This window comes from Mediterranea sp. An20 (genome assembly GCF_002160055.1).
Lineage (GTDB): Bacteria > Bacteroidota > Bacteroidia > Bacteroidales > Bacteroidaceae > Bacteroides > Bacteroides avicola.
Map to the genome: position 1 here is coordinate 57,672 of NZ_NFJV01000004.1, position 102,191 is coordinate 159,862.

The window sequence follows — 102,191 nt, forward strand, 5'->3', positions numbered from 1 at the left end:
GGCAGAACTGACTGCCTACCTGCGCCGTTATGCCCCCGGCCACCGCCCGAAAGGCATCCCTCTGGGTCCGCTATATCTTGACCCGCAAACCCACGAACTAATGCGGGACGGCATGACACTGCACAAGCTCAGTCTGTCTGAATTCCGACTGTTGCGTCTGCTGGCACTACACCCCAACCGCACCGTAACCCGCCGGGAGATGGAAAACGAACTGTGGGAAGGTGGAATAGGCAACGAACAGAGCCTAAACAACCATATCTTGCGGCTGCGCCGCTACCTTGCCGATGAATCCAACGTCGAAATACGCACCCTACCCAAGGAAGGCTACCGCTTGCAAATAAAAGGATAGGTCGGAAAGGCTGACCGCCACCTTACAGACTCTGCATGTCGTTCAGCTTCTTGTAATAACCGTTGAGGGCAATGAGCTGATCGTGCGTGCCGCGTTCCACTATCTCGCCCTCGTAGAGCACGCAGATTTCATCGGCATTCTTGATGGTGCTCAGGCGGTGGGCAATGGCAATGGTGGTACGCGACTTCATCAGCCGTTCCAAAGCCTCCTGCACCAGCCGTTCGCTTTCGGTGTCGAGGGCAGAGGTCGCTTCGTCAAGAATCAGGATGGGCGGGTTCTTGAGGATGGCGCGGGCAATGCTGACACGTTGGCGCTGACCACCGGACAAACGTCCGCCACGGTCGCCAATCATCGTATCGTAGCCATGTTCCGTCTCCATGATGAAGTCGTGGGCGTTGGCAATCTTGGCCGCCTCAATGACCTGCTCCATGGTGGCGTTCTCCACACCGAAAGTAATGTTGTTGTAGAACGTATCGTTAAAAAGAATGGCCTCTTGGTTGACATTGCCGATAAGTGAACGCAACTCTTGGATAGATACGTCTTTGATGTTCTTACCGTCAATCAACACCGCACCTTCCGGCACATCGTGGTAGCGTGGCACCAGGTCGACCAGCGTAGACTTGCCCGAACCCGACTGGCCTACCAGGGCAATGGTCTTTCCTTTGGGCACCACCAGATTGATATGTTTCAGCACAGGACGGCCTTCTACATAACTGAAGCTGACGTCGCGGAATTCGATGCCGCTTTCGAAGCTTTTCAGCGGCAAGGGATTGACCGGTTCTTTGATAGGATTCTCAGCCTTCAGAATCATGTCGATACGGTCCATGCTGGCCAAACCGAGGGGAACATTATAGAATGCCTTGGCAAATTCTTTCAAGGGGTTGATGATGCTGTAGAGAATAATCATATAGAAGATGAATGTGGCGGCATCCATCGGCGCATAATCTGTCCCCAGGATGAGCGAACCACCGAACCACAGCACAATGACGATGACACAAGTACCCAGGAACTCACTCATGGGATGCGCCGAACTCTGACGGATGACCATGGCATTCATGGCATCACGGTATTCGTTGTTGGTCTTGGCAAAACGGGCGGACATCTTCTTCTCGGCAATGAAAGCCTTGATGATGCGCAGACCGCCCAATGTCTCGTCCAACTGCGACATGATGTCGCCCCACTGTGCCTGCGCAACCGATGACTGCCGTTTCAGTTTGCGGCTGATAACTCCCATCAGCCAACCCGCCAGCGGCAACACGACGATGACAAACAACGTCATCTGCCAGCTGATGGCAAACAGCGTGGAGAAATAAATGACCAGCGCGATGGGATTGCGCAGCAACATATCAATAGAACTGGTAAGCGAACTCTCGACGGCAGTCACATCGGCACTCATACGGGCGATAATATCTCCCTTGCGCTCTTCCGAGAAGAAACTGAGGGGCAAACGCAACACCTTGTTGTAGACCTCGGTGCGGATGTCGCGCACGATACCTGTACGCAACGGCACCATGACAGCCGACGACGCAAAATAACCGGCCGTTTTGAGAAGCGTCATACAAATGAGCAAGCCTCCCAACATGACTAAGGTCAGGAAAGGACCATTTTCGCTGATGAAATTGCCAATCCACCAATAAGCGTTATTGATAAGCACGTCCTTGTCGAAGTCGGCCAGACTCATATCCTGATAATGGTAGACCTTGGTATCTATCTTAAACAGGATGTTCAGTATAGGGATAATGGCCATGAAAGAAAACACGTTGAGCCACTGCGACACAAAATTCAAAATCACCGCCCAAGTCAGATATTTCCGATAGGGCCTCATGTAACGTCCCAAGAGGGAAAAGAATTGTTTCAGCATAATGTTGTGTTGAATAACGGGGCAAAGGTACAAAAAATACAATACATACCATACTTCTCAAACAAGAAGTACATTTTTTAAGAAGCACTCATACCATTGCCAAATATCTTTTTAACCTGTTCCTGAAAAATCTCCATAGTGAAATCCGCTTCATAAATCTGACGGGCATTCTTTCCCATGGCCGAAAGCCGGTCTCTCTGCACATATACTTGCTTCAAGGCCTTGGCCAACAGCCTGGGACTGCCGGAGGGAACAATATACCCCGACACGCCATCCTTGACCAAAGCGGCCGTTCCCGTATGGTCTGTCACCACCACCGGTTTCGAAAACATCATCGCTTCCGTACAGACGATAGGCATGGGATCGTCCAAAGAAGGACAAAGCACCACATCCACCTTCGGGTAGAGCTTCAGCAACTCGTCATGGTTGAGTTCGCCCAAATAACGAAGACACGAATAGGGACAAAGCTTTATCAGCCTCGTAATCCGCCTGTCGGCAGGAGCACCCGCGATATACACCGTAAACTGCCCGCGCACTTTAGGCGACAGGTACTTCAGGGATTTCAGAAAGACCTTATACCCCTTCCGTCTGCTCAGTGTGCCGGGGAAAAGCAACCTGACCTTGCCATCGGAACCATCTTCAGAAATTGTATCCTGACAACCGGCGTCCTCCACCTCATCAGGAATGCCGTACAGGAGTTGCTCAACCTGCATGTTTCCCGGAAGATACGAAGCAGCAAAGGAAGCGGCATAATCGCCCACGGAATAAACATGGTCAAAGAAAGGGAAGAACTCGGACAAGTCCCAACAGCTCGCACACTGCCTGTAGCTGACCCTTCCTTCGTGCAGCCAGCATATTTTCTGCGCCTTGATGCGAGACATGTTCTTCACCAAGGGAATGGTGACCAAAGTATTGAACACGATACTGTCGAAAACAGACAAGAATTGTTCCAACTGTCTGTCGCCGAACAACAAGCGCGTCCGCATAAAAGGCAGGACAAAGAGTTTAATGCCCAGTTCATTGATTTCATGTTCCATAGGTCCTGCCGCCAATGACACAAGCACCGGGTTTATCCCTGCCTTCTTTGCCACCACAATCATATTCAGCAAAGCCCGGGGGGCACCGGTCAGTGTCAGTTCATGGCTGATAAACAAGACATTTCGGGCTCCGCTTTCCGCAATCTTTTGAATATCCTCAGCGGTTACAGGCATTTCCTGACATTGGTGTGTCGCAAAGATTTTCCGCTTTTCTTTCTTTCCCAACCGTTCATAATGCAACAGTGGATTCATCTTTCCACCCTGCAGGTCCATGTAATAATTCAAATAGGCATCGTTGGAAAACGCAGAAGAAGGATTGCAGCCTTCCTTCCAACCTAAATAATAGTAATGCTCAAGAGGTCCAGCCCCCTTCAGCAGATGTCCGTAATGCTCCTTATAATAGTTTTCATCCCAATAAGCAGATTTCTCCAGCCGCCTCAGATTCCGTCGTGTAGACAGCGAAGGCCTGATGCCAAGCAGACGGTCGCTCAATGCCATAAACAAGTCGCCTTTCCGCACATGGTCTCTCGCTCCGCTCATACCATTCAGGGAGTCGTGCATACGCCAGAAGGTCAGTTTTTCATCGGTGTAGAACAGCTGGTGATTCTTCAGAATTTGCCGATACAGCCAAAAGTCAATCCAAGCATCCGTAGGCGAGTGATAATCCAACGGTGCAAGAATGTCTTTTCTTATCATTACGGCAGAGAATGTAGGTATATAGTTGAAAAACTTCTTCTTGTTTCGGCTGATGTCCAATTTGTTACCACCCACCGCCAAAGAGGCATTGATGGCTCTCAAATATCCGATACGGTCGTTGATGGCTTCTTCATCACCAAAGGGCTCCACATTGTTGGAAATGATGCCGACGTTTCTGTAAGTGTGGATGATTTCCACTTTCTTCTCTAAATAGCGGGGATGCCAAAGGTCATCGCTCTCACAAAAAGCCACATATTCTCCCTTCGACTGCTCAATACCCAGTTTGACGGTCTCACACAGTCCCTTATTGACACCTCCCGGATGCGTGTATAACCGCACCCTTCCATCGGTCAGATAACGGCTGATCACGGCAACGGAATCGTCTGTCGATCCATCGTCCACCACGATTACTTCGAAATTCGCATAAGTCTGGCTTAAAATCGAATCAAGGGTCTGTCCGATATAAGATGCATAATTATAGCTTGCCACGATAATGCTGATTAAGGGATTACGGCATGCATTGCTTTCATCCGATATTCCACCAGCTTTATGGCAACTCTTCTTCCTGCATTCCCCGCCTTGCCACAGTAATAACTTCTTAATGAATTTCATCACTCGCTTTTGCTTTTGAATTTCACTACTAAAAAATACAATCACGCATCACACAACTCTTGCTCCCATCACTGAAAGCGACTACCATTTTCATAAGCCAGTTTCGCTTAAAGCCTGTTTTCATATTCCCTTTAAAGGTTTTTATTCAACCGCTTTAGGCCTCTTTCCGGTCTCTTTTCCTGCAATCTTCTGTCACCGTAGCCAGTTACGCTCCTGCCGACAAAAGAGAAAATGTCTTCGGGCATAGGATTCAAAATCAGGCCAAGCAAAAACATACAGACCCTAAAGAGAATGCAAAAGTAATGCTTATACTGCATCCAACCGGCAAAAAAACTCAAAAAACAGCCAACTTATGCTTGTATTTTCTATCTTTGCCCCGAAATCCGGCTTTTTTAGGGAGTAAAATCCCAAACCGGACCATCGTATTCTAAATACATACACTATAAATTATGGAACACCCTCTTGCCCAATTCCGCTTTTGCCCCAAGTGCGGCTCGACGCGCTTTGAGGTACACAACGGCAAGTCCAAACACTGTGCCGACTGCGGATTCACCTACTACTTCAACCCCTCGTCGGCCACGGTAGCCCTTATCTTCAACGAACGCGGGGAATTGCTTGTGTGTCGCCGTGGCAAAGAGCCAGCCAAAGGCACGCTGGACCTGCCGGGCGGTTTTGTAGACATGTTTGAAACCGGCGAGGAAGGCGTCATCCGCGAAGTGAAGGAAGAAACAGGACTGGACGTGCAACGCGCCGACTACCTCTTCTCGCTTCCCAACCTCTACCTCTACTCCGGATTTATGGTGCACACGCTGGATATGTTCTTCCGCTGCCAGGTGGCAGACACAAGCCGCTTCCGGGCGATGGACGATGCAGCCGACGCCTTCTTCATGCCATTGGCCGACATACGCCCGGAAGATTTCGGGTTGGAATCTATCCGAAAGGGAATCGGCATTTTCCTGCAATCGATATAACTCTTTTTATTGAAAACAACGATGAAGAAACAATCATTTTCACGCATACTGGGCCTGGCCCTCTGCTGCATGCCTCTGTCGGCATGGGCACAGAAGACGGACAAAGTCCCTGTTCCTCAACAGCTTTACAACGAAGGCTACGAACTGTTCCGGCAAAAGGCTTACGCGGCTGCTCTCTCGCCCTTAGAAGCCTACTTGAAACAGACTGGAAGCGGACGCCTGCCAGCTACCGAAGCCACACAACGCGCCGAGGCCGAATACATGCTGGTGTGTGCCGCCTATGAACTGGGCAATCCGCAAAGCACAGGACTGCTCCGTGCCTATCTGGAAGAAAACCCCGACACGCCTCATGCCAACCGCCTGCAGGCCCTTGTCGCCTCTACTTACTTCTTCAAACAAGATTATGAAACGGCCCTCTCCGTCTTCCGGCAGACACGCTTAGACTGGCTGGAGGCCGACGAACGCGACGACATGACCTACCGCCTGGCTACCTGTTATCTTCAGACGGGCGACTTGCAGGAAGCTGCCGCATGGTTCTCTGCCCTACAGGCCATGTCGGCCCGCTATGACGGCGACTGCACGTATTATCTTTCTTACATCCGTTATACGCAGCAGCGCTACGATGAGGCGCTGCAAGGATTCCTCTCGCTGCAAAGCCACGCCAAATATCAGGCATTGGCGCCTTACTACATCGCCGAAATCTACCTGGCCAAACAGCAGTATGACAAGGCGGAAATCGTGGCGCAGAATTATCTCTCGGCCTATCCGTCGGAGAAGCATGCCTCTGAAATGCAGCGGGTGCTGGGCACGGCCCAATACCATTTCGGAAAATACCAGGAAGCCATGGCTTCGCTGGAGAAATATGCTGCTTCCACAGAACGGCCCCGCCGCGATGCTTCTTATCTGCAAGGCATGGCCTGCTACCGCTGCGGTGTCTATTCCAAGGTGCCTGATGCCTTGGGATGGGTTACGCTGGAGAACGATGCCTTGTCGCAGAATGCCTACCTGCACATGGGGCTCGCTTACCTGAAGATGGGCGAGAAGAACCAGGCACGCATGGCTTTCGAACAAGCTGCCGTATCTGATGCCGACCGTCACGTGAAGGAACAGGCTGCCTATAACTATGCCCTCTGCATCCACGAAACGGCCTACTCGGCCTTCGGCGAATCGGTGAAAGTCTTCGAGAACTTCCTCAATGAGTTTCCCGAATCGGCCTATACCGACCGCGTCAGCAGCTATCTGGTAGACGTTTACATGAGTACACGAAGCTACGAAGCCGCCCTGCAATCCATCGACCGCATCCGCACACCCAACGCCGGTATCCTGCGCGCCAAGGCACGCATTCTCTTCCAATTGGGCACGCAGGCTTTTGCCAATGCCGACTTCAGCGGTGCAGCCGGCTACTTCCGCCAGGCACAAACACTCGCCGCCTCGCAAGGCAGCCAGGGACGGGACCTGCGCGACAAAGCGACTTATTGGGGAGGCGAAGCCTTGTATCGTTCCGGCAACCTGACACAGGCCGCCTCTGCCTTCGACACCTACCTGAACAGCACCACGCAACGCAGCGGCGAGATGTATGCACTGGCTTATTACAACTTGGGCTACATAGCTTTCCACCAACAGAACTACGCCGCCGCCGAAAGCCGGCTGTCGCGTTATGTACGCTTAGAGACTGGCGAAAACCGCGCCGCCCTGGCCGATGCCTATAACCGACTGGGAGACTGTTGCCTGCAGGGACGGCGTTTTGGCGAAGCACGCCAGTACTATGCTACGGCCGAGAAACTGGATATGCCCACAGGCGACTACTCGCTCTACCAACAGGCATTGGTGGCTGGCCTGCAGAAAGATTATGGCGGCAAGGTAAACCTGCTGGACCGACTGGCGGCGCGTTATCCGCAATCGGCCTACGCCACAAATGCGCTGTATGAGAAAGGACGCTCTTTCGTGCAGGCAAGTCAAAGCACGCAAGCCATCGCCACTTTCCGCCAGTTGCTGGAACAACATCCCGAAAGTCCTGCCGCCCGCAAGGCTGCTGCCGAAATCGGACTCCTCTATTACCAGGAGAATCAATATGACCAGGCCGTAGAAGCCTACAAATATGTCCTCACACACTATCCGGGCAGCGAAGAAGCGCGACTGGCCCTGCGCGACCTGAAATCGCTCTATGTCGAGACCAACCGTGTGGATGAGTTTGCCCGACTGGCCGAGCAGTTGCCGGGAGGAATACGCGTGGAAGCCAGCGAACAGGATTCGCTGACCTACGCCGCTGCCGACCGCCAGTATATGAAGGGCGACGTGGCACCGGCCAAGGAGAGCTTCACCCACTATCTGCAACAATATCCCGACGGGGCTTTCAGCCTTGATTCGCACTATCGGCTCTGTGTCATTGCCAAACAACAGGGCGATGAAGAAGGTGTGCTGTTGCATGCAGGCAAGGTGCTCGCCTATCCCGACAGTCCTTACTCGGAAGAAGCTCTGCTGATGCGCGGCGAAGTGCTCTTCAACCGCAAGCAATACGAAGAAGCCCGCACCGACTACCGCCAGTTGCAGACCAAAGCCACGACCCCCGAACGCCGACAATTGGGCATGGTGGGCGTGTTGCGCTGCTCATATCTGCTGGCCGATGATGCTGCTACCGTAGAAGCAGCCACCGCGCTGCTCGCCGAAAGTAACCTGACTGCCGAACTGCAGAACGAAGCGCGTTACGACCGTGCCAAGGCACTCCTGAACCAGAACGACACGGTCCGCGCCACCGACGACCTGCGTGCGCTGGCTGCCGACACTCGTACCCAGCAGGGCGCCGAAGCCAAATACCGACTGGCCCAACTGCTCTATGATGCCGGCAATTATGCCGATGCCGAAAAGGAAGCGCTGGACTTCATCGACCAAAGCACGCCACATGCCTATTGGCTGGCACGTACCTTCGTCCTCTTGTCGGATGCTTACGTGGCCATGGACAAGAAACTGGAGGCCCGCCAATACCTGCTCAGTCTACAGCAGAACTACCAGGAGAAAGATGACATCCAGCAGATGATTACAGAACGGTTGGAGAAACTGAAATAAGCCCGGCAGTTTGTGCCACTCCTCCACCGGAACGGAAACAACCCTACTTAGCTAAGAACCCAAAGTATAAAGAAAAAGATGAAAAGAAACTTGACATACGCCCTCGCCGCCTGCCTGCTGTTGCCTGCAGCATTGAGGGCACAGACCCAACAACCCGACACCACTCTGAACCGTACGGTAGTGGTAGAACAGGAATATGCACCCCTCATCCGCGATGCTGCCAAGGTAAATGCCCTGCCGCGCGTGGAAGAACCCGAAATCACCCCGCGGCCGGTGGAGTATGACGCGGCTCCCGCACCTGCCACGCAGATTCCCGCCGATACTCTGCAGGCCTTCTCCGCACAGGAACAACTGAGACGCGCCACGCCCGGCTACCTGCGTGTGGGCTACGGCAACTACAACAACTTAGACGTGCGCGCCAACTATCTCTTCTTGTTCGGCCAACGCGACCGCCTCAACGTGACTTTCGCTATGGACGGCATGAATGGCGAACTGGAGACAGGCGACCCTGCATACCTGTGGGATGCCTTCCACTACCACACCCGTGCCGCTCTGGACTACACGCACCGCTTCGACCGTGTGAGCCTGAACGCAGCGGGGCATTTCGGATTGCGCAATTTTGCCATGCTGCCCGGTGGAGTGGCTTCGAGACAGAAACTCACCTCAGGCGATGTACATATCGGAGTAGGTTCGCACGATGAAAGTCTGCCCGTGCAGTTCCGTGCCGAGACCAACCTGCTGCTCTACCAACGAAAGCAGGGTTATCCAAACAGCGATGCACAGGAAGTGGCCGTGCGCACCCGTGCCGACATCTGGGGCACCGTGGCCGAAAACCAACAAGTGGGCGTGGACCTGCAGATGAACAACCTGTTCTACCGGCATAATCTCTATCAGGACTATACCCCCCTGAGCCTCACCCCCTACTACGCCTACGAAGCCAACGGCTGGAAACTGCGTGCCGGCGTACACGTAGACCCCGCCTTCAGCTTCGGCCAGAAGTTCCGCGTATCGCCTGACGTGCTTGTGCAATATGCCTTTCCCGCCCGCACCACTCTCTATGTGCAGGCACGCGGCGGTCGCCTGCTCAACGACTTCCGCCGCCTGGAGGCCCTCAGTCCCTATGCCGAACCTACCGCCCAGCTGGATGCCACGTATGAGCAGCTCAACGCCGCATTGGGTGTGCGTGTGGGTACGCTTGCCGGTTTCGGCCTGCACCTCTACGGCGGCTACCAGAATCTGAAAGACGACCTCTTCTTCCGCCTGCCCGGAGCATTGGATACCTTCATCCCTACCTTCGGAGTGTGGAACACCGACAACTTCTATGCCGGTGCCGAACTGACCTACAGCTACCGCGACATTGTAACCTTCACGGCTGAAGGGTGCTACCGCAACTGGTCGGCTACCGACGAGGAGAAACAGGCTGGAGCGCTGGCTTTCAAACCCGCCTTCGAAGGAAACTTCCGTCTGGAGATACGTCCCATTACACCGCTGCATGTGCAGGTAGGCTACCTCATCGAGAGCCGCACCGATGCCGGTGGCTGGAGCATCGACCCAGTCAGCAACCTCTACGTCGGCGCCAACTACAGTTTCTTCAAGAACTTTGCCATCTATGCCCGTTTAGACAACTTGCTGAACAAGAATTACTACCACTCGTGGCTCTGCCCGACAGAAGGCATCAACGTGGTGGGAGGAGTGACGTTGCGGTTCTGAGCATATCGGCAGCGCGGGTCGGAATCATCCCAACATTCCGGCCCGCATGTCTTGCCGGTTCACTCTGTAGAAGTTTTCACGCTGGTCCCAAACGAGGGCCCGACAAACCATCCGGGCACAGTATCCCAATATCCAGGTGTCTGACATCCACCGATGCCAGGCAGGGCGTTGTATGCCCATCAGAAACGAAGAAACATCATATTGTCCATTCTATTCGTAAGATATTACATTGGAGATTTTCTTTCAACCGGCTTTTTTTGCATGATATTCTAATAAAAACAGGACATCATGAAACATTCAGTTATGGCTATCGCACTGGCTCTGGGAGTCGGTATCAGCCTGAGCGCGCAGACGCATACACAGATTTCACTTCCTGCACTATTCTCGGACCATGTTGTCTTGCAACAGCAAGATTTCGTACCGGTCTGGGGCTGGGGAGAAGCGGAAAGCACGGTACGGATAGTAGGCAGTTGGTCGTCGCAAGACACAGTGATGGCACAGGTAGCAGACGACGGACGCTGGAAAACGAAAATAAGGACCACGCGCCACGGAGGCCCCTACACGCTCCATTTCTTCCAACAAGGCTATGAAAGCGAAGGAATCATGCTAAAAGACGTCATGCTGGGCGAGGTGTGGCTTTGCAGCGGACAGTCGAACATGGAATGGAGTCCGGGAAACGGCATCATAAACCAGGCGGAAGAAATCGGTTCGGCCCATTATCCGCAGATTCGCTTTTTCAGCTTGCCAAAGCGAGGCAGCGGGACGTTGCAGGATGACTGCGCGGCACGTTGGGAATGTTGTTCGCCCGATGTCATGCGCAAGAGGAGCGCAGTGGCTTATTTCTTCGGCAGGCAGTTGGCACAACAACTGGATGTTCCCGTCGGACTGATTGTCGCGGCCTGGGGAGGCACTGCGGCAGAGGTGTGGATTCCGCAAGAACGTGTGTCCCGTACTCCCGAAACGGAAGCTGTCCTGAAATCGAGGATATGTCCGTGGTGGCCGGTCGAACCGGGTACGCTCTACAACAGCATGATTCACCCTCTCCTGCCCTACCGAATCGCCGGTGCCATCTGGTATCAGGGGGAATCGAACCGGGATTACCCGCAGAACTACACGGCCCTGATGAAAGAACTGATAGCAAGCTGGCGTACCGGCTTCGGCCAGGATTTTCCGTTCTATCTGGTGCAGATAGCCCCTTACAATTATCAGTCTGCCAACAACGGACCGGCACTGGTGCGTGAGGCACAGGAACAGGTGGCACGCGAAGTGCCGCGCACGGGGATGGTCGTCACCAACGACATAGGCGACTATGGCAACATTCACCCGGCACGGAAGCAGGAGGCAGGCATCCGGCTGGCCAACCTGGCACTGGGCGAGACCTACGGCAAACGGGACAAGGGTTACCAAAGCCCCACGCTGGAGAGCATGGAAATCCGCAAGGACAGGGCGGTATTACGTTTCCACCATGCCGACAACGGTCTGGTGTGCAAGGGAAAAACTCCTGAGGGGTTGGCAATCGCAGGCGAAGACGGTGTCTTTGTCCCAGCAAAGGCGCGTATCATCCAAGGAAACATGCTGGAGGTCTATTCGCCGAAAGTCAAGCATCCCTTGGCGGTGCGCTACTGTTTCGACGATGCCACCGTCGGCAATCTGTTCAACGCAGACGGACTGCCGATGGCGCCGTTCCGTACCGACTATACCGTTGAAGCCGGAAGCAAAGAGCTTTGAAGCAAACTGCATCCATATAGGAAGCAAACTGCAAAAGGCAGCCGCAAAAGACCGGTGCCTGCCGCAACGGAAGGCTGCCTGACAGATTCATGCAAACTGAACATAAAGCTATATCACTCCTAAAATAATAAGACCATGAAGAGAATGATTTCAGCCCTGCTGATTCTGACTTTCTGCGCAGGGATAAGCGCCCGAATCATCCCGCCCGGCGTAGTGAAAGTCAATGATGAACAGCCCCAGTGTGCCGACGTTTCCACTGAATTGTCAGAAGACCGGACACAGACCTGGAACGGTGGTGTGCGCCACGATTTCCAATACGAAGGACGGGATGCCATCGTGGTAGAACCGCAACAGGCAGCCAAAGGACGCCCCTGGATTTGGCGACCGGCTTTCTTCGATGCGTTTCCAAGCGTAGACAAAGCCCTGCTGGAGAAGGGTTTCCATATCGTTTACTATGACGTGACGCATTGTTATGGCAGCCCGAAATCCGTGGCACAGGGAACGGATTTCTACCGATATGTGACGGAGACCTACCGCCTTTCGGAGAAGGTTACCTTAGAAGGCTTCAGCCGAGGAGGACTGTATGCGCTGAACTGGGCCATAGAGCATCCGGAGAAGGTGGCCTGCATCTATCTGGATGCTCCGGTGTGCGACGTGTTCAGCTGGCCCGGAAGAAAGCAGACCGAACTGTGGAAAGGTCTGCTGGATGCATGGGAACTGACAGATGCAGACATGGATTCGTTTACCGGAAATCCGATAGACAACTTGGCTCCTTTGGCCAAGGCGGGCGTTCCCATCCTTGCCGTGTGCGGCGACAGCGACCGGACTGTTCCCTATGAAGAGAATATGGAGGTTTTACGTTCGCGCTACTTAACACTGGGCGCACCGGTGGAGGTGATTCTGAAACCAGGAGGCGACCACCACCCGCACAGTCTGGAGAATCCGGAGCCCGTAGTCAACTTCATCCTGCGCCACCAGTCGTCCTACAAACCCTACGTACACTGCAACGTGCGCGGAAGCCTGCAAAACTCACTAGTCAAGTTCGAGAAGGAACGGAAAGGGCGCGTGGCTTTTCTGGGAGGCTCCATCACGGAGATGAAAGGATGGAAAGACATGGTGGAACAGCAACTGAAGCAGCGTTTCCCCTATACGGAGTTCGACTTCATCGAAGCCGGCATCGGCTCTACGGGAACAACACCGGGTGCCTTCCGCCTGCAACATGACATTCTATCGAAAGGTAAAATAGACTTGTTGTTCGTAGAAGCGGCGGTGAACGACCACACCAACGGATTCTCGCCCTTAGAGCAGGTGCGCGGCATGGAGGGAGAGGTGCGCCATGCCCTGCTGGAGAATCCGGAGACGGACATCGTGATGCTGCATTTCATCTACGACCCTTTCATACCGATGCTGGCCAAGCGTCAGCAACCGGATGTCATACTGAACCACGAACGTGTGGCCAATCACTACCTGGTGCCTTCCATCAATCTGGCGCAGGAAATCAGCGAACGTATGGAAGCCGGGGAATTCACCTGGGAAGACTTCGGAGGGACACACCCGCTTCCGTTCGGGCACACCTTCTACGCAGCAGCCATCGCCCATTTGTTCGATAAGATGTGGACCGGAATCTCGCCGGATGCAAGCATCGGCCCGCACAACATTCCGGAACAGCCGCTCGACACCTTCAGTTATTACCGGGGAGACTTCATCGACTTGGATGCGGCCACGCTGAACAAAGGCTGGAAGTATGTCGCCTCCTGGCATCCGGACAACAGCTACGAGAAACGGCGCGGTTTTGTGGACGTACCGATGTTGGAAGCCACACAGCCGGGAGACAAACTGACACTGGACTTTGAGGGGAAAGCCATCGGCATCTTCTGCACGCCCGGCCCTTCTGCAGGCATCTTGGAATACAGCATAGACGGCGGGAAATTCAAACGCCTGGACACGTTCACTTCTTGGAGCAGCCACCTCTACATTCCTTGGGTCTACATGCTGGAAACAGAACTGGAGACGGGCAGACATCGGTTGGTGCTGCGCATCTCAAAGGAAAAGAACCCTGCCTCGAAAGGGCATGAGTGCCAAATCCGGAATTTTGTAGTAAACAGATAACCATAACAATGGCATGCTGCGGTCTCCTGACGCAAACGGAGAAAGCAGAAAAGACCGCTGCATGCCACACTCTCCTCTCTAAAACTCGTCGACTTTCAGATCCGTACGGAAACGGTCCAACTGCTGCTGAAGGCGGTCTTGCGTTTCTTTGTATGCCGGATCGCCATAGAGGTTATGCAGTTCGTTGGGGTCGTTCTCCAGGTCGTAGAGCTCGTTGCAGTTTACGGCATCACGCTGCCCTTCCTTCCCGCCATAGAAGTGAATCAGCTTGTAGCGACTGTCGCGTACTCCATCGTGACGGCGCACCATGTGTATGGCAGGATAGTCGTAATAGTGATAGTAGAGATACTGCCGCCAGTCTTCAGGCGTCTCGCCATCCAGCAACGGGACAAGCGACGTGCCCGACATGTAACTGGGCTTTTCGATACCGGCAATATCCAGATAAGTCGGAGCATAGTCGATGTTCTGCACCAGGTCATAGTTTTCGAGCCCTTGTTTTTTACCCGGATAGCGGATGATCAGAGGAGTGCGAAAAGATTCCTCGTACATGAACCGCTTGTCGAACCAGCCGTGTTCGCCCATGTAGAATCCCTGGTCGGAGGTGTAGACAATTACCGTGTTATCCATCAGGTCGTGTTCTTTCAGATAATCCATCAGCCGTCCCACTTCGTCATCAATCGTCTTGATGCAGCGCAGGTAGTCGCGGATGTACTGCTGATACTTCCATCTGGTCAGCTCATCCCCCGCAGGCTTTTCTGACAGGAATTCTTGCAGCCGTCCTTCGTAGGCAGCCTCCCAGACCCGGCGTTGTGCATCGTCCATGCGGTCGATGGAGGCCTGCATGCCCCCCACGTTCCACTCGTCCTTATAAGGGCTTTGGTCTTTCAGTCCGTTCAGCTTCAGGTCATACACCATAGTCATCCGGTCGGCGATGCGCATCTCCTGCGTATGGGCCGGCTCGCACCGCGTGGCATAATCGTCATAGAAGGTTTCGGGATAAGGAAACTCCACATCGTCATACAGATGCAGGTATTTCTCTTCGGGCATCCAGTTGCGATGCGGCGCTTTCTGGTGGACAAGCAGGCAGAAAGGTTTGTCGGGGTCACGGTGTTCCAGAAAATCAATGGCATAGTCAGTGGTCAGCTTAGTGGCATATCCTTCCCGCTTCACATATTTTCCGTTGGTTTCCCTGCTTTTGAATTCTGGGTTGTAGTATTCTCCCTGGTCCCACAGAATCTGATAGTAATCGAAACCTTTCGGCTCGCACAGCATGTGCCATTTGCCCACCACGGCTGTTTGGTAGCCATGTTGCTGCAGGATTTCAGAGAAGAAGGTCTTGGTGGTGTCGATTCCCGCTCCCAATTGCCGTTGCCCGTTCTGGTGGCTGTACAGACCTGTCATCAGGCAGGCCCGGCTGGGTGTGGACAACGAGTTTTCCACAAAAGCCCGGCGGAACAGCATGCCTTGCGCCGCCAGACTGTCCAGATGGGGCGTGGGTGCCAGTTTTCCCAGGGCATGCCCGTAGGCACTGAGGGTTTGATACGAATGATCATCCGTCATGATGTGGATGATATTAAGAGGTTTCTGTGCACTCACACTTTCTTTTTGTCCGGCACAGGCGGTCAGCAGAAGGGCAGGAACTATCAGCCCACCGCTCATAAATAAGGTTTTATTCATGTTGATGTTGTTATGTATGATTGTTTTAGATAGCAGACAATAGCAAACAGGATGACAAAGATAAAGATTTGTCGCCGATTAGCCAACAATCTGCCCAACAAATAAGGAATTGTTTCAACAGAGACTATATCAGGTGCGGATTTCACGGATTAAGTAATCTTACAGGTCTATGCCCTTTCGTGTTAATACTTTAGAAGCAAATGGCTTAGCGCTTGGAAGCAGACTGCCTCTATATTAGAACGAAACGTCTGCAACAGAGAAACGGGCGTCGCGATGCAATCTTTTTATGCCGGCTGGCGACCTGAAGCCCTGACCGGAAACGGCCCCGGAGAGAGGAAGCAAAGTTTTTTATTGCAAAAACTTCTTATATTATAAGGTGGAAAGCATCTTTTTTTCCTACATTTGCCGCAAATTCAGTGAAAGAAGCCACTACAAAGAAGATAGTTATGCAGAAAAACCTTGTCATTGTCGAGTCTCCGGCAAAAGCGAAAACGATTGAGAAGTTCCTTGGGAAAGATTTTAAAGTGATGTCCAGCTATGGACACATCCGCGACCTGAAGAAGAAAGCATTCAGCATAGATCTGGCGCACGACTTCAAGCCCGAATATGAAATCCCTGCCGACAAGCGGTCGCTGGTGAGCCAGCTGAAAGAAGAGGCCGCCAAAGCCGATACTGTCTGGCTGGCTTCCGATGAGGACCGCGAAGGAGAGGCCATCGCCTGGCACTTGTATGAGGTGCTGAAACTGAATCCGGAACATACCAAACGTATCGTATTCCATGAAATCACCAAAAGTGCTATCCTGAACGCCATCGAACACCCGCGCCACATCGACCTCAACCTGGTGGATGCTCAGCAGGCACGCCGCGTGCTGGACCGCATCGTGGGTTTCGAACTCTCGCCCGTGCTGTGGCGCAAGGTAAAGCCTGCTCTCTCGGCAGGACGCGTGCAGTCGGTGGCCGTGCGCCTCATCGTGGAGCGCGAACGCGAAATCAATGCCTTCAAGAGCGAGGCAGCCTACCGCGTCACGGCCCTCTTCCTGGTGCCCGATGCCGACGGCAAGCAGACGGAACTGAAAGCAGAACTGTCCCGACGCTTCAAAACCAAGGCTGAGGCGCAACAATTCCTGGAACACTGCCGCTCGGCGCAGTTCGCCATCAGCGACATCACTACGCGTCCCTTGCGCAAAAGTCCCTCGGCACCGTTCACTACTTCTACGCTGCAACAGGAAGCTGCCCGCAAACTGGGCTTCACAGTGGCACAAACCATGATGGTGGCACAACGGCTGTATGAATCGGGAATGATAACCTATATGCGTACCGACTCGGTCAATCTCTCGGAATTTGCTATCCACAGCAGCCGCGAAGCCATCACCCGGCTGATGGGCGAACGCTATGTCTGCACGCGCCACTTCGCTACCCGAACCAAAGGCGCGCAGGAAGCACACGAAGCCATCCGCCCAACCAACATGGACAATCCCAAGATTGACGGTACCCACCAGGAGAAACGCCTCTATGAACTGATATGGAAACGAACCATCGCTTCGCAGATGGCTGACGCGGAACTGGAAAAAACCACTGTGACCATCAGCATCGGCGGACAGAGCGATACGTTCACAGCTACGGGAGAGGTGGTGAAGTTCGACGGATTCCTGCGTGTCTACCGCGACTCGCTGGACGAGGAATCGGACATGCACGAAGATGAGGCTGGCCTGCTACCGCCGTTGAAGAAAGGACAGAAGCTGGCGTGCAGCGAAATCACTGCTACCGAACGCTTCAGCCAGCATCCTCCGCGCTATACCGAAGCCAGCTTGGTGCGCAAATTAGAAGAACTGGGCATCGGACGCCCGTCGACCTATGCGCCTACCATCTCCACTATCCAGCAACGCGAATATGTGGTGAAAGGTGACAAGCCGGGCGAAGAACGGACATACGACGTGCTCTGCCTGCGCGACGGCAAACTGACGGACACCCAAGGCACCGAAATGGCCGGAGCCGAAAAGGCTAAGCTGCTGCCCACCGACACGGGCTTGGTGGTGAACGACTTCCTGACAGAATACTTCCCCGACATACTGGACTATAACTTCACCGCCACGGTAGAAAAACAATTTGATGAAATTGCCGAAGGCGAAAAGAAATGGACCGGCGTACTGCATACCTTCTACAATAAATTCCACCCCTCCGTAGAAAGCACCTTGGCAGCCAAAAGTCCGCACAAGGCAGGCGAACGAATCTTGGGCAAGGAGCCGAAGACTGGCAAGCAGGTATCGGTCAAGATAGGACGCTTCGGACCTATGGCACAAATAGGAGCCGCCGGCGAAGACGAGAAACCGCGTTTTGCACAGCTGCGCAAAGACCAGTCTATCGAAACCATTACATTAGAGGAGGTGCTGGACCTCTTCAAGCTGCCGCGCACATTGGGCGACTACGACGGTCAGCCTGTCACCGTAGGTGCAGGACGCTTCGGGCCTTACGTGCACGGACACGGCATCTACGTCACCCTTCCTAAAGAGATGGATCCCCTGGCCATCACACTGGAAGAAGCCGTCGGCCTGCTGAAAGGGAAGATGGAGGCCGAAGCCAAGCGCCACATCAAGAAGTTTGACGAGGAACCGGAATTGGAAATCATGAACGGTCGCTACGGTCCCTACATTGCCTACAAGGGCAACAACTATAAGATTCCTGCCGGTATCGAACCGGCCGACCTCAGTCTGGCATCGTGCCTGGAGCTGGTCAAATTACAGGCAGAGAAGGTATCCACGCGCAAGAAACGCACGCCCAAAGCTGCCGCTGGTAAAGAAGAAAAAACAAGCAAGACCAAGACAACGAAAGCCTGACTGCCGGTCTAACCGGAGGTTTAAGACAACAGACAGAGCCTGCAAAGTCGGAGCAACTTCATGTGCACCGCTTCGCAGGCTCTGCTTTTCATTGTCAGAGGGCTGCACGCACTCTGTCATTTGTTTGCTATAAGTTGGTCTCTGTCACCACCTGACCGTCGAACAGGTTGACGATGCGGTCGGCATAGCCTGCATCGTGCTGCGAGTGCGTCACCATAACGATGGTAGTGCCCTCGGCGTTCAGTTCTTTCAGCAGTTCCATCACCTCCTTACCGTTCTTCGAGTCGAGGTTACCCGTTGGCTCGTCTGCCAGGATGAGCTTCGGCCCCGCCACCACGGCACGCGCTATGGCCACGCGCTGCTGCTGACCGCCGGAAAGCTGTTGCGGAAAGTGCTTGATGCGGTGCATGATGCCCATACGCTGCATAGCCTGCTCCACCCGCCGTTTGCGTTCGGCAGCCGGAATGCCCATGTAGAGCAGCGGCAGTTCGATGTTCTCATACACGTTCAGTTCATCAATCAGGTTGAAGCTCTGGAATACGAAGCCGATGACTCCCTTGCGCAGGTCGGTGCGCTGTGCCTCGGTGTAGCGCGACACTTCCTTGCCGTTCAGGTAATACTCGCCGGAGGTGGGGTTGTCCAGCAGCCCCAGGATGTTGAGCAAGGTAGACTTGCCGCAACCGGACGGGCCCATGACGGCCACAAACTCGCCTTCGTTCACTTCGATGTTCACATTGGACAAGGCCAATGTCTGTACTTCTTCCGTGCGGAAGATTTTCTGCAGGTTTACTGTCTTAATCATCATAATACTTCAAGTTTTGAATTTTATCGTTATTTATTCGTTATTCTTAATCACTTCTGCCGGATTGAGCCTCATCACTTGCCAGATTTTGTAGCCCGACACAGCCGCCAGCAGCAGCGTAATCAGCACAAAGAGCAGGACGGGCCATTGCCAGCTGCGCACGCTTCCAAACTGCCCGGCTATGTGTATGCCGACAATATAAATCAGGCAGCACGCCAGTACGTAGGTCACGGCAAAGATATACAGGTAGACCTTGGCAAACAAGAAAAAGATGTTGACGGGACGGGCGCCGTTGATCTTGCGGATAGCCACCTCCTTGCGCCGCCCCTGCGTGTCGAGCGAAATGGAAGAGTAGATGCTCAGTACCACCAAGAGCAGGCTCACTACAACCAAGGCCGTCAACGCCATCTGCATCATGCCGATAGCCGCCTTCGTTTCATCATCGTCGGGCAACAGGTGAATATCAACGGGCAGTGTCTCCGGGATGAACTTCCGGCACAGCTGCAACAGTCGTTCCTGAAACTCCCTGACAGACGTGTGCTCATCCACCAGGATGTAGTAGATCTTCGCCGTGGCCGACGGGAAGAACACCGAACCCACGTAATTTTTCTGCTCCACTTCGGCAAACAGGGCCTCGTGGACGCCTGCCACCTGATAGTCTACATCGCCCAGACACACCGTGCCGTCATAACCCTCTTCGTCCAGCAACTGCTTGAAGCGGCGGCTCACGTACACCTGATGCCCGGCGTCGGGCGACACCAGCTTGCCCTCCATCGGGATGTTGAAGAAGGCGAAGTAGTCGGGCGAGCCGTTCTGCATGACCGCAAAGCTCTTGCCTCCATCCCGACGGGGATAGTCAATGAGGCTGAAATCGGTGATGGAGGAAGAAATGTTGGTGTATGTCACCCGCTCCACTTCCGGCATCCGGCGCACCTCGTCCAGCACGGCACCGATGTTCCGCTCCATGTAGCGGCTATTGACCGGAAGCACCACTACCCTCGACTGTTCAGCGCGGGACAAGGGCAGGTATCCGTCGAAGACAACTTCGTCCCACAGCATGTTGATGACAATAAGTCCGCCCAAGAAGAACATGGAGATGAACAGCTGCACGGCAATCATCCAGTTGCGGAACGTATGCTTGCGCCGGGTAGACTGCAGGAAGGCATAGAGGGTGGAGCGTTTCAAGCGAACCATAGGGAAGCACGCCGCCAGCAACCCGACCACCAATATCCCGACATAGACACCGCACTGGATGAGGTAGACCTCACCAATGGGCAGGATGGGGAAATCGGCGGGCAGACGGTCCTTGAGCAACGCAAACACCACTTCCGTGAGAAACAGCGAAAGGAAGAAAGCCAACGTCATCATCAGAAACACCTCCGAAGCAAGAAGCCCGTACAGTCCCTTCAGGCCGGACCCCATGCACTTGCGCAACACCAATTCACGCTGCCGGTTGAAGAAGGTCTGGATGACGAACTTCAGGAAATTAATCATGCCGGACAGCAGAATCAGGGAGGCTATCAGCAGGGCCAGTCCCTGAGCCAACTTGCGGTCCATGTCGCCGTCGCTGATCCGCCGGAGCTGGATGGTGTACTGCCCGTCGTCCGACTGCCACACCCACTGCTCCACATGCTGCCGGAAAGCTTCATAGTCCAGGTTCTCGGGCAGAATAACGTGAACCTGACTGAAGAGGCGTACATCGGGGTTCAGCGACATAGAGAAGTAACAGTCCACAGGCTTGGTGCCCGGACGCACATCATCGGCCACGCCCACAATCTTAAAGGAAGTGGCCTCATCGCCGAAGCGCAGAGACTGGCCGACCGGATTCTCACGACCGAATGCCTTTCGGGCAAACGAGGCCGACAGTACCACGTCGTAAGGTTCCAGTTCGCGGGTCAGCCCCTGTACCGTCTTGTCCAGATAAGCAAAGTTATAGGCATTGACATAAGCCAGACTGACCAGATAGGGCGTCATCCGGCCTTCGCTGTCGATGACTTCCACTTCGCCGTCGTAGGGATACGAAGAGGCAGAGACGTTCTTCACGCCCATCGGCAACAAGTTTTCCTGCAAGCGCAACACTTCATTGCCCGTAAGAGACCGGGTTACTTGGTTATCCTTTACCATATACAAGGTAACACGCCGTTCGTAGTCCGGCAACTCATACGCCTGGTTCACCGCAGCGATAATCATCCACATATAACTGAAGCAGATGATACCCACTGCCAGGCACAAGGCAGAAATCACCTGGTGCGACTTGTACTTCCACATTTGCCGGACAGCAACTTTCAAATAATGCCAGATCATACGCTTTCAAGTTTTTAAGTCTCTAATTTCTCATTCAGCCTTGATGGCTTCTGCCGGGTTCACCCGCGCCACCTTCGCGATACGGAACACCACCGTCAGCGCCGTAACCAACGTAACGGCTAAGAAGATGCCCAGCCAGAACAGCGGACCATAGCTGAAGAAGGCCACGTAGGCCGTCTGCCACTCCTGCAAGATGAGATAGATGAGCGGGAATGCCACCACCGCCGTACCCACCAGCAGCCAGCCGTACATCCGGGCAAAGAGGCTGAATATCTGCCTCCGGCCCGCGCCGTTGACCTTGCGGATGGCCACCTCCTTGCGACGCCGCTCAGTATCGAGCGTGATGGCGGCATAGACGCCCAGCAGGGTAACCACGATGCACACGATGGCGAAGAACAGGACGATGCCGCGCAGGCTGACTTCCATCTGGCATTCTTTCTCCAAGTCTTGCAGCAAGGTGCGCACCTCGGCATGGATGCTGGGCGGGAAGGTTTCCTCCAGAATGGCGGTCACGTGGCTGCGCACGGCTTCTGCCTGGCCGGGACGGCACCTCAGATAACAGTGACCGAAATTGCGACTGTAATCTGCGTACCGGTAGAAAGTGCCCTTTATGGGCTCCCGTTCCCACGGAGACGCATAGGCCGTGGTGGTCAACATGTCGGACACGCCGCACACGGTGACCGGTCCTTCGACCCACGGATAGAGGACCGTGCCGCAAGGTTCCTTCTGTGTCAGGCTGGTGAGACTCTCGGCCAGCTTCTGGTCGACCACGATGTCGGTCGTATCGCGCAGTTCCCGTCCCTGCCGGATGCGCAGGTTCATAAAGTGGAAGAAGTTCGGGGCAACCTTGCGGTAATACAAGTCAAGCCGCAGTTTTTCGCTCTCCCACTTGTCCAGACTCAGTCCCGTGCGCCACTGGTTGTCGGTATAGGCCTCTTCGGCCAGCAGGCAGTCTTCCACGCCGGCATGTTGCTTCATGCGTTCCACCAAGGCCAGCTTATCTGCCATCGACATGAAGGAGTAGTGCATGGGAATGCTCAGGATTTCTTCCTTCTGCGTCTCGGTCAGGTTGTTGAACATGACGGAAGTGACCGTGTTCGTCTGCAAGTAAAGGGACACGGAGAGAGCCACGAACAGCCAGCAGGCAAAGAACTGCACGGCCAGCAGGGTGTTGCGCACGCCATGCTTGCCGCTCCGGCGCGTGCGGCCCGTGCCCCGGATGCCGGCTTGGATGGGGAGGCGACAGGCGTAGGCCACCGTACCGGCGCAGATAACTAAGGTCAGTAGCAAGACTGCCGCCAGGTATTGCGCACAATGTGCCATCAACATCCCCTTATCCACCTCCAGGCTGAAACTTTCGAGCTGGATGTGCAGGTAGGGAGACCCTAACTCCACCAGGCAGGCCGTGACCAGGAAAGCCAGCAGCACCGTCAGCCCCGCCTGGGTGAAGAGCAGGCCCAGCAATTGCCACCCGCGACTGCCCGATACGCGGCGCAGCGAGTATTCGCGCAGGCGGTTGAGGTAGGAGCCGCAGGTGAAGCTGAAGAAATTGAGCAGTCCCACCAGCAGGATGAGTACGCCCAGCGCCAGGGCGATGCCGGCAAATATCAGATAGGGGCTTTCCTGCCAGAACACCTGGCCGAAAGGCACAGCCGTCACCGGTCTTTCGTCACGGCCCATCAGCATCTTCAGGTTCTCCTGGCGGAAGTGGTCGCTGAGTTGCGCCGGCGAGAAACCGGGACGGAGCAAAGCAAACAACTGCCCGCTCAATATATAGTCGGCCTCACGGAACATGTACAAGTAGCTCAGCTCGTCGTTCATCACCAACAAATCCATGGGGCGCATTCCCGTCAGGGTGTTGTTGACGGGAAGGTCCTTCACCACGGCCTGCACGCTGTACGCCACGTTGCCCGATGCCTGCGCCCCGCCGGAACGGGCCACCTGCTGAGCGTTGGTCAGCAACATGCGGCACCCGATGGCCTCGGACGGATGGTCGAACAGGCGTTTGGCCATCCGTTCGGTCAGGATGACGGCATTGGGTGTACGCGACGCGGTCTCCCACGAACCCGCCAGCACCTCCGCGCCGAACACCCGCTGGAAACTGCTATCCACCTCCAGCGTGGCCAATGCCAGGTAGGGCAGTTCTTTGCCCGAAGGCAGCGTCAGCGTGTAATCACGTTTTTCCGAGACGTTCACATAGGTGACGGCCTCTACCCCCGGCGGGAGTTGCGCGGCCAGGCGGTGCGCCAGCGGGATGTGGGCACTGCCGTAGGGTTCGCCGAATTCGTTCTCCAGCTGGACGTCCGCAATGCGGTCGCGGTTCTCAAAACAGCGGTCCGTGGTCAGGATGAACCGTCCCACATAGAAGCAGATGCTGAAGCAGAGCAGACACACGCCCAGCCCCACGATGCTTATCAGGTTTTGCGTCCGATATTTCAGCAGTTGCCGGACGGCGACTTTCAGGTAATGTAGTAACATATTCTCTTTCGTTTTTAATTTGCAATGCTTTTCGTTTACGATTTCTTCACACTCCCCATTCCGACAGGACTTCCTGCCACAGACAGTCTCCTATCGCTTTGCAGCCCGCTTCCTATCGCGAAGCAATCTGCTCCATAGCGCTTGGAAAGAGGCATGAACGGGTAACGCTTTTCTTCAGACCGACGGTTGTCATCCATCGCTCCCCTCACTCCGTCTTTATCGCCTCTGCCGGGTTCACCCGCGCTATCTTCCCGATGCGGAACACCACCGTCAGTGCCGTGACCAGCGCGACAAACAGCAGGATGCCCAGCCAGAACAACGGTCCGGCACCGAAGAACACGGCATACAGCTGGCTCCATTGTTGCAACAGCAAGACGAGCAGCGGCAGAGCGAGCAGGAAGGTAATGCCCAACGTCCACAAATACACGCGGGCAAACAACAAGAATATATGACGGACACCCGCTCCGTTGACCTTGCGGATGGCTACCTCCTTGCGACGCCGCTCGGTGTCGAGCGTAATGGCGGCATACACACCCAGCAGAGTAATGACCACGCACACTACGGCTAAGAACAGCACCACCCCTTTCAGCTTGCTCTCTATGCCCTGCATCTCCTCCACGTCGGCCAGCAGGGTACCCACTTCCGGACGGACGGTATAGGGCAGGGTTTCTGCCAGCAGTGCCGTCACATACTCCCGCACGTCATCCGTCTGCCCCGGATGGCACTTCAGGTAGCAGTGCCCCACGTAATTGTTGGAGTCCAAAGGCAAGAAGGCAAAGCCGCTGAAGAAGCCGGGCTGGTTGCCCCTCCGGTAAACATTGGCCACCAACGGGGCGCAGACGCCGGACACGGCATAGCTGCTCCGGTAGTCATAGAGCGCAACACCCATCAGGCTTTCGCGGCGTTCGGCCAGCATGTCGTCTTCAAACAGCTTGTCCACCACGATTTCACCGCTGTTCTCCGGGGCACGGCCTTGCACCAAGGGGATGTGCATGAATTCGAAGAAGTTCTGCGGCACGCTAAGCAGATTGACGTATATCTCGCGTTTGTTCTCGTCGTCGGGCGGGGCGGTATAAAGCATGTTGCCGGAGACACCGCGCGTGTAGGCAACATCGGCCAGCAGGCAGTCGGCCACACCGGCATGTTGCTTCATGCGTTCCACCAAGGCCAGCTTGTCGGCATTTTTCAGGAAAGAATAGTCGAGGGAGATGCTCAGGATGTCGGCCTTCTCACGGTTGGTCAGCGTGCCGAACAGAGCCGACGTGGTCCTGTCGGCCTGCAGGTAGAGGGCGGCTGCCAAGGTGATAAATATCCAGCAAATGAAATACTGCACACCGAGCATGGCGGTACGCATCCGGTGGCGGCTCCGCACGCTTTGGCCGCGCAAACCGTTCTGCAAGGTCGCACGCCGTGCCCGCATCACCGTGAAGGCGCAGACCAGCAGACTCAGAACCAGCACACACAGCAGGTATTGGACACACTGCCAATGCAGCACCGAAGCGTCAACCACCAGTTCCCACTCCATCAGCGAGAAACGCAGCAAGGGAGTCAGTGCCTCGATAAAGCAGAACGTCAGCAGGAACGCCAGCAACACCACCAGCGCTGCCTGCACGAACAGTTGTGCCAACAGTTGCCTGACATTGCCGCCCAGCACGCGCCGCAGGCTGTACTCGCGGCTGCGGTTGAGGAAGGAGCCAATCTGGAAATAGAAGAAATTGAGCAACCCCACCACGAGCACCAGCACGCCCAGCGCCAACGCCACGCCCAACATATAGCTTGCCACGGAATATTTCCAGAAGCCTTTGGAAGGTGGCCATACAGACACCTCAAATTCCTCGTTGTAAAGACTGTATTTCACCCCGGCACGGCGGAAACTCTCCTCCAAATCCTGCAAGGCCTTCCCTCCCCGGCGCAACAAGGCATAGGTGGAGCCGCCGGTCATCTCGGCGTTGCCCTCCCATTGCAGCAGACCGTCGCTGTCGTTCAGCACCAGCATGTCGATGGGGCGCATGAAGTTCAGGCTGTTGTTGCGGGGCAGGTCGGCCATGACAGCCTGCACGGTATAAATGACACCGCCCCGTTTCTGAGAGAAAGGCAGTTTCAGGGTTGTCTCCAGCTGCCTCCCGATGGCGTCGGACAGGTTGTCGCCAAAGATGCGCCGTGCCACGCTTTCGGTCAGCACCACGGCATTGGGCGTCCGCACCGCCGCCTGCCACGTGCCCGCCACAATATCCGGACCGAAGACTTGCCGGAAGCAGCTGTCCGTCTCCAAGCATATCAGCGGAGCAAAGGGGAAGAACTCCCCTTCCTGCACTTCGATGCGGAAGGAACGTTCGCCCGGATAGGCAACGAAGGTCATCGCCTCCACCTCATCCCATTGCATCTGCCGCAGACGGAGAGGCAACGGAGCGGGCGTGCCCGCAAAAGTCTCGCCACTTGCCGATGTCAGATGCAGTTCGGCCATGCGGTCGCGATTCTCAAAGCAACTGTCCGTAGCCAGGATAAATCGTCCCACATAGAGGCTGATGCTGAAGCAGAGCAGGCACACGCCCAGCCCCACGATGCTAATCAGGTTCTGCGTCCGGTACTTTAGCAGTTGCCGGACGGCAATCTTCAGATAGTGCACAAACATAATATTTAATTCTTACTCTTATTTCTTCTTTCTTAGTTCTTCATTCTCTAAAACTCACTCCCTTTTAAGCGAATCCACCGGATTGGCAGAGGCAGCCTGGCGGATTTGCCACCACAACATGCTCCACGACAGCAACACCACCAACAGCAGGGCCACAACAAATATCCAAATCTGCAACGGCGCTTTCACCACATAGTCTGCCGTATAACGATAGACGATGTACCAGCCTAACGGCACCGACCCAACAAATGCCGTACCCAGCACGATGGCATACTTGCGGAAGAGCAGACGGTAGAGGTCTCGATGCTTGGCACCGTTCACCTTGCGGATGGCTATCTCACGGTAACGCTGACGGATGTCGAAGAGCGACACGCCCAGCAGTCCCAGACAGGACACCAGGATGGCAATCAGCGCAAAGGCGGTACAGATGTAGGCTACGCGGCGGTCGTCGGCATAAATCCCGGCCACCAGGTCGGAAAGGTGGGTGAACGAGAACTCATCGGTGTGATAGGCTTCCTGCGCCGTCTCACGCAGATAATTCATCAGGTCACGTTCGCGTCCCGGAACGACGGACAGCGCCCACTTGTTGCCGTAGTCGGGTCCACCCATCAAGAATGCCATAGGCTGCACGCCACACGAAAGATGTCCGGCACAGTAGTTCTCTACCACCGCGCTGACGGGCATCAGTTGCGTGCCACCTTCCTCGATGCCAAACGCCGAGTAAGACATCCACAGGGGCGTCTCGCTGCGCACGAAAGCCTCTTCGCGACTCGTGTAGCCAAATAGTTCCATGGCCCGGCGGTTGAGCACCATCTGAAAGTCTGAGCCTTGCCATTCTACACTTCCCTCCAGCACAGGGATGTCGTAAAACTCGAAGAACCCGGCCGGGACAAAGAACACCGTCACAGCCACTTCCTTGCCACGGTCGTTGTGCAGCGTGGAGATATAGCCTTGGGACAACACATCGACATCGCTGATAACCAGTTTCTTGTCGATGTACGGGCAAGCTTCGATGCGGTGCGACACTTCCTGCTGACGGGCATACTCTGCCCGCTCTTCCACCTCACCCAGCGACCGGTGGTTTCTTCTTTCGCGGCTGAGGTCGGCATACACGATGCCTTCCGTGCGAAACCCCGGTGGCATGTCCATCCACAAACGCAGTTGTTGGACGAAATAGACAGAGAGCACCACCAACAGCAACGTCACCAGATATTGCATGAAAAGGAAAACCATCCGCACCGCCACCGACTGACGGGCCGTACCAATGGTGCGGAGCGAAAGCATGGGTGGACGGTAATTATAGCGCAGATAGGGATAGGCCGACGTAAGCAGAGGAAAGAGAAAAAGGAAAACTACGGAAAGCCATGTGTCAAAAGTTGTATAACCGATGGTTTCACCCACTTGTCGGTTCAGCACGGGCTGCCCGATCTCCACCAATGCCCATGCCAATATCAACGCCCCGGCGCAGAGCAGGAAGTTTTCGGCATAAATCTGCAGGAACAGGGGCAGACGTTGCAGGCCGAACACCTTCTTGATGCCATACTCCTTGCTGCGCTTCATCATCAGCACCATGTAGATATTGATGAAGTTGAGCATTCCCACCAATAAGAGAAGCACCACCACGCCCATGAACAGATATAAGGCACGTTGGTTGCCTTGCCTGCGCATAAGGACGTTTTCTTCATCGGCAGAAGTCTGGTCGAAATAGAACTCGCGCAAGGTCAGGAAGTGGTAACGCACCGATTTGTTCCCCTGCATGCCAATCGCGCCTTCGGGCAGTTTCTCCTCACGATAGACACGGGCATGGCGGTTGATGGCCTGCAAATCTACAGACGGCAACACATGAATCAGTTCGGCAGGCATCCGCGACCAATGTTCGCTCAGGCCGCCAGCCACCACCATGTCGAAATCGAACGTCGTCTTACAGACCGGCTGCCCGATGACGCCGCGCACCGTTGCCGTCTCGCCACAGTAGCTCAGCACCTGCCCCACGGGATTCTCACGGCCGAAAAGCCGGCGGGCACAATCCTCGGTCAGCACCACGTCGGTAGGTGTTTCCAGCGCCGCCTTGCCTGCCCGCACAGGATAACGGAAAAGACGAAAGAACACAGAATCTGTCACCAACACATTGGCCTGGAAACTCCGGTCGCCCTGCAACACATTGTCGTTCTGGTTCAGGATAAACCGGCATCGCTCCAGCACCTGACTGTCGGAAATATAGACTGTATCCGGATTGACCCAGCTGCTGTTTATGAGGGTAGGGGAAACATTACCCGCTACATCCCGCAGGGGGACTACAATGTGTTCGCGGTCAATACAGTGCGTATCCACTGTGTACTCGCGGTGCAGGTATCGCGTCAACATGATGCAGCATCCCAGGCTTAGGGCCAGCCCGACCACATTGATTATCGTATAAGACTTGGCACGCGCCAGATGGCGGGCCGCATATTTCAAGGTTTTCATAAGCAAACTTTTTAAATTGAGAATTGAGAATTAAGAATTGAGAAATTGAGAATCAAACATGCGCGGGAAACTTCTTGTCCTTGCGTAGGCGCCCACTCTGCTTTTCTTTCTTCATGCTTAGTTCCTCATTCCCAATTTCTCCATTCTCTATTTCTCAATTCTTAATTCTCAATTCTCAATTACTTAATCACAAGTTCCTCCGCCTCGCCAAAGGTATCATATCCTGTGGTAATTACCCAATCGCCGGGCTGCAAACCGTCGGTTACTTCATATTGTTGCGGATTTTGTCGTCCGATAGTCAAAGGGACACGCCGGGCACGGGTACGGTCGGCATTCAACTTATATATCCACTGCCCGGCCGTGCTTTGGTAGAAGTCACCGCGACGGATGACCAATGCTTCTTCGGGCTGTCCCAGTTCTATCTGCACGCGGAAACTCTTGCCCACACGCACATTATCCGGCAGGGAATCGGTAGTGAAGACCAGGTCGACATCGAACGTGCGGTCCTTCACCTCGGGCACCACCTTCGACACACGCAGTGGATAGCGATGCCCCTGGTAGGTGATGGAAGCAGGTAATCCGGTAGTGACGCGGTCGATATAATACTCACTCAGGGCGGTGTGTATCTTGTACTGGTCCAGTACCTTCACCTCGGCGATGTTCTCGGCAGCGGACACCTGCTGTCCGGGCACCACCTTGACAAAGCTCAGTTGTCCGCTCACGGGAGCCGTCACTACCAGGTCGTCCAGTCTTTTTCTGGCACGCTCATACTTCTTGCGTTCACGCTCCCGGTCGCCTCGCAACAGGTCGCGACGGATGATATTGACAGCCGAGTCATGTCGCAGACTCTCGCGCTCCAGGCGGGCGGTCTCCAGCTTGAAGCGGTATTCGGCTTCGGCCACCTCCAACTGCGCCTTGCTCTTGACGCCCATGCCATATTCTTCCTTGTCCAATTGGAACGTCTTGCGCAAGCTCTCCAGTTCATATTCGGTCTGCAGGGCCTGTTTTTGGAGGGTGATGCGTTGCTGCTCCATTTCGATTTCTTTCTCCTGGTAAGTGATGAGCTGCTTCTCCCACTCGTCGCGCTGGTCTTCGATGTTACGCAACAGTTCGGGGTTCTCCAGCACGAGGATGGTATCTCCCTGCTGCAGCAGACTTCCTTCTTCGGCCACAATACGCTGCACGCTGCCTGCCTCACCGGCATTGACCAGGATGGTGAGGATGGGCTGTACAAGCCCTTCAACATCGACGTATTCCAGGAAATTGTCGTTCTTCACTTCGCAAATTTGTATGTCTTCCATAGAAACACGCAGACGGCGCGGTCCCAACGACAAGATGACAACATAGATGAGCAAAGCCAGAAAGGCAACCCCACCCAGCAGATAATAACGATAACGTATATACCACGGTTTCTTTTCCAATTGTATGTCCATGAATGTAATGAATAATGGTTAATGATAGTTGGTTAATAGAGAAGGCGGTGCCTGCTGTTATGGGGAAACGCCACGATAAGAGGTATCTACCAGTAAATCCTCCAATCTTTCCTCCAGGGGCTGACCGTGCTCGAAATCGTAGAGCGTGAGGCTGCGCAAGGTATAGAACAGACTCCAATACTCGTAGAGGGCATTGATGTAATTGCGCCGTGCCGAGTCTTTTTCGCTGATAGAGGCATTCAAGTCGAGCACGGTGGATTTGCCCAGCAGATAGAGTTTGCGCGCCACCTCGGCCCTGCGCTGGGCGGTATGGTCGGTGCGTGCCGCGATGTGTACCCGCTGCGACTGCAGGTTAAACTGCTTCACCAGTTTGCGCACATTGAGTTGAAAGTCGGTTCTGTCCTGCTCCACCTGCGTATGGACCAGGTCACGGTTGGAGCGTGCCACGCGCACCTGCCCCTTGCCGCGTCCCCAATCCAGGATAGGTAACGAGATGCTCAGGCTGACATACTGCTGGTTCAAAGGGTCGCGGTAAGCCTCGCGGAATTTATCTCCCGTCTGAGTCAGTCCGAAGCGCAGGTAAATGTCGGCCTTCAATCCGGCATTGGCACGTGCACTGGCCACGCTGCTCTCGCTCTCCAACTTGCGGCGCTGCATGTTCAGGATGTCGGGGCTGTTGGTATTGGCCAGCAAGAGAGCTTCGTTCAGGTTGACGATGAAAGAGGGAATAGAGTCGTTCAGTTTCACCTGCAAATCCACGTCTTCCCGTATGCCCAGATAAGAACGCAACTCCTGCATGCAATTCTCCACCTCAATGCGGGCGTTCATGCAGTTGGCCTCCTCGGTCAGTTTGTTGATTTCCAGCTGAAGCATCTCATTCTCGCTGATGGTACCGATGTCGTAACGTCCCTTGGCATAAGTATAAAGAGTATCAGCATGGGCATAGTTGGTGGTGGCAATCTCCAGGTTGCTCTGCGCGGTGGCCAGGTCGAAAAACTTTTGCGTGGCCGATGCAGCTACCAGTTCCAGCGTTTCCACGTAGGTCTTCCGTGCCTCCTGGTAGCGCACCGGTTCAATGCGTTTGTCCCACTTCAGGCTGTTATAGCCGAAGAGGCTCTGCCGGTAGCCGATAGTCACGGGCGAAGTCTGCCACGACGAGGAATGGTCACTGAACATGTCGAGCCGCTGGGCCGAGGTTTCCAGAAAGAGCGTGCCGCCTGTCAGTGGAATGTTCTGGGTGAGACTCAGCGTGAGGTCGGTACTCAACAGATTCTGCTCCACAAAGCGTACCGACCCGTCGCTCATGGTAATCCGGTTAATGGCACGGTCCAGGTAGGGGGAGGAAGTCAAGGTAAGGGCCGGCAGATAGTTCGCCCGGTAATAGCGATAGTTCCAATAGGCCGAACGGAAAGCATGGCGGGCACTTTGCGCATCGGGCGACAAGTTGCGTGCCCGCTCGATGGTTTGTTCCAAGGTGAGAGCAAGCACCTGTCCGTGAGCCGCCGGAACGCCCGACAGTCCGCATAGCAAAGCCAGCCAAAGAAGTTTTATTCTCATAAGCAATCTTTTTTTTCCTATCCGGGTTTCAAAAACCGTGCCAAACGAACAAATCACTTAGGTACAGCATATTACCGTGCAAGGAACCGGCAGAAAAGTGTGCAGAACCGCACAAAAAACGTGCAGAACCGCACGCACAACACATGAATATTATCCGTATCTTTGCCGCCAAGAATAATCATAACATACAGTTTCTCCCGAAATCGCACTTTTGCTTATGGAACAACTCGGTAAAATTCTTATCATCGACGACAACGAAGACGTGCTCTTCGCACTCAATCTGCTGCTGGAGCCCTACGCGGAGAAAATCAAGGTGGCCGTCAGTCCGGAACGCATCGAGCACTTCATGCGCACATTCCACCCCGATCTCATCCTGCTGGACATGAACTTCAGCCGCGACGTAGTGAGCGGGCAGGAAGGCTTCGACAGTCTGAAACAGATTCTGCGCATCGACCCGCAGGCCGTGGTCATCTTCATGACCGCCTATGCCGACACCGACAAAGCCGTGCGGGCCATCAAGGCCGGTGCCACCGACTTCATACCCAAGCCCTGGGAGAAAGAAAAACTGCTCGCCACCCTTTCGTCGGGCATAAAGCTGCGCCGCTCCCGCTGCGAAGTGAATCTGCTGAAAGAGCAGGTGGAAGTGCTGAGCGGACCGGCAGGCGGAGGTCCCGAAGAAACGGTCATCGGAGAATCGGAATCCATGCGACAGATTTTCGCCACCGTAGAAAAATTGCGGGAAGCCGATGCCAACATTCTCATACTGGGCGAAAACGGCACCGGCAAAGACATCATAGCCCGGATGCTTTACCGGCATTCGCCCCGATGCGGCAAGCCTTTCGTCACCATCGACCTGGGCAGCATCCCCGAACAGTTGTTTGAAAGCGAACTCTTCGGCTACGAAAAAGGTGCCTTCACCGATGCCCGCAAGTCCAAAGCCGGACGTATGGAAGCTGCCACGGGCGGCACGCTCTTCTTGGACGAGATAGGCAACCTCTCGCTGCCGATGCAAGCCAAACTGCTGACTGCCATCGAAAAGAGGCAAATCACCCGGTTGGGCAGTACGCAGACTACCCCCATTGATGTACGGCTCATCTGTGCCACCAATGCCGATATCCGGCACTTGGTAGAGGAAGGGCAGTTCCGCCAGGACCTGCTCTACCGCATCAACACCATCGAACTGCATATCCCGCCTTTGCGCGAACGGGGAAATGACATTCTCCTGCTGGCCGAACATTTCCTGCAACGCTATGCCCGCAAATACCAGAAGGAAATGCGGGGATTGACGCGCGAAGCCAAAAACAAACTATTGAAATATGCCTGGCCCGGCAACGTGCGCGAACTGCAGCACACCATGGAGCGCGCCGTGCTGTTGGGAGACGGCTCGCTGCTCCGACCGGAAAACTTTCTGTTGCAGGCTGCCGAACCGCGCGCATCGCATAAAAACCAGGAAAACGAGACCCTGAACTTGGAACAGCTGGAACGCCAGGCCATCGAACGGGCCATGCGCCTGAGCAACGGAAACATGACACGGGCGGCAGAGTATTTGGGCATCACCCGCTTTGCCCTCTATCGGAAAATAGAAAAATTAGGATTATGAAACGTTATTCCATCACCGTCATGCTCCACGTGGCAGGCATTGCCCTGCTGGCGATAGGAGTTTATCTGCTGGTCATTCACCGGTTGTGGTTTTGCGCAGCCACGGTAGGCTTGCTGCTGCTGGCCACTGCCGTCCACCTCTACCGGATGCAGATGGTACAGATGCGCATGATGCGCCGCTTGGCAGAAAGCCTGCGCCACGACGACATGATGCTTTCTTTCCGCTCACCCTACCACAACCGTCCTATGGAGGAGATGGCCGACGAACTGTCGGAAGCCATGAAGAATTTCCGGACCCGAGTGCTGGAGCGCAATGAGATGGAGGCCTGGCAAAAGCTCATCCGCGTGCTGACCCACGAAATCATGAACTCCATCACACCCATCCTCTCACTGAGCGAAACGCTGAGCGAGCGCGAGGTGAACGAGCACAACTACGCCGTGATGCAGCAAGGCATGCGCACCATCTGCCGCCGCAGCAAGGGACTGCTGGAGTTTGTAGAAAACTACCGCAAACTCACCCGCCTGCCTGCCCCGGTACGCCGCCCGGTCTCTGTGCGTGAACTGCTGACCGACCTATGCAAACTCTATCCTGAACCTTATATCCACATCCACGTCCCTGCCGAAGACATCACCCTGCACATCGACCGCGCCCAAGTGGAGCAGGTGCTCATTAACCTCATCAAGAACGCACGCGAGGCATGTGCCAGGGTGAAGGAGCCGTCCATCGAAATAGGAACCGCCACTGCCCTCTCGTGGGAATGCCTCATCTACGTGCGCGACAACGGCGAGGGCATTCTGCCCGACGTACAGGACAAGGTGTTCGTGCCTTTCTTCACCACCAAACCCAGCGGTTCGGGCATCGGACTGAGTCTCTGCCGCCAGATTATGAACCGGCACGGGGGAAACATCACGTTGCAGTCTGCAGTGGGGCAAGGGAGTTGCTTCACGCTGCTGTTCTAACGGCAGACCAGAAAAAAAGATACACAAACCGGACGGATACAGAGTCCTCGCGCGCGATATACGATTTTTTTTTCTTAGTCCATGTTGCATACGCGGTGCATTTGTTGCATTTGTTGGTGCATCGCAAGTGCATTTTTGTTGCATTTCTGTTGCATCGCAGGTGCATTTGTTGCATTTTTCAGGATAAGTTATTATACATCAACTCTTAAGCTATTCGAAGGCAATTGCAGCGGTATTCGCAGCCGACTGCCAGTCCTCTCGAACTCCGCACTCAAAACAAGAAGACAAACATCGTCTCAATATGGGTCAGAAAACAGCATCCGAGAACGAGAAATGAAGAATGTTTCGGTATCCGGGAAACACCCAAAAGTATCCGGTTGCACCTCAACGGGATACTTTTTCGCTCAAAAAACGCAGTTTTGGTGCACTTTGGTACACACACTACACAACACTACACAACACTACACAACACGAGAATCCCCTCCTCAAAGGTTCCCCGCCGCCGGGGAACCGAAGACGCAGGCCGTTTGCCTGCGGAGGAAGGAGACTGCGTTATTTTGTGGTACAAAATGCCTGTCATCCCCCAGTGGGTGTCGCAGAAAAAGTCTACCTTTGCAGCACAACAGAGCAGAATGTCGATTCTTCTCCCGATATTCGCTCCGTCTCGTTTCTTTATCGTATCTTTGCAGCCAAAGAAAAAATAACACGTATCGACCCATGAAGATTGAAGAAAAACTGACCAAGGCCGTTGTGGACGGCTTGAAAGCACTCTACGGGCAGGACGTAGCCGCCGCCCAGGTGCAGTTGCAGAAAACGAAGAAAGAATTTGAAGGACACCTCACGCTGGTGGTCTTCCCTTTCCTGCGCATGTCGCGCAAAGGACCCGAACAGACCGCACAGGAAATCGGCGAATACCTCAAGGCAAACGAACCTGCCGTGGCTGCCTACAACGTCATCAAGGGTTTCCTGAACCTCACGGTGGCACCGTCTGCCTGGATTGAACTGCTGGACGACATCCATGCCGACGACCGCTACGGACTGACCGCCGCCACGCCGGAGTCGCCCTTAGTGATGATTGAATATTCTTCGCCCAACACCAACAAGCCCCTCCATCTGGGACATGTGCGCAACAACCTCTTAGGCAACGCACTGGCCAACATCATCGCAGCCAACGGCAACCGCGTGGTGAAGACCAACATCGTCAACGACCGCGGCATACACATCTGCAAGTCCATGCTGGCCTGGCTGAAATACGGCAACGGCGAAACACCCGAATCCAGCGGCAAGAAGGGCGACCACCTCATCGGCGACTACTACGTGGCTTTCGACAAGCACTACAAGGCCGAAGTGGCCCAGCTGATGGAACAGGGACAGACCAAGGAAGAAGCCGAAGCCAACGCCCCGCTAATGAAGGAAGCCCGCGAAATGCTGGTGAAATGGGAAGCCGGCGACCCCGAAGTGCGTGCCCTCTGGAAGAAGATGAACGACTGGGTATATGCCGGTTTCGACGAGACCTACCGCATGATGGGGGTCAGCTTCGACAAGATTTACTACGAATCTGAAACCTACCTCGAAGGCAAAAAGAAAGTGCTGGAGGGATTGGAGAAGGGACTGTTCTACCGCAAGGAAGACGGCTCGGTGTGGGCCGACCTTACGGGTGAGGGACTGGACCACAAGCTGCTGCTCCGCTCCGACGGCACATCGGTGTACATGACGCAAGACATCGGCACTGCCGAGCAACGCTTCTCGGACTATCCCATCGACAAGATGATTTATGTGGTGGGCAACGAGCAGAACTACCACTTCCAGGTGCTCAGCATTTTGCTGGACCGCCTCGGCTTCGAATGGGGAAAGAGCCTGGTGCACTTCTCTTACGGCATGGTGGAACTGCCTGAGGGCAAGATGAAAAGCCGCGAGGGTACCGTGGTGGATGCCGACGACCTCATGGCTGAAATGATAGCCACCGCCCGCGAGACCAGCGGCGACCTGGGCAAGCTGGACGGGCTGACGCCTGAAGAGGCCGAAGAAATCGCCCGCATCGTGGGACTGGGTGCGCTGAAGTATTTCATCCTCAAGGTGGATGCCCGCAAGAACATGACGTTCAACCCCAAGGAGTCTATCGACTTCAACGGCAACACGGGGCCCTTCATCCAATACACCTACGCCCGCATCCGTTCCGTGCTGCGCAAGGCACAGGAGGCAGGCATCACACTGCCCGAACGTCTGCCCGAAGGTATCGGACTGAGCGCCAAAGAAGAAGGTCTTGTGCAGATGCTGGCCGACTTTGCCGCTGTGGTGCGCCAGGCTGGCACGGACTACAGCCCTTCGCTCATTGCCAACTACTGCTACGACCTGGTGAAGGAATACAACCAGTTCTACCACGACTTCAGCATCCTGCGCGAAGAGAACGAAGCCATCCGTCTGTTCCGCTTGGTGCTCTCTGCCGAGGTGGCAAAAATCGTGAAGTCGGGCATGGGCCTGCTGGGCATCGAAGTGCCGGAACGTATGTAAACCGGACATTGAAGACGGAAGTTGTGGAATGATATTATTTTTGAAGAGTGAAGAATGAGGCATCTGTCATGGTAAACGGAGCGCAGCGTGGTCGAAACATCTTCTTCTGGCACAGCCAAAGGAGCCATGCCCTACAGGCTTCGCTACCAATGACAGGTACCCACTCCTCTTATTAATCTAACCTACAAACATTAAAAAGCTATGACGTATTACAAACTGAAATCATCGTGCGGCACCCCGGTCCTCTTAGGCTGTCTGTTGGCTTTTCTGCTGCTTTCGTGCAGCCGGACCCAAGAAGGGTATACCGATTCACTGGACTGCCCGGTGGCAGGCGAACTGCACTTCCAAGTCCTGAACGACAGTTTTCCGCTGGCTTATCCCAGCGATATATTCGTCATTGGCAATACGCTGGTGGTGGCCGATGCCGAATGTGGCGACAACCTGTTCTATGTGTTTGACAAAGAAAGCGGTGAGTTCATCAAAGGCGGTGGAAAAAAAGGCGAAGGTCCCGGCGAAGTCATATCGCCTGCCTTCAACGCACACCCCGACCACCGGGGAGGCATTTCCTACTGGGACAAAGCCAAATCCAAGGTCTTTCTCTACCAGATAGATTCACTCTTGTCCGGAGCCACCGATTATGTCACGGAAATCCCCCTGCCCCGCATCGGCAACCTGGTAAAGAACGATGCGCTGACCTTATCCGACGGAGTTCTGTACACCAACCTATTCCCGCTCGGCGAGACGGAGGAAAAAATTTTCCTGGCAAAGAGCGGCAGCAACGCTTCCGTGCCCTGTCCGGCCGTGCCGGAAATAGCCAGCGAGGAAGAAGGCTGGAACATCATGGCGCAGGCGCACTGGGAGGTCAGCCCGGACGAAAAGCATTTGGTGCTTGCCACATCCATCGGCGGCATCGTGCAGGGATACGCATTGGACGGGAGCAACGACCCGCAGGAAATCTTCTCGAGGCATTACTTTAAACCCATCTATGACCTGGCCCAGGGGGCTGTCCCGGCTTGGGTAATCTGGACGGACGACACACGGCTGGGTTTCTGGGACATCAGCCTGAGCAACCGCTACGCCTACCTGCTGTTCGACGGAAAAGTAGCCAAGGACAACCAAGAAGGCATCGTCAACGAAGTACGGATTATGGACATGGAAGGTCACTGGGCAGGCAAATGGATTTTGGATAAAAGTGTACACTGCATAGCGGTGGACGAAGAAGGGAAGAAACTTTATGCCGTCGGCCAGGAGGCAGAAGGCGAACCCCAGCTATTGGTGGCTTCCTGGAAAAACAGTCTGTAAAAACGTAAACAACTCCAGAATATGAGATACCTCAGTCCCAAAGCCGACCTCACTTTCAAGAAAGTGTTCGGCGAACATCCCGACCTTATCATCAGCTTCTTAAACGCGCTCCTGCCGTTTGAATCTGCCGATGAAGAAATCACGTGGGTGGAATACCTCAACCCCGAATTGGTCCCCAATAATCCTTTGGGCAAAGACAGCATCGTAGATGTGCGCTGCAAAGACAGGCAAGGACGCCAATTCATTGTCGAAATGCAGATGATGTGGACCTCTGCCTACAGACAGCGCGTACTGTTCAATGCCTCGAAGGCATACGTCAGTCAACTGGAAAGGGGAGGCGATTACGAACTGCTCCAGCCGGTCTACTCGCTGAACTTGGTAAACGACACCTTCTCAGACAGCGAAGACTATTACCACGACTACCGGATTGTGGAAGTGGCCGAAACCAAGCAAGTCATCGAAGGTCTGCGCTTTATCTTCATCGAACTGCCCAAATTCACACCCAAGAACTACGGCGACAGAAAAATGCAGGTGTTGTGGCTCCGCTACCTGACGGAAATCAACGAAAAAACCCGCGAAGTGCCCGAAGAACTGCTGGAAAATCCGGAAATCAGCAAAGCCGTCACCCAACTGGAAGAATCTGCCTTCAGCGATGCGCAATTGCTGGGATACGACAAATTCTGGGACATGGTGAGCACAGCCAAGATGCAAATCAGCAGTTCACGCCGGGAAGCTCTGGCCAAAGGCAGAGCCGAAGGACTGGCCCAGGGATTAGAAGAAGGCAGAAGAAAGGGGTTAGAAGAAGGACGAGAAGAAGGACGTAAAGAAGGATTAGAAGAAGGACGAGAAAAAGGATTAGAAGAAGGACGTAAAGAAGGATTAGAAGAAGGACGAGAAGAAGGACGAGAAGAAGAGCGACTAAGAAATGCCCGCGCCATGAAAGCCAAAGGTTATGCCTTGGAAGACATAGCAGAAATCACCGGCCTTCCTTATGACAAAATACAAGCGTTATAATCCCTGTATATACCATAGAGAAAATGCCTGTGGCGGCATCTCAAAAGACAAGACAAAGCCGGGAAATCTTACCCTATTTTCAGCAAGATTTTCCGGCTTTGCACATTTCCTTCTCGACAAGCGGTTATTGACCTCAGTCCACTGTCAACTCAGTACCGGGTTTGAATTTCACCACTTTCTTGGCAGGAATCTCAACGGGCTTCCGCGTAGAAGGATTTACCCCCATGCGGGCCGCACGCTCAGACACGTAGAATGTGCCGAATCCTACCAATACGACTTTGTCCCCTCCTTTCATAGCGAAAGTTACTGAATGGATGAATGCATCCAATGCTTTTTTGGCGTCTGCTTTTGACAGACCAGTTTTGGCTGCCATAGCGCCGATTAAATCTGACTTATTCATAATGTATGGTATTAAGATAAATATTTTGGTCAAACTTGTCTTCCTGTAGAAGAAAGACATAATGGCACAAAAATAGTTCAATAATTCTGAATACCAAACAAAAACACTAAAAAACAATAGGCGGCAAGTGAAAATAAAGGAATAAGGCGCGTTTTTCTGTTGCAAAACAGAAATTATTCGTACTTTTGCGGACGCTACCCCAAGGCAGGCACCATGCCCGACCCAAAGGGAACAGATGTAAATAAACCTTTTATGTTTTTATGAACCCACTACCGACTGTCACCAAAAACCTACTCATCATCAATGTGCTGATGTTCCTCGCTACCCTGGCCGCCGAACGCTACGGCATCGACCTGGGCGAGTATCTGGGCCTGCACTTCATCCTTTCCGACCGGTTCAACGCGGCACAGCTCATCACCTATATGTTTATGCACGGAGGCTTCCTGCATCTGTTCTTCAACATGTTCGCCGTATGGATGTTCGGCCGCATTCTGGAGCAAATATGGGGACCGAAACGCTTCCTGTTCTATTACTTAGTATGCGGCGTGGGCGCCGGTCTTATCCAAGAGGCAGTAACGGGCATCCACTACTACACCCTGCAGGCAGGACTTTCGCCAGAAATGGTGGAGGCTGTGCTGAATGAAGGCAGTAAAGCCCTGCAGCAGAACATGAACTTCGTGAATCCCGTGATGGGCAACCTGAACCTGACGCTGAACAGCTCGACGGTAGGTGCATCGGGAGCAGTATATGGCATCCTGCTGGCTTTCGGCATGCTGTTTCCTAACGAACGGATGTTCATCTTCCCCCTGCCCATGCCAATCAAGGCCAAATGGTTCGTCATCGGCTATGCCGTCATCGAACTTTATGCAGGCTTAGCCAACAATGCAGCCGACAACGTGGCCCACTTTGCTCATTTAGGTGGCATGATATTCGGTTTCTTCCTTATTCTCTATTGGAAAAAGAACAATAAAGGCAATCACGATGGCTACTATTATAACTGATCTGAAAGAAAACTTCCGCCGGGGAAGCATACACATCCGGCTGATTTACATCAATACGGGCATTTTTGTGCTGATTGCTCTATTGGGCATCGTACTGCGTTTGTTCAACATGACATCGGGAAGCCTGCTCAATTGGTTCGAATTGCCCGCCTCTTTGCCAAGGCTTGCCATACAGCCTTGGTCGCTGCTGACTTACATGTTCCTGCATGCCAACTTGCTGCACCTGCTCTTCAATATGCTCTGGCTCTATTGGTTCGGCGCCTTGTTCCTGCAGTTCTTTTCGGCCAAGCACTTGCAAGGGCTCTACCTGCTGGCGGGCATCTGCGGAGGGGCACTGTACATGATTGCTTACAATATCTTTCCCTACTTCTGGCCGATGACCGACTATTCGTTCCTGCTGGGCGCCTCGGCCTCAGTATTGGGCATCGTAACGGCTACGGCCTACCGCGAGCCCAACTATCCCATACGGCTGCTTTTTATCGGAACCATACGACTGAAATACCTGGCACTGATTGTCATCGGACTGGATGTGCTGGCTATCACAGCCGAAAATGCCGGCGGACACATTGCACACCTGGGCGGTGCGCTGGCCGGATTGTGGTTTGCTGCCAGCCTGAGCAAAGGTGCCGACCTGACCCGCTGGATTAACCGGGCAACCGATTGGGTGACGGGAGTATTCAGACCACGGCCCCGCAAACCTAAAATGAAAATCCACTATGGTGCCAACACCGACCGGCAGAAAGACTATGACTATAACGCCCGCAAAAAGGCACAAAACGATGAAATAGACCGCATTCTGGACAAAGTAAGGAAATCTGGCTACGACGGACTGACAGAAGAGGAAAAGAAAAGACTGTTCGACGCCAGTCAACACTAATAATCAGCAAGGAAGAAAGACATGAAACATCTGGGCAGACTGGTAGTGGCGGTCATTTTAGGTGCGAACCTGCTGTTCACGGTCTTGTTGCTGGCCGCAGCCTACAGCCCGTGGATACAACCCGTGCGACACCCCGTACTGGCCTGCATGGGACTGACATTTCCCATCTTCCTGCTGACAGAAATAGCCTTCCTGCTTTTCTGGGTGCTTATCCAACAATATCGCTGTGCCTTGCTTCCGCTACTGGGGTTATTGTTGTGCATCCCGCAGTCACAAACCTACTTTCCACTGCATTTCCGCACCGACACGTTGCCTTCCGGAAGCATCAAGGTACTTTCCTACAACATCATGGGTTTTGGCGACGGCACGCCGAAGGGAAAAGACAATCCCATTCTGACCTACCTGAAAGAAAGCGGCGCCGACATCATCTGCCTGCAGGAATATGCCGCAGGACGCAGCCACAAACATCCCTCACAACAGGACATAGAAAGCGCCTTGTCCGACTGGCCCTACCACCGCATCGACGCCGTGGGAAAGAACCAGGGCAACCGCATTGCCTGCTACTCCAAACTGCCTATCCTGTCGGTGCAACCCTTGAAATATGCCAGCGCCAGCAACGGTTCCGTGGCTTACGAACTGCTGTGGGGCAAAGACACGCTGCTCCTCATCAACAACCACCTGGAGTCCAACAAACTGAATCCGGAAGACAAAGAAGTGTACGAGGACCTGTTGCGCGACCCGGAAAAAGACAAAATGAAGAAGGGCATACGACACTTAGTAGGCAAATTGGCCAATGCCGCCGCCATCCGAGCCCCGCAAGCCGACACCATTGCACGCACCGTAGCCACCTCTTCACACCGGTATATCGTGGTATGCGGCGATTTCAACGACTCGCCCATCTCCTACGCCCACCGCGTAGCTTGCCAAGGGCTGAAGGACGCATTCAGCACATCGGGCTGCGGACCGGGTATCTCCTACAACCGCAACAAATTCTACTTCCGCATAGACAACCTGCTGGTCAGCCCTGCACTGAAAGCCTATAACTGCCGGGTAGACCACACCATCCGGCACTCCGACCACTATCCGATAGCATGTCACGTGGCTAAAGCAGGTAAAAAATAATGTGTCAACAAGTTAGATTTGTGAAAAAAAAACTATATTTGCAGCCTTGTAAACAGCAGAAACTAATATAACAAGTAATCATAATAAACTAAAAGTAACATGCAAAACAAAGGATTTGTAAGGGTTTTTGCAGTACTGCTGACACTCGTGTGTCTGTTCTACCTCTCCTTCTCTTTTGTGACTCGCTACTACACCAACAAGGCGAAAGAGTACGCAAAAGGAGATGCGCAGATAGAGCAAGACTACTTGGATTCACTGTCCAACGAGAAAGTGTATTTCGGCAACTGGACCCTGAAAGATTGTCGTGAGATGGAAATCAGTTTAGGTTTGGACCTGAAGGGCGGTATGAACGTCATTCTGGAGGTCTCCATACCCGATGTAATCAAGGTATTGGCCGACAACAAACCGGACGAAGCGTTCAACCAGGCCCTTGCCAACGCCGCACAGCAGGCCAAAAGCAGCCAGGAAGACGTAATTACCCTGTTCATCAGAGAGTATCACAGACTGGCCCCCGACGCCACGCTCGCCCAACTGTTTGCCACCCAGCAACTGAAAGACAAAGTGAACCAACAGTCTACCGACGCCGAAGTGGAAAAGGTGTTGCGCGAAGAAGTGAAAGCCGCTATCGACAACTCGTACAACGTGCTCCGTACCCGTATCGACCGCTTTGGCGTGGTGCAGCCCAACATCCAGAGTCTGTCGGACAATTTAGGCCGCATCATGGTGGAATTGCCGGGTATCAAAGAGCCGGAACGTGTAAGAAAATTACTACAGGGATCGGCCAATCTGGAATTCTGGGAAACTTACATGGCACGCGATGTGGTGCCTTACCTGCAAGCTGCCGACAGCAAGATTCACTCCATTCAGAGCCTGGAGGAAAACAGTGCCGAAGTTAAAACGGATTCCACTGCCACAGCAGCCGTAGAAGAAAAGAAAGCCATCAGCACGGCCGACAGCCTCGCCGCTGCCCTGAAAGGCGAAAGCACCGCCGCTGCCGACCTGGAGGCCTACAAGAAGCAGAACCCGCTGCTGGCCATCCTCTCCGTAAACCCCAGCGCACAAAGTCCCATCGTCGGCTTTGCCAACTACAAGGATACGGCTGAAATCAACCGCTACCTGGCCATGCCGGAAGTGAAAGCCACTTTCCCCAAAGATCTGCGCCTGAAGTGGGGCGTATCTCCTTCGGATCTTGACCCGAAGAAGCAGACCTTCGAACTCTATGCCATCCGCTCCACGCAGCGCGACGGTCGTGCACCGCTGGAAGGCGATGTGATTTCTTCGGCCAGCGATGACTACAACCAGTATGGCAAGCCCTGCGTGAACATGACGATGAATACCGACGGCGCCCGCCGCTGGGCACAGCTGACCAAACAGAACATCGGCCGCGCCATCGCCATCGTACTGGACGGTTATGTATATTCGGCTCCCACGGTAGAAACCGAAATTCCCGACGGTAGCTCTGTAATCTCCGGCAGCTTCACGCCCGAACAGACCAAAGACTTGGCCAACGTGCTGCGTTCCGGTAAGATGCCTGCCCCGGCACACATCGTACAGGAAGACATCGTAGGTCCGTCATTGGGTGCCGCCTCTATCCAGGCAGGATTCATCTCCTGCGTGGTGGCCTTCATCCTCCTGATGGTCTACACCTGCTCCATGTACGGCTTCATCCCCGGCATGGTGGTCAACGCAGCCTTGTTGCTGAACGTATTCTTCACCTTCGGTATCCTGACCTCCTTCCAGGCCGCGCTGACCATGAGTGGTATCGCCGGTATGGTGCTTGCCATCGGTATGGCGGTAGATGCCAACGTGCTTATCTATGAACGCACGAAGGAAGAACTCCGCAACGGAAAGACAGTGAAGATGGCGCTGCAAGACGGTTACAAGAATGCCTTCTCGGCTATCTTCGACTCCAACTTCACGTCTATCATCACCGGTATCATCTTGTTCTACTTCGGAACGGGTCCCATCCGCGGATTCGCCACGACACAGATTATCGGTATTGCCATTTCGTTCTTCACCGCTGTTTACCTCACCCGTCTGGTTTACGACTACTTCATGTCGAAAGACAAGTGGCAGCACCTGACGTTTGAGACGAAGCTGTCACGCGGTGTGCTGCAGGATACACACTTCGACTTCATGGGCCGCAACAAGACGTGGGCCATCGGCACCGTGGTGTTCGTGGTGCTGTGGATAGGCTTCCTGGGTGCCCGTGGCCTGAGCCAGAGCATCGACTTCACGGGCGGACGCAACTACCAGGTGCGTTTCGACCAGCCCACACAGCCCGAACAATTGCGCGAAGTGCTGGAAGGCAACTTGGATGATGCCAACGTGAGCGTCATCGCCATCGGCACCGACGGCCGCACGATGCGTATCAGCACCAACTACCGCATCGCCGAAGAAGGTGCCAACGTGGATGCCGAAATTGAAGCCAAACTGTACGAACTGCTGAAGCCGTTGCTGACCGAAGGTACCACGCTGGAACAGTTTGTCGACCGCGACAACCAGGAGGGCGGCACCATCATCAGTTCGCAGAAGGTAGGTCCGAGCATTGCCGACGATACCACGGTGGCTGCATTCTGGGCCGTATTCTTCGCCCTTATCGCCATCGGCCTCTACATTCTGTTCCGCTTCCGCAACATCGCGTTCAGTGTCGGCTCCATCGCCGCGCTGGCATTCGATACGCTGGGCATCTTAGGCATCTACTCCATGTTCTGGGGCATCCTGCCGTTCTCCATGGAGATTGACCAGACATTTGTAGGTGCTATCCTGACAGCTATCGGTTACTCTATCAACGACAAGGTGGTAATCTTCGACCGTGTGCGTGAATTCCTGCACCTCTATCCGAAGCGCAATACCTACCGCCTGTTCAACGATTCGCTGAACTCCACGCTGACACGTACGTTGTTCACCGGTTCGTCGACGTTGATTGTGCTGGTAGTCATCTTCTTCCTGGGCGGTGAGAGCATCCGCAGCTTCTCCTTCGCCATGATTCTGGGTGTCGTAATCGGCACGTTCTCTTCACTGTTCATCGGCTCGCCCATCGCGTACGCCATGATGCACAAGAAACGTGACGCCGGCAAGGACATCGAGAAGGACGAGAAATAAGCCAAACACTTTCCGGGCAGGCATCCCCGATGCCGCCCGGACTTGACACATAAGCGCAGATGACGCAGATGGCACGGCAGGAAGCCGTGGGTATCTTGCGTCATCTGCGCTTTTCTTTGCCTCGCAGAGAGTTATTTCAGGCCGCGCCACTGTGCCTCTCCGTTTGTACCTTATAAAGCAAAGACAAACTGAAAGCAAGCTCTCACAGTGACAAAAACCGGGGAAAAACGGAGAAAGCGATACAACTTCACGAACAATTTCTATATGTCCACTGTGCCGGAACACTTCGCCGGTCACCTGAAAAGAGAAATGCATACCCACAGCGGCAGCTATCAAGCCTTCTCCTCCATCACCGAGTTGGACAAGGGATTGCGTCCGTGGATATTGATACGCTATACTTTCCGGAAGAACGTGAAGCGGAAAATCCCGCTGAACAATTTCATCAAGAGCCGGGAGAAAGGCATATCACTGACTAAAGAACAGGAATAACTGTTGCCACACAAAATCAGCGCGGCCCGCCAGCCTCCATCCACCAAGATGGGAACTGCGCGGGCCGCGCCTTCAATCCACAAAATTTAAGTCAAGATGAAAACTAAATGAAACGAATTTATTTGCTTTCCAATTTCAGCACAGCCTTCTTCAAGCCCTTGGCAGTGGCCTCCAGCGTGATGCTGCCCGGCTCTTCGGTGGAAGAGACGATGGCGGTCATCATGCCGCTGAACACCTTCATCTGCGGGCGCTGGAAGGATTCCAGCGAAGCGGGGTTGCCGTTGGCACCGGCACGGTACCAGCCCTTGCCCTTCACGCGGAACTTGATTTCGTTGTCGGCTGTGGGGCAGAGGTTGCCGTCCTTGTCCACCACGCGCACGGTGACGAAAGAGAGGTCCTTGCCGTCGGCCTTAATCTGTGAGCGGTCGGGGATGAGTTCGATGGCGTAAGGCTTGCCTGCGGTGTGCATCTCCTTCTCGGCCACGGCCTTGCCGTTCTCATCGTAGGCCACGACTTTCACCGTGCCCGGCTCATACTTCGTGTCCATCCACATCAGGCGGTAACGGCTCTGGCGCTTGAAGGTGGTGGAGCCGATGGTGTCGCACAGGCTGTTGGCAAGGGTGACGGACGTGTCTTTGGTGCGCTTGCCCTGGCTCTTACCGTTGATGAACAGTTCGGCCGAAGGATAGTTGGTGTAGACAAAGATGGGAGTCACCTCGCCTTCGCGGCCTTCCCAGTTCCAGTGGGGCAGGATGTGCAGGGTCTCTACTTCCGGATTCCAGTGGCTGCGGTAGAGATAGTACCGGTCTTTGGGGATGCCGGCCAGGTCGATGATACCGAACAGCGAGGAGTGGCTGGGCCAATCACTGTAATAAGGAGTGGGTTCGCCCAAGTAATCGAAGCCCGTCCAGACGAATTCACCGATGCAGTAAGCAGAGTCTTCGTGCCACATGAAGTTGTCTTCGGGCAGGTCGGACCAGCCACAGTGTTCCACGTCGTAGGATGAAGCCTGGTGGTCGTCATACTTCTGCATGGAGCGGCGCACCACGGGGAACTTATAGACGCCGCGCGAACTGAGCGTAGAAGCCGTCTCGCTGCCCAGGATAATCTGTTGCGGCAGTTTCTTGTAGTTCTGCGCGTACTTGAAGGGACGGTAGTTGAAACCGGGCACGTCCAGGATGGCGGCCATGTTGTTGTTCACCACAGCGTCCGGGGCATCCATGCCGTTGGTGACGGGGCGCGTGGGGTCTTCGCGGTGGCAGATGTCCAAGAGGAAGCGCGTCAGCTTGGAACCCACGGCTCCGTTCCACTGGTCGGGCACTTCATTGCCGATGCACCACATCACGACGCTGGGGTTGTTGCGGAAGTGGCGCAGGAGGTTCACGAGGTCTTTCTCTGCCCATTCGTCGAAGAAGAGGTTATAGCCATTGGGCACCTTCGGAGTTTTCCAGCCGTCGAACGATTCTGCCATCAGCATCATGCCCATCTCGTCGCAGGCTTCCACCAATTCGGGAGCAGGCATGTTGTGTGACGTACGGATAGCATTACAGCCCATATCCTTGAGGATGCGGATCTGGCGGCGGATACCTGCCACGTTGGCGATGCCACCCAAGGGACCGAGGTCGTGGTGGTTGCACACACCCTTGAAGACGGTGTGCTCGCCGTTCAGGAAGAAGCCCTTGTCGGGAATGAATTCCAGCGAACGGATGCCGAAGCGGGTAGTGTACTCGTCTTTCAGCGTGCTGCCTTCGTAGATTTTGGATTCGGCGGTATAGAGTGCGGGGCTGTCGGGACTCCACAGAGCGGGTTTGTCCACTACAAAGTCCTGCTCGAAGCCACGGCCGTCGTAGCGCGTGCCTTTCTTTTCATTCCGTGCCACCACCTTGCCGCTGGCATCTTTCAGTTCGGTCACGATGCGATAGTCTTCAATCTTCTTTCCTTCGGGAAAGTCGAGACTGGTCTTCAGATTGATCTTGGCAAAGTCTTGGCTTACCTCCGGCGTAGTGAGTTGGGTGCCCCACGTCGGCACATGGGCATCTTCGTTAATCACCAGATGCACGTTGCGGTAGAGTCCGGCACCGGGATACCAGCGCGACGACTCATGCTGGTTTTCCAGCCGGACGGCCAGTGTATTGGTGCCATCTGCCTTCAGGTAGGGCGTCACGTCGAAGTAGAAAGAATTGTAGCCATACGGCCAATAGCCCACTTCCTGTCCGTTGAGCCACACACGGGCATGGCTCATGGCTCCGTCGAAGATAAGCGTAGCCGTCTTGCCCTGCCCGAAATCGGGAGCCTCGAATTCCAGCCGGTACCAGCCGGTTCCTACGAAAGGCAAGCCGCCGGTACGTCCGGCATGCTCCATGGCTTCTTTCTGTCCGTCCTGCGTGATAGCCAGATTCTGCTTGTCGTTCTCCACACTGAAGGGGCCGTAGATGGCCCAGTCGTGAGGTACGGTGACAGATTGCCATTTAGCGTCGTCAAACTCCGGGGTACTGAAACTCTTTTCATCTGCTCGGGTAAACTTCCACCCTTTCTCGAATGTCTGCTGGACGCGCACCTGCGCCCCCACGGCCTGCGACAACAATGCTGCCGCCAAGACCCAAAGAAATCTAATGTTTTTCATACAGAAAAATGTAATTCGCTGATAATTTGCCAAAGATAGTCATATAATTGGAAAATCACAGATTTTTAGTCTGTTTTTTTCAAAGAAAGTGCCCATTCTTTTGCCTGGTTCACACCTTGGCCTGCTGGTAAGCATCCTGGTCGCCGTTGTTGTCAATCAATTCCACCTCTACGACGAAAGGACCGGCAAACGTCTTTCCTTCGGGCAGATACAGATTGAACAGTCGGGCGTTCTGTTTGTTGCGCCCGGCATCTTCCACTTTCAGGGCGGTTCCGCCATCCAGCAGCTTCACCCGTCCCGGCACGTAGGTTTTCTTGTCAAACACCAGGCGCAGGACGTTGTTCAGGGGTTGGTTGTAGACGTGCAGGAAGAGCCGGTTTCCTTTCTGCGTCATGAATCCCCAGCCCTGTTTGTGTACACCCGCGGCAGGCTCCGCATCGCGTATGGCCTCGCCGTTTACGTCCATCCAACGCCCAATCTCGGCGGCAATCTGCTGTTCCTCCACCCGGAAATGCCCGTTTCCGTCCGGACCGAAGTTAATCACCAGGTTTCCTCCCAGCGAATTGCACTCAGACAGCATACTGAGCAGTTCGTAGGGCGTCTTGGCATACGTGGTCCATGTCTTGGCATATCCCCAGCCATTTTCGGGAATCGTCATGCAACAATCCCAGTCGTTACCCCTCAATTGTCCGATGTCTGTCGGGATGTCCCTTTCCCAGGTCTGGTCGTAGTCGCCTATCAGGTCGCCGTTCAAATCGTAACGGCGGTTTCCATATTCGTCAGCCCTGAAGCGGCTTCCGATAATCAGGCCGGGATGCAAAGCCCGCAACTCCTGCTCCAGTTCGTGGGCAAACTCCGCCTCCCCTACCCAAGAGGCATCCCATGTGCCGTCGAACCAGAATCCCTTAATCTGAGGATAATTCTCCAGCAATTCCAGCAATTGGTTGCGAGTAAACTGTTTGAATCCTTCCCAGCGGGCCTTTTCCTCTTCGTTCTTAGGCGGCTGATAAAGCCATCCTCCCTGATTCCAATCCATGATGGAAAAATAGAGGTAGACATCAATACCTTCGGCCGTATAGGCATCGACCACTTGCCCCACTATATCTTTCTGATAAGGTGTATGCGCCACCGTATAATCGGTATAGCGGCTGGGCCAGAGGCAAAAGCCGTCATGATGCTTGGTGGTGAATATCAGATAGCCTGCCCCCATTTTCTTAGCCATGCGCGCCCAGGCCTTGGCATCGAAACCGGTCGGGTTAAACTGCTTGTAGAGATTGTCGTACTCTTCCCTCGGAAATTCTCTCCATGCACGTATCCATTCCGCCGCGCCGTTGTAGGTCTTCCCATTCCACTCTCCTCCGGGAATGGCATAGACGCCCCAGTGAATAAACTGCCCCAGTCCGTAACCGCGCCAACGCTCCATGTCGGCATCCGTCCGCTTTCCGGGGTGGTCCGAACCATGTTTCAAGGGAATAGTGACACGCCCTTTCGGGCTTCCACCGGTCTGCGCCCAGGCATTCCAGCTCATGGCCATGAACAAAGCCATGCATACCGTGACAATACGAGTTTTCATAAAATGTTTGTATCAGATATAATGTTAAAAATAAAATACGCCCGACAGGAGGAAACTTCTTGCGGACAGCCCCAGCCTGCAAGCCGCAAGAGAGAACCCGGTCCAGAAATTTCCCGGCACGGGCAAAATTACAGAAAAACGACGGAATGACCAGCCCTTCTGCCTGCAGATTGCTGCAATTTACGCTTTTTATTTTCCGCGCAGACATATACGGCTGCCAACGAAGCTATTAAATGAAAACTTCCAGGGGCTTGGAAACGGCTTGCCAAAGGCTTGGGAGAAGACTGCTAATATAGAAGGGAAAACGGCAGACCGTCAGCAGAATACACCTCCAATTATTCTGAGACATATACAGAGGGAAAGTAGTCTCGCCGGGAATCGAACCCGGATCTAAAGTTTAGGAAACTTCTATTCTATCCGTTGAACTACAAGACCATTTTGTCAGCTTTTAAAGGGCAAAAGCGTGGAATACGGGCGCAAAGATAATGCTTTCTGTTGATTTTACGAAGAAAAATTTTGCGAATCCGATTAACTTTCCGAAATTTGCCCGTCGAGCCTCAGACTCTGACATCCTAAATAAGAAATAACAACCTAATACTTAGTAATTACATAACGATATGGCAAACGACATGATGGTCAAAGAGCTGGACGAAGTGGTAGTACGCTTTTCCGGTGACTCCGGCGACGGTATGCAACTCGCCGGCAACATCTTTTCAACAGTTTCGGCTACGGTGGGAAACGACATCAGCACCTTCCCCGACTATCCGGCAGATATCCGCGCCCCGCAAGGCTCGCTGACGGGTGTCTCGGGCTTCCAGGTGCACATCGGCGCCCGCAAAGTATATACGCCGGGCGACCAGTGCGACGTGCTGGTGGCCATGAACGCTGCCGCGCTCAAAACACAATATAAGTTTGCCAAGCCCAACGGATGCATCATCATTGATACGGATGCCTTCCAGAAGTCGGACTTGGACAAAGCAGCTTTCGCAACCGATGACCCCATTCAGGAACTGGGTATCAAGCAGGAACTCATCGCAGCGCCCATCACTAAAATGGTGAAGGACTGCCTGGCAGATACGGGCATGGACAACAAGGCCATGCTGAAATGCCGCAACATGTTTGTCGTGGGCTTGGTGTGCTGGCTCTTCGACCGCGACCTGACAATTGCCGAAGTGTTCCTGCGCGAGAAATTTGCCAAGAAACCCGAAGTGGCAGAAGCCAACATCAAAGTGATACATGCCGGATGGGATTACGGACACAACACGCACGCCTCCATCGCCCACGCTACCTGGCGCATTGAAAGCAAGGAAAAGGTACCCGGACGCTACATGGACATCACAGGCAACAAAGCCACGGCCTACGGCTTCATGGCTGCTGCCGAAAAGGCAGGCCTGAAACTGTTCCTCGGCTCCTACCCCATCACTCCCGCTACTGACGTGCTGCACGAACTGTCCAAACACAAGTCGCTGGGCGTAATGACCGTGCAGTGCGAAGACGAAATATCGGGCTGCTCTACTGCCATCGGCGCCTCGTTTGCCGGAGCACTGGCCGTCACCTCTACTTCCGGACCGGGCGTCTGCCTGAAGTCCGAAGCCATGAACTTGGCCGTCATCACTGAGCTGCCCCTGGTGGTGCTCGACGTACAGCGCGGAGGTCCGTCTACCGGATTGCCCACCAAGTCAGAACAGACCGACCTGCTGCAGGCCCTCTTCGGACGTAACGGCGAAAGCCCCATGCCGGTCATCGCCGCCACTTCGCCTACCCATTGCTTCGACGCAGCCTATATGGCCTGCAAGATAGCTCTGGAACACATGACACCCGTTGTCTTACTGACCGACGGCTACGTGGCCAACGGTTCGGGCGCCTGGCGTCTGCCTAACTTGAACGAATATCCCGATATAAAGCCCCCGTACGTAACCGAGGCTATGAAAGGACATTACTCGCCCTACCACCGCAATGCCGAGACGGGCGTGCGCTATTGGGCCATCCCCGGACAAGAAGGTTTCACCCACATTCTGGGCGGACTGGAGAAGGACAGCTGGACGGGAGCTATCTCGACAGACCCGCAGAACCACAATCTGATGTGTCACCTCCGCGCCGAGAAGGTAGCCAAGATTCCCGTACCCGACGTGCAGGTCTACGGACGTGCCGATGATGCCGACCTGCTCATCGTGGGCTTCGGCGGTACGTTCGGACATCTCTATTCGGCCATGGACGAATTGCTGAAAGAAGGCAAAAAGGTGGCACTGGCTCACTTTGCCTACCTCAACCCGCTGCCCAAGAACACGGCCGAGGTGCTGAAGAAATATCCCAAAGTCGTAGTGGCCGAGCAGAACTTGGGTCAGTTTGCCGGATACCTGCGCATGAAGGTAGACAACTTCGTGCCCTACCAGTACAACGAAGTCAAAGGCCAGCCCTTCGTAGTAAGCGAACTGGTGGCCGCATTCAACGAAATCTTAAACAAATAAGCAAGGAGGACTAATCATGGACAACAACAATACCTATACTGCCAAAGACTTCAAGAAAGGACAACCACGCTGGTGCCCCGGATGCGGCGACCACTTCTTCCTGGCCTCCCTGCACAAGGCCATGGCCGAACTGGGCATTGCCCCCTGGCAGACGGCTGTCATCTCCGGCATCGGCTGCTCCAGCCGGCTGCCCTATTACATGAACACCTACGCCATGCAGACCATACACGGACGTGCTGCCGCCATCTCCACGGGAGCCAAGGTGGCTAACCCCGACCTTACAGTCTGGCAGATTTCAGGCGACGGTGACGGTCTGGCCATCGGTGGTAACCACTTCATACACGCCGTGCGACGCAACATAGACATCAACATGATTCTGCTGAACAACCGTATTTATGGGCTGACCAAAGGACAATATTCGCCCACCTCACCCCGCGGATTCGTCAGCAAGTCATCACCCTACGGCACGGTAGAGGACCCCTTCCATCCCGCCGAACTGTGCTTCGGGGCCCGCGGACGTTTCTTTGCCCGCGCCGTAGCCACCGACGCACCCGGCACAGTGGAGATTCTGAAGGCAGCCGCCCTGCATAAAGGAGCTGCCGTATGTGAGATTCTGCAAAACTGCGTCATCTTCAACAACGGTACGCACGAATCTGTCTACACCAAAGAAGGACGTGCCAAGCATGCCATCTACTTAGAGCACGGTAAGCCCATGTTGTTCGGCGAGAACCATGAATACGGTCTCATGCAGGAGGGCTTCGGACTGAAAGTGGTAAAACTGGGCGAGAACGGTGTGACGGAGAAAGACATCCTCATCCACGATGCACATTGCATGGACAACACCCTGCAACTGAAGCTCGCACTGATGGAAGGACCGGACTTTCCCATCGCTCTCGGCGTTATCCGCGATGTCAGCGAGCCGACTTACGACGAAGCCGTGCATGCCCAAATTGAAGAGGTCAGTGCCAAGAAGAAGTATCACAACTTCGAGGAATTACTGGAAACCAACGATACGTGGGAGGTAAAATAAATCCCCCTAATCCCCGATAAAACGTACAGACGGACGGCTACCGGCAACGGCACCGCCCGTCTGTTTTTTCATCCCTCCACCGGATGCAGTTTCAGACTGACCCCCTATGCAGATACCTGCCGTCGGCAATGTCTGCATACGCAGTTTTGACGGCATTCCACCGAAAAAAGCCCCCGATTTGCATACTTTCCGCCCAAGAAAGCGTATATTTGCACCCCAAAAGTCCCAAGGAGACGAGAAGAGTTATGAAAATCATTGTCGATAATAAAATCCCCTTTATCCGCGAAGCCGCTGAGCATGTGGCCGATGAAGTGGTTTACGCACCCGGTCATGAATTTACACCGGAACTTGTAAAAGACGCTGACGCACTCATCATACGCACCCGTACCCGCTGCGACCGCCACTTGCTGGAGGGGAGCAGTGTGCGTTTCATCGCCACTGCCACCATCGGTTTCGACCACATAGATACCGAATACTGCCGCCAGGCAGGCATACAATGGGCCAATGCACCGGGTTGCAACGCACCCTCGGTGGCACAATACCTGCACTCCGTCCTGCTGTTGCTGCAAATGAAGCGCGACAAACCGCTGGCAGGCCTTACCCTGGGTATCGTAGGCGTAGGCCACGTGGGCAGCCTCATCGCCGAAGTGGGCAGCGACATGGGCATGAAGGTGCTGCTCAACGACCCGCCCCGCGAAGAGCAGGAGGGCCCCGGGCGCTTCTGCCCGCTGAGCCAACTGGCAGAAGAAAGCGATATTCTCACCTTCCATGTTCCCCTTGTTCGCACAGGCAATTATCCTACTTTCCACTTGGCAGACGAAGACTTCTTCCGCTCGCTGCGCCGCAAGCCCGTGTTCATCAACACATCACGGGGAGAAGTGCACGATACGCAGGCACTGCTGTCGGCCCTCGCCGAAGGACGCATTGCCGATGCCGTCATCGACGTGTGGGAAAACGAACCGGACATCGACCGCAATCTTCTGCAGCAGGCCTTAATCGGCACCCCGCACATTGCAGGCTATTCGGCCGACGGCAAAGCCAACGCCTCGCGCATGGCCCTCACTGCCGTGTGCAAGTTCTTCGGCATCAAGCCCGACTTCCATATCGCTCCGCCCAAGCCGCTGAACCCCGTCATCACCGCAGCCAACGAGACGGAAGCCTACCTGCAGATGTATGACCCACGCCGCGACAGCGAAGCCCTGAAAGCTCATCCCGAGCAATTCGAACAACTGAGGGGCGATTATCCCCTGCGCCGCGAAAGACAAGCATATCTGTTCAGGCACGTCTGAATCGGACGGACAACCTTCCGGCTAAACTTATTCCGAAATACAGAAAGCAGTGAGAGATGTCGCATCCATACATCTCTCACTGCTTTCACTGTGACAGGACCAAGCGTTTCCTGAAGCAGGCTACACAGCATGCAAACAAGGAATATATTCCGACCGGACTCGAAATAGGTTACGAGCGGACACGGAATATATGACAAATAAACGCCGAATATATACCGCCCGGAGGGAGGAGCGGAATCGCCCGCCTTCAATCTTCACAACCTTCATGAAAGCCCCTGCACCAGTTGCTCCACAACCTGCGGATAGTGCGCATACTCCAACTGGTGCACACGGGCAGCCAACGTTTCGGGCGTATCGCCGGGCAAGACGGGGCAACGGTATTGGCAGATGACGGTGCCTTCGTCGTAATGCTCATCGGTGTAGTGGATGGTGATGCCGCTCTCCACCTCGCCCGCTGCCAAGACGGCACGGTGTACGTGGTCGCCATACATGCCCTTGCCTCCGAACTTGGGCAACAGCGCCGGATGAATGTTGACCATGCGGTGCGGATAAGCCTGAATAAGACTGGCGGGAATGCGCAACAAGAACCCCGCCAGCACTACAAAACCAATGTCATGCGCACGGAGCACATCGAGCACCGGCCGCCCGTCGGCCCACTCTTCTTTGCTGAAACAGAAGGCAGGCACTCCCAGACGGGCAGCACGCTCCAACACGAAGGCAGTCTGCCGGTTGGTTAATACCAATGCCACACGGGCAGTATCTTTCTCGCGGAAATAACGGATGATGTTCTCGGCATTCGTCCCGTTGCCCGAAGCCAAAATAGCGATGTTTATAGCCATAATCGTAGGTGTTTATGCACAAAATCGTAAAAAATGTGCAAAAATCAGCACTTAATGTCCGAAATATTTGCACAGCCCAAGAAATATTCATTCCTTTGCACGGCAAAATTAAAGAAATAAACCTAATTATTAATTAAAAACTGAAAGTTATGTCTGAAATTGCATCTAAAGTGAAAGCGATTATCGTCGATAAGTTGGGCGTTGAAGAATCTGAAGTAAAGAACGAAGCCAGCTTCACAAACGACCTGGGAGCCGATTCTCTGGACACTGTAGAGCTCATCATGGAATTTGAAAAGGAATTCGGCATCTCTATCCCCGACGACCAGGCTGAAAAGATTGGCACAGTGGGCGATGCCATCAACTACATCGAAGAGCACTCTAAGTAATTTCATCCATCCGTTTCATCACATGGAATTAAAAAGAGTTGTTGTAACAGGTCTCGGTGCCGTTACTCCCATTGGCAATACTGTCACAGAATTCTGGGACAATCTTGTGAACGGGACCAGCGGAGCGGGACCTATTACTCATTTCGATGCGTCCCTTTTCAAAACGCAGTTTGCATGCGAGGTAAAGAACTTCGACGCCTCCCAATACATTGACCGTAAGGAAGCGCGCAAGATGGACCTTTACACGCAGTATGCCATCGCTGTGGCCAAGCAAGCTGTAAGTGATTCGGAACTTGACATCGAAAAAGAAGATTTGAACCGCATCGGCGTCATTTTCGGTGCCGGTATCGGAGGTATCCGTACATTCGAGGAAGAGGCAGGCAACTATGCCTTGACCGGCAAGGAAAAGGGTCCGCGCTTCAATCCGTTCTTCATCCCCAAGATGATTTCGGACATCGCAGCCGGACAGATTTCCATCCTCTACGGATTCCACGGTCCCAACTATGCGACCTGCTCGGCCTGCGCCACTTCAACCAACGCCATTGCCGACGCATTCAACCTTATCCGCTTAGGTAAGGCCAATGCCATCGTGACGGGCGGCTCCGAAGCTGCTATCGCCGCTTGCGGTGTGGGCGGCTTCAATGCCATGCACGCCCTGTCTACGCGCAATGACTCACCGGAAACAGCTTCCCGTCCCTTCAGTGCCAGCCGCGACGGCTTTGTCATGGGCGAGGGAGGCGGCTGTCTCGTATTGGAAGAACTGGAACACGCCAAGGCACGCGGTGCGAAGATTTATGCCGAAGTAGGAGGTGTGGGCATGTCGGCCGACGCTTACCACCTGACGGCTTCTCATCCCGATGGGTTGGGTGCCAAACTGGTCATGCAGAATGCGCTGGAAGACGCACAGATGAATCCCGATGAAATCGACTACATCAACGTGCACGGCACATCAACGCCTGTAGGCGACATTTCCGAGGCCAAGGCTATCAAGGAAGTGTTCGGCGACCATGCGTATAAGCTGAACATCAGCTCTACCAAGTCTATGACCGGACACCTGCTGGGTGCAGCAGGAGCCGTAGAAGCCATTGCCAGCATCCTGGCTATCAAGAATGGCATCGTACCCCCCACCATCAACCACGAAGAGGGTGACAACGACGAACAGATTGACTACGAACTGAACTTTACTTTCAATCAGGCTCAGCAGCGCGAAGTGCGTGCTGCCTTGTCCAACACATTCGGATTCGGTGGTCACAATGCTTGCGTCATCTTCAAGAAATACGCAGAATAAGGTCGTGTTACGCAATCAAATAGACAAAATAAGGCTCCTGTTCCACAAGGACAGAGAGTCTTATTTTTGTTTCTACCGGATATTGGGCTTTTTCCCCCGAAACATACATTATTACAAAGAAGCCGTACTGCACAAATCCATCCTGGTGCGCGGCGAAAGCGGGCGACCGCTCAACAACGAGCGGTTGGAGTTTCTGGGCGATGCCGTCCTCGATGCCGTCGTGGCAGACATACTCTACCAGCATTTCGACGGCAAACGCGAAGGTTTCCTCACCAGCACCCGCTCCAAAATCGTACAGCGCGAAACGCTGAATAAGCTGGCCGTAGACATCGGACTGGACAAACTCGTGAAATATACCACACGCAACACGGCACACAACAGCTATATGTATGGCAATGCCTTCGAGGCATTCATCGGTGCCATTTACCTCGACCAAGGCTACGACCGCTGCATGGAGTTCATGAAGGAAAAAATCCTGAAAGAGTATATCGACTTGGAAAAGATGTCGCGCAAAGAGACCAACTTCAAGTCGAAACTTATTGAATGGAGCCAGAAATACAAGTTCAGCGTATCGTTTGAACTGATAGAACAGCGGTTGGACAAAGACCGCAGCCCTGTGTTCCACACCGAGGTCAAGGTAGAAGGCTTGTCGGCAGGCAAGGGCATGGGATATTCCAAGAAAGAATCACAACAGAATGCGGCGCAGAAAGCACTGAACAAAATCAAGGGCAACAACGACTTCAGGCTGCAGATAGAAGAAGCCAAAGCACTCCGACTGACCCCGCCTGCAGATAATGCCATAGCGTTCGTGACCGTGAGCGAAGAACACATCACCCACGAAACAGATGGCAGCGAACTGCCCGCACAAGAGGAATAAGAAAAACTTTTCACAGCCGCTTCTCTGCCATACCCAGCACAGCGGATAAGAAATGGCAGAGTATCAGCCTCAGCCGAAGCACACTCCCATCCGGCGTCCCTGAACAACCAAGTCGTGGTCTTCTGTCACCACCTTGAGCTTTCCTCCCGTCTCGGCCAGAGGGATGGAGGTAATGTCGTTGCCCCGCAAGGCAACCATACGCCCGAATTGTCCGTTGGCAATCAGCTCTGTGGCATGCCCGCCCATGCGAGTGGCTAAGTTACGGTCGAAAGGCGTAGGCGAACCTCCGCGCTGAATATATCCCAACACCGTTTCGCGGGTCTCGATGCCCGTCTCATACTCTATCTCCTGCGCGATGTACTCTCCGGCCCGCTTGCGCCCGTCGGTAGGAATGCCTTCGGCCACGGTCACGATAGAATAGGGCTTACCCTGCTTCAGCCGTTCGAGAATGGCCGAACCGATGCGGTGGATGCTGTAGGAAATCTCAGGCAGCAAGATGACATCGCTCCCGCCCGCCATACCGGCATAAAGAGCTATCCACCCCGCCTTGTGACCCATAACCTCGATGACCATCACACGCTTGTGTGCGCTGGCCGTGCAGTGCAGGCGGTCGATGGCATCGGTAGCGATGCTCACGGCAGAGTCGAAGCCGAAAGAAAAGTCTGTGCCCCAGATGTCATTGTCGATGGTCTTGGGAACAGACACAATGTTCAGCCCCCTCTCCGCCAGACGGGCAGCTGTCTGCGTAGTTCCGTTTCCGCCTATGCACACGATGCAGTCCAATCCCAGTTCCTTCACATTGCGCTCGATGAGGGCTGGTTTATTGACGCCGGACACCACACCGTTTCTTTTAAAGGGATTCTCTCGCGAAGTGCCCAACATTGTGCCTCCAAGATTGAGCAACCCCGAAAGCGAATGGCGGGTTATCTCCTCCGTGTCTTTGGTAAGCAGGCCCTGAAAGCCGCTGTGTATACCTATCACCTCAAAACCATAGTGATGAATGGCTGTTTTGCACACGCCGCGAATGGTGGCGTTGATGCCTGGGCAGTCGCCCCCTGAAGTAAGTATGCCGATTCTCATAATGCTCCCTACAAAATAATAAGTGTCAGAAACAGCGGTAAAGGTAAGAAAAAAGCAGGAAAAAAGATAGAGAAACCAAGAATTAACCTTACTTTTGCGTTGCTAAACAGATTTCTAAAAGAATCATGAACATCACAAGCTTACTGAACAAGGCCTATTTTGCCCCGCGTTTGAAAGAAATCGGGCAATATGCCACCCGCTCGGAAGAACTTCAGAACGGAGTGTTGCAACGTCTCCTCCACTTGGCGGCTGGCACCGAATGGGGCAAGAAATATAACTATGCCGACATACACACGTACGATGAATTCCGCCGTCGGCTACCCATACAGACGTATGAGGAAGTGAAGCCTTACGTGTCGCGCCTCCGGCAGGGCGAACAGAACTTACTATGGCCCTCGGAGATAAAGTGGTTTGCCAAGTCATCGGGCACCACCAACGACAAGAGCAAGTTTATCCCCGTCAGTCGCGAGTCGCTGAAAGACACGCACTACCGTGGCGGGCAGGATGCCGTGGCCATCTACCTGGGGCAGAACCCGCAGAGCCGCTTCTTCTCCGGCAAAGGTCTCATCTTAGGCGGTAGCCACGCACCCAACCTCAGTTCCAACCACAGCCTGGTGGGCGACCTCTCGGCCATTCTCATCGAAAACATCCCTTCCATAGTCAATCTTATCCGCGTGCCCAGCAAGCAGACAGCCCTGATGAGCGACTTTGAGGAAAAGATGGAAGCCATTGCACGGGAAACCATCGGGGCGAATGTCACCAACCTGTCGGGCGTGCCTTCGTGGATGTTGGTACTCATCAAGCACATCCTGGACAAAACAGGCAAACGGACCTTAGAAGAAGTATGGCCCAATCTGGAAGTGTTCTTCCACGGTGGAGTGGCCTTTACACCTTACCGCGAGCAATACAAGCAAATTATCCGCAGCCCGAAGATGCACTACGTAGAAACGTACAACGCTTCGGAAGGTTATTTCGGCACACAAAACGACCCTGCCGACCCGTCAATGCTGCTGATGATTGACTACGGCATCTTCTACGAATTCATCCCTTTGGAAGAAGTAGGCAAGGAGAACCCGCATGCTTGTTGTCTGGAAGAAGTAGAGTTGGGCAAGAACTACGCAGTAGTCATCTCGACTTCGGCAGGTTTGTGGCGTTATCAGATAGGCGACACCGTGCGCTTCACTTCCAAACACCCGTACAAGTTTGTCATCACCGGACGTACCAAGCATTTCATCAATGCGTTTGGCGAAGAACTTATCGTGGATAATGCCGAAAAAGGACTGGCCAGAGCCTGCGCTGAAACAGGCGCGCAGGTCACAGAATACTCTGCCGCACCGGTCTTCATGGATGCCAATGCCAAATGCCGGCACCAGTGGCTCATTGAATTCGCGAAAATGCCGGACGACTTACAGAAGTTTGCTCGCATCCTGGACGACACGCTGAAGGAAATCAACTCCGACTACGAAGCGAAGCGGCAAAACAACCTGGCCCTGCAGCCGCTGGAAGTCATCGTGGCCCGCCCGAGCCTGTTCCATGACTGGCTGGCAAAGAAGGGCAAGCTGGGGGGACAACACAAGATTCCGCGGCTGAGTAACACGCGCCAGTATATCGAGGAGATGCTGGAATTGAATAAATGACCGCTACTTGACAATGAAAAACTTTCATTTTAAAGGGCATGCCGCCATGCTGACGGCCAACATGACGTGGGGGCTGATGTCGCCGCTGGCAAAGATTGTCATGGCTGGAGGCATTGTTACTCCCCTGGTACTGACAGACCTGCGCATCTTCGGAGCCATGGTGCTGTTTTGGCTTATCTCGTTTTTCCAAAAACCCGAACACGTACATCACAAGGACATGGCCCTGCTGTTGGCAGCCTCGCTGCTGGCCATCGTGTTCAACCAAGGCTGTTTCATCTTCGGTGTGGGACTGACCTCTCCCGCCGATGCCAGCATCATCACCACAAGTATGCCGCTATGGGCCATGGTGCTGGCGGCATTCTTCCTGAAAGAACCGATAACGGGCAAAAAGGTGCTGGGCATCGCCCTCGGAGCCGGAGGCGCGTTGCTGCTTATCATGGGTAGCCAGGACAACAGCCACCCGGCATCCGGCGGTGACAATCCTATCTTGGGAGACATCCTGGTACTGGGCGCACAGTTGAGTTATGCGTTTTACATCGTACTGTTCAAGAACTTCGTGCAGCGTTATTCGCTGGTCACCATCATGAAGTGGATGTTCACCTACGCTTTCATCTTTGCCCTGCCCTTCTCCTACAACAATCTGATAGCCACCGACTGGAGCGCGCTGGATTTGCCTGCCATCGGTAGCATTGCCTTCATTGTGGTGTGCGCTACATTTTTGAGCTACATGCTCATTCTGGTGGGGCAGAAGAACTTGCGACCCACCGTGGCGGGCATGTACAACTACGTGCAGCCTGTGGTGGCCAGCATTGTCAGTATCTGTCTGGGACTGGATTCGTTCAACCTGACTAAAGGCGTGGCTGTGGTGTTCATCTTTGGCGGTGTCTATTTAGTGACTGTCAGCAAGAGCCGCAAGGAGATAGAGGCACACGAGGCAGCTGCCAGGGAATGACTTTCCCTACCCCATCGGCCTCTCACGAACACCCGAAGGAGCCCCGGACCTGCCTGAGCAAAACTCCCGACTTATCGACCACACCAGGCATCGTAAACGGCGTGTTTCATATCGACATACGCATCGTTCAGCAAGATTGTCAGGAAGAAACCTATTGTTACGATAACGGCACCTTTGATAAGGAATCCCGCAGTGCGGAACAGAATGGATGAAATGGTAGTCTTCATTTTTCCTATGTTTTTAAACGATTTACAATTTATAGAATATCCGGAAGGCACCTCCCTTCCGACACGGCAAAGATAGGCTAAGGACAAGAATAAGAAGGTTAAGACAACGTTATCGTCAGGTTAATCTTCTGCCCGGGCAGGGAAACATGCCACTTTTTCCTAATGCCTTAGCAGGAAAATTCATCTACCTTTGAAAGAGACCGCCAATCGCTTGGAAGCAGACTTCAGCTATATAGGCAGCAATCGGCAGGATACATGCCGACTGCAAATTAGCGGTCAAATTACTTTTTGTTCAGCTCTATGAAGGAAATTCAATTTGTAAATCTTATCTTTGCAGAAAGAAAAAAGAGAATCCGCCATGCCTAAATTCATCAACCCATTCACCGATGTTGGCTTCAAACGCATCTTTGGACAAGAAATCAACAAAGACCTGCTGATAGATTTCCTCAACAGTCTCTTTGCAGGCGAAAAGCACATCTGCGACATCCGTTTCCTGGACAAAGAGATTCAGGGCGAAGCCATCGAAGACCGCAGCTGCATCTACGATATTTACTGCACCGATGAAAACGGGGAGCAGTTCATCGTAGAGATGCAAAACCGACGCCAGGCTTTCTTTCGCGAACGGGCCATCTACTATCTCGCTCGCGCCATTTCCCGCCAGGGCGAACGAGGGGTTGACTGGCAATTCAACCTGAAAGCCGTGTACGGCATCTTCTTCATGAACTTCAAGGAGGAAGGCATAGAACAAAAGCTTCGCACCGATGTCTGGCTGGACGACCGAGACACACATAAACCATTCTCGGACAAACTTCGTTTCATTTTCCTGCAGCTGCCTTTCTTCGACAAAGAAGAAAACGAATGCAATAACGATTTCGAACGTTGGATATATGTACTGAAGAATATGGAAACACTACAACGACTCCCTTTCAAGGCCCGCAACGCCGTCTTCCAGAAACTGGAAGAAATTGTGGACATTGCTTCTCTAAGCAAGGAAGACCGCATGAAATATGACGAAAGCATCAAGGTGTATCGCGATAACTTGGTGACGGAACTTTATGCCGTACAGAAAGGCATCGAACAAGGTATACAGCAAGGTATACAACGAGGTATACAGCAAGGTATACAGCAAGGTATACAGCAAGGTATACAGCAAGGTATACAACAAGGAAAACAACAAAGTCAGGTAGACATTGCCCGGCGCATGAAAGCCAAAGGTTATGCCATGACCGATATAGCCGACATGACAGGACTTTCACCTGAAATAATTGACACACTTTGAGCGGAAACCATTGTTTTCGCTCCACAAAAAAGCAATATAGGAGATTAAATATGGAACAACCCTTACTCATTTACAACACCCTGCACCGGCAGAAGGAAGTATTCAAGCCGTTGCACGCCCCCCACGTGGGGATGTATGTCTGCGGTCCCACCGTCTACGGTGATCCGCACTTGGGACATGCACGTCCGGCCATTACGTTCGACTTGCTATTCCGCTATCTTAAACATTTGGGCTATCAGGTGCGCTACGTACGCAACATCACCGATGTAGGCCATCTGGAACACGATGCCGACGAAGGCGAAGACAAGATTGCCAAGAAAGCCCGTCTGGAACAACTGGAGCCGATGGAGGTGGCACAATACTATGCCAACCGCTACCACGACGCCATGCGTGCCCTCAATGTCCTGCCACCCAGCATCGAGCCGCAGGCATCGGGGCACATCATCGAACAAATCGAATTGGTAAAAGAGATTCTGAAAAACGGCTATGCCTACGAAAGCCAAGGCTCCGTCTACTTCGATGTAAACAAGTATAATAAAGACCATCATTACGGCATGCTATCGGGCCGCAACCTGGATGATGTGCTGAATACCACCCGCGAACTGGACGGCCAGGAGGAGAAACACAACCCCGCCGACTTCGCCTTGTGGAAGAAAGCACAGCCCGAACACATCATGCGATGGCCCTCACCTTGGAGTGACGGGTTCCCAGGCTGGCACTGCGAATGTACAGCCATGGGGCGCAAGTATCTGGGCGCGCACTTCGACATACACGGGGGAGGCATGGATCTGGTCTTCCCGCATCACGAATGCGAGATTGCGCAGGCCGTGGCTTCGCAGGGTGATGACATGGTGCACTACTGGATGCACAACAACATGATTACAATCAACGGACAGAAAATGGGCAAATCGCTGGGTAACTTCATCACACTGGAGCAATTCTTCACCGGACAGCACGAGAAACTGACACAGGCCTACACACCGATGACCATCCGCTTCTTCATCCTCCAGGCGCACTACCGCAGTACGGTGGACTTCAGCAACGAGGCCTTGCAGGCTGCTGAGAAAGGATTGGCCCGTCTGATGGATGCTATCCACGAGCTGGACAACCTGAAGCCGTCGACTGCCTCGTCGGTGAATGTACATGCGCTGGCCGCCAAGTGCTATGAGGCTATGAACGACGACCTGAACTCGCCCATTGTCATCGCACACTTGTTCGACGGAGCAAAGATGGTGAACAACATCGCTGCTGGCAACGATACCATCAGCGCCGAAGACCTGCAGGAATTGAAGGACATCTTCCAACTTTTTGCCTTCGATATCCTGGGACTGAAGGCTGAGAATACATCCGATGCTGCCCGTGAGGAAGCTTTCGGCCACGTAGTGGACATGCTGCTGGAAGAGCGTGCCAAAGCGAAAGCCAACAAAGACTGGGCCACCAGCGACAAGATACGCAATGAACTGACAGCCTTAGGCTTTGAAATAAAAGACGGAAAGGAACGCACAGAATGGAAACTGAACAAATAAAAGCGTTCTTCCAGAACGACCGCTTTGCCGCCAATGCAGGTGTCAAGCTACTGGAAGTGAGGGAGGGTTATGCAAAAGCATCCCTCACCATCACTCCCGAACACCTGAATGCCGGTGGACGTACACAAGGTGGGGCACTCTTCACCCTGGCGGATTTGGCATTGGCTGCTGCGGCCAATGCGCACGGTACCCTGGCTTTCTCGCTCTCATCGCACATCACCTTTCTCAGGGGGAGCCAGCAGGGAGACACGCTCATTGCCGAAGCCCGCGAACGATATATCGGGCGCACTACGGGCTGCTACCAGATAGACATCACCAACCAGGAAGGCAAACTCTTGGCGACGTTCGAGTCGAGCGTGTTCCGCATGAACGACAAACTGCCGTTTGCCACTGCACCTACTGACTAATGCCCGCACGCAATCATGAAGAAGAGCGTCTTAGGTTGCCTCTGCCTGACTGCATTAGTGACAGCCTGCGCACCGCAGGTGGCCGACAACGAATATCTGATAGCTGGTACGGTAACTGACGTACCGGACAGTACTGTCGTCCACCTGCAGAAACTAAACGACCAGTTCTTCACCGCAGTAGCCTGCGACACGGTAATGCAAGGACGATTTGAACTGCGCGACACGGTATCTTCCTCACAGCGACTGTGCCTGACAATAAACGGGAAAGGTTACCCGAACTATTTACTGAACTTATGGGTAGCTCCCGGACAATACATCGAACTGAAAGGAAACGGCAAACTGTTTCCCCTATGGGACGTAAAGAGTGACATCGCAGAGCAACAAGAGGAAAATCGCTTTGCCAACTATACCCGCGAGCCTCAGAAGCAAATACTGGAATATAACATCCAGGAAAGCGACATCCTGACAGAATTATCCGACAAGAAGCACCAAGGCAACAAAGAGTACCAAGAAGCCGCATGGAACAAAATCGACTCTATCCAAAGGCTATCGGTCCCCTTCATGCTGGAACGTACGCGAATGGAAGTGGAGTGTATGAAGACGGCACCTGTTTCACAAATATGGTTGGAGAAACTGGAAACGAATGCTACCCTGACAAGGTTTGCTGCCGCTGACACTGCGTTCCAAGACTACGCTGCCTTTATCGCACCACTGAAGGAGTTGTACATGACCTTACCGGATTCCATCAAACAGACTGCTACGGCGCAAAAAGCTTATCATGCCTTATTCCCGAAGATAAAAGCAGGTGATGTTATGACCGATGGAACCTTATATGACCCCGACGGAAACGAGCATCATCTGGCTGAATTCAAAGGTCAATACATCTTGCTGGACTTCTGGAGCCAGACGTGCGGCCCGTGTCGGCGAGCCATTCCCGAACTGGAGGAAGTAGCCCGGACGTATGCCGGCCGTCTGACTGTGGTCTGCATCAGCACCGACCCCCAGGAGGTATGGAAGCAATGCCTTCAGATAAAAGGAATGAAAGGCATCCAATGGAACGAACTGCGCAACGACGGCGGCGGACTGCAAGCTGATTATGGCGTACAGGGGCTTCCGCATTACGTGCTTATCGCGCCAGACGGGAAAGTGAAACATGTCTGGGCCGGCTACTGGAAAGGAGTGATCCGGACGATTCTGGAAACACATATAAACTAAGAGGGAACAACAAGAGCCAGTTCCATTCCACACAGAATCAGCCCCCTGCCGGATAGTCTGACAGCTTTCCGGCAGGGGGCTGAGTCTACCCGTCATTATGTTTTCGGTCTTACTTCACCAACGACTTCAGCGGATAGCGGTTGCCCTCTACGCCTGTAAAAAACGCCTTAGCCGAACCAAAACTAAGGTACATATCCAGACGGATAGGCAAATGGTTATCGTCATCAGAAACAAAGAAGGTAATGACTTCTTTCTCGGCGCCTTCCTTATCATATTCTACAAAAGAGAACACCAGACAGCGATAGGTATGCCCATCCTTGGCTTCCACATTGTCTGTCCCTCTGTATATCAGAGTCTGCTGCTCTACTTTCCGACCGGTGGCCATTGGGAAGTGTACCTTATCGCCCACCTTGAAATCTGCAGGATTCCATGAGCGGGCCTGCCCCAGAATACTGAGCATATCAAAGATGCAGCCACTTTCGGCCGTATATTCCATTTCCTGCGGGGCCCGTACCTCACTATACCACGTGCGCCGCTGCTTGACGTGTGACACCCCGTTGCTGTACGAGAACCAGGCTTCGTCCCGCGTGTGGCGCTTTCCTTCTTCGGCAGCTTTGCAGAAATAAAGCGGCTCCAGGCGGTCGGTGACATAGCAAGTCAGCGTATCGCGCATTTTGAAAAAGAAATCGGCACGCTTGCTGGTATGTGACTTCAGACGGAAGCAGTAGCCAGGCTTGCCTTCATATTCCGTCTTATCCGTGGTCAGTTCGGCTGTGCCCACCTTTATCCAGATAAACTTCCAGTTGAACATCAGATTGTAAGAGATGCGCTCACCCGGCAAGAACGCCGTGTTCTTAGCCCCGCACTGAGCGGAGACTTCGGTGGCAAACATCACGAGCCAGCACACCAGCAAAGCGCATATCCACTTGCCAGCACAAGGCAAAGCCTTTTTAGTAACTGTAGCCCCGGCCGCTATTGCCCGAGCTGCTTCGGTTGTTCCGGTTTTTGTTTTTCTTGTCTTCATCCGGTTTTTGTTTTTTCAATTCGTCAGGTTTTTGTTTATCGCGTGGCCGGTCTTTGATGTTCCAGCTTTGGCGCAGTTCAAAATTTGCTTTCAGGTCCAATACCTGCCAGTAGTAGTACACAGCTTCGGGCTGGCGTTTCGCAGCATAATCCCCCGTGTCCCACTTCCCGTTTCCGTTGGTGTCATTGATGAGCCGGGCCCCATACTTGCCGGGGTTCAGGAAATAGAAGTCGGCACGTCCCTCGACAACGGGCACCGTGCGCAGCACCTTGTCTTGTCCGTCCAGCAATTCGACGAAAGCCACAGAATCGGCACCGGTAATATCAAAGAATATCTGCCCGTATTCTTCCAACGCCTTGGCCTTGAAGTCCTTTTTCACCTTATCGGTAAACAGGCCGTAAATGCCGTGTATGGCCGTAGAGTCAATCTCGAAGGTATAGCTTTCTCCCGGTTCCCAATCGGCAAAGATGTTATACTTCTTGATGTCTGCCGTATCTTGCTGGAAATCGAAAGGAATATCGTTCCACAGCGTATCCACTTTCTGCCTGAGGTGGAAAGCAGAAGTATCAATGCGGGCAATAGGTTCGGTGAAAGAGACCGTCAGATAGTCGTAAATATCCATAGCCGAAGGAGCATACACGTCGACCGGCAGGAATTCTGTCTCCGGCTTATCCTCTTCCTCTTCCCCTTTCTTGCGGCGTTTTTTCCGTTCCTTTTCCTTCTTCTCCCGTTCCTTGGCCTTTTCCTCCTCGGTTTTAGGTTTTACCTTCGACACGAGCGCCAACGTATCGGTACGTGGTACCAGCTGATTCAGCGTATCGGTATACAGATAAGTCAGCTCCATTTTCAGCGTATCCAGCTTGTAGATAAGCGAGTCTTTAATCCAATAGTCCAGTGTATCGATGCGTCCCGTAGGCTTTTCGATGATAAAGGCATCGGTCGCATCGAAATTCATGCCTTTCAGAAGCGGCAAGGTATCGGCAGGAGCCGTGAAACAAAGGCTGAAACGCTGCATCACGGGGCGCTCGCTTTTGGCCAGGCGCTGGGCCCGGGTAATTTTTTCCTTAAAGGACATCAGGATAAGGTCGTCGGGCATGAAACGTGTATAGCCCCGCTGCACGATGGTATCAATGGTCAGCGTGTCTATCCAGAAGGTATCGGGACGCACGGCAGGCTCACACATAGGTATGACCAGCGAATCGGCATAAGCGATGTTCTCCGTAGGCTGTGAAAAATAATAGTTCTGGTCGCCATCCATCAGTCCGTAGATGCGATAGCGTCCGGGCGCGATGCCCCGGATGGAGAAACGCCCCCGGCTGTCCGTGCGCCCCACGCGGTCGAAGGGCAGGCTCGTGAAGGCCGAGTCTTCGAGGTTAGCGTGCAGGCCCACCAGCATATTCTTCACCGGCTCCAGGTCGGCAGCGTTGAGCAAGATGCCACTCACCTGCAGGGAGTCGATGTGATCGCCGGTAGAGAAAGTGAAGGCAAAGTCGTAAAGCGGATTGCCTTCGTTGTTGTCTTGTATGGCATCGGAGAAGTCGATGGTGTAGGTCATATTGGGTTTCAACGTATCTTCCAGGTCGATAAGCACCCGCTTGCCCGAAGCACGCACGTTGGGCTGCTGCACCTGCGGAGGCGAGATAACCACTTTTTCGCCCGGATTATCCAGTTTGATGTATTCATCGAACTCAATGCGGACACGCGGGCGGTTATAATTCAGCGCACCTGGAGTGGGAGTGCTGCGTAGGAACAGAGGGGGGGTCTCATCCAAAGGACCTCCTTCGATGCGCCCCACACTGGCACATGAATACAAGATGGCCACACCGGCCAACGTCCCCACCAGACGGCGAATGAATAGCTTCTTCTTGATCATCATTGGTTATTAAGCGTTCTATGCGTTGCAAAAATACGTCTTCTCTTTCAATCTGAGGTATAGCGTTACATTATTTTAACCCTACAAAGGGAGGTATAAGGCAACAAAGACATCAAACGGGCACCTCCACCGTCTCCAGACACGGCTCAAAACGCCTATGCCCAAGAGGCAGACTGCTTGTCTATAAGAAGCGCAGTGCTTGTATGTGGGAAGCACGGTGCTTGTATAGAAGAAGCAGACCGCCCAGCATACAGGCTCTGGCACCGCCTTCTCCTTGCTTATAATCAACAAAGAACCTTTTCTCTTTAAAAACATAGTTAAAAAGATAGCTTTTACCTATATAATACAGAAAGAAAAGAATAACTTTGCGCCCGAAAACTGTAAAAGCGCATTCAGTTTTCACCCTATGGGTTCGGGGACCAGCCTTCGCTGAGGCCGCAGAGGCGATGGGAGGGTTCTGTCATAAGAAACAATATACAATATATATGAGAACAAAAATGAATATGAAGAGTAGATTAGTATTACTGGCCTGTTGCCTGGCACTGCTCAGCAGCTGCAAGAACGGCAACGGCGGTGAAGCGAAAGCCCCCGAGTATGCAGTGATTACCGCACAGACCACCACTGCCAAACTGACGAACAGCTACCCGGCCACCATCAAGGGTAAGCAAGACGTGGAAATCCGTCCGATGGTAAGCGGATTCATCACGAAACTGCACGTAGACGAAGGTTCGGTCGTAAAGAAAGGACAAGTGCTGTTCACCATCGACCAGGTGCAGTACAAAGCTGCCGTAGAAACAGCACAAGCTGCTGTGGCAACAGCCGAAGCAGCCTTGCAGACCCAAGAGCTGACCACGAAGAATAACCGCGAGCTGAACAAACGCGGCATCGTGAGCGACTACCAGTTGAGCACATCTGAAAATCAGCTGGCGCAGGCAAAGGCTTCGCTGGCACAGGCAAAAGCTTCGCTGACCAATGCCGTGCGCAACCTGCAATATACTGAGGTGACCAGCCCCAGCGACGGCATCGTGGGACAGATTCCCTACCGTGTAGGAAGCCTGGTAAGCGCTTCGATGTCGACCCCCATGACCACCGTGGCCGACAACTCGGAGATGTTCGCCTACTTCTCCATGACCGAACGCCAGCTGCTGGACATGATACGCGAAGGAGGCAGCATGACGGAGATTCTGAACAAGATGCCTGACATCAACCTGCAACTCATCGATGGCTCCATCTATCCGGACAGCGGTCGCGTGGAAACTATCAGCGGCGTCATCGACCCGACTACCGGTTCGGTAAGCATGCGTGCCATGTTCCCCAACAAACACAACGTGCTGCGCAGCAACTCGACAGGTAACGTCATCTTCCCCAACATTCTGACGGATGTCATCCTCATCCCGCAGTCGGCTACTACAGAAATTCAGGACAAGAAGTTCGTCTTTGTCCTCCAGGCCGATAATACGGTAAAGAACACCGAGATACAGGTCTACACCCTGAATGACGGCCAGAACTACTACGTGACCGGTGGTTTGAAGCCCGGCGACAAGGTGGTCATCGAAGGCGTACAGACTTTGGACGACGGACAGGCTATCACACCCATCACGCCTGCTGAGAAGGAGGCTGCCTACAAGCAGGCTCTGGAAGACCAGAAAAACGGGAACATTCAGACTGCATTCCAATAATCCATTAAATGATGAATGAAGAATCGCCGCTCCGCGGCAACATGAAGAATCTTGTTCGAAACACGGGACGCCCTTCATTCTCAAAGCTTCATTCTTAATTCCTCATTAAATATAATAGTATGAATTTATCAAGATTTATAAACCGTCCGGTACTGTCCACAGTAATCTCCATCCTGCTGGTCATCCTGGGTTTCATCGGACTGGCCACGCTGCCCGTTACCCAGTACCCGGACATCGCGCCCCCCACCATCAGCGTGAGCGCAACCTATACGGGCGCCAACGCCCAGACCGTACTGAATGCGGTCGTCTCGCCGTTGGAAGACCAGATCAACGGTGTGGAAAACATGATGTACATGACCTCCGATGCCTCCAACAACGGTTCGGCCTCCATCACCGTCTACTTCAACCAGGGCACCGACCCGGACATGGCGCAGGTGAACGTGCAGAACCGCGTAACTGCCGCCGAGGGCCTGCTGCCGCAGGAAGTGACGCAAATCGGTGTGACCACCCGTAAGCGTCAGTCGTCCATGCTGATGATTTTCACCATCTACGACATGGAGGACAAGTATAACATTGAGTTCATTGAGAACTACGCCAGCATCAACATCATCCCGGAAATCAAGCGTGTATCCGGCGTGGGCGATGCCTTCGTGATGGGTGCCGACTACTCCATGCGTATCTGGCTGAAGCCGGACGTCATGTCGCAGTACAAGCTCATCCCCGCCGACATCAGCTCTGCCCTGGCCGAACAGAACATTGAGGCCGCCCCCGGCCAGTTCGGCGAACGTAGTAACCAGACGTTCCAATACACCATCCGCTACCGCGGACGCCTGCAAAGTACCGAGGAATTCGAGAACATCGTCATCAAGTCCCTGCCGGACGGCGAACTGCTGCGCCTAAAGGACGTGGCCGACATCGAGTTGGGACGTAACAGCTACGGCTTCGATGCCACCGTGGACGGCCACAAGGGTGTCAGCTGTATCGTGTTCCAGATGGCCGGCACCAACGCCACGCAAACCATTCAGGACTTGGAAAAAGTACTGGACGACATGCAGAAGAACATGCCTGCCGGTATTGGCGTCAACATCGCCCAAAGCGCCAATGACTTCCTCTTCGCCTCCATCCACGAGGTGGTGAAGACCCTTATTGAGGCGTTCATACTGGTGTTCATCGTGGTGTACATCTTCCTGCAGGATATGCGCTCCACGCTGATTCCCGCCATCGCCATCCCTGTGGCCTTGATTGCCACGTTCTTCGCCCTGAAAATAATCGGCTTTAGTATCAACCTGCTGACCCTGTCGGCCATGGTGCTGGCCATCGCCATCGTGGTCGACGACGCCATAGTCGTCGTCGAGGGCGTCCATGCCAAGCTGGACCAGGGCTACAAGTCGGCCCGTCTGGCTGCCATCGACGCCATGCACGAACTGGGAGGTGCCTTGGTCAGCATCACGTTGGTCATGATGTCCGTGTTCATCCCCGTGAGCTTCATGGGCGGTACGGCCGGTACATTCTATCAGCAGTTCGGTCTGACCATGGCCATTGCCATCTTCTTCTCGGCAGTCAACGCCCTGACACTGAGTCCTGCCCTGTGTGCCATTTTCCTGAAACCGCATAACACGGAAGGACACGATGAAACAACGTTGAAGGAACGTATCGGCACTGCCACCAAGGAGGCACGCAAGATATGGATTCAGCGCTATGCCCAAAGCCTGGGCAAATTCATGAAGCCGAAACTGACCATCATCTTCACTTGTGTGGCCATCATCGGCATGATATTCGGCATGTTCAGCTTTGAAGAACATCCGCTGCTCTGCCCCATCTTCATTGTCATCAGTGTCCTGGCTGTTGCCGGTATGACAACCGACAAGTTCAAGCAGACGTTCAACGCAGACTACGACAACCTCTTGGGTAAATATAAAAAGCAGGTGCTGAAGTTCATCCAAAGACGCTGGCTGAGCGCCAGCCTGGTAGTGGGCTCCATCGTGCTCCTGATGGTCTTCATGCAGGTGACACCTACCGGCATGGTGCCTAACGAAGACACAGGTACCATCATGGGTGCCGTGACACTGCCTCCCGGCACATCGCAAGAACGTGCCCAGCAGATTCTGGCCCGCGTAGACAGTCTGGTAGCAGCCGAACCCGCAGTGCAGTCGCGTACCATTATCTCGGGTTACAGCTTCATCGGCGGTCAAGGCCCCGGCTACGGTTCGGTCATCATCAAGCTGAAACCTTGGGAGGAGCGCTCGACAATGCAAAACTCTACCATTGTCTATGCTACGTTGTTCATGCGTGCGCAGAAGATTATCAAGGAAGCACAGGTATTGTTCTTCGCTCCGCCTATGATTCCGGGTTACTCCGTATCTACGGACATTGAGCTGAACATGCAGGATAAGACGGGTGGCGACTTGAACCGCTTCTACAGTGTGGTACAGGACTACATGGCTGCTTTGGAGAAACGCCCTGAAATCACATCGGCAGCCACGAACTTCAACCCCAGCTTCCCGCAATATCAACTGGACATTGATGCGGCTGCATGTAAACGTGCAGGCATTAGTCCCAACGATATCCTAAGTGTGATGCAGGGATACTATGGAGGCTTGTATGCATCCAACTTCAACAGTTTCGGTAAGATGTACCGTGTCATGATACAAGGTGAGCGTGATGCGACCAAGAATCTGGAATCGCTGGAAAGCATCATGGTACGCAACTCTAACGGTGATATGGCTCCTATCAGCCAATTCGTAAAGCTGACCAAGGTCTACGGTCCGGATGTCATCAGCCGATTCAACTTGTACACGTCCATGAAAGTGATGGTAGCACCGGCCACAGGTTATACCTCCGGTCAGGCTCTGCAAGCCATCGCCGAAGTGGCCGACCAGAACTTGCCTGCCGGCTTCGGATACGAACTGGGTGGTATGGCACGTGAGGAGGCCGAGACAAGCGGCAGCACAACCGGACTTATCTTCGTGCTCTGCTTCGTATTCGTTTATCTGCTGTTGAGTGCCCAGTACGAGAGCTACATTCTGCCGCTGGCCGTATTGCTCTCCGTACCGTTCGGTCTGATGGGTAGCTTCATCTTCGTCAACTGTGCCAGCCTCATCGGTGGCATCCCTGCCTTGCAGATGATTATAGGAACCATGTCCAATAACATCTACATGCAGATTGCCCTCATCATGCTGATGGGTCTGTTGGCCAAGAACGCCATCCTGATTGTAGAGTTCGCCCTCGACCGCCGCAAGATGGGTATGAGTATCACATGGGCTGCCGTGCTTGGTGCCGGTGCCCGTCTGCGTCCTATCTTGATGACGTCACTGGCCATGATTATCGGTCTGCTCCCGCTGATGTTTGCCAGCGGTGCCGGTGCCAACGGCTACCGTACACTGGGAACTTCGGCCATCGGAGGTATGTTAATCGGTATGATTCTGCAGATCTTCATTGTTCCTGCCTTGTTCGTTGCCTTCCAGTACTTGCAAGAGAAGATCAAACCAATGGAATGGGACGATGTAGACAACTCTGACGCAGAAGCTGAAATTGAGCAATACAGCAAATAACCATGCAATGAAGAATGAAGAATTAAGAATGAGGAACAGATTTCAACTTACTTCTCCTTCTTTCTACAGATTCTTCATTCTTCATTCTTAAATTCTATGTAAGACAATATGAAAGGAAAGATAATCACCCTGATGTGTGCCACTGCCCTGCTGAGCAGTTGCCACATCTACAAAGCATACGACAGACCGGAGGATATCAGTGCCGAAGGCCTGTACCGCGATACGGCCATAGTGAACAACACGCTGGCCTCAGACACAGCCAACTTCGGCAATGTGCCCTGGCGCGAAGTATTCACCGACCCGCAACTGCAAGCCTATATCGAACAGGCTCTGACCAACAACGCTGATTTGCGCACGGCCATGCTCAACGTGGAATCGGCTCAGGCGGCTCTGATGTCGGCGCGTCTGTCTTACCTGCCACAGTTGTCACTGACCCCGCAGGGTACACTGACCAACTGGAACAAAGGAGAGATAACCACAAAGACTTATAACATCCCCGTCAGTGCAAGCTGGCAGATTGATCTCTTCGGACAAATCCTGAACCCGAAACGAGCCGCACAAGTCTCGCTGAAGCAAGCCCAATATAACGAACAGGCAGTACAGACGCAGCTTATCGCCAACGTAGCCAACATTTACTATACACTGCTGATGCTGGACCGTCAACTGGAGATTACCGAGAACACAGCCGAAGTACTGAAAGACTACGTGGAAACCATGCAGGCCATGTACGACTACGGCAACGTCAACAGTGCCGCCATCGAACAGAGCCGCACCAGCTATGCACAAGTAGTGGCTTCGCTGTCCGACCTGCGCCAAAGCATCAGCGAGACGGAGAACAGCTTCTGCCTCATCCTCAACGAACCGGCCCATGCTATCGAGCGCGGCGTACTGGAAGAACAGGCACTGCCCTCCGACTTCTCGGTAGGCATACCCTTGCAATTGCTTTCCAACCGCCCGGACGTACAGGCTGCAGAAATGGCACTGGCCGCCTGCTATTACAACACCAACAGTGCCCGCGCAGCATTCTATCCGCAAATCACACTGAGCGGCACGGCCGGATGGACCAACAGCAGCGGCGCCGGCATCGTGAACCCCGGCAAGTTGCTGGCCAACCTGATTGGCTCGCTGACACAGCCTCTGTTCTACCGCGGAGCCAACATTGCCCGTCTGCGCCAGGCCCGCGCCCAAGAAGAACAAGCTAAGATTGCGTTCCAGACTACCCTGCTGAATGCCGGTAACGAAGTAAGCAATGCTCTCTCTTTGTATCAAAACACGATGGAAAAAGTTAATTCTCGCACCATACAGGTAAATTCTGCCCGAAAAGCTGCGGAAGATACAAAAGAATTGTTTAACTTAGGCACGTCAACCTACCTTGAAGTACTGACGGCCCAACAGAGCTACCTCAGCGCACAGTTGTCTGAAGTAAGCGACACGTTCGACCAGATGCAGGCTGTCATCAACCTGTACCAGGCTTTGGGTGGAGGAAGAGAATAACATTTTAAATCGTAGTATCATGATTAGTCCATTAGCTTACGTAGACCCTGCCGCCAAACTCGGCAAGAACGTTACAGTGCAACCTTTCGCCTATATTGAGGGCGATGTAGAAATCGGCGACGACTGTGTCATCATGGCCGGCGCACACATTTTGAACGGCACCCGCATGGGACGCAAGAACACCGTTCACCACGGTGCCGTTTTGGCCAGCATTCCGCAGGATTTCCACTACACCGGCGAAGAAAGCCTCTTGGTTATCGGTGACAACAACGACATACGTGAAAACGTAGTCATTGCCCGTGCCACGCATAAGGAAGGTGGTACGAGCATCGGTAACGGTAACTTCCTGATGGACGGGACACACTTGTGCCACGATGTGCACATCGGCAACAAATGTGTGCTGGGCATTCGCAGCATGGTGGCAGGAGAGAGTCAGGTAGACGACTGCACCATCCTGAGCAGCAACGTCATCGTGCAGCAGAAATGCCACATCGGCAGTTGGGTACTCATCCAGTCAGGTTGCCGCATCTCCAAGGATGTGCCGCCCTATATCATCATGGCGGGCAACCCGGTGCAATACCACGGCATCAATGCCGTCGTGCTGCAGAATGCACAAAACGAGAGCCACATCACCGACCGTATTCTGCGTCATATCATGAATGCCTACCGCCTTGTCTACCAAGGCAACTTCAGCCTGCAAGATGCCGTGCTGAAGATAGAAGACCAGATTCCGATGAGTGACGAGATTCACAACATCGTTAACTTCATCAAGAACTCAAAAGGCATCGTCAGATAAGCCATACGCAGAGAAATCACTAGAAAAACAAAGACCGCCCCGTAGCAAAACGGTAGCGGTCTTTGTTTTTTGTGTCCTAACTTGCAGAAGCTTCCGGCAGGTTTCTTACTCAAAGTGCAACAAGCCGAAAAACTCCGGGCAATGAAAATTAGGCTGCTCCAACTTTATAGGATTCCACGAAAGGAAATGGGGTGTCTGCAGCAAATCGCCGCACTTATAGAAATTGGCACGTATCTGACAGCCCGAAAGCGTATCCAGCCGATGGAGGAAGAAGGTAGAGACCGGCACGACAAGCGCCACCTCCCAATGGCACTCCCCTATTCTCTCGTCAAACGGTTGGCGACCCAGCGAAGCCCAGCGTTGCACACGGTCGAGCACTTCCTGAGAGGCCCGCTGACGGTCTTTACGGTCGGCACCACCGCCCACCAACAGCGTCCCGGCACAGTTGCATTCCAAGTTGTAATACACCCCATCGCCGGCAGGCACGGAAAAGAACTCCACGCAGGAATCCTCCCACACTCTGCCGTTATCGGCTGTAGCCACGGCACGCACCGATGCCTCGCGCACCTTGAAGTGCAACAGCAAGGCATCGCCCGTATGAGCCACACGAAATTGCACGGAAGGCTGATAAGGATACTCGGGCCAGTTGACCGTTTCTATCGGCTGGAAGGCAATCTTCTCCTGATCCAACAAAGTCGGTATGGCTTCTACCGGCACATTGGCAGCACTTATTTTCTTTACATTCAGTTCTTTCATACGGTTATCATTTAAGTAGACAGAAGTCTATCCCACACATTGGCTTATAAACGCCTTCATTTCCTCCTGATGTTCTTTTACGCTCTGCCACAGCTTGAACTGGGCAGCGGTGCGCACCAGGTTGTGTTCGGGATAAGCAATCTTGTAATAGGTATCTCCATTAAGATAGTCGGTCAGGAAGCGGACGCACTGCATATAGGGGAAGAGCGCGGCAGCATAAGGCAGATTCTCTATCTCGACAGGCAGAAGGAAGGAACGGGCCGACTCCAAGTAGCCACGGGTAAAGGCGCGGAAAATATCCATGTTGAAACGGACGTTATCCAGGTTGCGGTCGTCCTCAGCACCGGTATTGGCAGCCGATCGTAAGAAGTCGCCGTAGTCCGAGAACACATAAGAAGGCATTACGGTATCAAGGTCGATGACGCAGAGCACACTACCGTCTTCGTCGAACATCATGTTGTTCACCTTCGTATCGCAGTGGCAGACGCGCTTGGGCAGTTTGCCTTCGCGGTGCAGCTGTTCGGCCCGGCACATATCGTCGGCGCAGCGTTCCAGTTCGTCCAGATATTGCTTCACTTCCTTGACCCGGCCGACGGCATCGGCAGCCACCGCCTCGCGCAACTGACGCAACCGAAGTTCCATGTTGTGGAAATCGGGAATGGTCTCTACCAGCGGTTCGGTCACATCGGCCAGCATGGCTTCGAACTCACCGAAAGCCTTACCTGCGCAATAAGAATATTCGGGGTTGACCGTCTCGTAGGTCTTGGCACGGGGAATAAAGACCATCATACGCCAATAGCTGGCACCGTCGTACCAATACGTCTTTCCGTTATCGGCAGGCAGGAAATGCAGCACCTTACGCTCCACATCCTTCTCGCCCCGCTCCTCCAGCTTGCGGCGGATATGCGCCGTGACAGCTTCGATGTTGTGTTGCAGTCCGTCTACATCCTGGAAGATGGCATGATTGATACGCTGCAGCACATAGTCGGGCTCATCCGGCTCTGCCGTCGTTACTTTGTAGGTGTCGTTAATCAGACCAGAGCCCAGCGGGCGGATGTCGTTCACCGTTCCCTGAGTCTGGAAGTGGGAAACAATGTTTGAAAGTTGTTCATTCATAATGTCACTTGTTTTTATGGTTGTTATCTGTTTTCAGTACTCTTCAGGTATTCGTAGCCGAAGCGGCAGCGCAGGCAGTCGCGGCGGTCACAGTAAGCATTCTTCAGTTGCAACAGGGCCTGCGAATCGGCAGCCGTACGCACAGGCAATCCCGCAACAGCCCATTGCCGGATGATGCTGTTGTCTTCGGCTTTCAGTTCGTCCATAAAGCGGGCGGCACGCTCACACAGATGATCCTCCGAACGATGCCTGCCATAGGCATAGAGGAAAGGGATGACCGTGTTCAGCACCACCAAGTCGACAGCCTTCGCCCCCAGTTGCTTGACACGTTTTGCGGTGGCGGAACCGAAATGATAGTGCACATCCCAATAAGGGGAAGTGCCTGCCAGAAAGAGGCGGCGCACCTCATCGAGCGTATCGGGTTCCATCGCCCGCGAGAAAAGCCCTTCCTGGTGCTGGTAAATCCATGCCAGCTGTGCCAGACGCACATGCGGAAAGCCCGACGGGCGCAAGCGCAGAAAACGCCAGCGGTCGCGGGGCAGCGGTTCGGGCAGGGAGAACTTATGCCGCAGGTAAGCGAACTCGCGTTGCAGGGAAGCAGCATAGTCGTCGGCATCACAGGCGGGGTCGTTGTCGAGCAGTCCTGCCAGACCGAAGAACAGCGCTTCTATCTGGAATAGGCTGTCGCGGTGCTTGTCCACGGCACGCAGGGGAATCCTCAAAGCCCAGGCTTCGAAAGCATCGGCATTGAGTCCGAAGCCGAAGTTACGTGCCAGGGTTACGAAGAAGGCATCTTCCCAGTGATTGCCATTCTGCTGCAAGCGCAGACCAATGGCATCGGCTTTCCGGCTCAGCCGTTCGGCCTGCAAGGCAGAAAGCCACCCATGCACCTTGAGAGGGGAAAGGGCGGACAGCACAGCACGGCAGGGTGGGAAGACATCGGCCCGGCGCAATTCTTCGTAGCGGCAGCGCACATCGTCGGGACAGGCCAGTTGCAGTTGGTTAACGAGATGCCCGTCGGAACGGCAGACCTTGCAATCGGCCTCGCCCACCACGTGCAGCACCACATTGTCGTAGGCCCTGTCGCGGTCGTGTCCGTGGCGCACCCAGTCGGATGAGTGTTCATGCACTTCCACGTTGCCCACCCACAAGGTCCCGTCAACCCGCACTTTGGCGTTGAAAAAGTCAGGACCGGCATCCGTATTGGGCAAACCGGGGTCTACCACCTCCAGAGGAAGACCGTCTGTGGTGCTCAAGGGGCGCAGGGGGAAAAGGCGGTGACGCCAGACGTAATGCAGCAACTGTTCCATGCTTTCCAGGTATTCCGTATTCTTTGTTATTACTCGTGCCAAAGATAGGGCAAATATGGCGGACTGCCAACTTTTATCCCAACATTCTTCACTCGACACCAAGACTTACCGCAGGTGGCGGAAACAAGGCTGATTTACAGCGTTTCTTTCCAATGCCTTCGCAGCAAGCTCCATCGGGCTTCGCAGCAGGCTTCTTCGGGCTTCGCAGCAGTCCTCGTCTATATAAGCCACTTTTTCCGGCACGATGCAGATAAAAGTTTCTAAAGCTCCAGTTCCTCATCCACCTCAGGAATGGGCAACGAAAGGGTGAACTCGCTGAATTTGCCTTCGACGCTTTCCACCGTCACGTAGCCGCCATGTTCGCGCACCACATTCATCACATAGTTCAGCCCCAAGCCGAAACCTGCAATCTTCTCCCCCTGCCCTTTGCCGGTGGGAAGCACCCGCTCAAACTTGTCGAAGATGGTAGCCTGTGCTGCAAGTGGAATGCCGATGCCGTTGTCGCGCACGGCAATGCGGGTATATCCCTCTTCCTCCCACGAAGTGATACGAATCTCCACGCTGTCGCGCGAATACTTCAGGGCATTGTCCAGCAGATTGGCCAGTGCCTCTTTCAGAAATTCGCCGTCGGCAAACACACCGTCGGCTTTCATTTCCGTGCGGAAAGTGACAGGTTTCTGTGCTTTGGACGTGAATGTCTGCACCAGGTCGTCTACAATCGGGCACAAAGAAATCCAGTCCGGCTGCAGCAGCAGTTGCTCATGTTCCAACTTGGAGAGGGTCAGCACTTTATTGGTCAGAGTCAGCAGGTGGTTGGCCTCTCCCTCCAGAATATCGAAGTTTTTCTGCTTCTTCTCCGGCAGTGCATCCAACTTGCCGCTGCGCAACACTTTCAGGCCTAAGATGATGGTGCTGAGCGGTGTCTTCATGTCGTGAATCATGGCGTATGAGAAGTCCTCGCGCATCTGCGCCAGTCTGTCCTGCCCCTGGATAATCTCACGCTGCTTGCCTACGCCCCATAGCATCAGGCAGATGAACACCACCGAGCCAATGGAGTAATACAACAATCGGCCGACAGACTCTGCCCGCAGGTTGATGATGTATGCCCGCACGCCCCGCTCCCCGTCCAGCGGGATGACAAAGGTATCGCCCTCCCCCAACCGGTCGGCATAGTCGTCATAATAGCGCAAGGTGGCGCGGCGCACCACACTGCTGTCTGTCAGTGCCACGGTGTCGAGGCGGAAACGCAGACGGCGGAACTTGGCTTCGCGCAACTCCGCACGGAACACGCTGTCCAGACAGCATGACGGGTCCTGCACACGCCGGTCGTCCGTGCGGCACCACGCTTCGTGGACGCGACGCACCACGTCGGCCCGGTTCAGGCTGAAGCCCCAGCCCATCCAATAACCCAGGAAAAACAGGGCGGCAAAGGCAGAGACAATGGTAAGGAGCATATAAGCAGATTTCTTCATACGGCAGTCTGTTTTTTACTTGTCAACGCCGCAAAGATAGGGATTTATCGCCAACAGATGACCGATTAACGTAAAGATAACATACACTTAACGTAAGAAATAGACTTACAGACGCTATCTTTGCAGCGGGAAACTAAAAGAAACATCAAACAAAAGCATCATAATGGAAACACAACAACAAACATCGCGCACCGCCATCAACAACAAGGCGGAAATCAAGCTGACACTGAAAAGCATCACTGTCCGCATCCTTACCTTCTACCTGCTGGTCATCTATGCAGGCACGCTGCTCTTCACCTTCATCTGGGACGAATTTTCCGCCTACGGCATGGGCTACAACTTCGGTCTGCTCTGGATGAAAGGAACCTTATGGAAAGTGCTGGCTGCTTATGGCGGCTCGCTCCTGATAGAGTTTCTCACCCTCTATTTCATCAATGGACGCCGCCTGCGGGGCATGGGCTGGCACTGGGATTTCAAAGGAATAGGGCCTTACCTGCACCAACCCATCCCCCTCAGACTCTGCCGCCTCCGGCTGCTGCTGCCCGGCCTGCTGATGGGTGTACTTCCTTTCGTCCACGGTTTCTGCACCGGCAATGCCAATGTCTACGTCGTCGGGCTGCTGTCTCTGATTTGCGCATCGGCCGATTTCCGCGTCTGGCTCAAGCTCCGCCCCTACGACGATGAAGACTTGTTCCGCGAAGGGAAGAAGAGTTACGAAGGCACGGTCATACGGCGCAATTACGGGAAAAGACGATAAGGACGTTTTCAAGCATATTTTGCTGCGGGAAAATGAGGCTATATTTTGTTTTTTACCTATCTTTGCCGAACACGGCGCACAGAGGGAATTCCCATCTGGAAGGAAGGATGCCCGCTCACACAAACAGAAAAGGAACTACTCCATCCGTACGCCGCATTATAAATCTTGATACCACCTGAAGAAACAGGAATAATTTAAAACCACTTCTATACAAGGACTGTTATGAGAAAAAGTTTGTTGTTTGCCATGATTGCTTGCGCAGGACTATGCAGCTGTAATAAGGAAAAGCTGTCGGAACGGATATACAACCAAGGCATAAACGTGATTCCTGCCCCGGAGCAAATAGCACAAGGAAGCGGTACGTTTGTATTAGACAAAGATGCGTCCATCGGTATATCTCATGATTCGCTACAGCCGGTGGTTTCTTTCTATGCACAGAAAATGCGTGCATCGACCGGCTTCGGACTTCCGCAGAAAGAAGACGGGACCATCCGTCTGACCATCGATAAAACCGTGACGGGAAATGAGGCTTACCAGCTTCGCGTGACCGAAGACGGAGTGGAGGTACGTGCTTCCTCCCTGCGCGGCCTGTTTTACGGCATGGGCACGTTCCTGCAACTGCTGCCGGCCGAGATAGAGTCGCCGGAGTGCGTGGACGGTGTGGAGTGGACAGCTCCGGAAGTGGAGGTGACAGACAGTCCGCGCTTTCCCTATCGTGGTCTGATGCTCGACGTAACCCGCCACTTCATTTCCGTAGAAGGACTGAAGAAACACATAGACATGCTGGCCTCCATCAAAATCAATACACTGCATCTCCACCTCAGCGACTACCAAGGCTGGCGGGTGGAAATCAAGAAATATCCCTTGCTTACGGAAGTCGGCTCCCGGCGCATTGATGAATATGGCAAGGAATATTCCGGCTATTACACGCAGGACGACATCAGGGAAATAGTAGAATATGCACGCGAACGTTTCATCACCATCATCCCCGAAATAGACGTACCCGGACACAGCCTGGCAGCCATAGCCGCTTATCCGGAATTGTCGTGCACGGGCGAGAAATACGAGGTGATGAGCCGGTGGGGAAGATTTCCTGTGGTGTTCTGTCCGGGCAAGGAAGTGATGTTTGAAATGCTGGACGGCATCTTCGCCGAGATGTGCGCCCTGTTCCCCGGCCCGTATTTCCACATTGGTGGAGATGAATGCCCGAAAGAAGTATGGAAGACTTGCCCGCATTGCCAGAAGCGCATACAGGAAGAAGGACTGTGGACCGACAGCAAACATTCGTCAGTAGACAAGCTGCAGAGTTACGCCATAGCCCGGTGCGAACGTATCCTCAAGAAATATGGCAAGAGAATGATAGGCTGGGACGAGATACTGGAAGGCGGACTGGCTCCTGATGCCACTGTGATGTCGTGGCGGGGCGAAGCGGGCGGTATAGCTTCGGCACTGATGGACCATGACGTGATTATGACTCCTGCCAGTGGCGGCATGTATATAGACTATTACCAGGGAAACTCACAGGCGGAACCTTTTGCCTGGGGAGGATATGTTCCCATCAGCAAGACCTATTCGTACAATCCAGTACCGGACACACTGGTACAGATGGGTAAAGAGCAATACATACGGGGCGTGCAGGCCAATGCCTGGGCAGAGTGCATGTACACGGAGGATATAGTGGAATATCGGGTCTATCCGCGCATACTGGCGGTGGCTGAGGTAGGATGGACTCCGTTGAAGAATAAAGACTTTGCTGACTTCTCGCGCCGACTGAACAATGCTGCGGTCCGGATGGACTGCCGGGGGATAAACTACCACATCCCGGTGCCGGAACAGCCGGACTACTGCCGGAACCACGTTGCTTTTACGGACAGCACAGTGGTACAGTTCTCCACCTCGCGCCCCATGAAAATGGTCTACACTTTAGATGGCACGGAACCCGGACTACAATCGGCTGTCTATACAGAACCGCTTGTATTCAGGGAGAACGGGACCATAAAGATACGCAGCGTGTTGCCTTCGGGCAGGATGGGCATCGTACGGGAAGTGGAGGTAGAACGCCAGACCTTCCTGCCGGCATCGGCCGAAGAACCGGAGCATGAAGGATTACGCCTGCGCTTTTCGCCGACACGTTGCCTGTACGTCAGCGAGATGGCCGATGTGAAAGAGTGGAAAGACAGCATCCTCACTTCGATAGAACCCATAGTGAAGCTCCGGAAGAACAAGTATTCGGGCGTGGAGTTTTACGTGGCAGTGGCAGATGGATATTTTTATGTGCCGGAAGACGGCATCTATGAATTCTCGTCCAACAACACACGGATTACTGTCGGTGGCAGACTGGCGGTAGACAATGACGGGAAGCCGCAGATTAATTCCAAATATGGACGCTCGCTGGCCTTGTGCAAAGGCTGGCACAGCATCAAGGTGGAACAGATTTCCAACTTCATCGGCGGGTGGAACTCACAGCAGCGCAACGATGGGGCGGTTCGCTTCCGGAAGTATGGGGAGCAGGCATGGAAGCGGATTACAGCGGACCAACTGAAGTATAATTGAAGCTAAACAGTAATATATGAAACGTTGTATGTATATGAAAACGAGCATGCCGTATGCGGTAATGGGCGCCATGCTGCTGGGCGTGGCGGCTACGGCGACTGCACAGAACCCTACCAATATCGTGCTCATCAACCTGGACGATGTGGGCTACGGCGATTTTTCCTGCAACGGAGCCTTCGGCTACACCACGCCGAATATCGACCGGCTGGCATCGCAAGGCATGCGCTTCACGCATTTCCTGGCCTGCCAACCCATCAGCGGTGCATCACGTGCCGGACTTCTTACCGGTTGCTACCCCAACCGCATTGGCTTTGCCGGTGCTCCCGGACCCGACTCCGACTATGGCATCCACGCCGATGAGATGACAATGGGCGAACTGCTGAAACAGAAAGGTTATCGTACGGCCATATTCGGCAAGTGGCACTTGGGCGATGCCCGCCAGTTCCTACCGCTTCAGAATGGCTTCGACGAATATTATGGACTTCCTTACTCCAATGACATGTGGCCGAACCATCCGCAGCAGGGTGAGGTGTTCAACTTCCCGGACCTGCCTACATTCGACGGCAACGAGGTCGTAGGATACAATACGGACCAGAGCAGGTTCACTACTGACTACACAGCCCGTGCGGTTGCTTTCATCCGAAAGAACCGCGAGAAACCTTTCTTTGTCTACCTGGCACACTCCATGCCCCACGTTCCGCTTGCCGTGTCAGACAAATTCAAGGGGAAAAGCGAACAGGGTATGTTCGGCGACGTGATGATGGAAATAGACTGGAGCATCGGTGAAGTAGTGAAAACCTTGCAGGAAGAAGGAGTGTTGGAGAATACGCTGATTGTTGTGACCTCCGACAACGGCCCGTGGGCCAACTACGGGAACCATGCAGGTTCTGCCGGAGGATTGCGCGAGGCCAAGGCTACGACCTTCGAGGGTGGTAACCGCGTTCCTTGCATTGTGTACTGGCAAGGGCATACTCCTCCCGGAAGCATCTGCAACAAACTGGCTTCCAACATCGACCTTTTCCCGACTTTTGCCGAGGTGGCCGGTGCACCGCTTCCCGCGAAGAAAATAGACGGAGTCAGCCTCCTGTCACTCCTGCAGGGCGATGAAAAAGCCAATCCGCGCAGTTCGTTTGCCTACTATTACAACAAGAATGACTTGGAAGCCGTGACCGACGGCGAATTCAAGCTGGTCTTTCCCCACAAATACGTCACTTACGAAGCTTATGAACCGGGCAATGACGGACAGCCGGGCACGCTGACAACCCGTGTGCTGGAGAAGCCCGCACTTTACGACCTGCGTAGGGATCCGGGCGAACGTTATGACGTAATCACCCTCTATCCGGAGCGGGTCATCAAACTGCGGAAAATAGCAGAAGAAATGCGGACGGAATTGGGCGATGACCTCACCCGCAGGAAAGGCACGGGACGCCGCAGTCCGGGTAGGGTGGACGGTTCAGGAAACTGACTGCCTCAAATGCCATTTGAGCAACGTAACCCTGCATTTGAGCAGCGTAAAATGGCATTTGAGTGGCGTAACGCTGCGTTGTGTGAAGGCAATATTGCTGCCGTAATAAAGCAGTTTTCCCATGAACTGCCTTCACGGCTTCACGGAGGTTCAATTACCTGCTGCACAGTGTGTTGTTGTGAAAGATACATCCTTCACGTATCTTTCACTTCTTTCATTTTGCCAAATGCCATTTGAGGAGCGTAAAGTGGCATTTGAGCGGCGTAACCCTGCATTTGAGCGACGTAACCCTGCATTATATTATATAAAGGTTTCTAAAGGCTTGGAAGGCGACTTCAAAGCGATAAGACATTTGCTTCCAAAGTATAAGAAAAAAACTGTAAGCATCTGCCCGATTTGTGGCATCTGTGGCACAACAAGATGCGTGAAAGGTGTGTGAGAACACGATGTTTCACAGCATCTCTCACACACACAACGGTTTGCAGGACGGTGAAGGCGTGAAGGCATTGTTCTCAAAAAAAGACTGAAAAGACGGCATACCCCTGCTGACAGGCCCCACAACATGATGTCACACCCCTTGTTCTACAAGGTTTACACCGCCTGAAGATACGCCTTTTCGTGCAGAAGATGCCCGGCCTGCGGTTAAAATATCCGAAATCTTGCCCCAGATGGCAAGAAAAACATTATCTTTGCGACATATAGTATGTATAAAACCACAAGAAACAATGAAAATAGCATTGATAGGCTACGGCAAGATGGGCAGGGAAATAGAGCGCATCGCCCGCAGTCGCGGACATGAGATTGTCTGCATCATCGACTTGGATAACCAGAACGACTTTACTTCGGAGGCTTTCCGCAGTGCCGACGTCGCCATTGAGTTCACCAACCCGCAGGCCGCTTACGGCAACTACCTGCGCGCCTTTGAGGCCGGTGTCAAAGTGGTGTCGGGCAGTACGGGCTGGCTGAAAGGCCACGGCGACGATGTACGCCGCCTCTGTACCGACGAAGGCAAAACCCTGTTCTGGGCGTCCAACTTCAGCTTGGGGGTAGCCATCTTCTCCGCTGTCAACAAATACTTGGCACGCATCATGAACCAGTTCCCCGAATACGATGTGGCGATGGAAGAAACCCACCACATCCACAAGTTGGATGCACCGAGCGGTACCGCCATCACCTTGGCCGAAGGCATCATTGAAAACCTGGACCGCAAGACACGCTGGGTGAAAGGCACGCTGCAGGCTCCCGACGGCACCGTGACGGGTACCACCCAATGTGCCCCCGATGAACTGCCCGTCAGTGCCATCCGCCGCGATGAAGTGCCCGGCATACACAGCATCCGCTACGATTCGGCTGCCGACAGCATCACCATCACCCACGATGCCAAGAACCGCAGCGGCTTCGCCTTAGGTGCCGTGCTGGCAGCCGAATATACCGCTCAGCACACGGGGCTGCTGACGATGGAAGATCTTTTCCCATTCTTGAAAGCATAAGCACCATGGAATTTACCAACAACCCGAAACTGGACCGTCCGCAACAAACCAAAGGCAAAGGCCGTTGGATCAAGTTTATCATTGTCACCGTGCTCTACCTGCTGTTCCTCTGGTGGATAGAGAGTTGGTGGGGACTCATCGTAGTGCCCTTTATCTTCGATGTCTACATCAGCAAGATTATCCCTTGGGGATGGTGGCGCAAATCCAGGAATACGGCCGTGCGCGGTGTCATGAGCTGGGTCGATGCCATCGTATTTGCCTTAGTGGCGGTGTACTTTGTCAACATCTATCTGTTCCAGAACTACCAGATACCGTCGTCATCGCTGGAGAAATCGTTGCTGGTGGGCGACTTCCTCTATGTCAGCAAGGTAAGCTACGGACCGCGCGTGCCCAACACCCCGCTCTCCATGCCGCTGACACAACACACGCTGCCCATTTTCAATTGCAAGTCGTATCTGGAATGGCCGCATTGGGACTACAAGCGCGTGAAAGGTTTCGGCAACGTGAAGCAGGGTGACATTGTTGTATTCAACTTTCCCGCCGGCGACACGGTGGCCCTGAATCACCAGATGGAAGACTTCTATACGCTGGCCTACCGCGAAGGTCATCGCCTCTACCCCAACCCGGTAGAGATGGACAGCCTGACGCGCCAGCAGCAGCGTGCCGTCTACGACCTCTACTACGAAGGCGGACGCAAACTCATCCTCAGCAACCCGCAGGTATATGGCAAGGTCATTACCCGCCCCGTAGACCGCCGCGAGAACTACGTGAAGCGCTGTACGGGCCTGCCGGGCGATACACTGCAACTGGTGGACGGGCAGCTTTACATCAACGGAAAGATGATTCCCAACCCCGAAAACCTGCAGTTCAATTACTTCGTGCAGACTACCGGTCCGCTTATCACCGAAGACATGTTCCGCGAACTGGGCATCAGCAAGGACGACCAATGGCTCCTGCCCGACGATGCAGACAACCTCGCGATACTGGCCTCGATGGGACTGGATGCGTTGGATGCTCAAGGAAAACCTGCACCGGTCTACCACTTGCCGCTTACCCAAAAGATGTATGACACCTTGTCGGGCAACAAACGCCTGGTGGCCCGCATCGTGCGTGAACCGGCAGCCTACGGAGGCGATGTCTATCCGCTGAACCTGTATACCAAGTGGACGCGCGACGATTACGGTCCCGTATGGATTCCTGCCAAAGGAGCCACCATCACACTGACCGAAGACAACCTGCCCATCTACAGCCGCTGCATCGAGGCTTACGAAGGCAATAAGCTGGAACAGCGCGAAGACGGCATCTACATCAACGGGGAGAAAACAGACCACTATACGTTCCGGATGGATTATTACTGGATGATGGGAGACAACCGGCATAACTCGCTCGACTCACGCTACTGGGGATTCGTGCCCGAAGACCACGTTGTGGGTAAACCGCTGTTGGTGTGGCTTTCGCTGGATAAGGACCGCGGCTGGTTCGACGGAAAAATCCGTTGGGACCGCCTCTTCAAGTGGGTGGACAATAACTGACCACCGGAAAGCTAACCATTCCGACCGGGAACTTGCAATATGAAGAACAAAAAGATATGGAAAACAATGGTAGCCATTGGCGCAGCAGTGCTTGTGGGAGCAGTGCTGCGCACGTGTGTGACCGGTTCATATCTTATTCCGTCGCCGGGCATGGAGAACTCCCTCTACCAGGGCGAACGCATCCTGGTAAACAAATGGAGCTACGGACTGCGCCTGCCACTGATGGCGTGGTGGGGGTATCACCGCTGGGGAGCACGACCCGTACAACGGGAAGACATCATCCTCTTCAATAACCCTGCCAACCTGACGCAACCGATCATCAGCCGCCGCGAGACATTCATAGGCCGCTGTACGGGCACGCCGGGCGACACGTTACTGGTGGATTCGCTCTTTGCCGTAGTGCCGTCGGAAATGATGGCACCCGACCAGAAATTCCTTTTTTCATACCCCCGCACTTGCGAGGCACGTATTGACTCCTTGCTGGAACGGCTCTCCATACACTCGCCCCTGTTGGGCAAAGACTCCCTGAGAAGTATCCGCAGCTTCAGCCGCTATGAGTATTACCTGCTGGAGCAAGCCATCGGCGGACCGTGCTGGATTACACCGGCCGAGCCACGCGACTCCGTACAGAAGCTGCATCCGCTCATCATACCCGGACGGGGGATAAGCATACGCGTACGGCCGTGGAACCGGGCTCTGCTGTGCAACACACTGCTGCTGCACGAACACCGCGATGCTTTTATCCAAAACGACACACTCTATGTAGACGGTCAACCTACCCAAACGTGTTCGTTCACCAAAGACTACTATTGGATAACGGTCAACAATCCTTCCAACCTTTCCGACTCCCGTCTCTTCGGCTTCGTACCCGAGGACCACATCATCGGCAAAGCAACCCGCATCTGGCTGTCGAAACAAGAAGGCACCGGACTCTTCAGCGGATACAGGTGGGAGCGGACCGGCATGGAGGTGAAGTAAAATAAACGAAAGAACAGAACGAAAGATATGCCGACCCAGACAACCGTACTCCTTTCTACCGCCTATCTGGCCCCCGTAGAATACTACACCAAACTGCTGGCCTACGACCGGATAAGGATAGAGCAATACGACCATTACCAGAAACAGACTTACCGCAACCGGTGCACCATAGCCTCGCCCAGCGGACCACTGGCCCTCACCGTGCCCACCGTCAAACCCAGCACGTTGAAGTGCTTCACACGAGACATCCGCATTTCCGACCACGGAAACTGGCGGCACCTGCACTGGAATGCCTTGGAGTCGGCCTACAACCATACGCCTTTCTTCGAATATTATAAAGACGACTTCCGACCCTTCTACGAACAAAGATATGAATTTCTTACCGACTTTAACGAAGCGCTGTGCCGGCTGGTATGTTCGCTGATAGACTTCAGTCCCTGCCTGGAGCGCACCGCGGATTATATGGTGCAGCCTCCTCCGGACACCGAAGACTTCCGCGAACGCATCCATCCCAAAAAAGACTTCCGAACGGAAGACCCCGCTTTCCAGCCTTGCCCCTACTACCAGGTATTCCAGGAAAAGCTGGGATTCCTGCCCAACCTCAGCATCATCGACCTGTTGTTTAACATGGGACCGGAAAGCCTGCTGGTGCTACGCAATAGTTGCCGGACATAATTCTTTCTATATTTCACTAACAATCAACAGCTTGCTGCTTATATACAACGAGCCTGCCTCTTATAGCCAAGGAGCCGGCTTCCCATCGCTTGGAAGTTTGCTCCCCATCGCTTAAAAAGCGGCCTCCCCTCATTCATAGATTCAACCCGTATATTTCTTATGTTGAAACTGCAAATACCAGACAATGCAACGCGCGTCCTGCTGCATTCATGTTGCGCCCCCTGCTCGTCGGCCATCATCGAATGCATGCTTGCCAACGGCATACGCCCGACCGTGTTTTATTGTAATCCCAACATCTATCCGGCCGAAGAATACGAAATCCGCAAACGCGAAGCCATCCGCTTCGTCACCTCCCAAGGGCTGGATTTTGTAGATGCCGACTACGACCACACCCGCTGGCTGTGTGACGTGGCAGGACTGGAAAACGAACCGGAACGCGGGCGCCGGTGCCTGCGCTGCTTCACCCTACGCCTGGAAGCTACGGCCGCCTACGCCGCCAGACACGGTTTCCGGCTATTTACCACCACCTTGGCTTCCTCACGCTGGAAAAGCCTGGACCAGATAAACGAAGCTGGAAAGATAGCCGCCTCACACCATCCCGGTACTGTCTTCTGGGAGCAGAACTGGAGGAAAGGTGGCTTGCAGGAACGCCGGAACCAACTGCTCAAAGAGTACGGTTTCTACAACCAGCTATATTGCGGTTGCGAATTCAGCATGCAGCGGCTGAGAAAAGAAGAAAAAGATGAAAATGACAACTGCCAGGAAAAGGAGAGATGACACCGGACTTCTCCCACCTTCTCAGTCGTACAGCAACGTCGAGAGATGGGAAGTTGCCAGCACATCACCTGCCACGTCCAGAAGCTGGTCGGACGTCAGTGCCTCGATGCGGCGAAACAGGTCGGCCATCGTTTCATAACGGTCATAGTGCAGATATGTTTTGGCCATGCTCAAGGCATTGTTCTCGGCATTGTCCGAAGCCACTATCAGCTGGCCGATGAGCTGCTTTTTGGCGGCAGCCAACTGAGAAGGAGTCAGACGCCGGTCGCGCAAGCGTTGCAGTTCCTTGTACACCAACCGAATGCAAGTATCCGTATCAGCAGGGTCGCATCCGAAGTAAATGCAGAAAGCTCCCGTATCAGTATAAGCCAAAAGATTAGCCTCCACGCTGTACACCAGTCCGCGGCGTTCGCGCAAAGCCACATTCAGACGACTGTTCATGCCGGGACCTCCCAGCAGATTGGTCAGCAGATAGAGCGAAGTCCGGCGCGGGTCGTAAGCATCATAAGCACGGGCTCCTATCATCACATGGGCCTGGTGAGTATCGCGGTGAAACACCCGCATGGCAGGTTCGTAAGGTGGAGGGGGTAGCCGATGTCCTTGCCCGGCAGACACGTCATGCCTCAACAAAGCCCCGTCGCCTGCAGCAGAAAGCCCTCCCGCCGGAGGAATGTCAGCAAGGAAGCGTTCGGCCAGCCTCAACACCCGCCGGAAATCCACCTCACCGCGCACGAAGAACACCATCCGCTCCGGACGGTAATGCCTGGCAGTAAAAGAAGCGGCATCTTCGCCACGAAAAGTTTTCAACCGTTCGGGCGTCCCCAATATATTGTGTCCCAACGGATGCCCGCGGAAGATAAGATTCTCGAAATCGTCGAAAATCAACTCCGAAGGACTGTCCTCATACGATTGTATCTCGTCGATGATAACCTCCGTTTCCTTCTCTACTTCGCTTTGCGGAAAGGTAGAGTGAAACACGATGTCGGCCAGCAGCTCGAAAGCACGGGCAAAATGCTCGACAGGAAAAGCACAGTACACCACCGTCTCTTCCTTGTTGGTATAGGCATTGAGGTCGCCGCCCACGTTCTCCATGCGGTTCAGGATGTGCCAAGCCTTACGGCGGCGGGTACCTTTAAAAAGAAGATGCTCCACGAAATGTGCCATGCCATGCTCGCACTCATCCTCATCGCGCGTACCGGCATCGACGGCAAAGCCGCAATAAGCCACCCGCGAAGACACGGGTTCGTGGATGATACGCAGACCGTTGGGCAAGGTAAAGCGGTGACATACAGACGGAAATTCCTCAGGATTCTTCATTGCAATGCAGACTTCTGTTAAACAATTCGTTTTCTACGGGCGCAAAAATACAACAAAACTTATTGCCGTTTATGGAAAATTGCAGATATTTGCAAAGACCATTCCCAACGCCACCACGGTGGAGCGGAAGGGAAACATGAATTTATAAATACTATGCGAAAAGTAATCGGTATCGGAGAAACCCTTCTGGACATTATCTTCCGCGACGGACAACCCACGGCAGCCGTCCCCGGAGGTTCGGTATTCAACGGCATTGTTTCGCTGGCACGCACGGGAGTGCCGGTATGCTTCGTCAGCGAAACGGGCAACGACCGCGTGGGTGACATCATCCTGCGCTTCATGCGCGACAACGGCATCGACACCAGCCATATTTACGTCTTTCCCAACGGCAAGTCGCCCGTGTCGCTCGCCTTCCTTGACGAGAAAAGCAATGCCGAATATCTCTTTTACAAGAACTATCCCACCCAACGGATCGATGTGGAGTTCCCGCCTATCACCGAAGAAGACATCGTAGTGCTGGGCTCATACTACGCCCTGAGTCCCGTGCTGCGCGAGAAAGTCACCGAATTGCTTGACAAGGCAAGGCAAGCCAACGCCATCGTTTACTACGACCCGAACTTCCGTGCCTCACACAAGGAAGAAGCCATCAAGCTGGCACCTACCATCATTGAAAACCTGGAATATGCCACCATTGTACGCGGCTCGCTGGAAGACTTCTTCTACATGTATGGGCTGAAAGATGCCGACCGCATCTACCGGGAGAAAATCAAATTCTATTGCCCCACATTCCTCTGCACGGACGGTGCCGGCACGGTGTCTTTGCGCACATCTGCCCTCGCCAAAGACTATAACGTGGCACCCTTGCAGACGTTGAGCACCATCGGCGCGGGCGACAACTTCAATGCAGGCATCATCTACGGACTGCTGAAACACGGCGTACACCGCGACACACTGGGTCAGACAAACGAATCTACTTGGAATGCTATCGTGCAATGCGGCATGGATTTTGCCGCCGACGTATGCCGCAGCTTCAATAACTCGGTATCGCCCGAATTTGCAGAAAGTCACCGGATATGAATATGACTCCCGCAGATTGCCCGGACGATTATCCCTTCCGAATCGTCCGGGCAACTGCACACCTGCCCTCACCACCTCATGCTTCAGGCATACGCTCGCCCCACTTCCCCTTTCTACGTTTATTATTTATTCCAAAGAAAGCTAAAAACTGCCACATTCTTCAACCGTCTGCCAGCAAAAAAGTTTTATATTTGCTTTCAAAGATTAGGTGAAATGACTATGTACAAGAATCTATTAAACGGACTAACGCTGACCTTGTTGCTTTCTGCCTGCGGAGGAGCTACCCCGCACATCACCGTTGTATGCGAGGAAAACAACGTGGGCAATAGCATTGTACAGTGGAAAACACAACCTGCGCTGCAGGGACAAGTAAAGGTCTTTGCCTCCACCGACCCCGAAAACATTCCAGAAACAACCCCCGTGGCTTCGGCCAATATCGCTGACCAGTGGACTGTCGTGGTGAACAACGACCCCTCAAAGCGCTATTATTACACCTTGCTGTTTGATAACCGATACCGCGCACATGTGGCCTCACGGAACATCAACATGCCCGGAACGCAAAACTTCCGCGACCTTGGCGGTTATCCTGTCTACCCGCGCCATAAACGCATACGATGGGGAATGCTTTACCGCTCAGCACAAATGGATTTAAGCAACCCGGCTACCGTGCAGAAACTGCAGAACTTAGGCATACGCACCATCATCGACCTGCGCGACTCGACCGAACGCACTCCCGACTCTCTTCCCCCGGACACCGGATTACGCGAAGTGAACATCCCCATACAGGCGGGCAGTCTGAAGCACATTCTGGAAGGCATCAACAGCCACAGCATCTGCAGCGATACGGTCTACCGCATCGTAGAGCGCATCAACCGACATATTGTAAGCCAACATGCCTCCGACTTCCGCCGCATGTTCGATATTCTGTCCGAACGTCAGAACTATCCTGTTGTCATCCACTGCACCACTGGCAAGGGACGTACGGGCATCGCCTCAGCACTGATACTCGCTGCCTTGGGAGTAAACGATGAAATCATCATGGACGATTATTGCCTGAGCAAAGATTTCTTCAACATCACGACTGCTGCCAGCTATGCCTACCACTTGCCGGCATCTTCACAAGAAGCCATCACCACCGTCTATTCTGCACGCGAAAACTTCCTCAATGCCGCCAAAGATGAAATAGAACGACGGTACGGAAGCGTAGATAATTACCTGCAGTATGCCGTAGGTCTACAGAAAAAAGATCTTAAACAACTGCGGGACATCTTACTGGTGAAAGATGAAGAGCGGGTGCACATAGGAACAACAAGAACACCACTTTTACTCTCCTCTCCCGCCCTGCCCTTCCTAAGGAACTAAGCCATCCTGCCAACCTATACAGTCACAGAATCAGAGAGAAACGGACTTTCATTCCTACCGGAAGCAGATGCCCCGGAGAGAAGCCTGCCCCCTCAGCGACCATCGTGCAGACATGCCCCAGCCGTATGCACTTCCTGCCCGGGAAGGGGAAGAAGCATGCCCTTACCTGCCACATCTTTAAAGCCTTATACCAGCATTAATTAATCTTGTACACTTACTTATCAAAGAAAAGTATTACCTTTGTGCCCTGAAAAGTAAGATATACAAAGAATTAAGACTGAATGAAGACATTTGAAGAGCTCGGTGTGTCGCCGGAGATACGTCGAGCCATTGAAGAAATGGGCTACGAACAGCCCATGCCGGTACAAGAAGAAGTGATTCCTTATCTGCTGGGAGAAAACAACGATGTCGTGGCGCTGGCACAGACGGGCACAGGCAAAACCGCAGCCTATGGCCTGCCCCTGATCCAGAAAACAGACGTAGGCCGGTGCGAACCGCAAGCCCTTATCCTCAGCCCCACACGTGAACTGTGTCTGCAAATTGCAGGTGACTTGAACGACTACTCCAAATACATCGACGGCCTGCACGTGTTGCCCGTCTACGGAGGCTCGTCTATCGAAAGCCAGATACGCGCCTTAAAACGGGGCGTACACATCATCGTTGCAACACCCGGACGCCTGCTCGACCTGATGCAGCGCAAAACCGTTTCGCTGGCTACCGTACGCAACGTAGTGCTGGACGAAGCCGATGAGATGCTCAACATGGGATTCAGCGAAAGCCTCAACGCCATATTGGCCGATGTGCCCCAAGACCGCAACACGCTACTCTTCTCGGCTACCATGAGTGCTGAAATATCACGCATCGCCCAGAACTACCTGCACAATGCCAAAGAAATCACCATCGGCCGGAAAAATGAAGGCACTGCCAACGTCAAGCACATTGCCTACATCGTACACGCCAAAGACAAATACGAGACTCTGAAACGCATTGTCGACTACAATCCGAATATCTACGGAATCATATTCTGCCGTACCCGCAAAGAAACGCAGGAGATTGCCGACAAACTGATGCAGGAAGGGTACAACGCCGACTCGCTGCACGGTGACCTGAGCCAGGCACAGCGCGATGCCGTGATGCAGAAATTCCGCATACGCAACCTGCAACTGCTGGTGGCTACCGATGTAGCTGCACGCGGACTGGATGTGGACGACCTGACACACGTCATCAACTATGGACTGCCCGAAGACACTGAAAGCTACACACACCGCAGCGGACGCACAGGACGAGCCGGGAAAACCGGTATCTCCGTAGCCATCATTAACCTGCGCGAGAAGGGACGTATGCGTGAAATAGAACGAATCATCGGCAAGAAATTCGAGATGGGGCAAATGCCTACCGCACGAGACATCTGCCAACGACAATTGCTGAAGGTCATCGACGACCTGGAGAAGGTGAAAGTGAACGAAGAAGAAATAGCCGACTTCATGCCCGATATATACCGCAAATTGGACTGGCTCTCCAAGGAAGACCTCATCAAGCGCATGGTAAGCCATGAGTTCAACCGGTTCTCGGACTACTACCGCAACCGTCCGGACATTGAGACTGCCAGGGAGGGAAAAGATGCCGACAGGAAAGACAAGAAAAGCCGGAAAGAAAAGAAAGGAGAAAGCGGCAACTCACAACGGCAGGCAGAGCCTGGCTATACGCGCTTCTTCATTAATGTGGGAAAGAACGACGGTCTTCTCCCCAACGAACTTATCGGCATTATCAACACCCATGTACGCGGACGGGTAGAAATCGGACGCATTGACCTCATGCGCAGTTTCTCATTCTTTGAGGTGGCCGAGGAGTCGACTTCAAGCATACTCAAGGGCCTGGCACACGTTAATTGGAAAGGACACAAGATTGTGGTTGAAGTGGCAGGAGAGCCCAACAATTCTACTCCCAAGCCATCCCGCAAGAAAGAAACCAAGACGCAGAAAGCCGCCAAGTCCGAACGGAATACCCCCACTGCTGCTACAACCGGAAAAACGAAAAAGAAAGAGAAACCCAGCCGGGAAGAGCGCGGTTATACCAAAGCCCGCGGACGTAAGGACGACTGGCAACAGTTCTTCCAGCACAACGATGATGACCCGCGCTGGAAGGAGCCGGACTTCAGCGAGGATGGCTGGGCAAAGAAAAGCAAGAAAAAACGCTGACCGTCTTCACAGACAGACAGGGCAAGGGTTGACCTTGCCCTGTCTCATTTAGAAAAAGATTCCGGATTAACTCCGGAAGATAATATCCCCACATACAGACCCGCCTCACGGCCTGGTTTATAATCATCTGCCCTACAGACATTTGTTTCTTACAGATAAGAAGTACGCTCCTTATCTGTAAGCAGTCTGCTGCTAATTAATAAGGCATCGGCTTCCCATAGCTAAGCCGTCTGCCGCTTAATTGACAGCCGTTCCGACTTCTTCGGCAGTCAGCTGTTCGCCGTTCCATTCCACCCAATAAGACTTACCCGCCTCGGTTGGGAATGAAAGTTCCTTGCCTTTATAGCGCACGACACAAGAGACACCCGAACCGGAATGCACCTTCGCCCGTGTCAGGTTATTGTCTTCCCAATATAGGTCCAGCACAAAATTGCCTCTTGCCCGTACTCCGGTCAGACACCCCTCGTGCCAGACATCCGGCAGCGCAGGCAACAGCTGGATAAACCCCGCATGGCTCTGTAGCAGCATCTCCGTCACACCAGCCGTCCCGCCAAAATTGCCGTCTATCTGAAAAGGCGGATGCGAATCCCAAAGGTTTTCGTTGGTACCGTTCTTCAGCAAGTTGCCGAACAACGTATAAGCCCGGTTGCCATCCTGCAGGCGTGCCCACTGGTTCAGTTTCCAGCCCATGCCCCAGCCGGTGGCACCATCACCCCTGTGTTCCAATACCACGCGGGCAGCCTTGGCCAAGTCGGGAGTAGTGACAGGTGAAATGGTATGGCCCGGATGCAGGCCGAAGAGATGATTGACATGCCGGTGCTCGTCTGTAGGATTGTCGATGTCTTCCGACCATTCCATCAGCTGACCGTATCGTCCGATGCGATAAGGAGCCAGATGGGCCAGCACATTTTCCCACTGCGCACGTTCTTCTGCATCCACGCCCAGTGTCCGGCTGGCCTCGACTGCATCCAGCAGGAGTTCACGAATCACGGCATGGGCATACGTAGTGCCCTCGTCGATGGGTCCATGTTCGGGGGAAGTCGAAGGTGCAGCCGTGTACGTGCCGTCGGGCTTACGCCACAGGTAATCGACGCTGAACTGCGCAGCCCCCTTCAGCAGGTCGTAAGAATCCCGCAGGAAATCCAGGTCGCGCGTAAAGTCATAATAGTTCCAGATATGCGTAGCCAGCCACGGGCCTGCCACAGGATTGAAATTCCACGACATATCCTTATCACGCAAAGGAGTAGTGAAGCCAAAGGGATTGGACGAGATAGATGCCGTCCAGCCGCGGGCTCCGAAATAGGCCTTGGCCGTGCGCATACCGGGCACTGCCAGCGAACGGATGTATTCAAACAAGGGAGTTTCACACTCCGGCAGGTTGGTCACACAAGCAGGCCAGTAATTCATCTGCAGGTTGATGTTGTTGTGATAGTCCATGTGCCAGGGACCATCTATGTTGTTGTGCCACATTCCCTGCAAGTTGGCAGGGAGATTGCCGGGACGGGAAGAAGCTATCAGCAGATAGCGCCCGTATTGGAAATAGAGTGCTTCCAACCCATAATCGGGCGCACCGGTGCGGTAACGCTTCAGCCGCTGCGGAGTAGGAAGCGCATCGCCCTGGGTAAGATAGCCGGGATTCAGCTGCAGACTGCAACGGTGGAACAAAGGCATATAGTCTGCCAAGTGTCGGGACCGAAGCATATCATAGCCTTTGCCTGATGCCGCATCCATCCACTCGCGGGTGGTGCGTTCCGGATTCACACCGACATACGTGCGCGGGTCTGCAAAATCGGGATGAAAACTAATCTTGTAATCCGTGTCGGCCGTAACCAGAAAGACCACCTCGTCTGCCTGCTCCACGCGGATACGACCCGCCCGTCTGTCGACCTTCACCTTTCCACCGGTGGCCAAGGCACGGATGCGCACCACATATTTCATGCCGTTATTGTCCAACGAAGCCACATAGCTCAACTCGCCCCCGCGACCAGCCCGGAACTGTCCTTCCGACACCGGATTGGGCAAATAGGAAAACGTCAGATTCTGCATGCCTTTCCGGCTGGCAGTGAACCGCATCGCCAGCACATTGTCGGGAAAGGATGTAAAAAACTCCCGGCGATAATCCACGTCTCCGCAAGCAAATCTCACTGTCACCAAGGCCGAATCGAGCGACAAGGTCCTGGCATAGTCGCTGACGGGAAGCCCGTCTAATCCGGTGGCGATGCGGAATTCACCCGCCGTGGTGAAACAGCCAAAGCGGTAAGGTTCTTCATCGGCTGCTTCGTAAGACACCTCACTGTTGAAATGGTCCTGCGTCAGTTGTGCCGCCTTTTCCTTATCTCCGTCCAGAAAAGCCTGGCGGATTTCTTTCAAGACAGGAGCTGATTCTTTATTGACATTCCAATAATAAGCCGCTCCTTTGCGGGTATTCGGGCCGCCCAGCCACAAGCTCTTTTCATTAAAAGTCAGACGCTCCTCAGCCACCGAACCGAACACGTTGGCACCGATACTTCCGTTGCCGACGGGAAGAGAAGCATGTTCCCATTCCCAATCCGGATTGACGGCTGGCCCTGATGAGGCATTTCCTGCCTCCCATGCCGGAACCGGCGACGACTGACAAGGTTTATCAAACCAAATAACCTGCCCACTCTCTTGGGCAGCAACAAACTCCGGCAACAGCGTCAACTGTACCAGTAGCACCGATAAGACACTTTTGAGTTTCATCACAATCTTGTTTTAAATGTTTGTATGATGAACAAATTTGGCATTTATTCTCCATAAACGGCGGGAAAGGAGCGTAGATTTAACAGAAATACAAGATTTTAAACAAGATGCCACACCCCCACACGCCTTCACGGCCTACAGACTATGCCTTTTCCGCCCGACTCAGGAGACGTATTTTACAACAAAGCCACCGTTTTCTCCGATGCTGCTCTTCGAAAACGGTAGCGGTTTATCTGCTCAGTTTATATTTCCATCAATCGCCTTCAGGCAAGGTGCCGTCTTCCTTGCTCCAGCCCGGATTCTGATAAATGGAAGAGGTGTCATAATCATTAGAGCCCTCTACCTCCGTGGTCATACGGAACTCATAGTTGCTGATAGGATACAGATACTTGGCCGGATTCCAGTTCAAGCCGTCAAAGCCGATGTTGCTGGCACTTTTGCGATAAGGTAGATAGTATTTACCTTCGGCATACTCATCCGTTTCCGAAGAAATATTCGGAGCACTGGTATCACTTCCATAAGGCTGCAACGTAATGACATCCAAAGCCGTCATGGCATCTTCCGGAGTAGGATTCGTGTACAACTGATACATGCTCTCCCAGAAGTTGAATCCCTGGAGGTGTACGTTCTGCACTTGGTCCAATGCACGCCAACGCTTCAAGTCGTTAAAACGGAAACCTTCGGAAACCAACTCTATACGACGCTCACGACGGATGTTATACAGAGTAGCGTCTACCTGTTTTCCAATCGAATAGCTGCCCCAGTCCAACGTTTCCTTCGACATATCCGTATTATTGATGGTCAACTGATAGTCTGTAGACACACC

At 53.7% G+C, this 102,191-nt stretch carries 71 protein-coding genes and 1 tRNA gene (1 of these 72 only partly in view); 45 read left to right on the forward strand and 27 right to left on the reverse strand.

Annotation, left to right across the window (positions count from 1 at the left end; genetic code table 11):
* Window positions 1–349, forward strand: partial view of a response regulator transcription factor gene (locus tag B5F34_RS03885; protein ID WP_239448791.1) — the 3' portion only. It extends 167 nt beyond the left edge of the window; the window shows 349 of its 516 coding nt (coding positions 168–516); its start codon lies off the left edge, out of view; the stop codon is at window positions 347–349.
* 22 nt (window positions 350–371) lie between these two features.
* Here B5F34_RS03885 and B5F34_RS03890 read toward each other — a convergent pair whose 3' ends face one another.
* Together B5F34_RS03890 and B5F34_RS03895 are read right to left on the reverse strand one after the other, a co-directional pair.
* The gene (locus B5F34_RS03890; protein ID WP_087335265.1) at window positions 372–2,210 is read right to left on the reverse strand and encodes an ABC transporter ATP-binding protein; all 1,839 of its coding nucleotides are present in this window, start codon (window positions 2,208–2,210) and stop codon (window positions 372–374) included.
* 77 nt (window positions 2,211–2,287) lie between these two features.
* Window positions 2,288–4,555 carry a glycosyltransferase gene (locus tag B5F34_RS03895; RefSeq protein WP_087335267.1) on the reverse strand — a complete coding sequence of 756 codons (2,268 nt, stop codon included), beginning with the start codon at window positions 4,553–4,555 and terminating at the stop codon, window positions 2,288–2,290.
* 449 nt (window positions 4,556–5,004) lie between these two features.
* Here B5F34_RS03895 and B5F34_RS03905 point away from each other — a divergent pair, with 449 nt between their 5' ends.
* The 5 genes from B5F34_RS03905 to B5F34_RS03925 all read left to right on the forward strand — a co-directional run bounded on the left by B5F34_RS03905 (window position 5,005) and on the right by B5F34_RS03925 (window position 14,136).
* The gene (locus tag B5F34_RS03905) at window positions 5,005–5,526 is read left to right on the forward strand and encodes an NUDIX domain-containing protein (protein ID WP_087335271.1); all 522 of its coding nucleotides are present in this window, start codon (window positions 5,005–5,007) and stop codon (window positions 5,524–5,526) included.
* Window positions 5,527–5,547: 21 nt separating this feature from the next.
* Window positions 5,548–8,589, forward strand: a complete 3,042-nt coding sequence (locus tag B5F34_RS03910) for a tetratricopeptide repeat protein (RefSeq protein ID WP_087335274.1) — start codon at window positions 5,548–5,550, stop codon at window positions 8,587–8,589.
* 78 nt (window positions 8,590–8,667) lie between these two features.
* Window positions 8,668–10,299, forward strand: coding sequence for a hypothetical protein (locus B5F34_RS03915; RefSeq protein WP_087335276.1), 1,632 nt, complete (start codon window positions 8,668–8,670; stop codon window positions 10,297–10,299).
* A gap of 288 nt (window positions 10,300–10,587) precedes the next feature.
* Window positions 10,588–12,027, forward strand: coding sequence for a sialate O-acetylesterase (locus B5F34_RS03920; protein WP_239448793.1), 1,440 nt, complete (start codon window positions 10,588–10,590; stop codon window positions 12,025–12,027).
* 135 nt (window positions 12,028–12,162) lie between these two features.
* On the forward strand, window positions 12,163–14,136 hold the full coding sequence (locus B5F34_RS03925) for an alpha/beta fold hydrolase (protein WP_087335280.1): 1,974 nt from the start codon (window positions 12,163–12,165) through the stop codon (window positions 14,134–14,136).
* 78 nt (window positions 14,137–14,214) lie between these two features.
* On the opposite strand, the gene B5F34_RS03930 is transcribed toward B5F34_RS03925, so the two are convergent.
* Window positions 14,215–15,813, reverse strand: a complete 1,599-nt coding sequence (locus B5F34_RS03930; RefSeq protein ID WP_239448795.1) for a sulfatase — start codon at window positions 15,811–15,813, stop codon at window positions 14,215–14,217.
* Window positions 15,814–16,259: 446 nt separating this feature from the next.
* Between B5F34_RS03930 and topA the strand changes: the two genes are divergently transcribed.
* Window positions 16,260–18,647, forward strand: a complete 2,388-nt coding sequence (gene topA / locus B5F34_RS03935; protein ID WP_087335284.1) for a type I DNA topoisomerase — start codon at window positions 16,260–16,262, stop codon at window positions 18,645–18,647.
* A 127-nt stretch (window positions 18,648–18,774) separates the two neighbouring features.
* Here topA and B5F34_RS03940 read toward each other — a convergent pair whose 3' ends face one another.
* The 7 genes from B5F34_RS03940 to B5F34_RS03970 all read right to left on the reverse strand — a co-directional run bounded on the left by B5F34_RS03940 (window position 18,775) and on the right by B5F34_RS03970 (window position 32,316).
* Window positions 18,775–19,449, reverse strand: coding sequence for an ABC transporter ATP-binding protein (locus B5F34_RS03940; protein WP_087335398.1), 675 nt, complete (start codon window positions 19,447–19,449; stop codon window positions 18,775–18,777).
* A gap of 33 nt (window positions 19,450–19,482) precedes the next feature.
* Window positions 19,483–21,753, reverse strand: a complete 2,271-nt coding sequence (locus tag B5F34_RS03945) for an ABC transporter permease (RefSeq protein ID WP_087335285.1) — start codon at window positions 21,751–21,753, stop codon at window positions 19,483–19,485.
* A gap of 30 nt (window positions 21,754–21,783) precedes the next feature.
* The gene (locus tag B5F34_RS03950) at window positions 21,784–24,231 is read right to left on the reverse strand and encodes an ABC transporter permease (RefSeq protein WP_087335287.1); all 2,448 of its coding nucleotides are present in this window, start codon (window positions 24,229–24,231) and stop codon (window positions 21,784–21,786) included.
* A gap of 205 nt (window positions 24,232–24,436) precedes the next feature.
* Window positions 24,437–26,863 (reverse strand): ABC transporter permease, encoded by a 2,427-nt coding sequence (locus tag B5F34_RS03955; protein WP_087335289.1) that lies wholly within the window; start codon window positions 26,861–26,863, stop codon window positions 24,437–24,439.
* Between the two features lie 54 nt (window positions 26,864–26,917).
* Window positions 26,918–29,326 (reverse strand): FtsX-like permease family protein, encoded by a 2,409-nt coding sequence (locus B5F34_RS03960; RefSeq protein WP_087335290.1) that lies wholly within the window; start codon window positions 29,324–29,326, stop codon window positions 26,918–26,920.
* Window positions 29,327–29,505: 179 nt separating this feature from the next.
* A complete protein-coding gene (locus B5F34_RS03965) occupies window positions 29,506–30,759 on the reverse strand; it encodes an HlyD family efflux transporter periplasmic adaptor subunit (protein ID WP_087335293.1) in 1,254 nt (417 codons plus the stop codon).
* Between the two features lie 57 nt (window positions 30,760–30,816).
* Window positions 30,817–32,316, reverse strand: coding sequence for a TolC family protein (locus B5F34_RS03970; protein WP_087335295.1), 1,500 nt, complete (start codon window positions 32,314–32,316; stop codon window positions 30,817–30,819).
* A 217-nt stretch (window positions 32,317–32,533) separates the two neighbouring features.
* Here B5F34_RS03970 and B5F34_RS03975 point away from each other — a divergent pair, with 217 nt between their 5' ends.
* From B5F34_RS03975 to B5F34_RS03995, 5 genes are all read left to right on the forward strand, one after another.
* The gene (locus B5F34_RS03975) at window positions 32,534–33,916 is read left to right on the forward strand and encodes a sigma-54 dependent transcriptional regulator (protein WP_087335297.1); all 1,383 of its coding nucleotides are present in this window, start codon (window positions 32,534–32,536) and stop codon (window positions 33,914–33,916) included.
* Window positions 33,913–34,875 carry a HAMP domain-containing sensor histidine kinase gene (locus B5F34_RS03980; protein WP_087335299.1) on the forward strand — a complete coding sequence of 321 codons (963 nt, stop codon included), beginning with the start codon at window positions 33,913–33,915 and terminating at the stop codon, window positions 34,873–34,875. The genes B5F34_RS03975 and B5F34_RS03980 overlap by 4 nt, the downstream gene beginning before the upstream one ends.
* 717 nt (window positions 34,876–35,592) lie before the next feature.
* Window positions 35,593–37,386, forward strand: coding sequence for an arginine--tRNA ligase (gene argS, locus B5F34_RS03985; RefSeq protein WP_087335301.1), 1,794 nt, complete (start codon window positions 35,593–35,595; stop codon window positions 37,384–37,386).
* Between the two features lie 201 nt (window positions 37,387–37,587).
* Window positions 37,588–38,688, forward strand: a complete 1,101-nt coding sequence (locus B5F34_RS03990; protein ID WP_087335302.1) for a BF3164 family lipoprotein — start codon at window positions 37,588–37,590, stop codon at window positions 38,686–38,688.
* 21 nt (window positions 38,689–38,709) lie between these two features.
* The gene (locus B5F34_RS03995) at window positions 38,710–39,702 is read left to right on the forward strand and encodes an Rpn family recombination-promoting nuclease/putative transposase (RefSeq protein WP_087335304.1); all 993 of its coding nucleotides are present in this window, start codon (window positions 38,710–38,712) and stop codon (window positions 39,700–39,702) included.
* Between the two features lie 133 nt (window positions 39,703–39,835).
* Here B5F34_RS03995 and B5F34_RS04000 read toward each other — a convergent pair whose 3' ends face one another.
* Complete coding sequence (locus B5F34_RS04000) at window positions 39,836–40,102, reverse strand: HU family DNA-binding protein (RefSeq protein WP_087335400.1); 267 nt, start codon at window positions 40,100–40,102, stop codon at window positions 39,836–39,838.
* A 260-nt stretch (window positions 40,103–40,362) separates the two neighbouring features.
* Here B5F34_RS04000 and B5F34_RS04005 point away from each other — a divergent pair, with 260 nt between their 5' ends.
* The 5 genes from B5F34_RS04005 to B5F34_RS04025 all read left to right on the forward strand — a co-directional run bounded on the left by B5F34_RS04005 (window position 40,363) and on the right by B5F34_RS04025 (window position 46,696).
* Window positions 40,363–41,103: a rhomboid family intramembrane serine protease gene (locus B5F34_RS04005; protein ID WP_087335306.1), complete on the forward strand. Its 741-nt coding sequence runs from the start codon at window positions 40,363–40,365 to the stop codon at window positions 41,101–41,103.
* A complete protein-coding gene (locus tag B5F34_RS04010) occupies window positions 41,084–41,980 on the forward strand; it encodes a rhomboid family intramembrane serine protease (protein WP_087335309.1) in 897 nt (298 codons plus the stop codon). Before B5F34_RS04005 ends, B5F34_RS04010 begins: the two co-directional genes overlap by 20 nt.
* Window positions 41,981–42,001: 21 nt before the next feature.
* Window positions 42,002–43,102, forward strand: a complete 1,101-nt coding sequence (locus B5F34_RS04015; protein ID WP_087335310.1) for an endonuclease/exonuclease/phosphatase family protein — start codon at window positions 42,002–42,004, stop codon at window positions 43,100–43,102.
* A 99-nt stretch (window positions 43,103–43,201) separates the two neighbouring features.
* Window positions 43,202–46,207, forward strand: coding sequence for a protein translocase subunit SecDF (gene secDF / locus B5F34_RS04020; RefSeq protein WP_087335312.1), 3,006 nt, complete (start codon window positions 43,202–43,204; stop codon window positions 46,205–46,207).
* A gap of 207 nt (window positions 46,208–46,414) precedes the next feature.
* On the forward strand, window positions 46,415–46,696 hold the full coding sequence (locus tag B5F34_RS04025; RefSeq protein ID WP_140392949.1) for a hypothetical protein: 282 nt from the start codon (window positions 46,415–46,417) through the stop codon (window positions 46,694–46,696).
* Between the two features lie 118 nt (window positions 46,697–46,814).
* Here the strand turns inward: B5F34_RS04025 and galB are convergent, their stop codons facing one another.
* The 3 genes from galB to B5F34_RS04040 form a co-directional block, all read right to left on the reverse strand.
* Entirely contained in the window at window positions 46,815–49,319 is a 2,505-nt protein-coding gene (gene galB, locus B5F34_RS04030) for a beta-galactosidase GalB (protein ID WP_087335401.1), read from the reverse strand.
* Between the two features lie 109 nt (window positions 49,320–49,428).
* A complete protein-coding gene (locus B5F34_RS04035; RefSeq protein WP_087335316.1) occupies window positions 49,429–50,892 on the reverse strand; it encodes an alpha-L-fucosidase in 1,464 nt (487 codons plus the stop codon).
* 363 nt (window positions 50,893–51,255) lie between these two features.
* Window positions 51,256–51,327, reverse strand: a tRNA-Arg gene (locus B5F34_RS04040).
* 182 nt (window positions 51,328–51,509) lie between these two features.
* Here B5F34_RS04040 and B5F34_RS04045 point away from each other — a divergent pair.
* The 3 genes from B5F34_RS04045 (at window position 51,510) to pdxB (ending at window position 55,679) form a co-directional block, all read left to right on the forward strand.
* A complete protein-coding gene (locus B5F34_RS04045; RefSeq protein WP_087335318.1) occupies window positions 51,510–53,360 on the forward strand; it encodes a 2-oxoacid:acceptor oxidoreductase subunit alpha in 1,851 nt (616 codons plus the stop codon).
* 16 nt (window positions 53,361–53,376) lie between these two features.
* The gene (locus B5F34_RS04050) at window positions 53,377–54,390 is read left to right on the forward strand and encodes a 2-oxoacid:ferredoxin oxidoreductase subunit beta (RefSeq protein ID WP_087335320.1); all 1,014 of its coding nucleotides are present in this window, start codon (window positions 53,377–53,379) and stop codon (window positions 54,388–54,390) included.
* A gap of 245 nt (window positions 54,391–54,635) precedes the next feature.
* A complete protein-coding gene (gene pdxB, locus B5F34_RS04055; protein WP_087335322.1) occupies window positions 54,636–55,679 on the forward strand; it encodes a 4-phosphoerythronate dehydrogenase PdxB in 1,044 nt (347 codons plus the stop codon).
* A 263-nt stretch (window positions 55,680–55,942) separates the two neighbouring features.
* Here pdxB and purN read toward each other — a convergent pair whose 3' ends face one another.
* Window positions 55,943–56,518 carry a phosphoribosylglycinamide formyltransferase gene (gene purN / locus B5F34_RS04060; protein WP_087335325.1) on the reverse strand — a complete coding sequence of 192 codons (576 nt, stop codon included), beginning with the start codon at window positions 56,516–56,518 and terminating at the stop codon, window positions 55,943–55,945.
* A gap of 149 nt (window positions 56,519–56,667) precedes the next feature.
* On the opposite strand from purN, the gene B5F34_RS04065 reads away from it, so the two are divergent.
* Genes B5F34_RS04065 through rnc form a run of 3 tightly spaced genes read left to right on the forward strand, consistent with a single transcriptional unit; the run spans window position 56,668 to window position 59,069 of the window.
* Complete coding sequence (locus B5F34_RS04065; protein ID WP_087335327.1) at window positions 56,668–56,904, forward strand: acyl carrier protein; 237 nt, start codon at window positions 56,668–56,670, stop codon at window positions 56,902–56,904.
* A 22-nt stretch (window positions 56,905–56,926) separates the two neighbouring features.
* Window positions 56,927–58,192 (forward strand): beta-ketoacyl-ACP synthase II, encoded by a 1,266-nt coding sequence (gene fabF / locus B5F34_RS04070; protein ID WP_087335329.1) that lies wholly within the window; start codon window positions 56,927–56,929, stop codon window positions 58,190–58,192.
* Complete coding sequence (gene rnc / locus B5F34_RS04075; RefSeq protein ID WP_204245580.1) at window positions 58,158–59,069, forward strand: ribonuclease III; 912 nt, start codon at window positions 58,158–58,160, stop codon at window positions 59,067–59,069. Before fabF ends, rnc begins: the two co-directional genes overlap by 35 nt.
* 69 nt (window positions 59,070–59,138) lie before the next feature.
* Here rnc and B5F34_RS04080 read toward each other — a convergent pair whose 3' ends face one another.
* Entirely contained in the window at window positions 59,139–60,149 is a 1,011-nt protein-coding gene (locus B5F34_RS04080; protein ID WP_087335334.1) for an ATP-dependent 6-phosphofructokinase, read from the reverse strand.
* Window positions 60,150–60,274: 125 nt separating this feature from the next.
* Here B5F34_RS04080 and B5F34_RS04085 point away from each other — a divergent pair, with 125 nt between their 5' ends.
* Window positions 60,275–61,786, forward strand: coding sequence for a GH3 auxin-responsive promoter family protein (locus B5F34_RS04085; RefSeq protein WP_087335336.1), 1,512 nt, complete (start codon window positions 60,275–60,277; stop codon window positions 61,784–61,786).
* Between the two features lie 13 nt (window positions 61,787–61,799).
* On the forward strand, window positions 61,800–62,738 hold the full coding sequence (locus B5F34_RS04090) for a DMT family transporter (protein ID WP_087335338.1): 939 nt from the start codon (window positions 61,800–61,802) through the stop codon (window positions 62,736–62,738).
* A gap of 71 nt (window positions 62,739–62,809) precedes the next feature.
* Here B5F34_RS04090 and B5F34_RS17535 read toward each other — a convergent pair whose 3' ends face one another.
* Window positions 62,810–62,965, reverse strand: coding sequence for a hypothetical protein (locus B5F34_RS17535; RefSeq protein ID WP_162609280.1), 156 nt, complete (start codon window positions 62,963–62,965; stop codon window positions 62,810–62,812).
* 358 nt (window positions 62,966–63,323) lie between these two features.
* On the opposite strand from B5F34_RS17535, the gene B5F34_RS04095 reads away from it, so the two are divergent.
* From B5F34_RS04095 to B5F34_RS04110, 4 genes are read left to right on the forward strand one after another with little or no spacing between them, the layout of a single operon-like run.
* Complete coding sequence (locus tag B5F34_RS04095; protein WP_087335340.1) at window positions 63,324–64,244, forward strand: Rpn family recombination-promoting nuclease/putative transposase; 921 nt, start codon at window positions 63,324–63,326, stop codon at window positions 64,242–64,244.
* Between the two features lie 50 nt (window positions 64,245–64,294).
* A complete protein-coding gene (gene cysS, locus B5F34_RS04100; protein WP_087335342.1) occupies window positions 64,295–65,770 on the forward strand; it encodes a cysteine--tRNA ligase in 1,476 nt (491 codons plus the stop codon).
* The gene (locus B5F34_RS04105; protein WP_087335344.1) at window positions 65,752–66,177 is read left to right on the forward strand and encodes a hotdog fold thioesterase; all 426 of its coding nucleotides are present in this window, start codon (window positions 65,752–65,754) and stop codon (window positions 66,175–66,177) included. Before cysS ends, B5F34_RS04105 begins: the two co-directional genes overlap by 19 nt.
* A gap of 15 nt (window positions 66,178–66,192) precedes the next feature.
* Window positions 66,193–67,392 carry a TlpA disulfide reductase family protein gene (locus B5F34_RS04110; RefSeq protein WP_087335347.1) on the forward strand — a complete coding sequence of 400 codons (1,200 nt, stop codon included), beginning with the start codon at window positions 66,193–66,195 and terminating at the stop codon, window positions 67,390–67,392.
* Window positions 67,393–67,501: 109 nt separating this feature from the next.
* On the opposite strand, the gene B5F34_RS04115 is transcribed toward B5F34_RS04110, so the two are convergent.
* Entirely contained in the window at window positions 67,502–68,284 is a 783-nt protein-coding gene (locus B5F34_RS04115) for a DUF3108 domain-containing protein (RefSeq protein ID WP_239448799.1), read from the reverse strand.
* A 58-nt stretch (window positions 68,285–68,342) separates the two neighbouring features.
* Complete coding sequence (locus tag B5F34_RS04120; protein WP_204245581.1) at window positions 68,343–70,292, reverse strand: Ig-like domain-containing domain; 1,950 nt, start codon at window positions 70,290–70,292, stop codon at window positions 68,343–68,345.
* 500 nt (window positions 70,293–70,792) lie between these two features.
* Here B5F34_RS04120 and B5F34_RS04125 point away from each other — a divergent pair, with 500 nt between their 5' ends.
* The 4 genes from B5F34_RS04125 to lpxA all read left to right on the forward strand — a co-directional run bounded on the left by B5F34_RS04125 (window position 70,793) and on the right by lpxA (window position 77,809).
* Window positions 70,793–71,968, forward strand: coding sequence for an efflux RND transporter periplasmic adaptor subunit (locus B5F34_RS04125; protein WP_087335405.1), 1,176 nt, complete (start codon window positions 70,793–70,795; stop codon window positions 71,966–71,968).
* A 119-nt stretch (window positions 71,969–72,087) separates the two neighbouring features.
* Window positions 72,088–75,519 (forward strand): efflux RND transporter permease subunit, encoded by a 3,432-nt coding sequence (locus B5F34_RS04130; protein ID WP_087335351.1) that lies wholly within the window; start codon window positions 72,088–72,090, stop codon window positions 75,517–75,519.
* Between the two features lie 108 nt (window positions 75,520–75,627).
* Window positions 75,628–77,013: a TolC family protein gene (locus B5F34_RS04135; protein ID WP_087335352.1), complete on the forward strand. Its 1,386-nt coding sequence runs from the start codon at window positions 75,628–75,630 to the stop codon at window positions 77,011–77,013.
* A gap of 19 nt (window positions 77,014–77,032) precedes the next feature.
* Window positions 77,033–77,809 (forward strand): acyl-ACP--UDP-N-acetylglucosamine O-acyltransferase, encoded by a 777-nt coding sequence (gene lpxA / locus B5F34_RS04140; protein ID WP_087335354.1) that lies wholly within the window; start codon window positions 77,033–77,035, stop codon window positions 77,807–77,809.
* Between the two features lie 105 nt (window positions 77,810–77,914).
* On the opposite strand, the gene B5F34_RS04145 is transcribed toward lpxA, so the two are convergent.
* The 4 genes from B5F34_RS04145 to B5F34_RS04160 form a co-directional block, all read right to left on the reverse strand.
* A complete protein-coding gene (locus B5F34_RS04145) occupies window positions 77,915–78,556 on the reverse strand; it encodes a carbohydrate-binding family 9-like protein (protein WP_343224296.1) in 642 nt (213 codons plus the stop codon).
* Window positions 78,557–78,592: 36 nt separating this feature from the next.
* Window positions 78,593–79,681: an aminoglycoside phosphotransferase family protein gene (locus B5F34_RS04150; protein ID WP_087335357.1), complete on the reverse strand. Its 1,089-nt coding sequence runs from the start codon at window positions 79,679–79,681 to the stop codon at window positions 78,593–78,595.
* 23 nt (window positions 79,682–79,704) lie between these two features.
* Window positions 79,705–80,991, reverse strand: coding sequence for a DUF2851 family protein (locus B5F34_RS04155; RefSeq protein ID WP_087335407.1), 1,287 nt, complete (start codon window positions 80,989–80,991; stop codon window positions 79,705–79,707).
* Between the two features lie 260 nt (window positions 80,992–81,251).
* Entirely contained in the window at window positions 81,252–82,463 is a 1,212-nt protein-coding gene (locus B5F34_RS04160; RefSeq protein ID WP_087335359.1) for a HAMP domain-containing sensor histidine kinase, read from the reverse strand.
* 163 nt (window positions 82,464–82,626) lie between these two features.
* Between B5F34_RS04160 and B5F34_RS04165 the strand changes: the two genes are divergently transcribed.
* The 9 genes from B5F34_RS04165 to B5F34_RS04200 all read left to right on the forward strand — a co-directional run bounded on the left by B5F34_RS04165 (window position 82,627) and on the right by B5F34_RS04200 (window position 92,690).
* Window positions 82,627–83,220 (forward strand): hypothetical protein, encoded by a 594-nt coding sequence (locus B5F34_RS04165; protein ID WP_087335361.1) that lies wholly within the window; start codon window positions 82,627–82,629, stop codon window positions 83,218–83,220.
* Window positions 83,221–83,442: 222 nt separating this feature from the next.
* On the forward strand, window positions 83,443–85,773 hold the full coding sequence (locus B5F34_RS04170; RefSeq protein ID WP_087335363.1) for a family 20 glycosylhydrolase: 2,331 nt from the start codon (window positions 83,443–83,445) through the stop codon (window positions 85,771–85,773).
* 61 nt (window positions 85,774–85,834) lie between these two features.
* On the forward strand, window positions 85,835–87,238 hold the full coding sequence (locus B5F34_RS04175) for a sulfatase (protein ID WP_239448801.1): 1,404 nt from the start codon (window positions 85,835–85,837) through the stop codon (window positions 87,236–87,238).
* Between the two features lie 121 nt (window positions 87,239–87,359).
* Window positions 87,360–87,677, forward strand: a complete 318-nt coding sequence (locus tag B5F34_RS17700; protein ID WP_204245582.1) for a hypothetical protein — start codon at window positions 87,360–87,362, stop codon at window positions 87,675–87,677.
* Between the two features lie 286 nt (window positions 87,678–87,963).
* On the forward strand, window positions 87,964–88,728 hold the full coding sequence (dapB, locus tag B5F34_RS04180; protein ID WP_087335364.1) for a 4-hydroxy-tetrahydrodipicolinate reductase: 765 nt from the start codon (window positions 87,964–87,966) through the stop codon (window positions 88,726–88,728).
* 5 nt (window positions 88,729–88,733) lie between these two features.
* A complete protein-coding gene (locus B5F34_RS04185) occupies window positions 88,734–90,260 on the forward strand; it encodes a S26 family signal peptidase (protein WP_087335366.1) in 1,527 nt (508 codons plus the stop codon).
* A gap of 39 nt (window positions 90,261–90,299) precedes the next feature.
* Window positions 90,300–91,238 (forward strand): S26 family signal peptidase, encoded by a 939-nt coding sequence (locus tag B5F34_RS04190; protein WP_239448797.1) that lies wholly within the window; start codon window positions 90,300–90,302, stop codon window positions 91,236–91,238.
* Between the two features lie 27 nt (window positions 91,239–91,265).
* Complete coding sequence (locus B5F34_RS04195) at window positions 91,266–91,913, forward strand: WbqC family protein (protein ID WP_087335368.1); 648 nt, start codon at window positions 91,266–91,268, stop codon at window positions 91,911–91,913.
* Between the two features lie 159 nt (window positions 91,914–92,072).
* Window positions 92,073–92,690 carry an epoxyqueuosine reductase QueH gene (locus B5F34_RS04200; RefSeq protein ID WP_087335370.1) on the forward strand — a complete coding sequence of 206 codons (618 nt, stop codon included), beginning with the start codon at window positions 92,073–92,075 and terminating at the stop codon, window positions 92,688–92,690.
* A gap of 21 nt (window positions 92,691–92,711) precedes the next feature.
* Here B5F34_RS04200 and B5F34_RS04205 read toward each other — a convergent pair whose 3' ends face one another.
* Window positions 92,712–94,007 carry a pitrilysin family protein gene (locus tag B5F34_RS04205; protein ID WP_087335372.1) on the reverse strand — a complete coding sequence of 432 codons (1,296 nt, stop codon included), beginning with the start codon at window positions 94,005–94,007 and terminating at the stop codon, window positions 92,712–92,714.
* A 153-nt stretch (window positions 94,008–94,160) separates the two neighbouring features.
* On the opposite strand from B5F34_RS04205, the gene B5F34_RS04210 reads away from it, so the two are divergent.
* Together B5F34_RS04210 and B5F34_RS04215 are read left to right on the forward strand one after the other, a co-directional pair.
* Window positions 94,161–95,084 (forward strand): carbohydrate kinase, encoded by a 924-nt coding sequence (locus B5F34_RS04210; RefSeq protein ID WP_087335374.1) that lies wholly within the window; start codon window positions 94,161–94,163, stop codon window positions 95,082–95,084.
* Window positions 95,085–95,303: 219 nt separating this feature from the next.
* A complete protein-coding gene (locus tag B5F34_RS04215) occupies window positions 95,304–96,446 on the forward strand; it encodes a tyrosine-protein phosphatase (protein ID WP_087335413.1) in 1,143 nt (380 codons plus the stop codon).
* A gap of 22 nt (window positions 96,447–96,468) precedes the next feature.
* Here the strand turns inward: B5F34_RS04215 and B5F34_RS17540 are convergent, their stop codons facing one another.
* Window positions 96,469–96,621, reverse strand: a complete 153-nt coding sequence (locus B5F34_RS17540) for a hypothetical protein (RefSeq protein ID WP_162609281.1) — start codon at window positions 96,619–96,621, stop codon at window positions 96,469–96,471.
* Window positions 96,622–96,727: 106 nt separating this feature from the next.
* Between B5F34_RS17540 and B5F34_RS04220 the strand changes: the two genes are divergently transcribed.
* Window positions 96,728–98,644 carry a DEAD/DEAH box helicase gene (locus B5F34_RS04220; RefSeq protein WP_087335376.1) on the forward strand — a complete coding sequence of 639 codons (1,917 nt, stop codon included), beginning with the start codon at window positions 96,728–96,730 and terminating at the stop codon, window positions 98,642–98,644.
* 237 nt (window positions 98,645–98,881) lie between these two features.
* Here the strand turns inward: B5F34_RS04220 and B5F34_RS04225 are convergent, their stop codons facing one another.
* Entirely contained in the window at window positions 98,882–101,365 is a 2,484-nt protein-coding gene (locus B5F34_RS04225; RefSeq protein ID WP_087335379.1) for a glycoside hydrolase N-terminal domain-containing protein, read from the reverse strand.
* A 253-nt stretch (window positions 101,366–101,618) separates the two neighbouring features.
* Window positions 101,619–102,191, reverse strand: a 573-nt coding sequence (locus B5F34_RS04230) for a RagB/SusD family nutrient uptake outer membrane protein (protein ID WP_140392950.1), incomplete at its 5' end; no start/stop codon positions are given.

Coding starts and splice junctions, on each gene's coding strand:
- B5F34_RS04110 (WP_087335347.1), top strand. CDS start 66,193: ATGAAGAAGAGCGTCTTAGGTTGCCTCTGCCTGACTGCATTAGTGACA.
- B5F34_RS03945 (WP_087335285.1), bottom strand. CDS start 21,753: ATGATCTGGCATTATTTGAAAGTTGCTGTCCGGCAAATGTGGAAGTAC.
- purN (WP_087335325.1), bottom strand. CDS start 56,518: ATGGCTATAAACATCGCTATTTTGGCTTCGGGCAACGGGACGAATGCC.
- B5F34_RS04090 (WP_087335338.1), top strand. CDS start 61,800: ATGAAAAACTTTCATTTTAAAGGGCATGCCGCCATGCTGACGGCCAAC.
- rnc (WP_204245580.1), top strand. CDS start 58,158: ATGCTTGCGTCATCTTCAAGAAATACGCAGAATAAGGTCGTGTTACGC.
- B5F34_RS17540 (WP_162609281.1), bottom strand. CDS start 96,621: ATGTGGCAGGTAAGGGCATGCTTCTTCCCCTTCCCGGGCAGGAAGTGC.
- cysS (WP_087335342.1), top strand. CDS start 64,295: ATGGAACAACCCTTACTCATTTACAACACCCTGCACCGGCAGAAGGAA.
- B5F34_RS04105 (WP_087335344.1), top strand. CDS start 65,752: ATGGAAACTGAACAAATAAAAGCGTTCTTCCAGAACGACCGCTTTGCC.
- B5F34_RS03920 (WP_239448793.1), top strand. CDS start 10,588: ATGAAACATTCAGTTATGGCTATCGCACTGGCTCTGGGAGTCGGTATC.
- dapB (WP_087335364.1), top strand. CDS start 87,964: ATGAAAATAGCATTGATAGGCTACGGCAAGATGGGCAGGGAAATAGAG.
- B5F34_RS04220 (WP_087335376.1), top strand. CDS start 96,728: ATGAAGACATTTGAAGAGCTCGGTGTGTCGCCGGAGATACGTCGAGCC.
- B5F34_RS04045 (WP_087335318.1), top strand. CDS start 51,510: ATGGCAAACGACATGATGGTCAAAGAGCTGGACGAAGTGGTAGTACGC.
- B5F34_RS04205 (WP_087335372.1), bottom strand. CDS start 94,007: ATGAAGAATCCTGAGGAATTTCCGTCTGTATGTCACCGCTTTACCTTG.
- B5F34_RS03940 (WP_087335398.1), bottom strand. CDS start 19,449: ATGATTAAGACAGTAAACCTGCAGAAAATCTTCCGCACGGAAGAAGTA.
- B5F34_RS04175 (WP_239448801.1), top strand. CDS start 85,835: ATGGGCGCCATGCTGCTGGGCGTGGCGGCTACGGCGACTGCACAGAAC.
- B5F34_RS03950 (WP_087335287.1), bottom strand. CDS start 24,231: ATGTTACTACATTACCTGAAAGTCGCCGTCCGGCAACTGCTGAAATAT.
- B5F34_RS04225 (WP_087335379.1), bottom strand. CDS start 101,365: ATGAAACTCAAAAGTGTCTTATCGGTGCTACTGGTACAGTTGACGCTG.
- B5F34_RS04050 (WP_087335320.1), top strand. CDS start 53,377: ATGGACAACAACAATACCTATACTGCCAAAGACTTCAAGAAAGGACAA.
- B5F34_RS04215 (WP_087335413.1), top strand. CDS start 95,304: ATGTACAAGAATCTATTAAACGGACTAACGCTGACCTTGTTGCTTTCT.
- B5F34_RS03925 (WP_087335280.1), top strand. CDS start 12,163: ATGAAGAGAATGATTTCAGCCCTGCTGATTCTGACTTTCTGCGCAGGG.
- B5F34_RS04150 (WP_087335357.1), bottom strand. CDS start 79,681: ATGAATGAACAACTTTCAAACATTGTTTCCCACTTCCAGACTCAGGGA.
- B5F34_RS03890 (WP_087335265.1), bottom strand. CDS start 2,210: ATGCTGAAACAATTCTTTTCCCTCTTGGGACGTTACATGAGGCCCTAT.
- B5F34_RS04065 (WP_087335327.1), top strand. CDS start 56,668: ATGTCTGAAATTGCATCTAAAGTGAAAGCGATTATCGTCGATAAGTTG.
- lpxA (WP_087335354.1), top strand. CDS start 77,033: ATGATTAGTCCATTAGCTTACGTAGACCCTGCCGCCAAACTCGGCAAG.
- B5F34_RS04035 (WP_087335316.1), bottom strand. CDS start 50,892: ATGAAAACTCGTATTGTCACGGTATGCATGGCTTTGTTCATGGCCATG.
- B5F34_RS04000 (WP_087335400.1), bottom strand. CDS start 40,102: ATGAATAAGTCAGATTTAATCGGCGCTATGGCAGCCAAAACTGGTCTG.
- secDF (WP_087335312.1), top strand. CDS start 43,202: ATGCAAAACAAAGGATTTGTAAGGGTTTTTGCAGTACTGCTGACACTC.
- fabF (WP_087335329.1), top strand. CDS start 56,927: ATGGAATTAAAAAGAGTTGTTGTAACAGGTCTCGGTGCCGTTACTCCC.
- topA (WP_087335284.1), top strand. CDS start 16,260: ATGCAGAAAAACCTTGTCATTGTCGAGTCTCCGGCAAAAGCGAAAACG.
- argS (WP_087335301.1), top strand. CDS start 35,593: ATGAAGATTGAAGAAAAACTGACCAAGGCCGTTGTGGACGGCTTGAAA.
- pdxB (WP_087335322.1), top strand. CDS start 54,636: ATGAAAATCATTGTCGATAATAAAATCCCCTTTATCCGCGAAGCCGCT.
- B5F34_RS04130 (WP_087335351.1), top strand. CDS start 72,088: ATGAATTTATCAAGATTTATAAACCGTCCGGTACTGTCCACAGTAATC.
- B5F34_RS03905 (WP_087335271.1), top strand. CDS start 5,005: ATGGAACACCCTCTTGCCCAATTCCGCTTTTGCCCCAAGTGCGGCTCG.
- B5F34_RS03975 (WP_087335297.1), top strand. CDS start 32,534: ATGGAACAACTCGGTAAAATTCTTATCATCGACGACAACGAAGACGTG.
- B5F34_RS03990 (WP_087335302.1), top strand. CDS start 37,588: ATGACGTATTACAAACTGAAATCATCGTGCGGCACCCCGGTCCTCTTA.
- B5F34_RS03970 (WP_087335295.1), bottom strand. CDS start 32,316: ATGAGAATAAAACTTCTTTGGCTGGCTTTGCTATGCGGACTGTCGGGC.
- B5F34_RS04185 (WP_087335366.1), top strand. CDS start 88,734: ATGGAATTTACCAACAACCCGAAACTGGACCGTCCGCAACAAACCAAA.
- B5F34_RS04005 (WP_087335306.1), top strand. CDS start 40,363: ATGAACCCACTACCGACTGTCACCAAAAACCTACTCATCATCAATGTG.
- B5F34_RS04080 (WP_087335334.1), bottom strand. CDS start 60,149: ATGAGAATCGGCATACTTACTTCAGGGGGCGACTGCCCAGGCATCAAC.
- B5F34_RS04135 (WP_087335352.1), top strand. CDS start 75,628: ATGAAAGGAAAGATAATCACCCTGATGTGTGCCACTGCCCTGCTGAGC.
- B5F34_RS03910 (WP_087335274.1), top strand. CDS start 5,548: ATGAAGAAACAATCATTTTCACGCATACTGGGCCTGGCCCTCTGCTGC.
- B5F34_RS04190 (WP_239448797.1), top strand. CDS start 90,300: ATGAAGAACAAAAAGATATGGAAAACAATGGTAGCCATTGGCGCAGCA.
- B5F34_RS03960 (WP_087335290.1), bottom strand. CDS start 29,326: ATGAAAACCTTGAAATATGCGGCCCGCCATCTGGCGCGTGCCAAGTCT.
- B5F34_RS04210 (WP_087335374.1), top strand. CDS start 94,161: ATGCGAAAAGTAATCGGTATCGGAGAAACCCTTCTGGACATTATCTTC.
- B5F34_RS04155 (WP_087335407.1), bottom strand. CDS start 80,991: ATGGAACAGTTGCTGCATTACGTCTGGCGTCACCGCCTTTTCCCCCTG.
- B5F34_RS04160 (WP_087335359.1), bottom strand. CDS start 82,463: ATGAAGAAATCTGCTTATATGCTCCTTACCATTGTCTCTGCCTTTGCC.
- B5F34_RS04195 (WP_087335368.1), top strand. CDS start 91,266: ATGCCGACCCAGACAACCGTACTCCTTTCTACCGCCTATCTGGCCCCC.
- B5F34_RS04085 (WP_087335336.1), top strand. CDS start 60,275: ATGAACATCACAAGCTTACTGAACAAGGCCTATTTTGCCCCGCGTTTG.
- galB (WP_087335401.1), bottom strand. CDS start 49,319: ATGAAAAACATTAGATTTCTTTGGGTCTTGGCGGCAGCATTGTTGTCG.
- B5F34_RS03965 (WP_087335293.1), bottom strand. CDS start 30,759: ATGGACATACAATTGGAAAAGAAACCGTGGTATATACGTTATCGTTAT.
- B5F34_RS17700 (WP_204245582.1), top strand. CDS start 87,360: ATGAACTGCCTTCACGGCTTCACGGAGGTTCAATTACCTGCTGCACAG.
- B5F34_RS04200 (WP_087335370.1), top strand. CDS start 92,073: ATGTTGAAACTGCAAATACCAGACAATGCAACGCGCGTCCTGCTGCAT.
- B5F34_RS04120 (WP_204245581.1), bottom strand. CDS start 70,292: ATGATGATCAAGAAGAAGCTATTCATTCGCCGTCTGGTGGGGACGTTG.
- B5F34_RS03930 (WP_239448795.1), bottom strand. CDS start 15,813: ATGAATAAAACCTTATTTATGAGCGGTGGGCTGATAGTTCCTGCCCTT.
- B5F34_RS04170 (WP_087335363.1), top strand. CDS start 83,443: ATGAGAAAAAGTTTGTTGTTTGCCATGATTGCTTGCGCAGGACTATGC.
- B5F34_RS03895 (WP_087335267.1), bottom strand. CDS start 4,555: ATGAAATTCATTAAGAAGTTATTACTGTGGCAAGGCGGGGAATGCAGG.
- B5F34_RS04165 (WP_087335361.1), top strand. CDS start 82,627: ATGGAAACACAACAACAAACATCGCGCACCGCCATCAACAACAAGGCG.
- B5F34_RS17535 (WP_162609280.1), bottom strand. CDS start 62,965: ATGAAGACTACCATTTCATCCATTCTGTTCCGCACTGCGGGATTCCTT.
- B5F34_RS03980 (WP_087335299.1), top strand. CDS start 33,913: ATGAAACGTTATTCCATCACCGTCATGCTCCACGTGGCAGGCATTGCC.
- B5F34_RS03995 (WP_087335304.1), top strand. CDS start 38,710: ATGAGATACCTCAGTCCCAAAGCCGACCTCACTTTCAAGAAAGTGTTC.
- B5F34_RS04015 (WP_087335310.1), top strand. CDS start 42,002: ATGAAACATCTGGGCAGACTGGTAGTGGCGGTCATTTTAGGTGCGAAC.
- B5F34_RS03955 (WP_087335289.1), bottom strand. CDS start 26,863: ATGTTTGTGCACTATCTGAAGATTGCCGTCCGGCAACTGCTAAAGTAC.
- B5F34_RS04095 (WP_087335340.1), top strand. CDS start 63,324: ATGCCTAAATTCATCAACCCATTCACCGATGTTGGCTTCAAACGCATC.
- B5F34_RS04125 (WP_087335405.1), top strand. CDS start 70,793: ATGAAGAGTAGATTAGTATTACTGGCCTGTTGCCTGGCACTGCTCAGC.
- B5F34_RS04115 (WP_239448799.1), bottom strand. CDS start 68,284: ATGTTTGCCACCGAAGTCTCCGCTCAGTGCGGGGCTAAGAACACGGCG.
- B5F34_RS03915 (WP_087335276.1), top strand. CDS start 8,668: ATGAAAAGAAACTTGACATACGCCCTCGCCGCCTGCCTGCTGTTGCCT.
- B5F34_RS04010 (WP_087335309.1), top strand. CDS start 41,084: ATGGCTACTATTATAACTGATCTGAAAGAAAACTTCCGCCGGGGAAGC.